This is a genomic window from Embleya sp. NPDC001921 (assembly GCF_053594475.1).
On record NZ_JBSFEO010000042.1, the window covers coordinates 1 to 109303 of the forward strand.

At 72.8% G+C, this 109303-nt stretch carries 85 protein-coding genes; 53 read left to right on the top strand and 32 right to left on the bottom strand.

The annotated features are described in order from the left end of the window. Positions 1–500: 500 nt before the first annotated feature. Complete coding sequence (locus ACWCPW_RS37615) at positions 501–980, top strand: MarR family winged helix-turn-helix transcriptional regulator (RefSeq protein ID WP_449766077.1); 480 nt, start codon at positions 501–503, stop codon at positions 978–980. A gap of 144 nt (positions 981–1124) precedes the next feature. Next, positions 1125–2108: an NAD-dependent epimerase/dehydratase family protein gene (locus ACWCPW_RS37620; protein WP_449766078.1), complete on the top strand. Its 984-nt coding sequence runs from the start codon at positions 1125–1127 to the stop codon at positions 2106–2108. A 39-nt stretch (positions 2109–2147) separates the two neighbouring features. Here the strand turns inward: ACWCPW_RS37620 and ACWCPW_RS37625 are convergent, their stop codons facing one another. After that, positions 2148–2714: a TetR family transcriptional regulator gene (locus tag ACWCPW_RS37625; RefSeq protein ID WP_449766079.1), complete on the bottom strand. Its 567-nt coding sequence runs from the start codon at positions 2712–2714 to the stop codon at positions 2148–2150. 51 nt (positions 2715–2765) lie between these two features. On the opposite strand from ACWCPW_RS37625, the gene ACWCPW_RS37630 reads away from it, so the two are divergent. Further along, a complete protein-coding gene (locus tag ACWCPW_RS37630) occupies positions 2766–3281 on the top strand; it encodes a GNAT family N-acetyltransferase (RefSeq protein ID WP_449766080.1) in 516 nt (171 codons plus the stop codon). Between the two features lie 39 nt (positions 3282–3320). Here the strand turns inward: ACWCPW_RS37630 and ACWCPW_RS37635 are convergent, their stop codons facing one another. The 3 genes from ACWCPW_RS37635 to ACWCPW_RS37645 form a co-directional block, all read right to left on the bottom strand. Beyond that, positions 3321–3749 (bottom strand): ATP-binding protein, encoded by a 429-nt coding sequence (locus ACWCPW_RS37635; protein ID WP_449766081.1) that lies wholly within the window; start codon positions 3747–3749, stop codon positions 3321–3323. A 317-nt stretch (positions 3750–4066) separates the two neighbouring features. Continuing rightward, entirely contained in the window at positions 4067–5131 is a 1065-nt protein-coding gene (locus ACWCPW_RS37640; RefSeq protein ID WP_449766082.1) for a zinc-binding dehydrogenase, read from the bottom strand. 44 nt (positions 5132–5175) lie between these two features. Continuing rightward, positions 5176–6345 (bottom strand): LLM class flavin-dependent oxidoreductase, encoded by a 1170-nt coding sequence (locus ACWCPW_RS37645; RefSeq protein WP_449766083.1) that lies wholly within the window; start codon positions 6343–6345, stop codon positions 5176–5178. 61 nt (positions 6346–6406) lie between these two features. On the opposite strand from ACWCPW_RS37645, the gene ACWCPW_RS37650 reads away from it, so the two are divergent. The 3 genes from ACWCPW_RS37650 (at position 6407) to ACWCPW_RS37660 (ending at position 8936) form a co-directional block, all read left to right on the top strand. After that, a complete protein-coding gene (locus ACWCPW_RS37650; RefSeq protein ID WP_449766084.1) occupies positions 6407–7282 on the top strand; it encodes a PaaX family transcriptional regulator in 876 nt (291 codons plus the stop codon). 206 nt (positions 7283–7488) lie between these two features. After that, the gene (locus tag ACWCPW_RS37655; RefSeq protein WP_395867061.1) at positions 7489–7875 is read left to right on the top strand and encodes an ArsR/SmtB family transcription factor; all 387 of its coding nucleotides are present in this window, start codon (positions 7489–7491) and stop codon (positions 7873–7875) included. Then, positions 7872–8936 (top strand): cation diffusion facilitator family transporter, encoded by a 1065-nt coding sequence (locus ACWCPW_RS37660; RefSeq protein ID WP_449766085.1) that lies wholly within the window; start codon positions 7872–7874, stop codon positions 8934–8936. The genes ACWCPW_RS37655 and ACWCPW_RS37660 overlap by 4 nt, the downstream gene beginning before the upstream one ends. Positions 8937–9060: 124 nt before the next feature. On the opposite strand, the gene ACWCPW_RS37665 is transcribed toward ACWCPW_RS37660, so the two are convergent. The 6 genes from ACWCPW_RS37665 to ACWCPW_RS37690 form a co-directional block, all read right to left on the bottom strand. Continuing rightward, the gene (locus tag ACWCPW_RS37665) at positions 9061–9795 is read right to left on the bottom strand and encodes a type 1 glutamine amidotransferase (RefSeq protein WP_449766155.1); all 735 of its coding nucleotides are present in this window, start codon (positions 9793–9795) and stop codon (positions 9061–9063) included. Continuing rightward, positions 9795–11084, bottom strand: a complete 1290-nt coding sequence (locus ACWCPW_RS37670; protein ID WP_406299826.1) for a MurT ligase domain-containing protein — start codon at positions 11082–11084, stop codon at positions 9795–9797. Before ACWCPW_RS37670 ends, ACWCPW_RS37665 begins: the two co-directional genes overlap by 1 nt. 232 nt (positions 11085–11316) lie before the next feature. Next, complete coding sequence (locus ACWCPW_RS37675; RefSeq protein WP_449766086.1) at positions 11317–11997, bottom strand: uracil-DNA glycosylase; 681 nt, start codon at positions 11995–11997, stop codon at positions 11317–11319. A 233-nt stretch (positions 11998–12230) separates the two neighbouring features. Further along, positions 12231–12572, bottom strand: a complete 342-nt coding sequence (locus ACWCPW_RS37680) for a hypothetical protein (RefSeq protein WP_449766087.1) — start codon at positions 12570–12572, stop codon at positions 12231–12233. A 408-nt stretch (positions 12573–12980) separates the two neighbouring features. Continuing rightward, positions 12981–14468: a phosphatase PAP2 family protein gene (locus ACWCPW_RS37685; RefSeq protein WP_449766088.1), complete on the bottom strand. Its 1488-nt coding sequence runs from the start codon at positions 14466–14468 to the stop codon at positions 12981–12983. A gap of 61 nt (positions 14469–14529) precedes the next feature. Beyond that, positions 14530–15549: an ADP-ribosylglycohydrolase family protein gene (locus ACWCPW_RS37690; protein WP_449766089.1), complete on the bottom strand. Its 1020-nt coding sequence runs from the start codon at positions 15547–15549 to the stop codon at positions 14530–14532. A 256-nt stretch (positions 15550–15805) separates the two neighbouring features. Between ACWCPW_RS37690 and ACWCPW_RS37695 the strand changes: the two genes are divergently transcribed. Both ACWCPW_RS37695 and ACWCPW_RS37700 read left to right on the top strand, forming a co-directional pair. Further along, the gene (locus tag ACWCPW_RS37695) at positions 15806–16201 is read left to right on the top strand and encodes a VOC family protein (RefSeq protein ID WP_449766090.1); all 396 of its coding nucleotides are present in this window, start codon (positions 15806–15808) and stop codon (positions 16199–16201) included. 166 nt (positions 16202–16367) lie between these two features. Beyond that, positions 16368–17582, top strand: coding sequence for an acyl-CoA dehydrogenase family protein (locus ACWCPW_RS37700; protein WP_449766091.1), 1215 nt, complete (start codon positions 16368–16370; stop codon positions 17580–17582). Between the two features lie 100 nt (positions 17583–17682). Here the strand turns inward: ACWCPW_RS37700 and ACWCPW_RS37705 are convergent, their stop codons facing one another. Together ACWCPW_RS37705 and ACWCPW_RS37710 are read right to left on the bottom strand one after the other, a co-directional pair. Then, a complete protein-coding gene (locus ACWCPW_RS37705) occupies positions 17683–17931 on the bottom strand; it encodes a hypothetical protein (protein WP_449766092.1) in 249 nt (82 codons plus the stop codon). Next, positions 17928–18254 (bottom strand): DUF6247 family protein, encoded by a 327-nt coding sequence (locus ACWCPW_RS37710; RefSeq protein ID WP_406299834.1) that lies wholly within the window; start codon positions 18252–18254, stop codon positions 17928–17930. The genes ACWCPW_RS37705 and ACWCPW_RS37710 overlap by 4 nt, the downstream gene beginning before the upstream one ends. 546 nt (positions 18255–18800) lie before the next feature. Here ACWCPW_RS37710 and ACWCPW_RS37715 point away from each other — a divergent pair. The 16 genes from ACWCPW_RS37715 to ACWCPW_RS37790 all read left to right on the top strand — a co-directional run bounded on the left by ACWCPW_RS37715 (position 18801) and on the right by ACWCPW_RS37790 (position 37297). Beyond that, the gene (locus tag ACWCPW_RS37715; RefSeq protein WP_020555717.1) at positions 18801–19022 is read left to right on the top strand and encodes a hypothetical protein; all 222 of its coding nucleotides are present in this window, start codon (positions 18801–18803) and stop codon (positions 19020–19022) included. 85 nt (positions 19023–19107) lie between these two features. Further along, positions 19108–20310, top strand: coding sequence for a cation:proton antiporter (locus ACWCPW_RS37720; protein WP_449766093.1), 1203 nt, complete (start codon positions 19108–19110; stop codon positions 20308–20310). A gap of 273 nt (positions 20311–20583) precedes the next feature. Then, positions 20584–21927: a salicylate synthase gene (locus ACWCPW_RS37725; protein ID WP_449766094.1), complete on the top strand. Its 1344-nt coding sequence runs from the start codon at positions 20584–20586 to the stop codon at positions 21925–21927. Beyond that, positions 21927–22973 carry a ketoacyl-ACP synthase III family protein gene (locus ACWCPW_RS37730; protein WP_449766095.1) on the top strand — a complete coding sequence of 349 codons (1047 nt, stop codon included), beginning with the start codon at positions 21927–21929 and terminating at the stop codon, positions 22971–22973. The genes ACWCPW_RS37725 and ACWCPW_RS37730 overlap by 1 nt, the downstream gene beginning before the upstream one ends. Before the next feature lie 3 nt (positions 22974–22976). Then, on the top strand, positions 22977–24644 hold the full coding sequence (locus ACWCPW_RS37735) for a (2,3-dihydroxybenzoyl)adenylate synthase (RefSeq protein WP_449766096.1): 1668 nt from the start codon (positions 22977–22979) through the stop codon (positions 24642–24644). Positions 24645–24693: 49 nt separating this feature from the next. Continuing rightward, the gene (locus tag ACWCPW_RS37740; RefSeq protein ID WP_449766156.1) at positions 24694–25038 is read left to right on the top strand and encodes a phosphopantetheine-binding protein; all 345 of its coding nucleotides are present in this window, start codon (positions 24694–24696) and stop codon (positions 25036–25038) included. Beyond that, positions 25035–26528 (top strand): amidohydrolase family protein, encoded by a 1494-nt coding sequence (locus ACWCPW_RS37745; protein ID WP_449766097.1) that lies wholly within the window; start codon positions 25035–25037, stop codon positions 26526–26528. The genes ACWCPW_RS37740 and ACWCPW_RS37745 overlap by 4 nt, the downstream gene beginning before the upstream one ends. Before the next feature lie 10 nt (positions 26529–26538). Next, positions 26539–27309 (top strand): 2,3-dihydro-2,3-dihydroxybenzoate dehydrogenase, encoded by a 771-nt coding sequence (locus tag ACWCPW_RS37750; RefSeq protein WP_449766098.1) that lies wholly within the window; start codon positions 26539–26541, stop codon positions 27307–27309. A gap of 47 nt (positions 27310–27356) precedes the next feature. Further along, a complete protein-coding gene (locus tag ACWCPW_RS37755; RefSeq protein WP_449766099.1) occupies positions 27357–28013 on the top strand; it encodes an isochorismatase family protein in 657 nt (218 codons plus the stop codon). Beyond that, positions 28010–29935: an anthranilate synthase family protein gene (locus ACWCPW_RS37760; RefSeq protein ID WP_449766100.1), complete on the top strand. Its 1926-nt coding sequence runs from the start codon at positions 28010–28012 to the stop codon at positions 29933–29935. The genes ACWCPW_RS37755 and ACWCPW_RS37760 overlap by 4 nt, the downstream gene beginning before the upstream one ends. After that, positions 29932–30324, top strand: a complete 393-nt coding sequence (locus ACWCPW_RS37765; protein WP_449766101.1) for a YdeI/OmpD-associated family protein — start codon at positions 29932–29934, stop codon at positions 30322–30324. Before ACWCPW_RS37760 ends, ACWCPW_RS37765 begins: the two co-directional genes overlap by 4 nt. 278 nt (positions 30325–30602) lie before the next feature. Then, entirely contained in the window at positions 30603–32192 is a 1590-nt protein-coding gene (locus ACWCPW_RS37770) for an aldehyde dehydrogenase family protein (protein WP_449766102.1), read from the top strand. Then, on the top strand, positions 32189–32695 hold the full coding sequence (locus ACWCPW_RS37775) for an SRPBCC family protein (RefSeq protein ID WP_449766103.1): 507 nt from the start codon (positions 32189–32191) through the stop codon (positions 32693–32695). Before ACWCPW_RS37770 ends, ACWCPW_RS37775 begins: the two co-directional genes overlap by 4 nt. Continuing rightward, on the top strand, positions 32682–33704 hold the full coding sequence (locus ACWCPW_RS37780) for a ketoacyl-ACP synthase III family protein (RefSeq protein ID WP_449766104.1): 1023 nt from the start codon (positions 32682–32684) through the stop codon (positions 33702–33704). The genes ACWCPW_RS37775 and ACWCPW_RS37780 overlap by 14 nt, the downstream gene beginning before the upstream one ends. 29 nt (positions 33705–33733) lie before the next feature. Further along, positions 33734–34822, top strand: coding sequence for a 3-deoxy-7-phosphoheptulonate synthase (locus ACWCPW_RS37785; RefSeq protein ID WP_449766105.1), 1089 nt, complete (start codon positions 33734–33736; stop codon positions 34820–34822). Between the two features lie 120 nt (positions 34823–34942). After that, entirely contained in the window at positions 34943–37297 is a 2355-nt protein-coding gene (locus ACWCPW_RS37790; protein WP_449766106.1) for an amino acid adenylation domain-containing protein, read from the top strand. A 65-nt stretch (positions 37298–37362) separates the two neighbouring features. On the opposite strand, the gene ACWCPW_RS37795 is transcribed toward ACWCPW_RS37790, so the two are convergent. Continuing rightward, positions 37363–37773: a VOC family protein gene (locus ACWCPW_RS37795; RefSeq protein ID WP_449766107.1), complete on the bottom strand. Its 411-nt coding sequence runs from the start codon at positions 37771–37773 to the stop codon at positions 37363–37365. 65 nt (positions 37774–37838) lie between these two features. Beyond that, the gene (locus ACWCPW_RS37800; protein WP_449766108.1) at positions 37839–38936 is read right to left on the bottom strand and encodes an NADPH:quinone reductase; all 1098 of its coding nucleotides are present in this window, start codon (positions 38934–38936) and stop codon (positions 37839–37841) included. A 190-nt stretch (positions 38937–39126) separates the two neighbouring features. Between ACWCPW_RS37800 and ACWCPW_RS37805 the strand changes: the two genes are divergently transcribed. The 6 genes from ACWCPW_RS37805 to ACWCPW_RS37830 all read left to right on the top strand — a co-directional run bounded on the left by ACWCPW_RS37805 (position 39127) and on the right by ACWCPW_RS37830 (position 46844). Beyond that, positions 39127–39705, top strand: a complete 579-nt coding sequence (locus tag ACWCPW_RS37805) for an SRPBCC family protein (RefSeq protein ID WP_449766109.1) — start codon at positions 39127–39129, stop codon at positions 39703–39705. A gap of 116 nt (positions 39706–39821) precedes the next feature. Continuing rightward, complete coding sequence (locus tag ACWCPW_RS37810) at positions 39822–41393, top strand: class I adenylate-forming enzyme family protein (protein WP_449766110.1); 1572 nt, start codon at positions 39822–39824, stop codon at positions 41391–41393. Then, positions 41393–42595: an FAD-dependent monooxygenase gene (locus ACWCPW_RS37815; RefSeq protein WP_449766111.1), complete on the top strand. Its 1203-nt coding sequence runs from the start codon at positions 41393–41395 to the stop codon at positions 42593–42595. The genes ACWCPW_RS37810 and ACWCPW_RS37815 overlap by 1 nt, the downstream gene beginning before the upstream one ends. Next, positions 42592–44589 (top strand): FAD/NAD(P)-binding protein, encoded by a 1998-nt coding sequence (locus ACWCPW_RS37820; RefSeq protein WP_449766112.1) that lies wholly within the window; start codon positions 42592–42594, stop codon positions 44587–44589. The genes ACWCPW_RS37815 and ACWCPW_RS37820 overlap by 4 nt, the downstream gene beginning before the upstream one ends. 89 nt (positions 44590–44678) lie before the next feature. Further along, on the top strand, positions 44679–46208 hold the full coding sequence (locus ACWCPW_RS37825; protein ID WP_449766157.1) for a lyase family protein: 1530 nt from the start codon (positions 44679–44681) through the stop codon (positions 46206–46208). A gap of 27 nt (positions 46209–46235) precedes the next feature. Then, positions 46236–46844, top strand: coding sequence for a CGNR zinc finger domain-containing protein (locus tag ACWCPW_RS37830; RefSeq protein WP_449766113.1), 609 nt, complete (start codon positions 46236–46238; stop codon positions 46842–46844). Positions 46845–46996: 152 nt separating this feature from the next. Here the strand turns inward: ACWCPW_RS37830 and ACWCPW_RS37835 are convergent, their stop codons facing one another. The 7 genes from ACWCPW_RS37835 to ACWCPW_RS37865 form a co-directional block, all read right to left on the bottom strand. Then, positions 46997–48142 (bottom strand): acyl-CoA dehydrogenase family protein, encoded by a 1146-nt coding sequence (locus ACWCPW_RS37835; RefSeq protein ID WP_449766114.1) that lies wholly within the window; start codon positions 48140–48142, stop codon positions 46997–46999. A 9-nt stretch (positions 48143–48151) separates the two neighbouring features. Then, positions 48152–49771, bottom strand: a complete 1620-nt coding sequence (locus ACWCPW_RS37840; protein WP_449766115.1) for an AMP-binding protein — start codon at positions 49769–49771, stop codon at positions 48152–48154. Beyond that, complete coding sequence (locus ACWCPW_RS37845) at positions 49771–50763, bottom strand: transketolase family protein (RefSeq protein WP_449766116.1); 993 nt, start codon at positions 50761–50763, stop codon at positions 49771–49773. The genes ACWCPW_RS37840 and ACWCPW_RS37845 overlap by 1 nt, the downstream gene beginning before the upstream one ends. Next, the gene (locus ACWCPW_RS37850; RefSeq protein WP_449766117.1) at positions 50760–51665 is read right to left on the bottom strand and encodes a transketolase; all 906 of its coding nucleotides are present in this window, start codon (positions 51663–51665) and stop codon (positions 50760–50762) included. The genes ACWCPW_RS37845 and ACWCPW_RS37850 overlap by 4 nt, the downstream gene beginning before the upstream one ends. Before the next feature lie 57 nt (positions 51666–51722). Further along, positions 51723–52748: an N-acetyl-gamma-glutamyl-phosphate reductase gene (gene argC, locus ACWCPW_RS37855; RefSeq protein WP_449766118.1), complete on the bottom strand. Its 1026-nt coding sequence runs from the start codon at positions 52746–52748 to the stop codon at positions 51723–51725. Continuing rightward, on the bottom strand, positions 52745–53614 hold the full coding sequence (locus tag ACWCPW_RS37860) for a RimK family alpha-L-glutamate ligase (RefSeq protein WP_449766119.1): 870 nt from the start codon (positions 53612–53614) through the stop codon (positions 52745–52747). Before ACWCPW_RS37860 ends, argC begins: the two co-directional genes overlap by 4 nt. 63 nt (positions 53615–53677) lie before the next feature. Beyond that, entirely contained in the window at positions 53678–53860 is a 183-nt protein-coding gene (locus ACWCPW_RS37865) for a lysine biosynthesis protein LysW (protein WP_449766120.1), read from the bottom strand. 316 nt (positions 53861–54176) lie between these two features. Between ACWCPW_RS37865 and ACWCPW_RS37870 the strand changes: the two genes are divergently transcribed. Beyond that, a complete protein-coding gene (locus tag ACWCPW_RS37870) occupies positions 54177–54929 on the top strand; it encodes an SDR family oxidoreductase (RefSeq protein WP_449766121.1) in 753 nt (250 codons plus the stop codon). A 101-nt stretch (positions 54930–55030) separates the two neighbouring features. Here ACWCPW_RS37870 and ACWCPW_RS37875 read toward each other — a convergent pair whose 3' ends face one another. After that, positions 55031–55972, bottom strand: a complete 942-nt coding sequence (locus ACWCPW_RS37875; protein ID WP_449766122.1) for a LysR substrate-binding domain-containing protein — start codon at positions 55970–55972, stop codon at positions 55031–55033. A gap of 534 nt (positions 55973–56506) precedes the next feature. Here ACWCPW_RS37875 and ACWCPW_RS37880 point away from each other — a divergent pair. The 8 genes from ACWCPW_RS37880 to ACWCPW_RS37915 are packed head-to-tail and all read left to right on the top strand — an operon-like array spanning position 56507 to position 64954. Continuing rightward, positions 56507–57400 (top strand): family 3 encapsulin nanocompartment shell protein, encoded by an 894-nt coding sequence (locus ACWCPW_RS37880; RefSeq protein WP_449766123.1) that lies wholly within the window; start codon positions 56507–56509, stop codon positions 57398–57400. 18 nt (positions 57401–57418) lie between these two features. Further along, complete coding sequence (locus tag ACWCPW_RS37885) at positions 57419–58414, top strand: sulfotransferase (RefSeq protein ID WP_449766124.1); 996 nt, start codon at positions 57419–57421, stop codon at positions 58412–58414. Positions 58415–58423: 9 nt separating this feature from the next. Continuing rightward, on the top strand, positions 58424–59194 hold the full coding sequence (locus ACWCPW_RS37890; protein ID WP_449766125.1) for an SDR family NAD(P)-dependent oxidoreductase: 771 nt from the start codon (positions 58424–58426) through the stop codon (positions 59192–59194). Continuing rightward, entirely contained in the window at positions 59194–60390 is a 1197-nt protein-coding gene (locus ACWCPW_RS37895) for an MFS transporter (RefSeq protein WP_449766126.1), read from the top strand. The genes ACWCPW_RS37890 and ACWCPW_RS37895 overlap by 1 nt, the downstream gene beginning before the upstream one ends. A gap of 58 nt (positions 60391–60448) precedes the next feature. Further along, positions 60449–62308 carry a M20/M25/M40 family metallo-hydrolase gene (locus ACWCPW_RS37900; RefSeq protein WP_449766127.1) on the top strand — a complete coding sequence of 620 codons (1860 nt, stop codon included), beginning with the start codon at positions 60449–60451 and terminating at the stop codon, positions 62306–62308. Then, positions 62305–62766, top strand: coding sequence for an adenylyl-sulfate kinase (locus tag ACWCPW_RS37905; RefSeq protein ID WP_449766128.1), 462 nt, complete (start codon positions 62305–62307; stop codon positions 62764–62766). The genes ACWCPW_RS37900 and ACWCPW_RS37905 overlap by 4 nt, the downstream gene beginning before the upstream one ends. Continuing rightward, positions 62763–63698 carry a sulfate adenylyltransferase subunit CysD gene (gene cysD, locus ACWCPW_RS37910; protein ID WP_449766129.1) on the top strand — a complete coding sequence of 312 codons (936 nt, stop codon included), beginning with the start codon at positions 62763–62765 and terminating at the stop codon, positions 63696–63698. Before ACWCPW_RS37905 ends, cysD begins: the two co-directional genes overlap by 4 nt. Further along, on the top strand, positions 63698–64954 hold the full coding sequence (locus ACWCPW_RS37915; RefSeq protein WP_449766130.1) for a sulfate adenylyltransferase subunit 1: 1257 nt from the start codon (positions 63698–63700) through the stop codon (positions 64952–64954). Before cysD ends, ACWCPW_RS37915 begins: the two co-directional genes overlap by 1 nt. Before the next feature lie 112 nt (positions 64955–65066). Here ACWCPW_RS37915 and ACWCPW_RS37920 read toward each other — a convergent pair whose 3' ends face one another. Further along, complete coding sequence (locus ACWCPW_RS37920) at positions 65067–66620, bottom strand: MFS transporter (protein ID WP_449766131.1); 1554 nt, start codon at positions 66618–66620, stop codon at positions 65067–65069. A 381-nt stretch (positions 66621–67001) separates the two neighbouring features. Between ACWCPW_RS37920 and ACWCPW_RS37925 the strand changes: the two genes are divergently transcribed. The 3 genes from ACWCPW_RS37925 to ACWCPW_RS37935 are packed head-to-tail and all read left to right on the top strand — an operon-like array spanning position 67002 to position 70807. After that, entirely contained in the window at positions 67002–67169 is a 168-nt protein-coding gene (locus tag ACWCPW_RS37925; RefSeq protein ID WP_449766132.1) for a hypothetical protein, read from the top strand. Positions 67170–67221: 52 nt separating this feature from the next. After that, on the top strand, positions 67222–69507 hold the full coding sequence (locus ACWCPW_RS37930) for a TOMM precursor leader peptide-binding protein (protein WP_449766133.1): 2286 nt from the start codon (positions 67222–67224) through the stop codon (positions 69505–69507). A 52-nt stretch (positions 69508–69559) separates the two neighbouring features. Further along, positions 69560–70807: a sensor histidine kinase gene (locus tag ACWCPW_RS37935; protein ID WP_449766134.1), complete on the top strand. Its 1248-nt coding sequence runs from the start codon at positions 69560–69562 to the stop codon at positions 70805–70807. Between the two features lie 25 nt (positions 70808–70832). Here the strand turns inward: ACWCPW_RS37935 and ACWCPW_RS37940 are convergent, their stop codons facing one another. Then, complete coding sequence (locus ACWCPW_RS37940) at positions 70833–71438, bottom strand: response regulator transcription factor (protein WP_449766135.1); 606 nt, start codon at positions 71436–71438, stop codon at positions 70833–70835. Between the two features lie 157 nt (positions 71439–71595). Continuing rightward, complete coding sequence (locus ACWCPW_RS37945; protein WP_449766136.1) at positions 71596–73041, bottom strand: acetyl-CoA acetyltransferase; 1446 nt, start codon at positions 73039–73041, stop codon at positions 71596–71598. Positions 73042–73317: 276 nt separating this feature from the next. Between ACWCPW_RS37945 and ACWCPW_RS37950 the strand changes: the two genes are divergently transcribed. After that, positions 73318–75732 (top strand): ATP-binding cassette domain-containing protein, encoded by a 2415-nt coding sequence (locus ACWCPW_RS37950; protein WP_449766137.1) that lies wholly within the window; start codon positions 73318–73320, stop codon positions 75730–75732. 136 nt (positions 75733–75868) lie between these two features. On the opposite strand, the gene ACWCPW_RS37955 is transcribed toward ACWCPW_RS37950, so the two are convergent. Further along, positions 75869–76309 carry a MarR family winged helix-turn-helix transcriptional regulator gene (locus tag ACWCPW_RS37955; protein ID WP_449766138.1) on the bottom strand — a complete coding sequence of 147 codons (441 nt, stop codon included), beginning with the start codon at positions 76307–76309 and terminating at the stop codon, positions 75869–75871. A gap of 50 nt (positions 76310–76359) precedes the next feature. Here ACWCPW_RS37955 and ACWCPW_RS37960 point away from each other — a divergent pair, with 50 nt between their 5' ends. The 5 genes from ACWCPW_RS37960 (at position 76360) to ACWCPW_RS37980 (ending at position 82596) form a co-directional block, all read left to right on the top strand. After that, positions 76360–77499, top strand: coding sequence for a substrate-binding domain-containing protein (locus ACWCPW_RS37960; RefSeq protein WP_449766139.1), 1140 nt, complete (start codon positions 76360–76362; stop codon positions 77497–77499). Positions 77500–77553: 54 nt separating this feature from the next. Then, a complete protein-coding gene (locus ACWCPW_RS37965; protein ID WP_449766140.1) occupies positions 77554–79008 on the top strand; it encodes an APC family permease in 1455 nt (484 codons plus the stop codon). After that, entirely contained in the window at positions 79005–80024 is a 1020-nt protein-coding gene (locus tag ACWCPW_RS37970; RefSeq protein ID WP_449766141.1) for an acetamidase/formamidase family protein, read from the top strand. Before ACWCPW_RS37965 ends, ACWCPW_RS37970 begins: the two co-directional genes overlap by 4 nt. Positions 80025–80475: 451 nt before the next feature. Further along, a complete protein-coding gene (locus ACWCPW_RS37975) occupies positions 80476–81510 on the top strand; it encodes an LLM class flavin-dependent oxidoreductase (protein ID WP_449766142.1) in 1035 nt (344 codons plus the stop codon). Positions 81511–81603: 93 nt separating this feature from the next. After that, positions 81604–82596: a hypothetical protein gene (locus ACWCPW_RS37980; protein ID WP_449766143.1), complete on the top strand. Its 993-nt coding sequence runs from the start codon at positions 81604–81606 to the stop codon at positions 82594–82596. 114 nt (positions 82597–82710) lie between these two features. Here ACWCPW_RS37980 and ACWCPW_RS37985 read toward each other — a convergent pair whose 3' ends face one another. Continuing rightward, positions 82711–84636: an outer membrane protein assembly factor BamB family protein gene (locus ACWCPW_RS37985; protein WP_449766144.1), complete on the bottom strand. Its 1926-nt coding sequence runs from the start codon at positions 84634–84636 to the stop codon at positions 82711–82713. After that, complete coding sequence (locus tag ACWCPW_RS37990; protein WP_449766145.1) at positions 84633–84947, bottom strand: hypothetical protein; 315 nt, start codon at positions 84945–84947, stop codon at positions 84633–84635. Before ACWCPW_RS37990 ends, ACWCPW_RS37985 begins: the two co-directional genes overlap by 4 nt. A 563-nt stretch (positions 84948–85510) precedes the next feature. Here ACWCPW_RS37990 and ACWCPW_RS37995 point away from each other — a divergent pair. Together ACWCPW_RS37995 and ACWCPW_RS38000 are read left to right on the top strand one after the other, a co-directional pair. Further along, positions 85511–86248, top strand: a complete 738-nt coding sequence (locus ACWCPW_RS37995) for a hypothetical protein (protein WP_449766146.1) — start codon at positions 85511–85513, stop codon at positions 86246–86248. A gap of 951 nt (positions 86249–87199) precedes the next feature. Beyond that, entirely contained in the window at positions 87200–89980 is a 2781-nt protein-coding gene (locus ACWCPW_RS38000) for an AAA family ATPase (protein ID WP_449766147.1), read from the top strand. 275 nt (positions 89981–90255) lie between these two features. Here the strand turns inward: ACWCPW_RS38000 and ACWCPW_RS38005 are convergent, their stop codons facing one another. The 4 genes from ACWCPW_RS38005 to ACWCPW_RS38020 form a co-directional block, all read right to left on the bottom strand. Then, the gene (locus ACWCPW_RS38005; protein ID WP_449766148.1) at positions 90256–91890 is read right to left on the bottom strand and encodes an ATP-binding protein; all 1635 of its coding nucleotides are present in this window, start codon (positions 91888–91890) and stop codon (positions 90256–90258) included. Then, on the bottom strand, positions 91887–92621 hold the full coding sequence (locus tag ACWCPW_RS38010; RefSeq protein WP_449766149.1) for a response regulator transcription factor: 735 nt from the start codon (positions 92619–92621) through the stop codon (positions 91887–91889). Before ACWCPW_RS38010 ends, ACWCPW_RS38005 begins: the two co-directional genes overlap by 4 nt. A 75-nt stretch (positions 92622–92696) precedes the next feature. Then, the gene (locus ACWCPW_RS38015) at positions 92697–93542 is read right to left on the bottom strand and encodes an ABC transporter permease (RefSeq protein ID WP_449766150.1); all 846 of its coding nucleotides are present in this window, start codon (positions 93540–93542) and stop codon (positions 92697–92699) included. Then, positions 93539–94456: an ABC transporter ATP-binding protein gene (locus ACWCPW_RS38020; RefSeq protein ID WP_449766151.1), complete on the bottom strand. Its 918-nt coding sequence runs from the start codon at positions 94454–94456 to the stop codon at positions 93539–93541. Before ACWCPW_RS38020 ends, ACWCPW_RS38015 begins: the two co-directional genes overlap by 4 nt. A 501-nt stretch (positions 94457–94957) precedes the next feature. Here ACWCPW_RS38020 and ACWCPW_RS38025 point away from each other — a divergent pair. From ACWCPW_RS38025 to ACWCPW_RS38035, 3 genes are all read left to right on the top strand, one after another. Beyond that, positions 94958–95773 carry a hypothetical protein gene (locus ACWCPW_RS38025; protein ID WP_449766152.1) on the top strand — a complete coding sequence of 272 codons (816 nt, stop codon included), beginning with the start codon at positions 94958–94960 and terminating at the stop codon, positions 95771–95773. 242 nt (positions 95774–96015) lie between these two features. Then, positions 96016–99312, top strand: a complete 3297-nt coding sequence (locus ACWCPW_RS38030; RefSeq protein ID WP_449766153.1) for a non-ribosomal peptide synthetase — start codon at positions 96016–96018, stop codon at positions 99310–99312. 270 nt (positions 99313–99582) lie between these two features. Then, positions 99583–109303 (top strand): type I polyketide synthase (locus ACWCPW_RS38035; protein WP_449766154.1); only part of this gene is annotated, 9721 nt, incomplete at its 3' end.

Below are 109303 nucleotides of genomic sequence, written 5' to 3' on the forward strand. Positions count from 1 at the left end.
CGGTGTCGGTCTCGTCGCACGCGCGGATGATGGGGTCCCAGTGGTCGCGGTTCCACAACGACGGCAGGCCGATCGCGTGCGGGCGCTCGGGGAAGCAACGCTGCGGGACACGACTCTGGCGCGTCGGCCTGGTTGTCTTCGCGACTCGGGTGGTCCGGCCTGGTTGTCTTCGCGACCCTGGCGGCCCCGCCCGGCCGTCCCCGCGACTCCCGCATCCCCCGGCCGTCCCCGCGACCCTGGCGGCCCCGCCCGGCCGTCCCCGCGACTCCCGTACGTCAGCCCCACCGTCCCCGCGACTCCCGCAGCCCCGCCCCACCGTCCCCGCGACTCCGACACGTCCGTCTCGCGTCTCGCCTCTCGCCTCTCGCGTCGCGCCCGCGCCCGCGCCGACCCGCTCCCGCCACGCCGACCACACGCCCGCGTCGTTCCCCGTCGTACCTGACGGGACAATGGGCGCACCCGGATCCACTCGGATCCCCGCTCCCCGGGACGTGACACGCGTGAGTTCGCCGGAATCCACCTCGGCGCCGATCGGCGACCTGTTCATGCGCGTGGCCAAGCGCATCCGGGTCCGCGCCGGCCGGGAACTCGCCCCGCTGGGCCTGACGCCGGCCCAGGCGCACGCGATGAAGGTGCTCGCGCATGCCGACGAGCCGCTGCGGATGGCGGACCTGGCCGCGCGGCTGGAGATCGTGCCGCGCTCGGCGACCACCGTCGTGGACGACTTGGCCGCGCGTGAACTGGTCCGCCGCAGCACCTCCGAGCTGGACCGGCGCGCGACGCTCGTGGAGCTGACCGAGCGGGGGCGGGCCGAGCTACGGCGGATCCGGGCGATTCGGCAGGGGGCCGGGGCGGCGGTGTTCGATCGCCTGGGGGAGGCGGACCGGGCCGAGTTGTTTCGGTTGTTGCGGTTGGTGGACCGGGAGTTGGTGGAGGGGGACGCCGCGGGGGAGCCGTGCTCGCGGCGAGGGGCCGGGTGAGCGGTGGGTGTCTTCGCCAAAAGGTGATTCCGCCAAAGGTGATTCCACCAAAGGTGATTCCACCAAGGGTGATTCCGCCGAGAGCGATTCCGCCGAGAGCGTGACGTGGTTGTGGGGGAGGGCGGGGGCGGGCAGGGTCGGGGCATGCGACTTTTGATTCTGGGTGGGACCGCGTTCGTGGGGCGGGCCGTCACCGACGCCGCGGTGAATCGGGGCTGGGATGTGACCGTGTTCAATCGCGGTCGGCAGGAACTTCCGGATGGTGTGCGCTCGTTGGTGGGGGATCGGACCGCCGAGGGCGGCTTGGCGGCGTTGGCCGGTGGTGAGTGGGACCTGGCGGTGGACACCTGGAGTGCCGCGCCGCGGGTGGTTCGCGACTCGGCCGACCTGTTGGCCGATCGTGTCGGGCGGTACGCGTACATCTCGAGTTGCTCGGTGTACGACCAGCCGACGCCGGCCGGGCAGGGGGAGGAGGCTCCCCTGGTCGAGGGGTCGCCCGACGACGGTGATGTGGCCTACCCGAACGCCAAGCGCGGGGCGGAGATCGCCGTCGAGCGCGCGTTCGGGGATCGGTACGTGCACGCGCGTGCCGGGTTGATCCTGGGGCCGCGGGAGAACATCGGTCGGCTGCCGTGGTGGCTCAACCGGATCACTCGGGGCGGCCCGGTTCCGGCGCCGGGACCGCGGGAGGCCGAGCTTCAGTTCATCGATGCCCGTGACCTGGCCGAATGGACCCTGGACGCGGCCGAGGCCGGTCGTAGTGGCGCCTACAACCTGATCAGCCCGACGGGCCACAGCACGATGGGCGAACTCCTCGAACTGTGCGTTCGGGTCACCGGTTCGGACGCGGAACTGCGCTGGATCGATCCCGACACGATTTTGAAGGCTGGTATCGAGCCGTGGCTCGAACTGCCGATCTGGGTTCCGGCCGGTGAGGACTACGACAGCATCCACCGGCGGGACGTGCGCAAGGCACTGGGCGCCGGGCTGCGTGTGCGGCCGGTGGAGGAGACCGTGGCGGACACCTGGACCTGGCTCCGCTCGGTGAACGGCATCGTGCCGCAACGCTCGGACCGACCGGTGGTGGGACTGCCGCCGGAGAAGGAGGCCACGATTCTGGCGGGCTGAGCCGGGCCCGGCCCGTCTTCACCGGAGCGCGCGTACCCGTCAGTGCGGGAGGGCGTGGTCCAGGAAGGACGTCCACGCGGCCTGGACTCGTTCGTGGTGTCGAGGGGTGTCCGCGGCGAGGTGATCGAGGAGGAGGCCGCGCAGGACGGCCAGGACCAGGGTCGATGGGACGGGGTGCTCGGCGAGGACGCGGTCGAGCGGGGCGAGCCAGTCGTCCAGGGACTTGCCGGCGAAGTCGGACCAGGGGCCGTCGGGGGCGTCGAAGGAGCGGACGTAGCCGTCGAAGAACAGCCGGAGGGCGCCGCGGCGTTCGGGGACGACGAGCCAGGTCCACAGCAGGTCGAGGGTTTCCCGGGCGGTGCCGGGGTGATCGTCGGCGCGTTCGACCAGGGCGAGTTGTTCGACGCGACCGACGGCGAGGATCTCGCGGATCAGGCCCTCCTTCGAGCCGAAGAGGTAGAGCAGGACGCGCGGGCTGGAGCCGATCGCCTGGGCCAGCGGGCGCAGCGAGAGTTCGGCCAGGCCGTGTTCGGCGACGTAGGCCACGCTCGCGGCGAGCAGGTCGGCGCGGCGGGCGGAGGTGGGGGGTTTCGCGTCTGCGGTCACCCGCCTATCCTCTACTGAAACGACTGTTTCAGTGAAGGGGGGTTCGGGACCATGACCTCGACACCCGACCCGGCGGCGGTGAGCATTCGTGACGCGACCCGGCCGGGTGATCTCGGGGCGATCGCCGCGTTGCACGGGGTGCTGTACAGCCGCGAGTACGGGATGGACACGACCATGGAGGCCGAAGTCGCGGCCGGGATGGCCCGACTCGTGCTGGCCCGGGCACGGGAGGGCGACGACGGGCCCGGGCGGATGTGGGTCGCGGAGGACGCGCGGCGGGTGCTGGGCGGGATCGGGTTGACCCGCGAGGAGGACGGGTGGACGCGGCTGCGCTGGGTGATCCTGGATCCGGTCGCGCGCGGACGCGGCGTGGGTGGCGCGTTGCTCGACACCGCGCTGGCCGAGGCCCGTCGGCGCGACGCGGTCGGGGTGTACCTGTGGACGATCGCGGGCCTGGGCGCGGCCAGGCACATGTACGACCGGGCCGGATTCACCCTGACGGAGGAGCATCCGGCCCGCGCCTGGGGGATCGACGCCGTCGAGCAGCGCTTCGAGGTGAAGTTGTGATCGGCGACGGCGGGCACGACCCGCACGTCCGCGAGCGGTTCAGCGCAGGGGCAGGGTCACCCACACGGTTTTGCCGCCGGTCGTGTCCGGCTGGATCCCCGCGTACCCGCCGGCCTCCGCGACCAGGGCCTTGACGATCAGCAGGCCGCGCCCGCTGTCGTCGTCGACCGTCTCCAACAGCGCCTTCGGGCAGAACGGATGCCGGTCGTGCACCCCCACCTGCACGCCACCCTCGGCGGTGCCGCGCACGGTGACGCCGATGGCGGGGGTCAGCACTCCCGCGTGCCGGACCGCGTTGGTCACCAGCTCGGATACGACCAGGCGCAGGGTGTCCACGAGGTCGCCGTGCGCGGGCATACCCCAACCGACGGCGATCGCGACCACCTTGCGGCGCGCCGCGGACACTTGCGCCTCGTGCGGCGGCAGATCGAACCGACACACCGGATCGGCATCGTTGAGCACGGTCATGCCGCGCCTCCCGAGCCGGTGGCGGTCACACGATGGACGGACACGGCACCGTGACGGTGCCCGGTGTGGCTCATGATGTCCCCGATGGCGGGTGTACGGATCTTCCGAGGGAATTCCCTCGGAGCGTACCGATTCCGACACCCGGCGCGTCCAGTTTGCGACACTTCCACACCCCGCTCGGCGGGGCGTTCGGGGGCGTACGCCGGCGAAACGCCCTGGCGGGCGCGCCGCCCGTGCACGACGCGCGCCAGGGTCGGCCGACCCGGGTCCACTCGTACGCGTGACATCCGCCGAGGCCCGGGCCCCGGCGTCCGGCGCTACGCCGTGGCGGGATGCACGCCCGAGCCCTCCAGGTGCGGTCGGACCAGGACCTTGACGTGCTCGTCCGGCCGACCCAGCGTGTCGATCGCGGCGGCCACCCCGGCGAAGCCGACCTGCCCGGTGACCAGCGACGCCGCGTCCACACTGCCCGCGGCGATCCGGGCCAGCGTGCGGGGGTACTCCTCGGGCGGATAGGTCAGGCACATCTTGACCGTGAGGTCCTTGTAGATGCCCACCACCGGCCGGAAGGTGTCCTCGGTCATGCACACCCCGATCAGCAGCACGGTCGCGCCGCGCGGCGCGGCGTAGGTGATCCGGTCGAACATGCCGGCCTTGCCCGAGCACTCGAAGACGGTCAGCGGTTGTCCGGGCTCGGCGACCTCGCGCCACGCGAGGAACGGGTCCCGCTCGGCCGGGTCGACCACGACGTGCGCGCCGAACGCGCGGGCGAGTTCGCGGCGGCGCGGCGAGGGCTCGGAGACCACCACCGGTGCCACGCCGCGCTCGACGAGGCCGGCGATCGCGCCCAGGCCGATCGGACCGGCGCCGATCACGATCGCCGCGCCGCCCCGCTCCGCGCCGGAGCGGGCCACGTTGCCGAAGCCGACCGCGAGCGGCTCGGTCAGCGCGGCGATCTGCGCCGGTACGTGCGAGGGCACCTTGACCAGGGCCGCGGCCTGCATGACCATGCGCTCGCCGAAGCCGCCGGGGAAGGTGTTGGAGTAGCCGATCGTGCGCAACACACCACCGCCGTCCAGCGCCCACGGCAGACCGACCACCACCTCGCCCTCCTCGAAGCCGGTCACGCCCGGGCCGGGTCGCACCACCCGTGCGGACAACTCGTGGCCCATCACCAGGTCGGCGTCGGGGTCGAAGACGAACGAGGGCGTGTCGGAATCGATCGAGGCCCGGAGGAACTCGGCGGTGTGCTTGTACGCGGACAGGTCCGAGCCGCAGATCCCGCAGGCCACCGTCTCCACGAGCACCTGCCCCTCGCCGGGTTCGGGGGCCGCGATGTCCTCGACCGTGAACGCGCCGCCGCGCAGTACCGCTGCTCGCATGATGGGTCATCTCCCTGGTGAGTCGACGAACGTGGACCGGGTGTTCAGGAGGCGGCGGGCGGCGTCATCGCGGCCACGACCGCCTGGCGCAGCGCGCCGATGAAGCGCTCGCTGTTCTCGTTCGCCCAGGCCATCGAGGCCTGCCGGGGCCGGTTGGCGCCGGTGAAGTGCGGCACGACGTACTCGGCGAACAACTCGTAGCTGCGCCGCTTGTCCGCGGGGCGGGCGATCGGCAGGTCGAGCAGGAGCAGCGTGCCGAAGCCGCCGGAGTGCTCGGCCATCGCGGTGACGCGTTCGATCGCCTGCGCGGGCGTGCCGATCATCGCGACGCCGAAGGTGGGGAAGCCCTCGCCGGTCCACCGCGCGACGGCCTGCCGGGCGGTCGCGCCCCAGGGCATGGTCATCCCGGACAGTCCCTGGATGTAGTCGACGAGGTGGTGCACGCCGTACTCGGCCTGCTCGCGCGCGGCCTCGGTGGTCTCCGCGAGGTGCATCGGCACCACCAGTCGCCAGCGCTCGCGGTCGGCGACATGGCCGTGCTCGGCGCAGGTCTTCGCGTACACGTCCCAGTTCGCGGCCAAAGCGGCGAGGCCCGACGGGTCGGCGGCGGCGAGCGAGAGTAGGCCCATGCCGTGGGTGCCGGCCTGTACCGACCCGGACGGCGAGACGGTGGAGGCGCACACGGTCTCGATGCCGTCGCGGGTGTACGGGGCCAGGTGCAGCCGGGCCTGGTCCAGGGTGAACCAGTCGGTCTTCATGGTCACCGTCTCGCCGCGCAGCAGCGGCACGATCGCGGCCAGCGCCTGGGCCATCATGCTTCGCTGGCGCATCGGGTCGATGCCCATCATGAAGGCGTCCGAGGCCAGTTGGCCCGGGCCGGAGCCGAACATCACCCGCCCGCGCGATTGCAGGTCCAACTGCACGATGCGGTCCGCCAGGACCAACGGGTGGTGGTACGGCAGCGAGTTGACGCCGGTGCCGAGCCGGATCCGGGTGGTGCGTTCGGCGGCGGCGGCGATGAACACCTCGGGCGAGGCGATCGTCTCGTACCCGGCCGAGTGGTGCTCGCCGATCCACGCCTCCTCGAAGCCGAGCGCGTCCAGGTGCTCGACCAGGTCGAGGTCCCGGCGCAGTTGCAGCGCGGGGTTGCCGTCGATGCCGTGGTAGGGGGCGATGAAGGCGCCGAAGCGGGTCGGGGGAGCGGCTGCGGACACGTGTGGAACCCTTCATAAGAACATAGGACACAAGAACATGCTTGAATGAGTTATGTCCTACATGGAGGATGACGAGGAAACAAGGGGCGCCGGCCGCACGGCGCCGCGCACCCGGCGCACCGCCGACGGCGGGCCCAGCGCGCGCACGTTGTTGTTGACCGTGCTGGGGGAGTACGTGCGCTGGCCCGGGCACGACGGCGTGTGGTCGCCGACGGCGGTGGCCGCGCTCGGCGCGCTCGGTGTGCCGGAGGCGGCGACCCGGCGGGCGATCACCCGGCTGACCCGGGAGGGCTGGCTCTCGGCCCGGGCGCAGGGGCGCTACACCCGGCTGACCCTCGCGCCGTCGTTGTACCGGCTGCTCACCGGGTGGACCGAGCGGCTGTCCCGGGCGACGCGGGAGACGCCCTGGTCGGGGCAGTGGCAGCAGTTGCTCCTGCGGCCTCCGGCGGCACTGCGCGAGGCGCGCGCGGTGGTCGAGGAGCAGCTCGCCTTCGAGGGCTTCGGCGATCTGGGCCGGGGGGTGTGGATCGCGGCGGACCCGGGCGGGGTGGACGCGCTGCGGGCGCTGATCGACGAACGCGGGCTGACCGGGCACGCGACCTGGATGACCTCGACGGTGTGCGACGCGGCGCGCGAACGGGCGCTGGTCGACCAGGCGTGGGACCTGGGCGCGGTACGGGCGGACCTGGAGGCGTTCGTGAACCGATTCACCGATGCGCGGGCGGGCACCGACGAGGAGGCGTTCGAGCTGCGCACCCGGCTGGTGCACGCGTGGCGGCTGACCTTCGAGCGCGACCCGCGGCTGCCCGCGGCGCTGCTCCCGGCGGACTGGCCGGGGCCGGCCGCGAGCGACCTGTTCGTGGCCACGTGGCGACGGATCCACGCGCCGGCGCAGCGGTGGTGGGCGCACCTGGACCGGGATCCGCGGCAGGGCTGACGTCGTCCCCGGCGGACCTCGTCCCGGCCGATGCCCCACCGGCCGGGACGAGGTCCGTTCTCGTTCTCGGGTCGCTCGGTGGCCCGGCGCGCTTGCGAAGGGATACCCCCACCCCCTACCGTCTTCTCATGCTCGTATGAAGAGCTGTTCAGACGTTACGATGTCCGAGTCGATGCGACGGCGGACGTGATGGTGGAGGTGACCCGGTGGCGCAGCCGGTGAACGCGGATCTGGTGGACTCGGTGCGGTCGCGGCTGCCCGACGGCCCCCATCTGGCCGAGACCGCGGACGTGTTCGCGCTGCTGGGCGATCCCGGCCGGCTGACCCTGCTGGTCGCGCTCCTGGAGGGCGAGCTGTGCGTGCGCGACCTGGCCGCCGCGTGCGGGCAGGGCGAGTCGGCGGTCTCGCACCAGCTTCGGCTGCTGCGCGCGCACCAAGTGGTGACGGTGCGCCGGGAGGGCCGATTGGCCTACTACCGGCTCGCGGACGCCCACGTGCGCCTGCTCCTGGACGTGGCGCTGGCGCACATCGGCCACGCCCCCGCCACCGATCACACCGGCTGCGCGAGCGAGATTCCCGGAGGGATTTCATGACCACCCGCGAGCACGACCACGCCCCGGGCGCGCCCGGATCCACGGCACCGGCCGGCGAGTCGCACGGTGCCCATGCCGCGCACGACGGCCACGGCCACGACGGCCACGACCACGGGGGATCCGGGCACGCGGGTCACTCGCACGGTGTGTCCCCGGACGCGGACCGGCGCTACCTGACCGCCGCGCTCGTACTGATCGGCGCGTTCATCGTGGTCGAGGTCACGGTCGGCATCCTGGCGAACTCGCTCGCGCTGATCACCGACGCCGGACACATGGTCACCGACGCGTTCGCGATCGGTCTCGCGCTGGTCGCCATGCGGCTCGCGGCCCGACCCGCGCGCGGGCGCTGGACGTACGGATTCAAGCGCGCCGAGATCCTGTCCGCGCAGGTCAACGGCATCACGTTCCTCGTGCTCGCGGTGTGGTTCACCTACGAGGCGGTTCGCCGGTTGATCTCGCCGCCCGAGGTCGAGGGCTCGCTGGTGATCGTCACCGCCGCGGTCGGCATCGTGATCAACGTGATCGCGGCGTGGCTGATCTCGCGGGCCAACCGCTCCAGCCTCAACGTCGAGGGTGCCTACCAGCACATCCTGAACGACCTGTGGGCGTTCATCGCGACGCTGATCTCCGGCATCGTGGTGCTGAGCACCGGCTTCGCCCGGGCCGACGCGATCGCGTCGCTGATCGTCGCGGCGTTGATGCTCAAGTCCGGTATCGCGCTGGTCCGCGAGTCGTGGCGGATCTTCCTGGAGGCGGCCCCCGCGGGCATCGAGCCGGACGCGGTCGGCAGCGACCTGGCCTCGGTCGAGGGCGTCACCGAGATCCACGACCTGCACATCTGGACCATCACGTCCGGCTTCCCGGCGCTGTCCGCACACGTCCTGGTCGAGCCCGGCGACGACTGCCACCGGGTGCGCGACCGGCTCCAGGAACGGCTGCGCGAGCGGTACGCGATCACCCACACCACGCTCCAGGTCGACCACGCCGACCCGGCGGTGCTGGCGATCGGCACGACGCGGGGGCACTGCGAGGACCCGCACGGGGCGGTGCACACGCCCTGACGGGCGGGGCGGACGGCCGAGGGGCCCGGGTACCGATCGGCGGTACCCGGGCCCCTCGGCCGTGTTCCCTCGTGCTCGGTCGGCCTCGCTCGGTTCGAGCGTGCTCGGTTCGAGGCGGCCTCGCTCAGTTCGAGGCGGCGGCCCGGACCGTGCGCAGGCGCTCGGAGCGCAACTGCTCGTGCCAGTGGTCGCCCAGCGGGGTCAGCGGCACGCCGGTGGCCCAGGTGAGCAGCAGGTCGGCGAGCGCCGGGTTGCGCGACATCACCGGCCCGTGCATGTACGTGCCGATCACCCGACCCGCGTAGGCGCCCTCGGTGCCGTCGCCGGTCCCGTTCCCGTTGCCGTGGGTGACCCTGGCCAGCGGCTTGGCGCCGGGGCCCACGTGGGTGACGCCCTGGTGGTTCTCGAAGCCGGAGAGCACCGGCAGGCCGAGCGCCGGGTCGACCTCGGCCAGCACCTCGCCGACACAGCGCTTGCCGGGCGCGCCCCGGCCGGAGCGCACGTCCAGCAGACCCAGGCCCGCCTCGGGCTGGTCCAGGTCGTCGATGAACTCGTTGCCGATGATCTGGTATCCGGCGCACACCGCGAGCAGCGCGGCGCCGGCGCCCACGGCGGTGGACAGACCCGGGTCGCGGCGCAGCCGTTCGGCGGCCAGGCGCTGCGGCCGGTCCTCGCCGCCGCCGATCAGGTAGATGTCACCGGAGGTGGGCACGGGCTGGTCGGAGCGCACGTCCACGCGCTCGACCTCGATGCCGCGCATCAGCGCGCGCCGCTCCACGATCAGCGCGTTGCCCTGGTCGCCATATGTGCTGAGCAGGTCCGGGTAGATCCAGACCAGGCGCAGCCTGCTCTCACCGATCATGCCTGTGCCGCTTCCTTGATCGTCTTGCGAAGCTGTTGGAACGCCGTGTAGTTGGCGATGACCTCGATCTGGCCGGGCGGCGAGGCCGCGACCGCCTGGGCGAGCGTCTCGAAGACCTGGAACTGCAGGCCCGCGACCTCCAGCCGGACGGCCAGGTCGAGCCGGCGCTGGCCGAGGACGAACAGCGGGCGGCCGGCGAGCTGGGTGAAGTCGACGTCCCAGATCCACGAGGTGTCCTTGCCGTCCGCGTCGAGCGCGTTGACGGACAGGATCACCGGGGTGGGCGGCGGGTCGATCAGCGAGAAGGTCTCGACCCAGCCGGCCGGGTTCTTCGCGAGCAGCAACCGCAGCTTGCGACCCAGGTAGTCGACCACGTCGTAGCGGCCGGCGACGGCGGTGACGTGCTTCATCCGCTCCAGGGCCGCGTCCACGGGCACCCCGAACAGCGACGCGACGGCCGCGGCGGTGACCGCGTTGGCCCGGTTGGCGCGACCGGGGAGCTGGAGGTGCAGCGGCCACACCTGTCCGTCCGGGTCGACCATGCGGTCCCCGGCGAGCGACCAGGTGGGCGAGGGACGGCGGAAGTCGCACTCCGAGCAGAACCAGTCGTCGCCCGGACGCTGCATCACGCCGCCGCACTGCGGGCAGGACCAGGAGTCCTCCTGCCAGGTCTGCCCGGCGGCGACCCACAACACGTCCTTGCTGGAGGAGGCGGCCCACACGATCAGCGGGTCGTCCGCGTTGGCGACCACGATCGCGTCGCGCCCGCGCAGGCCCTCGCGCCACTTCTCGGCGAGCATCCGGGTCTCGGCGGCGCGGTCGAGCTGGTCGCGGGAGAGGTTGAGCAGCGCGATGGCGACCGGGTCGGAGTCGCGGGCGACACCGGCGAGATACTTCTCGTCGACCTCGATCACGCCGTAGCGGGCCTCGTTGCCGGCACCCGCGAGCGCGGAGGTGATTCCGGCCGGCATGTTCGCGCCCAGCGCGTTGGACACCACGGGACCCGCCGCGCGCATCGCCTCGGCGACCAGGCGGGTGGTGGTGGTCTTGCCGTTGGTCCCGGAGATCAGCACCACCTGCAGGTCCACCGACAACTGCGCGAGCAGGTCCGGAGCGAGCCGCAGCGCGAGCTTGCCCCCGATGACCGAACCGCTGCCCTTGCCGGCGCGTCGCGAGATGGCCGCGGTCACCCGACTCGCGGTGATCGCCAATTTGGAACGCGGCGGCAACGCCTTGGGGGAGCGCTGCGGCGCACCCCCCTGGCCGGGAACGCTATTGCCTGACATCGAAGAAGGTTCCTCCAAGCGACGGCCCCGACCGGCGGTGGCCCATGACCGGTTGTACCGGCCGCCACCCTATAGGCGTGGACGCGCGCGGTGGTTGTCGTGGTTGCGCCCTGTCCGGGTCGCGAGGGTGCGTCCGCCCACACCGTCCGCTCGCGCGGGTCGGGGTTTCGCGGCGGATGGGCACGCGTGATCCGGGCGCGTGGCCCGGAGCGCGCGGGTTGGTGCTTTGGGGTTACGGAAGGCGCCAGTCGATCGGTTGTGCCCCCTGGGCCACCAGCAGGTCGTTGGTGCGGGAGAAGGGTCGGGAGCCGAAGAAGCCGCCGGCGGCGGACATCGGGGACGGGTGGGCCGACTCCACCACCGCCGCGCCGGGACCCAGCAGCGGCCGGGCGTTGCGGGCGTCGCGGCCCCACAGGATCGACACCAGCGGAGTGCCGCGCGCCGCGAGGGACTTGATGGCCTGCTCGGTGACCTCTTCCCAGCCCTTGCCGCGGTGGGCGGCGGGGCGACCGGGGGCGGTGGTCAGTGCGCGGTTGAGCAGCAGCACACCCTGGGAGGCCCACGGGGTCAGGTCGCCGTTGGTGGGCATCGGCAGGTCCAGGTCGCGGTTCAGCTCGGTGAAGATGTTGATCAGCGAACCCGGCAACGGCCGTACCTCCGGGGCGACCGCGAAGCTCAGTCCCACCGCGTGCCCGGGGTTGGGATAGGGGTCCTGACCCACGATCAGAACCCGCACATCCGCGAACGGCTGCGTGAACGCCCGCAACACGTTCGCGCCCGCGGGCACGTAACGCCGCCCCGCGGCGATCTCTCCTCGCAGGAAGTCGCCCATGGCGGCCACGCGGCCCGCCACCGGTTCCAGGGCCTTCGCCCATCCTGCCTCGACAATTTCGCCCAACGGCCGTGCCACCATGGGAGTTGAGCATAGGGCAAACGGGTGACACCCCCCGCCGTACGGACGCTGCGCGGGCACCCCTTGGCACGGGCCGGGTTCGTACCGCGCCACCGGCCCCGGATCCGCCCGGACGTTTTCGGGCCCGGGTGATCCGGTCGGGCGCCCGCGAGTTCGCCGGGCCGGGCGCGCCGAGGTGATCCGCCTCGGCGCGCCCGGCCCGACGGCCGCGGGCGACTCGACGCGGTCGCGAGCTACTCGATCAAGCCCGTCACGACGTCCCAGGCCTCCTCGGGGTCCGAACCGGCCAGGGACAGGGCCACCGCCGCCTCGCACGCGGCCAACGCGAAGACCGCGCCCACCCACGTGCGTTCCGCGGGGGTCAGGCGGCGCCACTCGATCGCGCCGCCGGCCCCGTCGACCAGATCCGAGGCCACCACGAGCCAGCCCCACTCGGCACTGCCCCGGCCGGCCGCGAGGGCGCGCAGTACGCCCGTGCCCAGCAGGACATCCCGCGCGCCGAGGCCGCGGCCCAGCAACGACGCCTCCCGGGCGGCGGTGGGTCGCAACCACACCCCACCGCGCGGAGCCACCATGGTCACCACCCCGGCGGCGACTCTCCCCGCCGCCAATATCGCCGCCATACGTCCGGCCGACCCGGATATCGCCCCCGAAACCGCCACCACTGCCCCTTATCGACAACAGCTCGCATCCCCCCGGCCCATCGACCGGCGGCCCACACCGTAGCGGTGCCCCGAATCACGGGCCTCGCACCCCCACCACGCACGCGACCCCCGTTCCGGTTTCCGTTCCGGGCGCCGGCCGACCTGCCGGGACAAGTCGACGGCGAGCCGGGCGAGTTCGGCCGCCGGGAAGCGGGCGGTGCGGGTGGGGCGGGCGGTGCGGGTGGGGCGTGCGGGTGGACCGGATGTGCGGCCGCCGGGTCGGGCGGTGCGGGTGGGGCGGGGTGCGCGGCGTGGTGGTGGCGTCGTGGGTGGGTCGGGTCAGTCGCGGACCGCGCCGTCCGGGCGGTAGACCATCAGGCGGCGGCCCTTGGCGATGCGCAGTTGCGAGGCACCGGGGCGGACCTCGCCGTCGACGGCGAGTTCGGCGCCCTCCTGGATCTCGGAGAGCCGGACCGTGCGGGCCGTGGACGCCTCGTACACGCGCGAGGTGCCCAGAGTGCCGGACAGCACGGCGGCCACCAGGCGGGTGCGGGCCAGCGGGCGGGAGGCGTCCACGATGCGCACGTCGAGCAGGCCGTCGGTGAGGTCGGGGCGGTAGGTGGGCGCGAAGCCCTCCGGGGCGTACTGGCCGTTGCCCAGGAACAGCAGCCACAACGAGCGCGGCCGACCGTTGACGCGCATCTTGACCGGACCCGCGTCCCGGAGCACCCGGACCAGACCCACCAGCATGGCCGGCCACTTGCCGATCTTGCCCTCCAACTCCTCGCGGAAGCGCACCAGATCGGGGTAGACGCCGAGCGAGAAGGTGTTCAGGAAGAGCTCGGGACCCAACTCCTCGCCGTCGTCGGAGAACGGGTGCGAGTGGTCGCGCTGCAACTCGGCGACGTCCACCAGCACCGCCTCGCCCGCCGAGAGCGCCAGCACGGTGTCTTCCAACCGGGTCAGGCCCAGGTCGCCGGCGAAGTGGTTGAGGGTGCCAGCGGGGAAGACCGCGAGCGGCATGCCCCGGTCGAGCGCGATCCGCGCCGCGCAGTTCACACTGCCGTCGCCGCCCGCGACGCCCAACACCCGCGCCTCCCGGGCCGCCTCGCACAGCAGCGCGACCAGGTCGCCGTTCTGGCCGCGCTCGACCACCTTGGCGCCGGGCAGGAGTTCGCGCAGGCGCTGGGCGGTGTCGCCCTCGGGGCCCGCCGAGCGGTTGACCACGACCACCAGGCCGTCGCCCTCGCCCAGCGCCGGCACCTTCCCGCGCGGCTGCGGCGCGGACGCGGCCTCCACCGGCCGGGTCGGCCACCAGCGCAGCGTCACCGCGGCCAGACCCGCGCCGAGCGCCGCGCCCGCGAGCACGTCACCCGGGTAGTGCACGCCCGTGTACACCCGGGAGAAGGCCACCGACCCGGCCAGCGCGCCGGCCGCCACGCCCAGCGGACGCGACTCCAACGCGACGCCGGTGGCGAAGGCCGCCGCGGACGCCGCGTGCCCCGAGGGGAACGAGGTCGTCCACGGCTGCCGGTGCAGCCGGCGGGCGAGCGGCACCGCGTCTATCACCGGCCGGGGCCGGCGTACCCAGCTCTTGAGGACCACGTTGGTCACGGTCGACGCCAGCGCCACCGAACCCAGCCCGCGCAATGCCGCCCGGCGCCCGCTGCGTCCACCGGAAAGCGCCATCCCCGCACCGGTCACCGCCCACAGGCGCGAATGGTTCGCCGCGCGCGACAAGGCGGGCAGCGCCTTGTTCGCCCACGGCACATGATGCGTTGCCACCCACGCGAAGGCCGCCCGGTCGGCGGCATGGATCTTTCCCATGGCGCCATCACTACCCGCAAGCCCTCCCGACCCGCAAGCGCTCCGCGTACCGCGACCCATGTCACATACGGAGGGCCTCGGACACCTCGGACAGTTCGGCCCGATACTCGATGCGGTCGAGCCACTCGGCGGGCCATCCGTCCAGGCCGTGCACGGCGCCGATCATCGCGCCCGCCAACGCGGCGATCGAGTCCGAGTCGCCGGAGGTGGCCGCGGCCCGGGCGAGCGCCGACCTCGGGTCGTCCGGGTACAGCGCGACACACAACACCGCCGTGGCCAACGACTCCTCCGCGATCCACCCGGCGCCGGTGACCTGGCACGGATCCGAACGTCGATCCCCCTCCAGCAGGGCCCGGTCCAATCGGGACAGCACGCCCAGGCACTCGTCCCAGCCGCGGGCGATGAAGCCCTCCGGGGTGTCCGCGAACGGGCCCCGCCACAGGTCCTCGCCGAGCCAGTCGGCCCGATAGACCTCGCGCTGCGCCTCGGCGTGCGCGCGCAGGTACGCGGGCAGGTCGCCGATCGACACACCGGTACGCGAGGCGTGCACGGCGGTCGCGGTCAGGTCCGAGGCGGCCAGCGCGGTGGGGTGGCCGTGGGTGACGGCCGCCTGGAGTTGCGCCGCGCCGCACCGGTCGGCCTCGCCGAGGGCGTCGACCAGGCCCAGCGGGGTGACCCGCATGTTCGCGCCGCAGCCCTTGGAGCCGCGTCGGGTCGCGTCGAGCCAGGTGCGGCCGGCGGCCAGCTCCGCGCACGCGGACATACACGTGTGCCCGGGCGCGCGGGTGTTGTCCGGGGAGTCCCACCAGGTCAGGAAGTGTTCGATCACCAGCGGCGCGAACCGCTCGGCGGTCAGCGCGCCGCCGTCCGCGCGCGCGTCGATCAGCGCGTGCGCCACCGCCAGGCCCATCTGGGTGTCGTCGGTGACCAGGGCCGGCGTGCCCTCCAGGTCCATCGGGCCGGGCAGTTCGTACCGCCGCACGATCTGCGCGTACGACAGGAACTCCGTCGGCGCGCCCAACGCGTCCCCGTACGCCAGGCCGAACATGCTCCCGCGCACGCGCTCCGCGTTTCCCACCATGCTCCCCACCATGTGGCACCACCCTTCGTCGACCTCCAGCCTGCCGGCCCGACGATCACCGCCCGGATCTTTTTCCGGGTCGGTTCGATCCGGCCGGCGCGGTGGTGTCGGGTGCGCCGGCGCCGGTGTTCGGGTGACGGGCCGACGTGGCGGGCCGAGGCGGTCCGCCGGGACGGTCGCCTCCAGGTGTTCCGCCGGGGTGACGTGCCCGCTCGGTGAGGGTTCGGAATCGGTGGCCCGGGGCGAAGCTGAGGGCATGGACGTACTCTCCGGCCGCATCCTGCTGCGCCCCACCGATCTCGAACGCTCGCTGGTCTTCTACCGCGACGTGCTCGGCCTCGCGATCGCCCGCGAGTTCGGGACCGGAATCCATCGCGGGACCGTGTTCTTCCTCGGCGGAGGCTTCCTGGAGGTCTCCGGCACCGCGTCCGCGGTCGGACCGGGGTCCGAGGATCTGCGACTGTGGCTCCAGGTACGGGATCTGGCCGCCACCCACAAGGAGCTCCTGGGCAAGGGCGCCGGCGTGCTGCGTGAGCCGCGCCGCGAGGCATGGGGGTTGGACGAGATGTGGATCGCCGATCCGGACGGTGTGCGGATCTGCGTGGTGCAGGTTCCGGACGAGCACCCGATGCGCTATCGACCCGGGATCTGACGGGTCGTCCGAAGCGATGGCGCCAGGCGTCGGAGATCGCCGCGCGAGGCGGTCACAAACCCCGATCGGCCGGTGTTCCCGGGCCTCTTGACGCTCTCGGGTGGCGACGACACACTCAAGCTACCAGCCGGTAACAATTTCGACGATGCCCGGGGGCCCGCCACCCATGACCGCCTTCAACCTCGCCCTGAACGAGGACCAGACCACCATCCGCGACTGGGTGCACACCTTCGCCGCCGACACCATGCGCCCGGCCGCCGCCGAGTGGGACGAGCGCGAGGAGACCCCCTGGCCGATCATCCAGGAAGCCGCCAAGGTCGGACTGTACTCCCTCGACTTCTTCACCACCCAGGCCTTCGACCCCACCGGGCTGAGCATGCCGCTGATCATGGAGGAACTCTTCTGGGGCGACGCCGGGTTGGGCCTGGCGCTGACCGGCACCGCGCTCGCCGCGGCCGGACTGGTGGCCAACGGCACCCAGGAGCAGATCATCACGTGGGCGCCGGAACTGTTCGGCACCGCGGACGACATCCGGGTCGCCGCGTTCTGCTCCTCCGAGCCCAACGCCGGCTCCGACGTCTCCTCGATGCGCACCCGCGCCACCCACGACGAGGCCACCGGCGACTGGATCCTCAACGGGGTCAAGACCTGGGCCACCAACGGCGGCATCGCGCATGTGCACGTCGTGGTCGCCACCACCGACCCCGCGCTGGGCTCGCGCGGTCAGGCGAGCTTCGTGATCCCGCCGAACACGCCGGGCCTGTCCCAGGGCCAGAAGTTCAAGAAGCACGGGATCCGCGCGTCGCACACCGCCGAGGTGGTGCTGGACAACGTCCGCGTCCCCGGCGACTGCCTGCTCGGCGGCAAGGAGAAGCTGGACGAGCGGATCGCGCGGGCCAGGGCCGGTACGTCCGGGCGCTCGAACGCGGCGATGGCCACCTTCGAGTCGTCCCGCCCGGCGGTGGCCGCCCAGGCGGTGGGCATCGCGCGCGCCGCCTACGAGGTGGCCCTGGAATACGCGCAGGTCCGCGAGCAGTTCGGCCGGCCGATCATCGACAACCAGGGCGTCGCGTTCACCATCGCCGACATGCGCACCCGGATCGACGCGGCCCGACTGCTCACCTGGCGGGCCTCGTGGATGGCGGCGACGAACCAGCCGTTCACCGCGGCCGAGGGCTCGATGTCCAAGCTGTACGCCGGTGAGACCGCCAAGTGGGTGACCTCCGCCGCGATGCAGATCCTCGGCGGCAACGGGTACACCCGCGAGTACCCGGTCGAGCGCATGCACCGGGACAGCGCGATCTACACGATCTTCGAGGGCACCAGCGAGATCCAGCGACTGGTCATCGCGCGGACGTTGGCGGACGTGCCGATTCGCTGACGCGGGGTCACCGGGCGCCGTGAGGCGTCGCGTCACTCGGCCCGCGGTGAGGGTCGGGTGTCGCGACGGTCGCCCGCGAATCGCCGGTTCGGCCGGTCCGTCAGCCGGTCCAGACCACGTTCATCACGGTGACCCGGACGCGGCTGTCCTCGATGACGAACGTGATGAAGCCGAAGGCGCCGAACGCGGCCTCGCGCATGGTCTTGAGGCCGCTGTGCATTCGGCTGCCGACCGCCCAGGGGGCGCGCTCCAGCGCACTTTCCAGGGCGTTGAGCGCGCCGATCGCGCCACTGGGCAGGGTTGCCTTCTGGCGCGCGGCGGGCGCGTCGTACACCACCAGGTAGCTCATGCGCGCCTGGTTTCGGCGGCGGGCACGGTTTCCAGCTCCTCGCCCGCGTGCAGTCGGGCGGACCGTTCGAGGACCCGTTCGTAGTCGCCGGTGCGCCGGAGGATGAGATGGCGCTGCCAACCGGCGAGGACATCGGCCAGGGCGGCGAGTTGTCCGGTGCCATGGGCGTGGTCGAGCGCGCCGGCGAACTCGCGCTCGAACTCGGCACGCGCGTCCTCGGGCAACTCGGCGCGGATCTCGGCGGGCGACGGCCAGCGGGCGCCGCCGACACGGATGACGAGATCGCCGGTGCGGGGTGCGGGAACGGGAAGCTGCTCGTCCATGTACTCAGCGTGCCGGCCCGGCCGGACCGCGCGGTAGTCGGCGTGTGCGCGTCGGGCCTACGCCCCGTGTCGTTCGGCGCGCGCCGCGCACGACCCCGGATGCGACGGCCCGACCGGGTCCGGCCCGGATCAGCGCATCGGTGCCGGTTGCGGTTCGGGTTCCGGCTCGTCCGGCGACGGTGGCCTGCCCGGGTCCGGCGGCAGCGGGTCGGGGCCGGGTTCCGGCAGCGGGTGTGGGCTGGGTGTCGGCGGAACCGGGGGCAACGGGTCCGGCCACGGATCGGTCACGGCAACCTCCTGGCGAGGTGGGGTCCGGACGAGTCCGGACACGTCGCGGCGGCGACGTCACTTCCCGAATACCCCGCCGGCGCCGGCCCATCGCCCGCAGGGGTCGTCCGGGCGGAGGCATGCGACGAAATCCGCCCACGACGCCCACGACAAACCGGATCGAACCCGGGTCGAAGCCGTATCGACACCCCAGGAAGAAGACCGACCATCCCCCGGTTGCACCTAATCTGAAGGCCCTCGTTCGAACAGGAGAACCTCATGGGCGGCCAGGTCCCGATCAGCGAAACCCCCCTCCCGGGCATCGGTACGCAGTACACCCTGTCCACCGTCGCGGGCCGGGCCATCTCCGTGGTCGCCGGCCGGGACGGCGTGCGTCGGATCGCCTTCTACAACGTCGACGACCCCGACGCGTGCGGCCCGGGCGTGCGGCTGACCCGCGCCGAGGCCGTCGCGCTCGCGGAACTGCTCGCCGAGGACTGACCCACCCGCCCGCGGACCCCCCTCAACCCGCGGTTCGAGCCGCAGACCGTCCTGCCCCTTCGAACACCGCGAGCACAGCCCACCCATGCACCCGGCAACACTGCTCATCGAACTCGGCGCCATCATCCTGGGCCTGTCCATCCTCGGCCGGGTCGCGACCCGGATGGGGATGTCGCCCATCCCCTTCTACCTGCTCGGCGGCCTCGCCTTCGGCCACGGCGGCGTGCTCGACCTCTCGCAGAGCGACGACTTCATCGAGATCGGCGCCGAGATCGGCGTCGTCCTGCTCCTGCTGCTGCTGGGCCTGGAATACACGGCCGGCGAACTGGTCACCAACCTGCGCGCCGCCGCGCCCGCCGGAGCGATCGACGCGCTGCTCAACGCGGTACCCGGCTTCGTGGCCGGCCTGCTGCTCGGCTGGGGGCCCACCGCCGCGCTCGCGCTGGCCGGCGTCACCTGGATCTCCTCGTCCGGGGTGATCGCGAAGGTACTCGGCGACCTGGGCCACCTGGGCAACCGGGAGACCCCGGTTGTGCTGTCCGTCCTGGTCATCGAGGACCTCGCGATGGCGCTCTACCTGCCCATCCTCACCGCGCTGCTGGCCGGCGTCGGACTGCTCGGCGGCTCGCTCACCGTGGCCATCGCGCTGGGCACGATCAGCATCGTGCTCTTCCTCGCGCTTCGGCACGGCGGCCGGATCTCCAAGGCGCTCTCCAGCGAGGAGCCGGAGTTCCTGCTGCTCGGCGTGCTCGGCCTGACCCTGTTGGTCGCCGGCATCGCGGACAAGCTGCAAGTGTCCGCCGCCGTCGGCGCCTTCCTGGTCGGCATCGCGATCTCCGGCGACGTCGCCGAACACGCGCAGACCCTGCTCGCGCCGCTGCGCGACCTGTTCGCGGCCGTCTTCTTCGTGTTCTTCGGCCTGTCCACCGACCCCGGCGCGCTGCCGGGCGTCCTGCTGCCCGCCGCCGCCCTGGCCCTGATCACCGCGCTGACCAAGATCGCCACCGGCTACTGGGCCGCCGCCCGGGCGGGCATCGCCAAACCCGGCCGATACCGGGCGGGCGGTGCGCTGGTCGCGCGCGGCGAGTTCTCCATCGTGATCGCCGGCCTGGCGGCCACCTCGGGCGTCGAGCCGCGGATGGGACCGTTCGCCGCCGCGTACGTCCTGATCCTGGTGGTCGCCGGCCCCTTCACGGCGCGCTACGCCGAGCCCGTGCTGCGCCGACTGTTCGGCCCCAAGGCGGTACCGGCCCCGATCGAGGAGGACGACGACCTGACGCCGCGGTAGCGGCGCGCGGTCGAGCGCCCGCCTCGTCCGGGCAGTGGTCGAACACCGCGAGTCGGCGTATCCCCAACGGGATGCGCCGACTTCGCGTTTCGAGAAGAACCCCTTATCACGGGCTTGTGGTTCCCACCCGGTTACCTCCGTATCGTCGTTGACGGTAACCGAAGGCATCGGTCCGACTCCGGCCCGCCGCGCCCCCGCCGCCGCCCCGCCCGCGGCCGTGCGCGTCGCGGTCGTCGACGCGCAGTCCCGACCGCAACGAGAGGACGCCCGCAGATGAGTCCCACCAGGTGGCTGCACTACTTCGAGACGCAGATCCCGCTCGCCGAGGAGCCGCTGCTCGTCGCGGCCCGACTGGCCGGCTCCGGCCTGCACGCGTCCTACGTGGTCTACGAGAACGGCGGCACGTGGTCGTACGCGGGCGGGGTACGGGCCGAACTCACGCTGGACCGGCACGGTGCCAGGCTGAGCCGCGAGCACGAGCCGGACACCGTGCTGCCCTGGGACGACCGGCCGCTGGACCTGGTGTCCCGACTCCTGGACACCGTGCCGGTGCCCGAGTGGCGCGCGTACGGCTGGGCGGCCTTCGAACTGTCCTACGCCAAGGACGGCGACCTCACGCACGTCGGCGACGAGCGGCTGCTGCACCTGGTGGTGCCGCGCGCCGAGGTCCGACTGGAGGAGGGGCACGCGCTGTTGCGCGCGGTCGACCAGCAGACACTGAGCGCCCTGATGACCACGATCGGCACACCGGTCGCGGGGTCCGCCGAGCCGGCCCGACCGCTGGACGTGCACGGCCGGGGCGAGTTCGAGTACCGCGAGGCGGTCAAGCTCGCGGTGGACGAGATCAACCACGGCGACCTGCACAAGGTGATCCTCTCCCGGGTGGTCGACGTGGACGAGGACATCGACCTGATCGCCACCTACGTGACCGGCCGGCGGAGCAACAACCCGGCCCGCTCGTTCCTGCTCGACCTCGGCGGCATCGAGGCGATCGGCTTCAGCCCGGAGATCGTGGTCAAGGTGTCCGCGGCGGGCACCGTGGTCAGCCAACCGCTGGCCGGTACCCGCGCGCTGACCCCCGACCTGCTCGTCAACGAGAGCCTGCGCGCGGACCTGCTGGCCTCCGCGAAGGAGGTCTACGAGCACGCGATCTCGGTCAAGACCGGGACCGACGAACTCGAGGACGTGTGTGTGGAGGGCAGCGTGTCGGTGCCCGAGTTCATGACCGTGCGCGAGCGCGGCAGCGTGCAGCACCTGGCGTCCCGGGTGTCCGGGCAACTGGCCCCGGGCGCCGGCATCTGGGACGCCTTCGCCGCCGTCTTCCCGGCGGTGACCGCGTCCGGCGTGCCCAAGGACGCCGCCTACACCTCGATCCGCCGCCACGAGCCCGGCGCGCGCGGTCTGTACAGCGGCGCGGTGCTCACGGTGGACCACACCGGCGAACTGGACGCGGCCCTGGTGCTGCGCAGCGCCTACCGCAAGGACGGGCACACCTGGCTGCGCGCGGGCGCCGGCATCGTCGGCCACTCGACGCCGGAACGGGAGTTCGAGGAGACCTGCGAGAAGTTGGAGAGCGTGGCGCGCTACCTGGTGCCCGCGCGGGAGGAGGACGCGTGATGAGGTTCCACGAGGACGTATTCGTCGCGGGCGTGGGCTCGTATCGACCCGACGCGGTGAGCACCGCGTTCGCGGTCGGCGCGTCCTGGTACGACCCGGCGGACCGCGAGGCGTCCGGCATGGAGTCGGTGATGGTCGCCGGGGACCTGCCCGGGCCGGACATGGCGGTGCGGGCGGCCGAGGTCGCGCTGCGCCGGTCGGGCCACGATCCGGACGACTTCGGCGCGCTGCTGCACACCGCCACCCACCACCAGGGCCCGGACGGCTGGTCGGCGCCGCACTACGTGCTGCGCAACACGCTGGACCGGCCGATCACCGCGGTCCAGGTGGGGCCGGGTTGTCTGGGTTCGCTGGCCGCGTTGGAGAGCGCCGCGTACCGGCTGCTCGGCAACCCGGACCACGACGCGGTGCTGCTGACCTGCGGAGACAACTTCGGTACCCCGATGGTGGATCGGTGGCGGGCGTCGAAGCTGTTCCTGCTCGCGGACGGCGGCGCGGCCGCGGTGGTGTCCCGGCGGGCCGGCTTCGCCCGAGTGCTGGCCTTCGGGGCGGTGTCGAATCCGTCGATGGAGGAACTGCACCGAGGCGGCGAGAAGCGCTTCCCGCCCGGCATCACCATCGGCCGCTCGCTCAACTTCGAGGAACGCAGCGCCTATTGGCGCGAGCAGTGGGCCAAGGGGGTGGCACCGCCGATGGGGCACTTCGGTGACGTGGTGGCCGACACGGTCGAGCGCACGCTGGCCGAGGCCGGCCTGGCGCTGGACAAGGTGGCCCGGATCTGCCACTCCGGCTACACCCGGGGCGCGTTGGAGAGCATCTACCTCGACCCGCTGGGCATCGACGACACGCGCGGCACCTGGGAGCTCACCCGCACGCTCGGGCACGCCGGTGCGGCGGACCCGTTCATCGGCCTCGAACACGTGTGGACCCGCGGCGAGGTGGTCCCCGGCGACCACGTGCTGCTGTTGTGCGCCGGGCCGGGCATGGAGACCGACTGCGCGGTGCTGGAGATCGTCGCCCCGTACGAGCCCGCGAAGGAGGGCTGACCGATGCCGGACGGATGTGTACCGTGGCCGGCGGAGGTCGCCGCCCGCTATCGGCGCGAAGGGCTGTGGCTCGGCGTCGACCTCGGCGGCCTGCCCCGGGCCTGGGCCCACGCGCACGGCGACCGCACCGCCCTGGTCGGCGGCGGACCCGGGCTCTCCTACCGCGACCTGGCCGACCGGATCGACCGGATGGCGGCCGGCTTCCACCGGCTGGGCCTGCGGCCCGGCGAGCGGGTCGTGCTCCAGTTGCCCAACGTCGCCGAATTCGTGATCGTCGCGTTCGCGCTGTTCCGGGTCGGCGTCAAGCCGGTGTTCTCGCTCGCGTCGCACCGGGCCAACGAGATCCGGCACCTGTGCGAGTCGTCCGGGGCGTCGGCGTACGTGGTGCCCGATCGTCACCGGGGCTTCGACCATGCCGGTCTCGCGCTCCGCATGCTCGACGAAATCCCGAGCCTGCGCGCGGTGTTCGTGCACGGCGACAAGCCGCCCGGAGCCGGTGCCTCGGTGTTCGAAGTGGCGAGCGTGGACGCGGATCCGCTCCCGCTGCCCGCGAACGACCCCGCGGACGTGGCATTCTTCCTGCTCTCCGGCGGAACCACCGCGCTGCCCAAGCTGATTCCGCGCACGCACGACGACTACGCCTACCAGATCCGGACGGCGGCCGAGGTGTGCGAGGTCGGCCCGGACGATGTGTACCTGGCCGCGCTGCCGGTGGAGTTCAACTTCACCTGGGGCTGCCCCGGTGTGCTCGGCACGCTCGCGGCCGGCGGCACGGTCGTGTTGGCCGAGGATCCCTCCGCCGACGATTGTTTCCGTGCGGTCGAGCGCGAGCGGGTCACCCTCACCTCGGTGGTGCCCACCGTGGCCCGGCTGTGGCTGGAGGCCCTGGAGTGGGGCGCGGCGGACCTGTCGAGCCTGCGGCTGATCCAGATCGGCGGCGCCAAGCTGCCGGTCGAACTGGCCGCCCGGATCGAACCGGGCTTCGGGTGCCGATTGCAGCAGGTGTTCGGGATGGCCGAGGGCCTGCTCGCGATGACCCGCGCCGACGACGCCGCCGAGGCGGTCCTGACCACGCAGGGCCGCCCGATCTCGCCGGCGGACGAGGTGCGCGTGGTGGACGAGCGGGACGCGGACGTTCCGCTCGGCACGGTCGGCGAACTGCTCACCCGCGGCCCGTACACGCTGCGCGGCTACTACCGCGCCGACGAGCACAACGGGCGCGCCTTCACCTCGGACGGCTTCTACCGCACCGGCGACCTGGCCCGACTGACCCCGGCCGGGCACCTGGTGATCGAGGGGCGGCTCAAGGACGTGGTGATCCGCGGCGGCGACAAGATCGCCGCCGGCGAGGTGGAGGGCCACCTGCTGAGCTGCGCCTCGGTCGACGCCGCCGCGGTGGTCCCGGTCGCGGACGAGTTCCTCGGCGAGCGCATCCACGCGTTCGTGATCTGTCGGGGCGAACCGCCGACCCTGGCCGACCTCAAGCGGGCCCTGCACGAGCGCGGGCTGGCCGAGTACAAGCTGCCCGACCGGATGGAACACGTCGACGCCTTCCCGCTGACCGCGCTCGGCAAGGTGGACAAGAAGGTCCTCACGGCCGCGGCGAACGACCCTGCACTGAGCCGGAAATGGGGACCGGCCGCAAGCGTCTCCGAACACCGGGAAGGGTGAACCGGACATGGACGGCACTACCGGCACCAGTACCACCGGCGCCAACGGTATGACCGGCACCGCAGGCACTAACGGCACTACGGGCACTACGGGCGCTACGGGCACCAGCGGTGCGACCGGGACCGCCGGCCCCGCTCCCGCCCCGCCGACCCCGGCCGATCTGCGCGCGAGCGTCTCGGCGATGATCGGCACCCCGCCCGGCGAGATCGCCGGGGATGCCAACCTCGTGCTGCTCGGCCTGGGTTCGCTGGAGATGATGCGCCTGGTCACCCGGTGGCGACGGCAGGGCCTGGCGGTCGAATTCCGCGACCTGGCCGCCGAACCGACCATCGATGCGTGGACCGAGCGGTTCGCCGAGGCCGGGGCGAAGCGGCAGCCGGGGGCGGAGCGATGAGCGCGCTGTTGATCCGCGGCGGCTGCGTGTATCCGGGAGACACCGGCGCGCGGGTGATCCCGGACGGTTCGGTCCTGGTCGAGGCCGGCCGGATCGCCGCGGTCGGGACCACCGCAGACGTGGAGGCCGGGTTGACACCGGCGCTGCGGGCGGACCTGCGCACGATCGACGCGCGCGGGAAGATGATCCTGCCCGGCTTCGTGAACGCGCACTGGCACGAGATGTTCGCGCTGCGGTTCCCGTTCAAGGGGGCCCTGCGGCCGCCCGCCGATCGGGACGACAAGCCCGCGTTCATGGCCCTGGGCGGCGACATCCGGCAGATCTCTACCGCCTTCGACGTCTTCCACGATCAGCTCGAACTGCTCACCCCGGACGAGGCGTCGGCCATCGCGCGCTACTCGATGTGGACCCAGTTGCGGTCGGGTACGACCACCCTCGGCGACGTCGGCTCGTTCAACCGGCCCCAGGCGCTGATCCGGGCCGCACGGGACCTGGGCATGCGCTGCGTGGTCAGCACGTGGGCGAGCGACGCGGTGTGCGCGGCGGGGGAGACACGGTTTCGTCGCACCCGGGACGCGGACGACGAACTGCGCCGGATCGAGGATGTGCTGCGCGAGGTCGCGGCCGATCCCGACGGGCTGGTCCGGGCCTGGCCGACCGCGGTCTACGGCACCAACATGAGCGACGAACTCGGCGCCGGGTTGGCCGAGTTGGTGGACCGCTACGACGTCCCGTTCGGCACGCACGTGGGTGCGCTGCGCAACGAGTCGGCGGTGATGCTGGCCTATCACGGCAACACCCCGGTCCGCCGGTTCGCCGAACTCGGGCTGCTGTCCGACCGGTTCATGGCGGTGCACTGCGCGTTCGCGGACGAGGACGAGAGCAAGCTGCTGATCGAGGCGAACGCGCACATCAGCCACTCGCCGGCGAAGTACGGTCCGGCGGGGGAGTCCGCGCTGACCGAGACCCGGGCGATGCCCCGGTTCCGGCGCGCGGGTCTGGACGTCTCGCTGTCCACGGACGGTGCCTCGCTGCCGATCGGCGGCATGGCCGAGGCCATGCGGGCCTGCTGGCAGATGTACAACGAGATGTACGCCGATCCCACCGAGGTGTTGCCCACCGACGCGCTGGCGATGGCCACCCGGCTGCCCGCCCGAGGTCTGGACTGGGCCGCGGAGATCGGCAGCATCGAGGCGGGCAAGCAGGCGGACCTGCAACTGATCCCGACCGACGACTGGCGCTACCTGCTCAACCCGCGCCCCCTGGAGGCCTTCCTCGCACTCGGCGGATCCACCGACGTGGACACCGTCGTGGTCGCGGGCCGGGTCCTGGTCGAGGGCGGCCGGGCCACCGGCGTCGACGAGGCCGACCTGGAGGCGCAGTACCTGGCGGCGCTCGGCTCGTTCTCGGTGCGCTGCCTGGGCATCGACCCGGACGTGGTGGCCGCGCTCACCGGAGGACCCCGGAAATCGCGACGACACGGGAAATGAGGTGTGCCCGATGCGGGACACGACGGCCCTGGTCACCGGGGCGGCAGGTGGCATCGGCGGCGCGGTGACGCGCGCGCTGGCCGCCGAGGGGATCGCGGTCGCGGCCCTCGACGCGAACGCCGAGGCGCTCGGCCCGCCGGTCAAGGAACTCGCCGAGGCCGGACACCGCGTGCGCGGATACACCGCCGACGTGCGATCGAGCGCGGACGTGGACGCGGTGGTGGCTCGAATCGAGGACGAACTGGGGCCGATCGGCTACCTGGTCAACGCGGCGGGAGTGCTGCGCACCGGTGCCGCGGTCGAACTGTCCGATCAGGACTGGGAGCAGACCTTCGCGGTCAACACGACCGGTGTCTTCCACGTGTGCCGCGCGGTGGCCCGCCGGATGATCCCGCGCGCGAGCGGCGCGATCGTCACGGTGGCCTCCAACGCGGCGGGCACCCCGCGCTGGGACATGGCGGCGTACGCGGCGTCCAAGGCGGCGGCGGCCGGCTTCACCAAGTCGCTCGGCCTGGAACTGGCCGGGCACGGCATCCGGTGCAACGTGGTGGCCCCGGGCTCCACCGACACTCCGATGCTCACCTCGTTGTGGGCGGACGGCGACGCGCGCGCGGCCTCCATCGAGGGCACCGCGGCCACCTTCCGGGTCGGCATTCCGCTCGGCCGACTGGCCAGACCGCAGGACGTCGCGGACGCCGTGCTGTTCCTGCTCTCCGACCGCGCCGCGCACATCACGCTCCACCAGCTCACGGTCGACGGCGGCGCGGCGCTGGGCAACTGAGCGCGCGCCCCGTCGAGCATCCCCCACCGCACGAGAACGGAGGCATCATGGCGATCCCGGCGATCGCGTCCTACCCCATGCCGACCGAGGACGAGCTGCCGCGCAACGTCGCCTCCTGGACGATCGATCCCGCGCGCGCGGTGTTGCTGATCCACGATCTGCAGCACTACTTCATGCGGCCCTTCGACGCGGACCGGGCGCCGATGGCCGACCTGATGGACAACGTCGCGGCATTGCGGGCCCGGTTCGCCGAATCCGGCGCGCCGGTCGCGTACACCGCGCAACCCGGCGGGATGAGCGACGAACAGCGCGGCCTGCTCAAGGACTTCTGGGGCCCGGGGATGACCGCCGAGCCCGGGCAACGGATGATCCCGGACCGGATCGCGCCGAACGCGGCGGACACCGTGTTCACCAAATGGCGGCCCAGCGCGTTCTTCCGCACCGGCCTGCTCGACCTGCTGCGCGCGCACGGCCGGGATCAACTGGTGATCTGCGGCGTCTACGCGCACGTGGGCATCCTGATGACCGCGCACGAGGCCTTCTCGCACGACATCGAGACCTTCGTGGTGGCCGACGCGGTGGCCGACTTCTCGCCGGAGTACCACCGGTTGGCGCTGGACTACCTGGCGTCCCGGTGCTCGGTGACGGTGTCCACCCGGGTCGCGTTGACGATGTCGACGACGTCGGGCGGAGCGAAGCGATGACCGGGCCGCCGCGCGGCCCGTCCGTCCTGGATCGGGTCCTGGCCCCGGACCCGCCGCCGTTCGCGCTGTTGCACCGGCCGGGCGCGGCCGGGCCCGAGCGGATCGACGTACTGCTCGGGCGGATCACCGAGCCGGGCCGGATCGCGGACATCCCGCTGCCGCCGGCCGGCGGCAGCGGGCGGCACGAGACGCTGGCCGTGCTGCCGTATCGGCAGATCGGGGAGCGGGGCTACGACTTTCCCGACGACGGCGCACCGCTGCTGGCGATGACCGTCCTGGACCAGGACGCGGTGCCCGTCGCAGAGATCCTGGATCGGCTGCCGGACGGGCCGATCGAGCTGGGCCGGGGCGGCTTCGACGCCGACGACGAGCAATACGCGGACACGGTGCGCACGGTGCTCGCGGAGGAGATCGGGCGCGGCACCGGCGCCAACTTCGTGATCAAGCGCTCGTTCCGGGCCGAGATCGGCAACTGGTCACCGCATACCGCGTTGGCCTTCTTCCGTCGGTTGCTGGGACGCGACCCGGGCTCGTACTGGACGTTCGTGATCCACACCTCGGGCCGTACGTTCGTCGGCGCCTCGCCGGAGCGGCACATCAGTCTGGACGCGGGCACGGTGGTGATGAATCCGATCAGTGGCACGTATCGCTATCCGGACGGCGGACCGGATCTGGGCGAGGTGCTGGACTTCCTCGCCGACGAGAAGGAGGCCGGCGAGCTGTACATGGTGCTCGACGAGGAACTCAAGATGATGGGCCGGGTGTGCGACCTCGGTGGTCGTGTGGTGGGACCGCGGTTGAAACGGATGGCGCGGCTGGCCCATACCGAATACCTGATCGAGGGCCGCAGTTCGCTGGACGTGCGGGACATGTTGCGCGAGACGATGTTCGCGCCGACGGTCACCGGCGGCCCGTTGGAGAGCGCGTGCCGGGTGATCGCGCGACACGAACCGGCCGGGCGCGGCTACTACGCGGGCGTGGTCGCGCTGATCGGGCGGGACGCGCACGGGGGTCGGGCGATGGACTCGGCGATCCTGATCCGTACGGCGGATGTCGATCCGGCGGGCCGGTTGCGGATCGCGGTCGGCGCGACGCTGGTGCGTGATTCGGATCCGGTCTCGGAGGCGGCGGAGACCCGGGCCAAGGCGGCCGGCCTGCTGGAGGCGTTGCGCGGCCCGGTGGGCGGCGCGGTCGGCCGGCCGGCTGGGACCGGCGCCGATCTGAGCGAACACCCTGACGTACGACGGGCGTTGGCGGCGCGGAACCTGCCGCTGGCGGGCTTCTGGTTCGCCGGGCCGGGGGAACGCACCCGGCCCGAGCCGAGGTTGGCGGGTCGTACCGTGCTGGTGATCGACGCCGAGGACACCTTCACCTCGATGGGGCGACACCTGCTGGCCGCGCAAGGGCTGGTGGTGACCGTGCGGCGGTTCGACGAGGACTATCGGCTGGACGAGTACGACCTGGTCATCGTGGGCCCGGGCCCCGGGGATCCGCGGGATCACGCGCATCCCAAGATCGCCCGGATCCGGGAGGTGACCCGCACGCTGCTGGCGGCGGACACGCCATTCCTGTCGGTGTGTCTGGCCCACCAGGTGCTGAGCACGATGCTCGGGCTGGACATCGTGCGCAATCCGCTGCCGAATCAGGGCACCCAACGGACCGTGGACTGCTTCGGGCGGGCCGAACGGGTCGGGTTCTACAACACGTTCGCGGCGTTGAGCCCGAGCGATTCGATCCGGTGCGCGGCGCGGGACGGCGCGGTCGAGGTGTTTCGCGACCCGGGCAGTGGCGAGGTGCATGGGCTGCGCGGGCCCGGGTTCGCCTCGGTGCAGTTCCATCCGGCTTCGGTGCTGACCGATCACGGGGCCGAGATTCTGGGTGAGTTGTTGGGTGATCTGGCGGAGGGAAAGGTGCGCACATGACCGGCAACGAGGGTGAGGAGACCCTGTACTTCGCCTCGGCCGAGGAATTCGACGCCTGGATGGAGGCGAACCACGCCGACTCGGACGGGGTGTGGGTGGCGTTGGCGAAGAAGGGCACGGAGACGCCGTCGGTGACCCGAGGACAGGCGTTGGACGTGGCGCTGTGTTACGGGTGGATCGACGGCAAGGCGTTCTCCGGCGGTACGCCGGAGGGGTGGTGGGCGCAGCGGTACACCCCGCGCCGGGCGCGGAGCGGGTGGTCGAGGATCAATTGCCTGCGGGCGGAGAAGTTGATCGAGCGCGGGCGGATGCGGTCTGCGGGGTTGGCGCGGATCGCGGTCGCGAAGGCGGAGGGGCGGTGGTGCGGTTCGGGGGCGGAGCCCCGGTAGGTGGGGTGGCCTCATGTGCCGGCCGGGCTGGTTGTGCTCAGGCGCCGCACGGGCTGGGTGGCCTCAAGCGCCGGCCGGGCTGGGTGTGCTCAGGCGCCGCACGGGCTGGGTGGCCTCAAGCGCCGGCCGGACTGAGTGGCCTCAAGCGCCGGCCGGGCTGCTTGGCTTGTTGGTTCGCGGGGTGAGAACGAAGTCTTATCGCGGGTGCGTTGTTCCGGGTGTGTTACCTGCGTAGCGTTTTTGCTGGTATCCACATCCTTCGCTCGAAAGGGAGAATCGTGACCATCAGGGTCTATCCCGCCTACATCGGCGGCCGGGACATGGGCGGCGAAGGCGGGGAGTATGTGCACACCGTCACCGCTCGCGCCGTTATCGAGGACACCTTTCCCAGTCTGCGGTTGAAGCGTGATCTCGACCTCGGCGAGGTCGATCGGGAGAGCGCGGGTGATCGGCTCGCGGGAGCGTGTGCGGTCGCCGACGAAGGCATGATCGCTGCGGCACTCGAGGCGGCCGCCGGTGCCGCGCCGGAGTGGGGGCGTACGCCGCTCGCCACCCGGATGGAGATCGGGCGGGCGATCGCGCGGCGGCTGGGCGAGCACCGGGAACCACTGGTGGAGATCCTGGTCGCCGAGGGGCAGCCCCGTTCGGGGGCCGAGGCGATGATCGACGGGATCCCGCTCACCGGGTGGAGCCCCGAGACGCTCGAATGGTGCGCCGAGCAGTTGGAGTTCCGTCGTCACGACGGCGAGCGCGAGATGATCCTGCGACGCGTGGCCGACGGTGTGGTGTGCGTCAACCCGCCGCAGAACGCGGCGACGGTGAACGCGTTGTCCGCGATCACCGCGCTGCTGGCGGGCAACACCGTCGTGGTCCGCGCACCGCGCGGCGTCGCGCTCAGTTGCATGTACGCCATGCGTGAGGTGGTGGCGCCGGTGCTGGAGGCGGTCGGAGCGCCCGCCGGCACGCTGAACGCCTACTGCGGCCCGCCGGCCGTCGACACCTGGCTGGCCAGCGAACACGTGAACGACATCGTCTACTACGGCGGCAGCAAGCAGGGCCTGGCCTTCGAGCGGGACTGCATCGCCGCGGGCAAGAAGCCGATCCTCGAACTCGCGGGCAACGACTGCTGCGTGGTGTGGTCCGACGCCGACCTGGACGCCGCGGTGGAGACCATGACCCAGTTCTTCCTGAACTCCGGTCAGATCTGCAACGTGCCCAACCAGGTGATCGCGCACCCCGCGATCGCGGACGAGTTGATCGCGCGACTGATCGTGGCGACCGGCAAGATCCACCCGGGCTATCCCGACGAGCCCGGCGTGGTGCTCACCCCCGTGCTCGGTGCCGACTGGTTCTTCGGTTGCCTGACCGAGGCCCTCATGGGCGGCGCGACCCTGGTGCACGGCGGCCGTCGCCTGGAGGTGGACGGCACTCCGTCGGACACCGGCTTCTTCATCGAACCGACGATCGTGCGGGTGGCCGGACTCGGCGACGCCCGCTCCTTGTCGGTGGTCCGGGACGAGACGTTCTTCCCGCTGCTGCCGATCATCGTGCCCGAGCCCGGCGACTCGGACGAGCGACTGTTCGAGGAGATCCTGGCATTCGTCAACAGCAACGCCTACGGCCTGCGGAACTCGTTCTGGTCGACCGGCCCGGAGCACATCGAGCGGTTCCTGTCCGGTGTCACCAACGGCGGCAACCTGAAGATCAACGACTCGCACGGCAACTTCCTCCCGTTCCTGCCCAACTCGGGCGGCACCGGCCTCACCGGCGGCGCCTTCGGCGAGGCCAGCCATCCCATGTTGCGCACCACGCATCTGCAGGGCGTCAGCATCGTTCGCCCGACGCCCCGACTCGGAGGAACCCGATGACTTCCCGCACCCTCAAGGCCGCACTGCCGTGCTCGGCGGCGACCGCGATCGAACGACTCCGCGACGACCGGGCCTTCCCGGACTGGGCCGCCGAGATCGTCTCGGTCCAGGACGCCGGCGACGACCTGCGGCACTGGACGCTCGCCTTCCGCGGCGGTACCGCCCGGTGGGCGCAGCGCACCCGGGACGCGAGTGGTGAGCGGCAGCCGTACCGGATCGAGTTCGAGCAGGTGGACGGCGACTTCCAACAGTTCGGCGGCGCGTGGACGTGCACCGACACCGAAGACGGCTGCGAGGCCGTGTTCGAGGTCGGCTACCGCACCAGCGTGCCGCACCTCGCGGGCGCGATCGACTCGGCCGTCGGCCGGGTCCTGGTCCGCGCCGCACACCACATCCTGATCGGCGTCGGTGGCACCGCGCGGATCACCTCCGGTGGGCACCACCTGCGCGACCTGCCGGTCGCCCTGATCCCGGAAGGGAGTCCGAGCCATGCGCTTCGATGACATCTGGATCACCGGCACCGGCGGCACCCTCGGTGAGCGGACCCCCGTTTCGGACGCCGTCGCGGCCGGCCACTACGAGGCCGAGGCCGCCGAGAGCACCGGCATGGTCAGCGTCGCCCAGGCCCGGCTCGCGCCGCCGGAGATGGCCGTGATCGCGGGGCGTCAGGCGATCAAGGACGCCCGGGAGTACGGCACCGTGGTCGATCCGGGCAGCCTGTACCTGCACAGCCACGGGCACTTCCAGGGCATCGACATGTGGCCCGCCGCGTGCTGGATCGCCAAGGAACTGCTGGGTCCGCGCGTCGACGGGATACCCACGACCGTCTCCGCGTGGTCCAACGGCTCGCTGGCCAGCATCGACATCGCGGCGGCGATGCTCGCGTCGCGCCCCGCGCTGCCGTCCGCGCTGATCACACTGGGGGACCGGTTCGCGCCGCCGACCGATCGCTGGCACACCTCCCCGGGCATCGTGTTCGGCGACGGCGCCGCGGCGGCCGTGCTCGCCCGAGGCGGCGGTCGGCTGCGGCTGGTCTCGCTCGTCTCGGAGACCGACACGGTCCTGGAGGGGCTCTCGCGCGGTGACGAGCCGTTTCGTACCGCGCCTTCCGGACACGGCGACATCCGGCACCGCACTCGGCAATTCCTGGCCCGGGGCGAGATTTCCATCCGGGACGTGCAGACGCGGTCGGCGGATCGCACCCGCAGCGTGGTGGCCCGTGCGCTGGCCGACGCGGAACTGGACCAGGACCGGATCGACTGGTTCGTCACCCCGTTCGTCGGCAGCACGCTTCACCGGGAGAGCTTCGTCCGGCCGCTCGGTATCACCCCGCGCCACGACCTGCACGAACTCGGGCTGACCATCGGCCATCTCGGCGCGGCCGACCAGATCTACGCGCTCGACCACCTGCTCAGGGAAGACCTGTTGGCACCCGGCGCACGGGTGCTCGTGATCGGAACCGGCATGGGCTTCACCTTCTCCGCCGCCGTGTTCGCGGCGGACCGGTCCTGACCCCACGATCGGAAGGAAGGAACTTTGCCATGAGCCTCAGCCGCAACCCCGACTCCCGCGTGACCGCGGTCGACAGACTCATGTCGCCGACCGCCCTGCGGAAGGAGATACCGATCCCGCCCGAGACCCGCAAGGCCGTGCTGGCGGCCCGCCGGGACGTCAAGCGCATCCTGAACGGCAAGGACGATCGCCTGGTCCTGGTCACCGGTCCGTGCTCGATCCACGACACCGAGGCCGCGCTGGTGTACGCCGAGCGCCTGGCGGAAGTGTCCCGGCGGGTGGCGGACCGACTGCTGATCGTCATGCGCGTGTACGTGGAGAAGCCGCGCACCCGGATGGGCTGGAAGGGACTGGTCAGCGATCCCGGCCTGGACGGGTCGTTCGACCTGAACACCGGGCTGCGGATGGCGCGCGGGCTGATGGCGCGGATCCTGGGGACCGGGCTGCCGATCGGCTGCGAGTTCCTCGACCCGATGATCGCCCGGTACTTCGCCGACGCGGTCTCGTGGGCCTCGATCGGTGCGCGCACCGTGCAGAGCCAGGTGCACCGCCAGCTCACCAGCGGGTTGGACATGCCGGTCGGGATCAAGAACACCACCGCCGGCGGCACGGGCGACGCGATCGACGCGATCGTCACCGCCTCGAACAGCCACGTGTTCCCGAGCATCACCGACGACGGGCAGGCGGCGGTGGTGACCACCAGCGGCAACCCCGACTGCCACGTGGTGCTGCGCGGCGGCACCGAAGGCCCCAACTACAGCGCGCCCGACGTGGCCGAGACGCTCGATCGGTTGCAGGCGGCGGGACTGCCCGGGCGGCTGGTCATCGACGCGAGTCACGGCAACAGCGGCAAGGACCACGAGGAGCAGAGCAACGTGGTCGAGGACGTCGCCGAACGCATCGCCGACGGTGAGTCCGGCGTCGCCGGGATGATGATCGAGAGCTTCCTGGCCTGCGGCCGACAGGACCTGATCCTGGGCCGGACCGACGGCCTCGCCTACGGCCAGAGCGTCACCGACGCGTGCGCGGGCTGGGAGCAGACCATGCAGATGATCGAACGCCTGGCGGAGGCGGTGACGGCCCGGCGCGCGGCGGATCCGTCGGTGATGGTGGCCTGAGCCCCCGGACCGGACCGACTTCCGGCTTTCCGACACCTTTGCACCCGGCGTCCCGGCATCCCACCATCCCGGCGGGCACCCCGACATCCCGACATCCGAGAATTCGAGAGGACGATTCCGGTGGCCACGACCACGAGTTCGGCACTTCCGCTCGCCCGGCACATCGACGGTGATCGCACCGGAGCGGTGCATCGGATCGCCATCGCCGCCCCCGACCGGGCGAAGTCGGATCCGGAGCGGTACGCGTCGGCGGCGCTCGCGGCGCTGATCCACCGATACACCGGCGAGACCGATCTGCTGATCGCTCGCCGGACCGGTCGGGGGCCGACCGAGACCATCGAGCCGCGGGTGTCCGGCGACGGGACGGCGGCGGAACTGCTCGCCGCCGTCGCCGCCGCGCCGCCCGCACAACCGGCGGCAGGTCGCCCCTGCCACGGCATGGTGGCCGACGCGGCCGCGCGGGACTTCGCCTCCCGCGCCGCGCTGACCCTGTCCGTCGACCGGGGCTCGTACGAACTGCTGCTCTCCCAGGACGAGTTCGACGAGGAGGCAGCAGCCCAGTACGGCCGGCATCTGGCCCGCGTGCTCTGCGCGCTGAGCACCGACGACGGCGTGCTCGTCCGTGACCTGCCACTGCTGGGCGAGGAGGAGCGACAGCGCATCCTGGTCGAGTGGAACCGGACCGAACAGGACGTACCCGAGCCGTTCTTCCACGAGATCGTCGCGGACTTCGCGCGCCGAACCCCCGAGGCGATCGCGATCGCGCTGCCCGACGCCGCGCTGACCTATCGGGAACTGGACGACCGGGCCAATCGACTCGCGCACCGCCTGGCCGCGACCGGTGTTCGCCGGCGGGACCGGGTGGGGGTCTGCTTCCCGCGCGGCGCGGAGAGTCTGATCGCGCAACTCGCGTGCTTCAAGCTCGCGGCGGCGGCGATCCTGCTCGACCCGGACTTTCCCGCCGATCGGGTGCGCTTCATGGTCGAGGACGCCTCGGCCGCCGCGGTCGTGACGCTGTCCGCGCACGAGGACAAGGTCTCCGGACACTGCCCGGTGCTCTCGCTCGACGTCGCCGACCCGCACGCCGACCCGCATGCCGAGCCGAGCACCGAGGTGAGCGCGCCGGTGGACGTCGACGACCTGATCCACATCTGCTACACCTCCGGCTCCACCGGCGCGCCGAAGGCGGTTCTGGTCCGGTTCGGGGCGGCGCGCAATCAGATCCACAGCATGTGCGAGATGACCGGGATGAACGCCGACACCCAGGGCACCTGGCTGGCCGCGCCCGGCTACGGCATGGTCGAGGTCGAGTGTTTCCCGGTGCTCGCGGCCGGCGGCACGGTGCACATTCCCGATGTATCGGTGGTGGCCTCCCCGCAGTTGCTCCAGGACTGGTACCTGGACAAGCGGATCACCACGACGCTGCTGATGAAGCCGATGGCCGAGCGGCTGTGGAGCCTGGACTGGCCCGCCGATACCCCGTTGGAGAACATCAGGGTCTGCGGTGAGCGGATCCAGTCCTGGCCGCCCGCCGGGCTGCCGTTCCGCCTGATCAACCTGTACGGCTCCGCCGAGGCGACCACCGTAGCCGGCTGCGATATCACCGCACTGGGCCGCGAGTTGGGGGCGGAGGGACGGGCCCGCCGGCTGCCGCCGATCGGCCGGCCGATCCCGAACGTCAAGATCTACGTGCTGGACGAGAACCTCGCCCCGGTGCCGCCGGGCGTGGTGGGCGAACTGTGCATCGCGGGCCACAGCCTGTCGGCCGGCTACCTGAACCGGCCCGAGGCGACCGCGCGGAAGTGGGTGCCCAACCCGATCGATCCGGACCGGAACCCGGTGCTCTACCGCACCGGCGACATGGCGCGGTACTGGCGGGACGGCGGCATCGAGATCATCGGCCGGGTGGACAACCAGCTCAAGGTGCAGGGCAACACCGTGCAACTCGGCGAGATCGAGGTGGTCGCCGCGCGGCAGCCGGGTGTCGCCCAGGTCGCGGTCCTGGCGCATCGGGACACGGACGGGGACGTGCGCCTGACCGCGTACATCGAGCCGAAGGGCGAACCGGCGCCGGCGGTGCGGGACATCCGTCGGGCGCTGCGGGAGAAGCTGCCCGCGTTCATGGTGCCGTCCGCGTATGTCGTGGGCGGCCTGCCGACATCGGTCAACGGCAAGATCGACCGCGCCGCGCTGCCCGAACCGCCGCGCTCGCGGCCGGACCTGGACAGCCCGTACCGGGAGCCGAGCACCGACACCGAGCACTCGCTCGTGCAGATGTGGACGAAGGTGCTCGAACTCGATGGGATCGGCGTACGGGACAACTTCTTCGAACTCGGCGGCGATTCGCTGCGCGGGGCTCGGCTGACCGAGCAGGTACGCGAACTGTTCGCCGTCGACGTCGAGTTGGGTGATCTGCTGCACGAGCCCACGATCGACCGGATGGCCGCGGTGATCGAGGCGGCCCGCGCGCGTTGACCCGTCGTGCGAGCGGCCGTCGTCCCCGGTGGTGCACGGGGACGACGAGCCGTGTCGCGCCGGTCTCAGGCCTTGCCGGTCTCGGCCAGGACGTCCAGGTAGTTCGGGTTGTGCATGACGCCGAGCACGTTCCCGAACGGGTCGATCACCGAGGCGCCGACGAATCCCTCGCCGAAGTCGCGCGCCGGCTCGTGCTCCTTCGCGCCCATGGCGAGCAACCGGTCCAGGGCGGCGGGCAGATCCTCGACATGCCAACTGACGACGGCACCGCCGGTCTCGGCCGTGCCGTGCGCGCCCAGGTCCGAGACGTAGCGGGCGTCCACCAGACCCAGTTCCTGTCGGAAGTCGCCGACCCGGAACTCGACATACCCGGGGCGTTCGAAGTAGGGCTCGATGCCCAGCAATTCGGTGTACCAGCGGCGGGCCGCAACCAAGTCGGCCGCCTGATACCTGACATGGGCCAAACCTCGCAACATCCGTGCTCCCTCGGTGTTCGGCGAAACCGGTCCGACACGGTGATAACGCCGCGGATCGTGCGGGGTCACTCCCGGGCGGGACCGGCGGGACCGATCGGCGGGCCGGGGGAACCGGCCGGGCCCGGGAAACCGGCCGGGGCGTGGGAACCGGCGGGACCGGGCGAATCGGGTCGGGGCGCGTCGTCGGTGCGCAGTACCACCCTTGTGCCGTGCAGCTCGTGCCGTTCCATTCGACGATGCACGTCGGCGGCGGCGGACAACGGCAGGATCTCCATCGCGCGCGGGCGCAGCCGGCCGGTGCCCAGCAGGCGGTTGATCGTGCCCGCGGCGGCGGCGAGTTCGTCGACGCCGGCGTACGAGATCACGAAACCGCGGATCGAGCCGTCCTTCATGTAGAGCTCGCTCGCGGGCAGCACCGGTGCGGCGCCCGGCCCCGCGCCCGCGAGCAGGACGATCCGGCCGCGTCGGGCGAGAAGGTGGACCGCCGCCGCCAGGTCGTTGCGGCCGGAGGTGTCCAGATACAGGTCCACGCCGTTGGGGGCGGCCTCGGCGAGGTGTCGGGTCAGCTCGGGGTCGCGGTAGTCGCAGACGGTCTCGGCGCCCAGTTCGCGGCAGTATCGGGCGTCCCGAGCCGAGGCGGTGGCCAGGATCCGGGCGCCCGCCTCGGCGGCCAGTGTGACCAGTGCGCTGCCGACGTTTCCGGCGGCGCCCGCGATCAGCACGGTGTCGCCGGGGCGCAGACCGCCGTGCGCGAACAGCGCCAGGTGGGCGGTGGCGGCGGGGTGCAGCACCGCCACCGCCGCGTACGGATCCACGCCCGGCGGGAGTCGGTAGAGCCGGTCGGCGGCGACCACCGCCCGTTCGGCCGCCGCGCCCTGCCGGCCGCCGTGGCCCAGGCTGTTGCTCCAGACCGGGTCGCCGACGGCGAAGCCGGGCGCACCCGGGCCGGCCCGGGCGACCCGGCCGACCAGATCGCGGCCGATCACGAACGGGAACGCCACGGGAGTGGCGAACCGCCCGGAGCGCACGAAGGTGTCGACCGGATTGACCGTGCCCGCCCATACGTCGACGAGCACGTCGCAGGGGCCGGGGGAGGGGTCGGGCAGCTCTCCGAAACGGATCTCCGACGGCGGGCCGAGCCGTTCGAGGTAGGCAGCGCGCATGTATCGGAGTCTGGCATCGGCGCGGTGAATCCCCCTGCGCGACCCGCCCGTTGGCGGACGCGCGTGGCTTCGCGATTCGAGAAGGACGTCTTATCGCCAGGGCGTGGTCGGCGCGCTGTTACCACCATAACGTGATGAGTGGTAGCAGTGCTCTCGTCCATACCAGCGACACCGAAAGGGGCACCGGGAGATGACCAACGCACCCAGCTTCGCGGCCTTCGAGGCCGGCGAGCCTGCGCCGCTGTTCCTGCTGTCCGCGCATACGCACATCGCGGCCGACCCGGCCGAGGTCTACGCGGTCGTCAGCGATCTGCCGCGCAGCGCGGAGTGGAGTCCCGAGTGTGTCGGCGGCACCTGGATCCACGGCGAACCGGGCACGGTGGGCGCGGTGTTTCGCGGCGAGAACCTGCGGGCCGAGGACGTGGTCGGCTGGGCCCCGGTGGTCCGGGGCACCTGGTTCACCGAATCCGAAGTGGTGACCGCCGAGCCCGGGCGCGGCTTCGGCTGGGCGATGCGGGACTCGGCCGGGGTCCGGCAGGACAGCGTGTGGGGCTACCACATCGAGCCAACCGCCGGCGGTTGTGTGCTGACCCACCGGTTCCGGATGGGCCGTGCCACCGAGGGGATCCGCGGCATCACCGCGGCGATGGACGAGCCGGAGAAGCGGCGCTTCCTGGCCGAGTGGGGCGCCAAACTCGCCGCGGATCTGCCGGTCACCCTCGAACGCGTCAAGCGGGTCGTCGAGCGCTCCGCCGCCCTCCGGCACTGAACCGCCGCCGGCGCCCGCCCTCCCCGACCCCCGGCCGACCGGGTCCACCGCCCGCCATCTCGCACCCCGCGCGGTCGTCGGCCCGTCCGAACCCCCCCTGACGAAGGTCTGACCTCATGCTTTTGCAACGCATCGGAAATCGTGGCATCCGACTGGGCACGCTGTTCGAACGCGCGGCGGCCCGACACCCGGCCAACGTCCTGATCCTCGACCACGACCTCGACATCGCCCCCGACCTGGGCCGGCGCGCGACCATCCCGGAGGTCGCCGACCTGATCGACGACTTCGCGGCCCGGCTGGCCGCGGCCGGGATCCGACCCGGCGACCGGGTCGTGGTGCACAAGTGCGACGGCTTCGACATCACCCTCCTGGCCTGCGCGATCGCCCGCATCGGCGGGGTGCCGGTGCTGCTGTCGCCGATGCTCGACGGCGCGACCGTCGCCGAGTTGGTACGGCGCACCGACCGGCCGTTCCTGGTCACCGACCGGGCCAAGCTCGACGGGCTGCCCCGCGCGGTCTTCGCGGAGACCGCGCGGGTGCTGCTGGCCACCGGCACACACCCGGACGCCACCGCCCTCGACGCGTTCGCCGGGGCGGCCCGGGTGCCCGCGGTGACCCGGCCCGCCGAGGAGCCGACGCTGATCACCCATACCTCGGGCACCACCGGAGTACCCAAGCTCGCCGTACACACCGGCCGCAGCCTCCAGGCCCGCTACCGGCCGCAGGCCGCGATCGTCGCGCCGATCCTGCGGCGCCGGGAGACCATCGCGCTGCACGTGTCGTTCGTGCACTCCCGGCTGATCACCGCGCTGGCCATCTCGCTGCTGCGCGGCTTCCCGATCGCCGTGCTGGCCGACTCCGATCCCCGACGCGCCGCCGATCTGTTCGCGCGGCTGCGGCCGGGGGTCCTGGAGGCGCACCCCAACACCTTCATGGAGTGGGAGGAGTTGGCCGACGACCCGCGCGAACCGCTGGCCGGAGTCAAGCTGTTCAGCTCCACCTTCGACGCGATCCACCCGCGCACCGTGCACCGACTGCTGGCCGCCACCCGGCGCCGCGCGCCGCTGTTCGGCCAGTTGTACGGCCAGAGCGAGGTCGGACCGGCCGTGGTGCGCGCCTTCACCCGGGGCCGGGCCCCGGACGCCGACGGTCGCTGCGTGGGTCGACCCTTCCCCGGGATGACCGCCGCCCGGGTGGTCGGTCGGGCCGGCCGTCCGCCGTCCGCCGAACACCCCGGCTTCATCGAGGTCAAGAGCGACGGACGAGTCCTCACCTATCTCGGCGAACAGGACCGCTACGACGCGCAGGTGTCCGCCGACGGCTGGTGGCGGATGGGCGACGTCGGATACCGCACCAGGTGGGGCTGCATTCACCTGCTGGATCGGGAGGTCGACCTGATCGAGGGCTTCGGTTCGACGCTGGCCGCCGAGGACGCGCTGTTCGACAAGCTGGACGAGCTCGCCGAGGTGGTCATCGTGCCCGGCGCCGACGGCACCGCCGTCCCGGTGGTGTGCACCAGGGACGACCGTCCCATCGACCGGGACGCCTGGCGCGCGGCCACCGCCGAACTGCCGGAGATGGCCGATCCGGTCCAGCGCCGGATCGAGGACCTACCGCAGACCGCGACCACCAAGATCAAACGCCTCGAGTTGGCGCGCCGGCTCCAGGACGAGGATCGGGGTGCGTGATGGCCGAGGTCATCGTCGCGGGCGGCGGGATCGGCGGGCTGGCCACCGCGCTCGCGGTGGCCGCCCGCGGACACCACGCGGTCGTGCTCGAACGCGCGGACGAGTTCGCCGAGATCGGCGCCGGCATCCAACTGGCCCCCAACGGACTGCACGCCCTGGACGTCCTGGGCGTGGGCGCGGCGGTGCGCGCGGCGGCGGTGCGGATGGCCGAACTGCGCTTCATGGACGGCGTCACCGGCGCGCACGTGGCGAGCCTGCCGCTGACCGAGCGGTACCGGCGCCGCTTCGCCGGACCCTACGTCGTCGTGCATCGCGCGGAACTGCACCGGGCGCTGCTCGACGCGTGCCTGGCCGCCGACGCCGTGTCGCTGTACGCCGGCGCGCGGGTCGTCGACTACGCCCGGGACGCCACGAGCGCGACGGCCCTGCTCGCGGACGGCACCGGGATCACCGGCGACGTACTGATCGGCGCGGACGGGATCCACTCCGCGATCAGGGCCCGGCTGGTCGGCGACGGCGAGCCGCGGATCTCCGGGATCAGCGTGTACCGGGCGGTGATCCCGATGGAGCGGGTGCCCGACGCGCTGCGCTTCGACCGGTCGGTGGTGTGGTGGGCCGGACCCGGCTGCCACTTCGTGCACTACCCGATCGCCGGCGGTCGTTTCCTCAACCTCGCGGCCAGCCGCGCGGACGGCGGCACCGAGGCGGTCGCCGGCGAGGGCGTGCACCGGGACCGGGTGCTGGGCGAACTCGCCACCCTGGGCGGCACCGCACAAAAACTGCTCGAACTCGGCGCGGACTGGAAGACCTGGATGCTGGTCGACCGCGACCCGGTGTCCCGGTGGACCGACGGCCGGGTCGCGCTGCTGGGCGACGCGGCCCACCCGATGCTGCACTACGCGGCGCAGGGCGCGTGTCAGGCCCTGGAGGACGCCGTCGTGCTCGGCGCGCGACTGGCCGGTGCGCGTGCCGAGGAACTGCCGCGGCGCCTGGTCGGGTACCGCGACGCGCGGCACGAGCGGACCACCCGGATCACGCTCGCCGCGCGGGACAGCATCCGCCTGTGGCATCCCGCGGGCGCCGCCGCCGAGACCCGGAACGCGCTGCTCGGCGCGATGTCGGCCGATCGACTGCACGACCACGTGGCCTGGATGCACGGCTTCCGGGTCGGCGGGCCGGGCGCCGAGGAGGCGGCGGCATGAGCGCCCCCGGCCCGATCCGGGTCTGCGTCGTGGGCGCGGGGCCGCGCGGGCTCTCCGTCCTGGAGCGCCTGTGCGCCAACGAACGCGCCGCGCCCACGCATCCGCGGGTCACGATCCACGTGGTCGACCCCGCCTCGCCGGGGGCCGGCGCGGTCTGGCGTTCGGAGCAGTCCCGGCACCTGCTGATGAACACCGTCGCGGCGCAGATCACCGTGTACACCGACGCGAGTTCGCGGATCGAGGGGCCGATCGTGCCCGGGCCGAGCCTGTACGCGTGGGCGCGGTCGGTGGCGACCGCGGGCGAAGCGGGCGACCACAGTGCGGAGATCCTCGCCGAGGCCCGCGCGCTGGGCCCCGACGACTACCCCACACGGGCGTTCTACGGCCGCTACCTGCACGACGCGTTCGAGCGGGTGGTGGCCCGCGCGCCGGCGCGTGTCGCGGTGCGGGTGCACCGCTCGCGCGCGGTGGCGCTGGCGGACACGCACGGCATACCCGGCGGCCCGCAAGGGGTGCGGCTGGCGGACGGCACCCGACTGCACGAGTTGGACGCGGTGGTGCTGGCCCTGGGCCACCTGCCGGCCCGGCTGTCCGCGCGCGAGGCGCGCACCGCGAGCCTGGCCCGGATCCACCACCTGACCTACATCACCCCGGCCAACCCGGCGGACCTGGACCTGGATCGGGTCCGGCCCGGCGAGAACGTGTTGTTGCGCGGCCTGGGGCTCAACTTCTTCGACCACATGGCCCTGTTCACCAGCGGCAGGGGAGGCCGCTTCGGCCGTGCCGAGGACGGGCGGACGGTGTATCACCCGTCGGGCAACGAGCCGGCGTTGTACGCGAGTTCCAGGCGCGGCGTGCCCTACCACGCGCGTGGCGAGAACCAGAAGGGCGCGCACGGGCGGCACGTTCCGCGGCTGCTGACGCCCGAGTACGTCGAGGGCCTGCGGCGGCGCGCCCGGGAGGGGCGGCCGGTCGACTTCACCGACGACCTGTGGCCGTTGATCGTCCGAGAGGTGGAAAGCGTTTACTACGCGGCGCTGTTGCGCCGGCGAGGCCGCCGGGAGGCCGAATGCGCGGCGTTCACCCGGGCGTACCTGGCGGCGCGTTCGGACGACGAGTGTGCCGACCTGGCCCTCGCGTACGGCATCGAGCGGGCCGCGCACTGGGACTGGTCGGCGATCTCCCGGCCCTACGGTGAGCGGGAGTTCGCGAGCCGGGCGGAGTTCAGCCGGTGGCTGGTGGAGTACCTGGAACGGGACGTCGCGGCGGCCCGCGAGGGGAACGTGGACGGCCCGCTCAAGGCCGCGCTGGACGTCCTGCGGGACCTGCGCAACGAGATCCGGCTCGCGGTGGATCACGGCGGCCTGACCGGCGACTCGCACCGGGACGACCTGGAGGGGTGGTACACGCCACTCAACGGCTTCCTGTCGATCGGCCCGCCGGCCGTGCGGATCGAGCAGATGATCGCGCTGATCGAGGCCGGCGTGCTGACCCTGACCGGGCCCGGCACCCGGATCTGCCTGGACGTGGCCGAACCGGCGTTCGTGGCCGCCTCCACCGTGGTGCCGGGCCCGCCGGTACGCGCCGCGGTGTTGATCGAGGCCCGGCTGCCCGAGCCGGACCTGCGCCGGACCGAGGACCCGCTGCTGCGCCACCTGCTGAACACCGACCAGGCCGCGCCGTACCGGATCCGCGGCGTCGGCGGCGAGGACTACGAGACCGGCGGGCTGGCGGTGACCGAGCGGCCGTACCGGCTGATCGACGGGCGGGACCGGCCGCATCCGCGCCGATTCGCCTACGGTGTGCCGACCGAATCGGTGCACTGGGTCACCGCTGCGGGGATCCGCCCCGGCGTGGACTCGGTCACGCTCGCCGACTCGGACGCGATCGCCCGCGCGGTCCTCGCGCTGCCCGCCGCCTCCCGAACGCCGGCGAACGTGCGTCCGGTGTTGTCGACCGACCCGGAAATCACCCCGAACGGAGTGATCGTGTGACCGCGATCCCGCACGCACGCGACCAACGGGCGGGCGATCGCCCGGACCTCGACCAACGGGCGGGCGATCGCCCGGACCTCGACCAACGGGTGGGCGATCGCCCGGGCATCGAGCAGGACGCGGGGCTGCTGTCCCCGGTCCGGGTCGGAACGCCGGTGGAGGCGGCCGTGTGCGATCGGGCCTGGCTCCAGGCCATGCTCGACGCGGAGGCCGCGCTCGCCCGGGCCCAGGCGCGGCTGGGCACCCTGCCGCGAGCCGCCGCCGAGACCATCACCGCGACGGCCCGGGCCGAGCGCTTCGATCTGCGCGAGGTGGCCCTGGCCGCCCGGGAGAGTGCCAATCCGGTGGTCGCGCTGGTCGCCGCGCTCACCCGGGCGGTGGCCGAACGGGACCCGGCGGCGGCCGAGTTCGTGCACCGCGGCTCGACCAGCCAGGACATCCTGGACACCGGCGCGATGTTGATCGCCGCGCGGGCCCTGGGCATCGTACGGGCCGACCTGACCCGGATCGCCGACGCGCTCGGGGCACTCGCCGAGCGGCACAGGGACACCGTGTTGGCCGGGCGCACCCTGACCCTGCACGCGGTGCCCACCACCTTCGGCCTCAAGGCGGCGGGTTGGCGACAGTCGGTTCTGGACGCCCGACGACGCATCGACGCGGTGCTCGCGGACGGCCTGCCGGTGTCGATCGGCGGCGCGGCCGGCACGCTGGCGGGCTATCTCGAATACGCGGGGCTCGCGTACGCGACCCTCGACGGCTCGGTCCTCGACGATTCGGTCCACGACGATTCGGTCCACGACGACTCCACCCTCGACGACTCGCTCCTCGACGACTCGGCCGAAGGGCTCGACCCGGGCGCCTACATCGAGGTGCTGGTCGACGCGTTCGCCGCCGAAACCGGCCTGGCCCGAACGCCGTTGCCGTGGCACGCGCTGCGCACCCCGATGGCCGACCTGGCCGCCGTGCTGGCGGGTACCACCGGCGTGCTGGGCAAGATCGCGGTGGATGTGCAGGTGTTGGCGCGGACCGAGGTGGGCGAGGTCGCCGAACCCGACGTGGCAGGCCGCGGCGGATCGTCGGCGATGCCGCACAAGCACAATCCGGTGTTGTCCACGCTGATTCGCAGCGCGGCGCTTCAGGTGCCGGCGATCGCGGCGGCGTTGTCCGGGTGTTCGGTCGCCGAGGACGAGCGCTCGGCGGGCGCGTGGCACGCCGAATGGCTGTTGCTGCGGGAAGGCCTGCGGCTGGCGGGTGGCGCCGCGCACACGGCCGTCGAGCTCGCCGAGGGCCTGGTCGTCCATCCCGAACGCATGCGCGCCAACCTGGAGTCGACCGGCGGCCACATGGTCACCGAGCGGCTCGCGGCGATCCTGACCCCCGCGCTCGGGCGGGACCGGGCCAAGGCGCTGACGGCCGCGGCGTCCGCGAGCGCGGTGCGGACCGGGCGGTCGTTGGCCGAAGTGCTGGCCGGCGAGCCGGAGGTCACGGCGCGGATCTCCGCCGAGCGCCTGGCGGAACTCCTGGACCCGGCGGGGTACACCGGGGGCGCGGGGGTGATGGTCGATCGTGCGCTCGGTTCGCCCGGCCGCGAGCACGGGCGAGCGGGGAACTACCAGTGAAATGGAGACACCGGTAGCATGGACGGCATGCAGTCGCAACGCGACATCCGACAGCCGGGAGACCGGGCCGTCGCACCGGGCGGACTCGCGCTGGTGCAGGCATTCGTGAACAGCGTCAACGTCGAGTTCGGTCCGGACGAGTTCGCCTCGGTCGAGGGCCTGAACCGCTGGCTGGCGCGCAACGGCTTCGCCGCACCGGCGACCGCGCCGGACGACCTCGACCTCGACCTCGCGCGCACGATCACGCTGCGCGAGGCGCTGCGGGGGCTCCTGCGCGAGAACAACGGCGCGCCGACCGACGAGCGGGCCCGGCGGGCCCTGGAACAGGTCGCGCGGGAATGCCCGCTGGTCGTCGGATTCGACGGCGGCGGGCCGGATCCGCTGCTCCGTCCGACGCGGACGGAATTGCCCGGCGTATGGGCCACGGTGCTGGCGGCCACCGTGGAGGCACGGCTCGACGGCACCTGGCCGCGGCTGAAGTCGTGCAGCGAACACCGCTGTGAATGGGCCTTCTACGATCGCTCGCGCAACCGGGGCAGCCGTTGGTGCTCGATGGCGGTATGCGGCACGCGGGCCAAGATGGCCACCTACCGGGGGACGCGGGCGGCCTCGAACGCCGGTTCGTCCGGGGAGTGAGCCCGGAGTGCGACCCCCGAAGGTGACCCGGCCGCGTGTTCGGCCTTCGAGGGCCGGGTCTCAGGCGTCCCCGTGTCTCGCGGCTGCGTCCCCCGGTTGTCGCCGGCCGTCGCCGGCCGTCGCCGGCCGTCGCATGGCGGCCTCTTGTCGCCTCACGGCGCGGCGGTGCGGCCCAGGAGTTTGCGGGCCACCACGAGTTTGGTGGCGGCGGCGGTGCCGTCGGCGAGTTGCAGGCCGATCACGTCGCGGAGCCTGCGGGCGATCGGGCCGTCCTCGGTCCAGCCGAGTTGGCCGAAGGTCAGCAGCGCCTGGTGCACGGCGTCCATCGCGGCCTTGGGGGCCCACCACTTGGCCATGTTCGCCGGGATCCGCGGATCCTCGCCGGCGTCCGCCAGCGCCAGCGCCTCGTAGGCGACCAGGCGCGCGGCACGCACCATCGTCGCGTGCTCGACCAGGGCGAAGGCCACCGACTGGAACCGGCCGATCGGCTGCCCGAACGCCTCGCGTCGCCCGGCGTGCCCGATCGCCTCGTCGAGTGCGGCCTGCCCGACCGCGATCGCCATCAGCGAGATCAGCGCCCGGGAGACGCCGAAGCCGCGCATCACCTCGACGAAGCCGCGGCCCGGTGTGCCGACCACGTCTCGCGCACCCACCGGCAACCGGTCCAGGAGCAGCCGACCGCGGCCACCGGCCCGGCAGCCCAGGTCGTCGAGCTGTTCGCGGGTCACGTGCGCTTCGTCGAGCCGCACGTAGAAGGCGGTGACGCCGTGCGCGCCCGCCCCGCCGGTGCGCGCGAAGACCAGCGCGTGGGTGGCGTACATCGCGGCCATGATCGAGGTCTTCTCGCCGGAGAGCACCCAGCCGTCGCCGGTGGCTTCCGCGCACATCCCGATGTTCGCCGCGTCGGTGCCGTGCGCGGGCTCGGTCAGGGCGAGGGCCACGATCGTGTCGCCGGCGGCGATCGGCGGCAACCACTCGGCGAGCTGCCCGGGCGTACCGTTCGCGGCCAGGACACCGCCCACCAGCGCCGCGTTGAGCACCGGGAAGCACACCGACAGGTCGGCCGCGGCCAGTTCGGCCAGTGCGATGCCCGCGCTCGTCGCGTCCAGCTCTCTTCCGCCGTACTCCCTCGGGATGCGCAGGCCGAACAGGCCCTCGGCGCCCATCTCGGCGAGCAGGCCGGGCCGATAGTCGCCCCGCGCGTCGCTCTGCCGGGCGTGCGGGGCGATCCGGGAGTCGGCGAACTTTCGCACATGCTCCGCGAGTTCGTTCTGTTCGGCGGTGAAGGTGAAATCCATGGCCCCTCCTCAGGCTTCCTGGAACCGGTCGCGCAGGGCGAACTTCCGCACCTTCCCGGACGGCGTCCGGGGCAGGGCGGTCACGATCTCCACCCGCTCGGGCCAGTAGCGCTTGGCCATGTCCAGGCCGGCGAGGTGGGTCTGCAGGTCGGCGAGCGTGGGCGCGGGCCCCGCCGGGACCACGACCGCGCACGCGCGCTCGCCCAGCCGGGCGTCCGGGTAGCCGACGATCGCCACGTCCTTGATCGCGTGATGGCGCAGCAGCGCGGCCTCCACCTCGACCACCGGGATGTTCTCCGCGCCGCGCATGATCAGGTCCTTGACCCGCCCGGTGATCCGGATGCCGCCGTGTCCGTCGGAACGGGCCAGGTCGCCGGTGTCGAACCAGCCGTCCTCGGTGACCGACGCCGCGTACACCTCGGGGCGGCGGAAGTAGCCCAGACACTGCGCGGCACCGCGTACCTGGAGCAGCCCGGACTCCCCGGCGGCCACGGGCCCGCCGTGGTCGCGGTCGACGACGCGCACCCGCATCCCCGGCACCGCCGTGCCGTCGCTCTCGGCGGCGCGCAGGGCGGGCTGCTCGGGACGGGTGATGGTGACACAGCCGTTCTCGGTCATGCCCCACAGCGCGTACAACCGGCAGCCCAGGATCTCGCGCGCGTCCTCGACCAGCATCGGCGCGATCGGCGCGCTGCCGGTGGCGAACGTGGTGAGCGCGGACAGGTCCCGGGGAGAGCCGCGCTGCGCGTCGATCAGGTCGGAGAGGAAGGTGGGCGCGCCCATGAAGAAGGTGACCCGCCGCTCCTCCAGCACGCGCAACATCAGCGCCGGATCCCACGCGTCCACCTGGACGGCGGTCGCTCCCAGCAGCAGGGGCATCACGAAGTTCCAGGTGTAGCCCGCCTGGTGGGAGGTCGGCGAGCCCATCGCGGTGACCTCGTCGGGGGAGAGCCCGAGCACGTCGGCCTGCGCCTTGTTCATCGCGTAGAGCGTGTTGTGACTGTGTACGACGCCCTTGGGCTCGCCGGTGGTGCCCGAGGTGAACATCACCTGTGCGGCGTCGTCGGGGCCCGCCTCCAGTTGGTCCAAGGCGGCCAGTTCGGCCGTCGTGGGCTCGCGCTCCACCAGTTCGCGGTCGAAGTCCAGGGCCCCGTCGGCGGTTTCGTCGCCGTCCCCGCCGAGCAGCACGCGCCGGCGCAGGGTGGGCACGTTCCGCGCCACCTCCGCGCTCATCCGGGCGTAGGAGAAGCCGCGGAACTCGGCCGCCGCGATGTAGAGCGGGCTCTCGGTCAGGCCGGTCATGAACTCCACCTCGCGCCGGCGCATGACCGGGACGACCGGGCCGGCCACCGCGCCCATCCGCGCGCAGGCCAGGCACAGTGCCACCAACTGCCACGAGTTGGGCAGGTGCAGGGTGACCACATCGCCCGGACACACGCCCAGACGGATCAGGTTGGCGGCGAACCGGTCGACCCGGTGCGAGAGTTCGGCGTAGGTGAGGGTCACGACGGTGTCGTCCTGATAGCAGACGAGGGCGTCCTTGTCGGGATGGCGGGCCACCGCGCGCCGCAGGTCGGCCAGGAGGGTCTCCTCGCGCCACCATCCGTTCGCTCGGTACGAGCCGGTCATCACAGGTCCTTTCGGGTCGGGTCGACGGCCGAGCGGGCGTACGCGGCGATGGCGCGGGCGGTGACGCCGCCGCGCTCGACCAGATAGCGCTGGCCGCCCGCGACCGACACGAACGCGTCCGGCATCGCCACCCGACGCACCCGCACCGGCACGAGTTCGGTCAGCGCCTCGGCGACGGCGGAGCCGAAGCCGGCGGTGCGCCAGTGCTCCTCGACCGTGATCACCGTGCCGCCGGGGCCGACCGCCGCGGCGAGGGCGGCGGTGTCCAGCGGTTTGACCGTGTGCACGTGCAGGACGCCGGCCGAGATGCCCTCGCCGGCCAACTCGTCGGCCGCGGCCAGGGCGGCGAGCACCGGGTACGGGCCGCACGCGGCGATGGTGATGTCGGTGCCCGGGCGCAGCCGCTGCGCCCGGCCCAGTTCCAGGGGCGGCCCGGCGGGCAGGTCGGGCGTGGCGTTGCGGCCCATCCGGAAGTAGACCGGTCCGGGTAGCGCGAGTGCCTGGCGAAAGAGTGTGTCGGTGCCGGCCGCGTCGGCGGGCACCACGACGGTCATGTTCGGCAGGGTGCGCATCACGGCCAGGTCCTCCAGACCGTGATGGGTGGGGCCCAGGTGGCCCGCCGACACGCCGGAGTGGGTCGCGGCGATGCGTACCGGCAGGTTGTTCAGGGCGATGTCGATCTTGACGGCCTCCAGCGCCCGGGACGCGGCGAACGCCGCCATCGTGTTCACCAACGGCATCCGGCCCTCGCGGGCCAGCCCCGCGGCGGCGCCCATCAGGGTGTGTTCGGCGATGCCCAGATTCAGGTAGCGGTCTCCTCCGGTGCCGAAGTCGACGCCGGTGAACAGACCGGTGTCGGTGTCCAGGCAGACCAGGCGCTCGTCGCCGGGCAGCAGTTCGGCCACGATGTCGCGGTAGACCTCACGCGAGGATCGGGGCTCGGCCGCCGCGGTCGGGTTCGGCGTCGGTTCGGCGGTGGTGGCGGTGCTCATCGGCTCTCCCCGGGGTTCTGCGCGCGCAACGCCGCGTGGGCGCGCCGCTGTTGCCGCTCGCCCAGCCGGGCGTAGTGGCTGCGGGTCCGGCCCTCGACGAACGGGATGCCCTTGCCCTTGACCGTGTGCGCGAGCACGAGGGTGGGTCGGTGCGGAACCGGCGGCGCGGTGAGCACGCGGGTGAGCGCGTCCATGTCGTGGCCGTCCACCTCGTGTACGTGCCAGCCGAACGCGCGCCAGCGGTCCGCCAGCGGTTCCAGACCGCCGACCGACTCGGTCCCGCCGGTGATCTGCAGGCCGTTGCGGTCGATGATCGCGGTCAGCCGGTCCAGGCCGTGGTTGCCCGCCACGGCGGCGGCCTCCCACACCGAGCCCTCCTCCAACTCGCCGTCGCCCATCACCACGAAGCAGCGGCGCCCGCCCCCGTCGAGCCGGTGCGCGAGCGCGAAGCCGACGCCCAGGGCCAGGCCGTGCCCCAGCGAACCCGACGGCATCTCCACGCCGGGGATCCCCGGATGCGGGTGGGCCATGAACGGGCTGCCGGGCCGCGCGTACTCGGCGAGCCGTTCCTCGGGGAAGAAGCCGGCCTCGCACAACGTCGCGTACAGGCCGATGCCGCCGTGGCCCTTGCTCAGCAGCAGGATGTCGCGGTCCGGCGCCTGCGGGAAACGGGGGTCGATCCGCAGCACCCGCAGGTACAACGTGGCGAGCACCTCGACCAGCGACATCGAGCCGCCCAGGTGGCCGCCCTCGGGGCCGGCGCACATGTCCACGATGTGTTCGCGGATCCGGCCGGTGGCCCCGGTCGGGTCGGCTTTCGGGCCCGGTTCGCCGGCCGGGTGCGGCCGATCGCGCCGGCCCGGCGGGACGGGACCGGGCAGGATCGTGGGACTGCTGCTCATCGCTGGCTCCTTTCGCCTGGGTCGGTGTGGCTGGTGCGCGATATCGCTGATTCCGGATCAGTTCGGGTGCAGCCCGGTGAACTCCAGACCCAGCCGCTCGGGCATGTCGAACCGGACGTTCAGGCACTGGACCGCGTTGCCCGCGCCGCCCTTGACCAGGTTGTCCAGGGCGGCGATCACGGTGAGATGGCTCGAACCGCGATCGAGCGCGAAACCGACGTCGCAGAAGTTCGAGCCGGCCAGGATCTTGGCCTCGGGAAAGCGGTGCATGCCGCGCCGGTGGGCGACCACGCGCACGAAGGGTTCGGCGGCGTAGCGGGAGCGGTAGGCGGCGCGGACCCGGCGCTCGTCCGCGCCCGGCACCAGGTGGGCCCGGCCCACGAGTTGCACGCCGCGAATCGCCTCGATCCCGGTCGCGGTCATCCGTACCGAGAGCCCGGCGGCCTGCGCGATCTCCGCTTCGTGCCGATGCCGGGTGGGAGCGAAGACCCGTAGTGCGCCGCTGCGTTCGGCGTGCAGGTTCTCCGGACCGGCCTTGGCGCCGGAGCCGCTGGAGCCGGTCCGGGCGTCGATGGTGACCTCGCCGCGGATCAGTCCGGCCTCGGCGAGCGGGACCAGCGAGAGGATCCCGGCGGTGGCCATGCAGCCCGGCACGCTGATCCGCCGCGCGGTGCGCAGTCGCCTGCGGTGGAACTCGGGCAGTCCCGGCACGAACGTCTCCAGCAGGTCCGGCGCCGTGTGCGAGACGCCGTAGTAGTCGGCGTACACGTCCTTGTCGTGCAGGCGGAAGTCCCCGGACAGATCGATCACGGTGTCCGCGAGCTCCAGGAACTCCGGCATCCGGCGCATCGTCTCGCGGTGCGGTGTGGCCAGGAACAAGGCGTCGTAGAAGTCCAGTTGCTCCTCGGAGCAGAAGTCGAGCTCGGTCCGCCCGCGCAGGTTGGGGTGCACGCCGTCGATCCGCCGGCCGCGCAGGGTGCGCGAGGTGGCGGCGGCGAGTTCGACCCCGGGGTGCACGGTGAGCAGCCGCAGCAGCTCGCCGCCGATGTAGCCGGCCGCCCCGACGACCCCGACCCGGATCACGCCCGCACCCCGGCGGCGAGCAGGTCCGCGATGGCGCCGGCCACGTCGATGTCGCGGCCGTGGGCGCCCTGTAGTCCGGTGAACTCCACCCGGTCGTTGACTTCGAGCACGGTGAGCCGTCCCTCCAGGTCCTCGATCAGATCGACACCGGCCAGTTCCGTGCCGACGGCGGCCGCGGCGGCGACCGCGAGTTCGGCGTGTTCGGCGCTCGGCGGCAGGGGTACGCTCACCGCGCCGCGCGCCACGTTGGTGCGCCACTCGGTGCTCCGGCGATACGTGCCGCCGAGCGCTCGGCCGGCCACGACCAGGACGCGGATGTCGCGATCGGCCTTGGCGACCTGCTCCTGCACGTAGACCACGTGCGACTGCGGGGAGGGGAGCGCGGCGATGTGCTCGAGTACGGCGCCGGCCATCGCCGGATCGGTGACCCGGGTGACCAGTCGGCCCCAGGAGCCGACGAGCGGTTTGAGCACGGCCGGATAGCCGATCTCCTCGAGCGCGGCCAGGGCCGCGTCGGGCGTGATCGCCAGCGCGGTCCTGGGTGTGGGCAGCCCGTTCCGGAGCAGGGCCGCCGAGGTGTGCCACTTGTCGCCGGCGACGTGGGTGGCGGCGGCGCTGTTGACCACCGTCACGCCCGCCGACTCGAGCGCGCTCGCCGCGTACAGGGCCCGGAAGTGCCCGACCTCGCGGTTGAGGACCAGCCGGGGACCGGTGTACGGCGTGCCGCTCGCGACGAACAGCGCGCGGGGATCCAGGTGTTCGAACGCGATCCCGCGTCGGTCGAGGGCGGTCATGATGCTCTTCTCCTCGAACCGCACCCGGGACGCGAGCACGGCGAGGCGCGGGGACGCGGGCGGCGCAGCCACCGCCGACCGGTCCGTCGCTGATCGGATCGAAGTCATCGACCGAATCCCCTCTCCCGATTCCCGCTATTCGCCCCAGTCCTCTTCGACCTCGGGCGCGAGTTCGACCTTCGGCGGCTTCACGGACGCGATCTCCAACTCGCTCCGACAGTCCACGCACTCGATGATCTCGCTCACCCTGGCGTCCTCGTCGAGCGTCACCGTCGTCGCGCATTCGGGACACTCGGGGGCCTGCACGGCCTGCTGCATGAGTTCAACCTCCGGCTGTGGTGATGATATCCGGGCGATCTCGACCCGTCGGCTGGTTGCCACTGAAAACCGTAACGCGATTTCCCCGATAATTGCCAATGAGGAAATCTGATCGGACCGAGAGCGAACCCTTATGGTCGGCCGGTCATAACCGGGAAGGATTTCCGCATAAGCAGCCCTGCTCGTCGACGCCGGTACAACCGGTCGTTTCACGATTAATATTTCCCGGATGGAATCGCCCTCGGGAAGATTCGTCGCCGCAAGAATGACATCGAAAGGCCCGATCATGAATGTTCGACCGCGAGATCGCGTCGCCATGGTCGTGGCGTCGAGTGCCGGTGTGGGCCTGGCCGCGGCCAAGGGCCTCGCCGTGCGGGGCGCGCACGTGTCGTTGTGCGACCGGGACCCGCGCCGGCTGGCCCGCGCGCATGTCGAGGTCAACGCGCTGGGGCCGGGCGACGTATTGAGCATGCCCGTGGACCCCTACGATCCGTGCGCGGTGGCCGAGTGGGTGCGCCGTACCGCCGACAACTTCGGCGGCCTGGACATCGTGGTGACCAACTCCGGCCCGATCACGCCCGGTCCGGTGGACGGCTTCCGGTTGGCCGACTATCGCGCGGCGATCGACGCCAACCTGCTGCCGCACGTGAGCGCGACGCTGGCCGCGCTGCCCATCGTCAAGCGCGGCGGCTGGGGTCGGCTGTTGTTGATCGCGCCGGCGAAGGCACGTCGCCCGCACGGGCGCGAGGGGTTGTCCGGCATCGCCCGGATGGGCCTGATCGGCTATCTGCGCGGGCTGGTGGACACCCTGGACGGCACCGGCGTGACGGCCAACGTGCTGGTTCCGGGAGCGGGTCCCGGTGCCGGGCCCCGGCTGTGGGGCGACCCCGGGGCGGGCGCCGAGATCGCTCGGGTGGCCGAGCGGATCCGCGGCGAAGGCGCCCGGGACGGCGCCGAGTTCGGGGCGCTGGCCGCGTATCTGGCGAGCGAGCGGGCCGCGCCCGTGACCGGTCTGGTCTTCGACACGCACGGCGGGGACGTCGGCGCGATGGCCGCCTGCCGCGGTTAGCGGTCGGTGGTTGGTGATTGGCGGTCGGCCGGCGGTCGGGGAACCCCGGCGGGCCGCGCCCGACCCGGGTTCCCGCGCCGGTCGCGGCGCGGGCCGGCCGGTTACCGGTGCGCGAGCACCCGGCGGGGCTCGCGGCGGTCCGCGCGGCCCGGGTCCGGGACGGGCGGGGCATCCACGAACGGATAGCCGAGCAGCGCCCGACGAAAGGCCTTCTCCGCGATGGCCGGCAGGTTCGAGGGGGCCAGACCGGAGGGATAGGCCATCGTCACCGGCAACGGTCCGGGCGGGGCGGGCAGTCCGGGGCGGACCGCCTTGGGCAGGTCCCACAACTCGTCCCCGTTGGCCACCAGGCACGCGACCCCGATGCCGGCCTTCGCCGCCGCGCGCAGCCCGACCAACTCGGGGCCCTCGTAGGAGATCCGCCACGGCAGGTCGCAGGCGTCCAGCGCGTCCACGATCCGGCCGCGCATCGTGCACGGCTCGGTGAACAGGGTCAGCGGCAGCGCGGCGTTCTCGCCGTGCGCGGGCTGGCCGAACCAGTCCATCCGCAGGTGGCCGAGTCCGCGACTGGTGGCGGCCGGTTCGTCCGAGCGGGTCTGCAGGAGCAGCGCCAGGTCGAGTTGGCCGGTGCCCACCTGGGTCTCCAACGCCTCGCTCAGGCCGGTGCGCACGCTCACCTGCGCCTGCGGCAGCCTGCGGGTGACCAGCCGAAGGAACTCCGGTAACGCCTCCGCGAGTTGATTGACGATCCCGATGGAGAGCCGTTCGTGTCCGGCGGCCGGCACGAATCGGTCCACCGCCTCGTCGTTGAGCGCGACGATCCGCCGGGCGTAGCCGAGGAGTTCCTCGCCCTGCGGGCTGAGCCGCAGGTTGCGCCCGGTCGAGGTGAAGATCGGACCCTTGATCAGGCCGTTGAGCTGTCGGATCTGCTGGCTGACGGCGGGCTGGGTGATGTGCAGAGCCTCAGCGGCCCGGCGGAAACCGCCGAGGTCGACCACGGTCAACAGGGCCCTCAGTCGATTGACTTGCAGGTCGTGATGCATTCTCCACTCACATCCATGAAGGGTCTTGCCACACACCTGACGCTCGGGTGGCGACGGGGCCGAGATGATGCTGTGCGGCAACAAGATCAATAAACCTGAGCAATTCCTCCGGGCCGGCTCCGACGCCCGGCGCCTTCGGCGTCGTATCGTCGGCCGAAACCAGCGTACGGGGCGCCGACCCGCCGTTCCACGGTACGGTTCACGACTTCGGCATGAGATTCTCACGGCCAATGCGAATATGAGATCCGGTGGCATGATCCGGCGCCGAGCGGGCAGACGGCGGGCGTCGTGCGCGACGCGCATACGGGCAAACGGGCATTCGGTGGCACGGGCGACGCCGAACCGGGTGTCTGCCGGCTCGGTGCCCACGACCATGATGTCGACGATTCCTCCGCCCGAATGTCCGGAGAAATCACGCGCACTTATCCGGGTCATAAAAACACGCGTTCGACGGCGGCCCCCGGCGGTGGAGATCACGCCTAACGTCGATTACTCGGGAAACCTTCCGAGTTCGGATCCAGCCGAGGAGTCGCCATGCAGGGAGCCGCCGCCGGGCCCGCCGTCGAGCAGGGAGTCCGGGTCACGCTCGCCGACCCCGGGCTGCGCACGCGCAGTCCCGGCGAGGAATTCGCCTGGGCGATGGGCGGCGTGCCCGCCGGCGAGGATCGGGTGGTCCCGTTCCGGGCCCATCTGCCCGCGGTCTTCCCGCTGTTCGCGACCCGGCCGCGCTACGCGGTGCGGCACCTGCTGAAGACCGCGTCGGTGCCCGACCGTCGGGTGCCGTACGTGCACGAGCCGCCCGCCGAGGCCTCGGCCCCGGCCGGCACCTCCTATCGCAGCACCCCCGAAGGCGCCTTCGTGCCCCGCCTGGAGCAGGCCGAACTCACCGATCTGACGGTGTCCGTGCCGCTCCCGCGCGGACTGCTCGACGAGCCCGCGCTGCTCGCGTCCTTCGTGGACTATCGCGTGCTGGTCCGGCTGTCCGTGGTGGAGAACGAGGCGCTGCTGCACGGCAGCGCGGACAAGGCGATCCCCGGCCTGCTCACCCTGCCCGAGAGCCGGCACGGCCGGCTCGGCGCGGACCTGGCCGAGGGCCTGACCACCGCCGCCGCCGAGGTCGAGGAGACCGGTGGCTCGTGCGACGGGATCGTCGTACATCCCTTCACCTACTGGGAGTTGGTCAAGACCGGCACGCTCGACCTGCTGGCCCGAGCGGGCGTCACCGTCTCCCGGACCCGGATGATCCCGCGCGACCGGGTGCTGCTCGGCGACTTCCGCGCCGCCGCGACCCTGCTCGTCCCGGACGTGGCCGCGCTCGCGCTGTGTCGCGGCGCCGGACCCGACGGCGCTGACGCGGTGCGGGCAACCACCCGCGTGGGACTGGCCGTTCACCTTCCGCAGCACTTCCTGCTGCTGACCCGCGACTGAGAAGGGAGGGCGCTCGCGATGGCCGACCGGTCCCCACGCGTGTTGTACATCACCGGCTGGATGCGCAGCGGCAGCACGCTCCTGGGCAACATCCTCAACGAACTGCCCGAAGTGCGGCACGTGGGCGAACTGCACTACCTGTGGCGCAACGGCGTCCTGGGCCGGGGCAGCAACTCGACCTGCGGCTGCGGCACGAGCCTGCGCGCGTGCCCGCTGTGGTCGGGGGTGCTGGAGGACACCGACGGCACCGGGCTGGAGGCGACCGCGCTGCGGACAGCCATGCGACAACACGCGCTGCTGCGCACCCGGCATGTCCGCGCCCGACTCGCCGAGGCCCGCGGACAGGTGTCCGCGGCCCCCGGAGTGGACGAACTCCTGGACCGCACCGCGCGGATCCATCACCGGCTCGTCGACGAAGGCGCGGGGAGGCTGATCGTGGACGGCTCGAAGTACCCGGCGGAGGCCGCCGCGCTGCTCGGCCGCCGCGACCTGGACGTGCGCATCCTGCACATCGTGCGCGACCCGCGGGCCACCGCGCTGTCCTACCGGCGGGCCAAGCAGTACATCGACCCGATGAGCCCGGCCCGCAGCAGCGGCTACTGGAACGCCTTCAACCTGGCGTCCGAACTCGTCGGCGCCACCGCCGTGGGCCGCTACCTGCGGGTGCGCCACGAGGACCTGTGCGCGCGGCCCGCGGACGTGCTCGCCGACGTGCTGCGCTTCGCCGGACTCGACGACGAGCCGCCGGTCGACGCGCACGGCCGGGTGCACCTGGGCGGCAACCACACCGTCACCGGCAACCCGGACCGGTTGCGTCAGGGCAGCACCGAGATCCGCCCCGACGAGCGCTGGCGGACCGAACTGGCCCCGCGCGACCTGGCCGGCGTCACCGCACTGACCGCGCCGCTGCTGCGCCGCTACGGCTATCCACTGCTGCCCGGGCACGGCGACCGGACGCATCCGACGAAGGCATGGACGGAGCCGACCCCGGCGACCGCCGCCGCGCGACGATAGGAGCCGACCGTGGATCTCGGACTCGACGGCCGCGCCGCGCTCGTCGCCGCGGCCGGCAGCGGTATCGGCCTCGCCGTCGCGCGTGCGCTGGCATCGGAGGGCGCGGACGTGTCGATCTGTGGACGCGACCCGGACAAACTGGCCCGCGCCCGGGAGGAGATCGACGCGTGCGGCAAGGGCCGAGTGCTGGCCACCCCGGTCGATCTGCGCGACGAGGAGGCCGCCGCGGGCTGGGTCCGGCGCACCGCCGAGGAGTTCGGTGCCCTGCACATCGTGGTGAGCAACTCCGGCGGCGTTCCGTTCGGCCCGGTGGAGAGCTTCACGGTCGCGCAGTACCGGGAGGCGGTCGACGCCAACCTGCTCCCGCACGTGTCGCTCGCGCTCGCCGCGGCGCCGTACCTGACCGCGGCGGGCTGGGGCCGGATCGTGATGATCACCTCGGAGTCGGTGCGCCAACCGCACCCCGCCAGCGGGCTCTCCTCGGTGGCCCGGCTCGGCGTACTCGGCTTCGCCAAGGGCCTGGTGCACACGTTCGGCGCGGCCGGGGTGACCGTGAACGTGCTGGCCCCCGGATTCCACCGGACACCGATTCTGGACGTGCAGTACGGCGCCCGGGTCGAGGAGCGGCTCGCCGAGGTGGCCCGGGACATCCCGCTGGGCCGGATCGGCCGGGCCGAGGATCTCGGCGCGCTGGTCTGCTTCCTGGCCGCCGAGCAGGCCGGGTACATGACCGGCGCGGTCGTGGTGGTGGACGGCGGCAACTCGCGGGGAATCGGCTGATGGCGGCGCCCGCGCACCGGCCCGGGGCGGATACCGCCGGCACCCGCGCTCGCCCGCCGCAGCCCTGGGCGCGCACCTTCGCCGGCGTCCTGGTCGTCCTGTTCACCACGTTCGTCGCGGTCGGCCTGGCGATCACGGTCATCCCCCGACTGGTCACCCGGGAACTGCACGGCTCGCCCTTCCAGGTCGGCGTCGCGTTCACGGTGTCCGGCGTGGTGGCCCTGCTGGTGCGGCCGTACGCCGGGCGGCTGGCCCAACAGCGCGGCTGCCGCCCGGTGATGATGCTCGGCGCCGCGCTGATCGTGCTGGTCGGCGGGCTGTACGCGCTGCCGCCGAGCCTGTTCGGGTTGTGGGCGGCGCGGTTCGTGCTCGGCGTGGGGGAGGCCCTGCTGTTCACCGCCGGATCGGTGTGGACGGTGGCTCTGACCCCGGTCGACCGGCGCGGCCAGGTGGTCGGGTTCTACGGACTGGCGATGTGGGCGGGCCTGGCGGTGGGGCCGGCGCTGGGCGAAGTGTTGTACCGGACCGGCTCGTACGGCGCGGTGTGGACGGCCGCCGCCGTGTTCCCCGCGATCGCCGTCGCGTTGCTGACCCGGCTGCCCGACAGTGCCCGCCAGGGCGTCGCGGTGTCCGGCCGGTTGTTGCCGCGCGCCGCGATCCTGCCCGGACTCTCGCTCGGCTTCGGCGCGTTCGGCTACGCGGCGGTGGCGGGCTTCGGGGCGCTGGCGCTGACGTCACGCGGGATCGGCAACGGTTCGCTGCTGATCAGCGTGTTCAGCGCGGCGTACGTGGGCGTGCGGGTGGTGGCCGGACGGGTGCCCGATCGAGTCGGCGCGCTGCCGGTGATCGTGGTGTCCGCGTGCGTCGAGTCGGTCGGCCTGGTGCTGATCGCGTTCGCCACGACCCTGTGGGTCGCGGCGGCCGGCGCGCTGATCGCCGGCGGCGGCTTCACCCTGCTGTATCCGGCGCTGGCGATGATCGCGATCGACACCCCGCCGGAATCCGAACGCGGCGCGGTACTGGGCGCCATCTCCTCGTTCTTCGACGTCGCGGTCGGTCTCGCCGGGCTGCTCGGCGGGCTGCTCGCCGAGGTCGGCTACACCGCGACCTTCCTGCTGGCCGCGGTCGCCGCGCTGGGCTCGCTGTACACCGGCACCGCCGCGGCCCGGCGCCGGGACCGGGCCCGGGCCTGCTGACCCGATCGATCTCCCGCGCGTGGCCCCACGCGCGCCGACCCACCGAAGGAGTCCTCGCATGTCCGCCGCACCGAGCGAGACCGCCCGCGCGCGCGACGCCGCCCTGTACGTGCTCAAGCTGGGCAGTGCGACGCTCGCGCACGAATCGCTCTTCGACGAGATCCTCGCGCTGCGCCGGCGCGGGGCCCGGCTGCTGGTGATCGCCGGCGGCGCGGCCGGCATCACCGAGCACTACGCCCGGATCGCACGCGAGGTGCGGATGTTGACCCTGCGCTCCGGCGACACCGTGCGCTACTGTCCGCCCGCCGAACTGCCGCACCTGCTGGCCGCCTACGAACAGCTCACGCTGCCGCGCGTGGACGACGCGCTGACCCGGCGCGGCCTGTCGGTGTTCGCCGCCCCGGCCCGCACCGCCGGCCTCGTGCGCGCCACCCCAGTCGGGCCCCTGCGGGTGGTCGAGGACGGCCGCACCCGGGTGGTCCGCGACCAGCGCGCGGGACGCGTGAGCGGGGTCGACGCGGCGCGCCTGAGGGACCTGTTGGCCACCTTCGACGTGGTGTGTTTGTCCCCGCCGGTCGCCGACGCCGACGGCGGCGTGGCGCTGAACGTGGACGCGGACGTGCTGGCCGCCGAGGCGGCCAAGGCCCTGGACGCCGACCACCTGCGCCTGGTCACCGGCACGGCCGGACTGCTGGCCGACCCCGAGGCGGACGGCGGCACGCTGCGCGACATGGCGCCCGGACAGGGACAGCGCTACGCCCGTGGCCGGATGCGGCACAAGGTCCGGGCCGCGGAGATCGCCCTGGGCGGCACCTGCGACGTGGCGATCACCGGCCCGCACACCCTCGACACCACCCGCGCGACCCGGTTCTGGCGTGCCCCCGCACCCAGCCCCGACCTCGAACTCCTGTCCCGGACAGTGGAGTTGTCGTCGGTATCGCACGACGAACGCGAACTCGCCGAGTATCTCGCCGACTGGTGCGCGGCCCATGAGCTCGATGCCCGAATCGACGCGGCCGGCAACCTGGTGGCCACCCGCGGCACCGGCCCGCGCCGGCTGCTGCTGCTCGGCCACCTGGACACCGTGCCGCACCGCTGGCCGGTCCGCTGGGACGGCGACGTGCTCACCGGACGCGGCTGCGTGGACGCGAAGGCGAGCCTGGTGACCTACCTGCGCACGCTGGCCGACCTGCAGGTGCCGGACGACGCGCAGGTACGCGTGATCGGCGCCGTACAGGAGGAGACCACCGGCGCCGGCGCCTTCCACATCCGCGATCACTACCCCGCCGACGCGGTCGTGATCGGCGAACCCAGCGGCGCGGGCGCGCTCACCATCGGCTACTACGGCCTGGTCAAGCTGCGGCTGACCATGTCCGAACACACCGAACACACCGCCGGAAAGGGCGTGCGCACGGCCGGTGATCGCATGGTCGAGGGGCTGCGGGCGGTCCGCGCCGAGGTGGAACGACTGAACCCGGACGCGCTCACCGCGGTGCTGGGCATCCGCGCGCTCAACCGCGGCGACGTACAGGTCGGCGAGGCGACGGTGGACGTGCGCGTGCCGCCGGGACTGGCCGTGGACGACCTGCTCGCGGCGCTGCGCGCACTGCCCCTGGCGCCGATCGCGCCGGCCGTGGTCCGGGCCACCCCAGGGGTGTCCACCGCGCGCTCCAGCCCGCTGGTGAAGGTCTTCCAACGCGCGTTCCGTGCCGCCGGGACCACACCGCGTTTCCTGCTCAAGAAGGGCAGCAGCGACATGAACACGCTTGCCACCACCTGGCACGACGTCCCCATGGTCGCCTACGGGCCGGGCGACTCCAAGCTGGACCACACCCCGCACGAGAGGCTGAGCGCGGCGGAGTTCCGCGCGGCCGGCACGATCCTGACCGCCGCGGTCCGCGGGTGGTGTGCCTCGTGACCGCGCCCGTGTACTGCACCTGCCGGCCCGGCGCGACCGTGTGGCTCACCGGCCCGCCCGGCGCGGACCGGGACCGGCTCGCCCGGGCCGCGGCCCGATCGTTGCGGCGCGCGCACCGCCGGGTGGAGATCCTCACCGGCGCCGCACTGCGCCGCGTCGTCGGCGCCGACCCGCCGTCCTCCCGCGCCGATCGCCGCGGGCACGTGCTGCGGATCGGCCGGGCCGCGCACGTACTGGCCCGCAACGGCGCCACCGTGCTGGTGACGGTGCCCGCCCCCGACGCGGCGACCCGGGCCCGGGTGAGGGCCTGGCACCGAGACAGCGGGACCCGCTACCTGGAGGTGTGCGTGGGCGCCGCCGCGGACTCGACCGGGCCGCCGACCGCGGCGGACCCGGCGCACGGATCCGAGGCCGCGACGGCGCTGCGCGCGCTGCTCATCGAGGAGGGATCGGCATGACCATCGCGACGGACCGCGCCGACGGCACCGACAACGGGTATCCGTTCGCACACCTGGACGCGATGGAGTCCGAGGCGGTGCACATCCTGCGCGAGGTGGCCGGGGAGTTCGAGCGGCCGGTGATCCTGTTCTCCGGCGGCAAGGACTCCATCGTGATGTTGCACCTCGCGCTCAAGGCCTTCGCGCCCGCGGTGCCCCCGTTCGCGCTGCTGCACGTGGACACCGGCCACAACTTCCCCGAGGTGCTGGACTACCGCGACCGCACCGCGGCCCGACACGGACTGCGCCTGCACGTGGTGTCCGTCCAGGAGTTCATCGACACCGGCGCGCTGCGCGAGCGGCCGGACGGCACCCGCAATCCGCTGCAGACCGTGCCGCTGCTCGACGCGATCGAACGGCACGGCTTCGACGCGGTGTTCGGAGGCGGCCGCCGGGACGAGGAGAAGGCCCGGGCCAAGGAGCGGGTGTTCTCGTTGCGCGACGAGTTCGGTGGCTGGGATCCGCGCCGGCAGCGACCGGAGTTGTGGCAGCTGTACAACGGGCGGCACGCGCCGGGCGAGCACGTGCGGGTCTTCCCGCTCTCCAACTGGACCGAGTTGGACATCTGGCAGTACATCGCCCGCGAGCGGATCGAACTCCCGGCCATCTACTACGCGCACGAGCGGGAGGTCTTCCACCGAGCCGGCATGTGGCTGACCCGGGGCGACTGGGGCGGCCCGGGCGAGGACGAGCCGACCGAGCGCCGGCGGGTGCGCTACCGCACGGTCGGCGACATGTCCTGTACCGGCGCGGTGGACTCCGACGCCGACACCGTCGAGAAGGTCATCGACGAGATCACCGCGTCCCGCCTGACCGAGCGAGGCGCCACCCGGGCCGACGACAGGATGTCCGAGGCCGCGATGGAGGACCGCAAGCGAGAGGGATACTTCTGATGATCGTCGACACACTGCGCTTCGCCACCGCCGGCTCCGTGGACGACGGCAAGTCCACCCTGGTGGGCCGACTCCTGCACGACTGCAAATCGATCCTGGCCGATCAACTGGAGGCGGTCGAGCGGGCCTCCTTCGACCGGGGGCAGCACACACCCGACCTGGCCCTGCTCACCGACGGCCTGCGGGCCGAGCGTGAGCAGGGCATCACGATAGACGTGGCCTACCGCTACTTCGCCACGCCCCGCCGCCGGTTCATCCTCGCCGACACCCCCGGGCACGTGCAGTACACCCGCAACATGGTCACCGGGGCGTCCACCGCCGAACTGGCCGTGGTGCTGATCGACGCGCGCAACGGCGTGGTCGAACAGACCAGGCGGCACGCCGCGGTGGCCGCGCTGCTGCGGATCCGGCACGTGGTGCTCGCGGTCAACAAGATGGACCTGGTGGACTGGTCGGAGCGCGTCTTCGCGGGCATCGCCGACGAGTTCACCGCCTACTGCGCAGCGCTCGGGGTGGCCGAGGTCACCGCGATCCCGGTCTCCGCGCTGACCGGGGACAACGTGGTGGAGCCGACCGGGACGATGCGCTGGTACACCGGGCCGACCCTGCTCGAACACCTGGAGACGGTGCCGGTCACCCGAGACCCCGACGGCGACCCGACGCGCTTCCCGGTGCAGTACGTGATCCGCCCGCAGACCGCCGAACTCCCGGACTACCGGGGCTACGCGGGCCAGATCGCGTCCGGCGTGCTGCGGGTGGGGGACCGGGTCAGCACGCTGCCGTCCGGAGGCACCAGCACCGTCGAGGGCATCGACGCCCTCGGCGAACCGGTGGACACCGCGTGGGCGCCGCAATCGGTGACCGTACGGCTGGCCGACGACCTGGACATCTCCCGCGGCGATCTGCTCGCCCCCGAGGACACCGCGCCCGACCCCACCCGGGACGTCCGCGGGACCGTCTGCCACCTGCACGACCGGCCGCTGGTGCCGGGGCAACGGGTGCTGCTGCGGCACACCACGAGGACGGTGCGGGCGATCGTCGCGGAGATCCCCTCGCGGCTGGACCTCGACGACCTCTCGCACCGGCCCGCCCCCGGCGAACTCGTCGCCAACGACATCGGCACGGTCGTGCTGCGCACCGCCGAGCCGATCGCCCTCGACCCGTACGCGCACTCCCGGCGCACGGGCTCGTTCCTGCTGATCGACCCGATCGACGGAACGACGCTGTCGGCGGGGATGGCCGAGACCCCGGTCTGACCCGAGACCCCGGCCCGACCGGGGAAGACACCCGTGCCCACGCTCGGCCGTCCTGGGACGGCGGTGCGTGGGCACGGGTGTCCCGCGACCGCGTCGACCCGGCGCCGAGTGGTCAGCGGGGCGCGCCGATCGCGCCGTTCCGGGACTCCCACTCGGCGGGCGCGTCCCCGGTGGGGCCGTCCGCCGGAGCCGCCTCGGCCTCCGCCTCGAGCGTCGGGTCGACCTCGGGACGCGCCGGCAGCGCGAACATCAACCCGAAGATCGCGAGCAGCACGATCGCGGCCCACAGCAGCGAGTTCTCGAAGGCGTTCACGAACGCCGGCCCCACCTTCTCGGGCGCGAGACCGTCGTCGATCAGCCGGAAGAAGACCACCGACGTCAGCCCCAGACCCAGCGCGTTGCCCATCTGCAGCGTCGTGTTGATCAGTCCGGACGCCGACCCGGCATGCTCGCGCGGAACATCGGAGAGCACCGCGTTGGTCAGCGGCGCCACGATCAGCCCCATGCCGACGCCGATCACCACGAGCGGCAGCGCCATCTGCCAGGCCGCGATCCCGGTGCCGTACCGGTCCGCCTCCCACAGGTGGATCAGCATGCCCGCGGCCATCACCAGCGCACCGGCCTGGAGCACCTTGCGCCCGAATCGCGGCACCAGCTTCTGCACCGAGACGCCCGCGGCGGCGGCGACCGCCACCGAGAACGGCAGGCTGGTCAGACCGGCGCGCATCACACTCCAACCCAGTCCGATCTGCATGTACAGCGTCCAGACCAGGAAGAACATGCCGCACACGACACCGAAGCCGAACTCCACCGCGATCCCGGCGCTGAAGCTCTTCACCCGGAACAGCGACAGCTCCACCAGCGGCGAACCGTCCCGACCGGTCTTGGCCCGCTCGTACAGTGCCAGCGCGGCGAACACGAGCACCGAGCCGGCCATGGAGAGGTAGCCCCACAGCGGCCAGCCCAACTCGCGGCCCTGGGTGAGCGGGTACAGCAACATCAGCAGGCCCAGCGTGACCAGGCCGACGCCGACCAGGTCCAGACGCAGGGCGCGGGCGGCCTTGGACTCGGTGATGTACTTGCGGCCCAGGATCAGCCCGGCGATGCCCACCGGCACATTGATCAGGAAGATGGTCCGCCATTCCAGGCCGAACACGTTCCACTCGGTGAGCAGCGCGCCCAGCAGCGGTCCGCAGACCCCGCCCATGCCGACGATGGCGCCGAACAGGCCGAAGACCTTGCCGCGTTCGTGCGCGGGGAAGGTGGCGTGCACGATCGACAGGACCTGCGGGACCATGATCGCGGCCCCGGCGCCCTGCAGGATCCTGGACGCGACCAGCATGTCCGCGTTCACCGCGCAGCCGCTGAGCGCGGAGGCGACGGTGAAGGTGGTGACGCCGATCAGGAAGATCCGCCGGCGCCCGTGGATGTCGCCGAGCCGGCCGCCGGTGATCAGGCCGGCCGCGAACGCGAGCACATAGCCCGCGGTGATCCATTGGATCTGGCTCGTGGAGGCGTCCAGGTCGCGCTGGATGGAGGGCAGCGCGACGTTGACGATCGTGACGTCGAGCAGATCCATGAACGCCGCGGTCATGACGATGGCCAGTGCGATCCAGCGCCGCGAATCCGGCGGGGCCGCTTCCGGGTGAGCGATGGGTGAAGTCATGCTTCCAGGCTAGAAATCGAAGGGGGTGGACAGGGGGTCGCGCGTTAAGGGCTTGCGTTCGTTTCGATCAGCACGGTTTATGGCCGAGCCGCGGGATTTCCGGTGAAAGCGCGACGACGGCAATCCGCCCGCCGCGAATCGAATACGTGTTCCATCGGTGGGGCCGCGTATTTGTGATATCCGTTGGGTACGTGAGGAGTTCACACCCGATCGGGAAAAACCCACGGCACGCCGCCGGCGTACTCACGGCGAGCGGAGGAAGACTCCCCCTCGTCATCGACTCGTTCATCGACCCGTCATCGACGAAGTGCCCGGTCCGGCCCACCGGCTTCGGACGCAACCGGCCCGGCACGCCGCCCGCGCACACCCCCGAGGAGCGCCATGAACGCCATCGCCCATCCGCCCGCCCGAGTCCACGCGTCCGCCGTCCCGGCGCTTTCCCCCGACGGTTGCGAGAAACTGGTCGTCGAGAATCTCACCGCGCCGCCGGCGGATCGAAACCGGCCGGCCACGTGTATCTGCTGGTCGGACGCGCAGCCCGACGACTGACCGGGAAATCCCGACCCGATCGGCGGACTTCGCCAAGGACCGAAGGGAAATCGTGAACGGCGCGCGACACAATGCCCCCGGTCTCGCCTTCAAACCCCATCTGAAGGTCGAAGTAGTGCCCGCCGAAGGCGTGTTCCTGGTGTCCGAGCACGAGGTGACCGCACTGCGCGGAACCGGCCTGGTCACCCTCGCACCGCTCCTGGACGGCACCCGCACCCTGGACGCGCTCATCGCGGAGACCGCACCGGCCCTGCCCGCCGCGCAGACCCGACACCTGGTCGGCGGCCTGCTCGACGCGGGCCTGCTCACCCACCGGCGACCGGCCGAGGACACCCCCGACGCCGACCGGGCCTACTGGGAACTCGCGGGCCTGGACGGTGATCTCGCGGCGGACCGGGTACGCACCGGCCCGGTCCGCGTGGTCGGCGTCGGCGCGACCGGCACCGCGACCGCGACCGCGCTGACCGAGGCCCTGGTCGCCGCCGGGCTGCACGTGCCCGACACCTCGGACCGGCCCCCGGCGCTGACCGTCGCCGGCTGCGACGACTACCTCGACCCCGCGCTGGCCGACCTGGACGCCGCGCACCGCGCCTGCGGGGTGCCCTGGCTCCTGGTCCGCTGTGGCGGCGAACAGCCCTGGATCGGACCGCTGTTCCGCCCCGGCGACGCGGACGCCCCGTGCTGGCACTGCCTGGCCGAACCGCGTCGCCGCAATCGCCCCGCGCACCGCTACCTCGAACAGGCGTTGGGCCGACCGGTCGGCCCACCCGCGTCCGCCCACCCGGCCGGCCGGCTGCTCGCGCTGCACCTGGCCGGCCTGGAAGCCGCCAAGTGGCTGGCCGGCCGGCCTCGACCCGGCCGGGACACGATCTGGACACTGGACACCCTCACCCTCACCGGCCGGCACCACCCGGTGCGCCGCCGTCCGCAATGCGCCGGCTGCGGCGACCCCGAACTCGTCGCCCGGCGGGTGCGGGCCCCGGTCCGCCCCGGCACCCGGATCAAGGCCGACACCGCGTACGGCGACCGGGCCTCGACCCCCGAGGAGATCCTCGACCGGCACGGCCACCTGGTGGATCCGCTCACCGGAGTCCTGGGCGAGATCACCCGGGACACCCGGGGCCCCGACTTCCTCAACTGCTTCCACGCCGGCCACAACCCGGCCGCCGCGCCCGCCGGCCGAACCGCGCCGCACGCGGGGCTGCGCACCCACAGCTCCGGCAAGGGCCCGACCGCGCGCGACGCCCGGGTCGGCGCGCTGTGCGAGGCCGTGGAACGGTTCAGCGGCGACCACCACGGCGACGAACCCGCCGTCCTGGCGGCCTACGCCGATCTCGGCGATTCCGCCGTACACCCCGACCTGGTCCAGCTCTTCCACCCCCGCCAGTTCGCGGACCGCGAGCGCTGGAACGCCGAACACGCCCCCGCCCACCACGTCTGCGCGCCGTTCGACGACCACGCGCCGGTGCACTGGACCCCGACCTGGTCGCTCACCGACGACCGCCCGCGGCTGCTGCCCACCTCGCTGCTCTACTACAACGCCCCGCGCGACCCGGGCGGGCGCCGCTGCGTCGCCGGCTCCAACGGCTGCGCCGCGGGCGGCTCGCTCGAGGACGCCATCCTCCAGGGCTTCCTGGAACTGGTCGAACGCGACGCCGTCGCGCTGTGGTGGTACAACCGCACCCGACAGCGCGGGGTCGACCTGGACACGTTCGAGGACCCCTGGATCGCCCGGGTGCGCGGCGGCCACGCCGAACTGCACCGGCAGGTGTGGGCCCTCGACCTCACCAGCGACCTGGGCGTGCCGGTGTTCGCCGCCCTGTCGCGGCGGGTGGACAAGGCGGCGGAGGACATCTCGCTCGGCTTCGGCGCGCACTTGGACCCGCGCACCGCGCTGCGCCGCGCGTTGGCCGAGGTCAACCAGATGTTGCCGCCCGTCGCCCGGGTCGCCGCGGACGGGTCCGGCTACGGGTGCGACGACCCCGTCGCGCTGCACTGGTGGCGCACCACGACCATCGCCGAACATCCCTACGTCACCCCCGATCCCGGCCTGCCCGCGAGTGCTCCGGGCGACTTCCCGTACCGGCGGCACCGGGATCTGCGCGAGGACGTGCGGACCATCGAGAACCTGGTCCGCGCGCACGATCTGGAACTGCTCGTGCTCGACCAGACCCGCCCCGACATCGAACTGCCCGTGGTGCGGGTGATCGTCCCGGGACTTCGCCCGATCTCGGCCCGGTTCGCCCCGGGGCGGCTGTACGACACGCCGGTGCGGCTGGGTCGGCTCACCGCCCCGACCCGGTACGCCGACCTCAACGCGATCCCCCTGTTCCTGTAGCCCGTCCCGCTCCTACGCTGCGTTGCACAGCGACCTCGAGCGAGGAGCCTTCATGCACGCAACGCCCGCGCGCGGACCCGAGATCGGCCCGGGACACAGACTCGCGCCGCACACCGAACTCGCTCCGCGCACGGCGGTGACGATCACCGCGATCGTGATCCTCGGCTTCTTCCTGGTCGCGCTCACCTACCTGTTCCGCGACGAACACGGCGCCGGTGCACTGGTGTTGTGCCTGGCACTGATGCTGATGCTGCTCGCGCTGCAACTGGGCCACTCGTTCCCGTCCCGGGTGCCGGTCCTGGCGGGCCGGCGCGAACGCACACTGGCCGTGCAGGCCCTGCTGACCTACCTGCCGTTCACCCTCTTCGGCGCGGCCTGGCTGGGCATGCCCGGATTCCTGGCCGCGTCGTGTCTGCTCGTGCTCAAGTCCGTCCTCGCGTGGGTGTGCTTCGGCGCCGTCGTGGTGTCCACCGGAGTGATCCAATACGCGGTCGGCTTCGGCGGCGCGGAACTGGCCTACAACGTCACGGCCACCGCGCTCACCGCCCTGGTCGTCTACGGGCTCAGTCGACTCGCCGAGCTGATGCGCGAAGTCCAGGAGGCCCGTGAGGAGTTGGCCCGCTTCGCGATCACCCGGGAGCGGCTGCGCTTCGCTCGCGACCTGCACGATCTGCTCGGCTCCAGCCTGTCCACCATCACGCTCAAGTGCGAACTCGCCTACCGTCTGGTGCGCCTGCACCCCGCACGGGCCGAGGCCGAGATCGTGGAGATCCTGCACACGTCCCGGCAGGCGCTGACCGACGTGCGCTCGGTCGCCAGCAGCTACCTGCACATGAGCCTGATTCGCGAGATCACCGCCGCCGAGTCGCTGCTGAGCGCGGTGGGCATCGACACCCGGGTGCGGGCCGCCGCGGACCTGCCCGGGGGCGGCGCGGACGCGGTGCTGGCCACCGTGCTGCGTGAGGGCATCACCAACGTGCTGCGGCACAGCAAGGCCCGGCACTGCGTGATCGAGACGGTCCTCGACCACGACCGGGTGCGGCTGACCCTGACCAACGACGGCATCGACGCGAGCGAGACGCCGCGGGCCGCCGCGGGCGCGACCGAAGGCGTGACCGAGGGCGGCAGCGGCCTGCGCAACATGGCCACCCGGGTGCTGGCCCTGGGCGGGACGCTGACCGCGGCCGCCCGCGAGGACGGCTGGTTCGTCCTGACCGCGGAACTGCCGGTCGACGCGCGGGCCGATCCCGATCGGAACGCGGGGTGGGACACCGCGGTCGGCGGCTCCCCGGGCCGGTGACGCCCGCACGGCTCGTCGACGCGCGTCACAACCAGCCGGAGTCGCGCGCGATCCGCACCGCGTCCATCCGATTGCGGGCGTTGAGCTTGGTCACCGTCGTGGTCAGGTAGTTGCGCACCGTCCCGGCGGAGAGGAACAGGCCGCGCGCGATCTCCGGCACGTCCACCCCCTCGGCGGCCAACCGCAGCACCTCGGTCTCCCGCGCGCTCAGCGGATTCTCCGCCGCCTGCAGGGTGGCCACCGCCAACTGCGGATCGATCACCTGCTCGCCGGCGGCCACCGCGCGGATGGCGGCGGCGAGTTGGTCCGGATCGGCGTCCTTGAGCAGGAACCCCGAGGCGTGCGCGGCCAGCGCCCGCCGCAGATTGCCCGGCCGGCCCAGGCTGGTCAGGATCACCGTGCGGCACTCGGGCAAGCGCTCGTGCAACAGCCGGGCCGCCCCGATGCCGTCCAGACCCGGCAGATCGATGTCCAACACCGCGACCTCCGGCCGCACCTCGAGCGCCACCGGCAGGATCAGGTCCCCGCAATCGACCTCGGCGACCACCTCGATGTCGGGCTCGAGTTCCAACAACGACACCAGCGCCCGACGCAGCATGAGCATGTCCTCGGCGAGAAGAACCCTGACCATCGTGTCCCCCCACGGCATCCCAACGGGATGGTCACTGTCATCGACCGTTCCTCGGGAACACCGGCGGCAGCGCCCCGCCCGCGACGCCGACGACCCCACGCCCTCTCACCTGCCCCGACGTGCTCCGATCACGCCGGTCCGGCCCCAGGGCGTGTCCTCAGATCGAGAACGTGTCCCCGCTCACCCGTACCGAGCGGCCGACCCACGGGTCGGCGCGCATCGAGGCCAGCACGTCGGCGTCCGTCGAGGAGGCCACCGACCGCACGCCGCCCGTGCCTTCGACCACCGCGATCGCCACCGCCGGCTCGCCCTGCTCGAACGCCACCGTGCAGCCCACCACGTCCGCCGGGCCCGCGTAGTCCGCGTCCACCGGCCGGGCCGGCAACTCGGCACTCACGTCCACCGCCCGGAACCCGCCGGCGGCGGGGCGGTCCGCCCACAGCGCGCCGGCCTGCTTGGTCACCATCCCCGACACGGCGGTCACCAGCCCGTCCCCGCCCGCGAGCACGTTCGCCGCGACCGCGACGGTGGCCTGGAGCACGTAGTTGTTCAGCGGCCCACCGGCGAAGGCCATCCCGCCCGTGCCGGTCAACGCCCGGCCGGCACGCTCGGTCAGCCCCAGCTCGCGCTGCTGGACGCGCACCGCCGCCGGGAAGCAGCTGTACAGGTCCACGTGGGTCGTGTCCCGCACCCCGGGCCCCAGCGCCGCGCCGACCGCCGCGAACCCGGGGGAGCGGTCCAGGTCCGGTCGGGCCACCAGCGGCACCATCGTGTTCGCCTCGGCCGCCATGGTCGGGAACACCCACCGCCCGCGCTCGATCCCGAACCGCCGCGCGGCTTCCGCCGAACACAGCAGCAACGCGGCGGCCTGGTCGACGTTCATCTGCGAGCAGTGCCACTTGGTGTACGGGTCGGCCAGCCACGCGTTGCGCCCCTCGGGGGACAACAACTCGTCTTCGCGCAGCGCGCGACCGCGCACCGAGTGCCCGCCGTCGGCCGCGACGGCCGAGAAGCCCTGCCACAGCGCGGCGATCTCGCGCGCGTTCTCCGCCGGCGACAAGCCGCGCGCCGCGCCGATCGCGGACTCCATCACCGCGTACTGCCGGGCCGGCACGGCCAGATGGCGATCGATCTCGACCCGGGCCAGGATGTCCGCGCCCGGCGCCCAGACCGTGTCGGGCACCCCGTCCGCGACCGGATCCACGAGCTCGACACCGGCGATCCTCGCCCGCAGCCTCCGGTGGGCCGCCTCGCCGCCCACCACCAGGACCACGTCCGCCCGCCCGGCCGCGATGTCGGCGCAGGCCCGGGTGATCAACGACTGCTGCAACACCCCGAGTTCGGCCAGCGTGCTGTGCGCGTCGACGATCTTGAACCGGTTCGCCAGCCACCGTCCCGGATCGCCGTGCCGCCATGTCCCGCGCGGAACCAGCACATGCCGCACGGCACGCAACAGGCCGCCCAGGCCGTCGGCGGCGTCCTCGACCGCCCGGGCCATCAACTCCAGCTCGCCGACCCCGGCGCCCGCCTCGGCCAGGCGCTGATCGGCCACCCCGGCGCCCACCAGCACCGGTGTCCGCGGATCGATTGTCTCCAGCGCCATCGACGCCCCCTCGCAACGCTGCTCCTCGGCACCGGACCACCCGGCGGGCCGACCGTAACGGCGGATCCCGACGATCACCAGGGCCGACGATCACCTTTGCCGCGGCTTCGCGGCCGGGCAGACCCGACCGAGCCTCGGTCGCCTCGGCCGGGCAGACCCGACCGAGCCTCGGTCGCCTCGGCCGAGCAGACCCGACCGAGGCGGCCGGCTCGGTTGCGGAGCGCCCGCCGGCGGGCATACGACAACCTTCGGCCCGGCACCCCGAGGAGCAGCGCGATGACCGAACACGACCCCTATGTGCGGGTACGCGGCGCGCGTGAGCACAACCTGCGGGACGTGGACGTGGACATCCCACGCGACACGTTCGTCGTGTTCACCGGGGTCTCCGGCTCCGGGAAGTCCTCGCTCGCGTTCGGCACGCTGTACGCCGAGGCGCAACGACGCTATTTCGAGTCGATCGCGCCGTACGCCCGGCGGCTGATCCAGCAGGTCGGCGCGCCGCACGTGGACGAGATCAGCGGGCTGCCACCGGCCATCGCGCTGCGCCAACAGCGCTCGGCGCCGACCTCGCGCTCGACGGTGGGCACACTGACCACGCTGTCCAACTCGCTGCGGATGTTGTTCTCCCGGGCCGGGGACTACCCGCCCGGCGCGCGGCGGGTGGACTCGGACGCGTTCTCGCCGAACACCGTCGCCGGCGCCTGTCCGAACTGCCACGGCCTGGGCCGGGTGCACGAGGTGAGCGAGGAGTCGCTGGTCCCGGACCCGGGCAGATCGATCCGGGACGGGGCGATCGCCGCGTGGCCGGGCGCCTGGTACGGGAAGAACCTGCGGGACATCCTGGCCACCCTCGGCTACGACGTGGACCGGCCGTGGCGCGAGCTGCCGAAGGTCGAGCGGGAGTGGATCCTGTTCACCGACGACCAGCCCGTGGTCACCGTGCGTCCGGTGCGCGACGCGAACCGGATCCAACGCGACTACCAGGGCACGTACAGCAGCGCGCGGCGGATCGTGCTGAAGACGTTCGCGACCTCCAAGAGCGCGACGCAGCGCAAGCGGGTCGAGCGTTTCCTGCGCAGTGGACCGTGCCCGGTGTGCCACGGCCGTCGGCTGCGACCGGAATCCCTGGCGGTGACCTTCGCGGGGTACGACATCGCCGCGCTGGTCGCGCTGCCGCTGGTCGAGGCGGCGAAGGTGCTGGCCGGCGCGCAGGCCGACGGCGAGCCGGCCGCGACGATCTGTACGGACCTGGTGGCGCGGATCGCGGTGCTGGTCGAACTGGGTCTGGGCTATCTGAGCATGGATCGGGAGACGCCGACGTTGTCCTCGGGCGAACTCCAGCGGTTGCGGCTGGCCACCCAGCTCCGGTCGGGCCTGTTCGGGGTGGTGTACGTGCTGGACGAGCCGTCCGCGGGATTGCACGCGGCGGATACCGAGGCGCTGCTCGTGGTGCTCGACCGGCTGCGCGCGGCGGGCAATTCGTTGTTCGTGGTGGAACACCGGATGACGGTGGCGCGTCGGGCGGGCTGGCTCGTGGACGTCGGGCCCGGCGCGGGCGAGGGCGGCGGCCGGATCCTGTACAGCGGCCCGCCGGCCGGGCTGCGCGAGGTGGCCGACTCGGCGACCCGCCGATTCCTGTTCCGGACCGAGCTGGCGGCGGTCCGGGAGCCGCGGTCGCCCACCGGGTGGGTGACGCTGACCGGGGTGAGCCTGCACAACCTGCGCGATGTGGACGTGCGCTTTCCGTTGGGCGTGTTCACCGTGGTCACCGGGGTGTCCGGCTCGGGCAAGTCCAGCCTGGTCGGCGGGGTGTTGGCGGAGGTGACGGCGGATCACCTGGGCACCCGGCCGGAGGAGGACGAGGGCCGGCGGCAGGAGTCGGGCGAGATTCGCGCGGTCGAGGGCCTGGACGTGGTCGATCGGCTGGTGCGGGTGGACCAGAAGCCGATCGGGCGCACACCGCGCTCGAATCTGGCCACCTACACCGGTTTGTTCGACACGGTGCGCAGGCTCTTCGCGGACACCGACGCGGCGCGCGAGCGCGGGTGGACCGCGAGTCGGTTCTCGTTCAATGTGGACGGCGGCCGATGCGAGACGTGTTCGGGCGAGGGCTTCGTCGCGGTCGAGCTGCTGTTCCTGCCGGGGACGTACGCGCCGTGTCCGACCTGCCGCGGCGCGCGCTACAACCCGCCGACGCTGGAGGTGACGTATCGGGGGCTGAGCGTCGCGGACGTGCTCGGGCTGACGGTGGACGCCGCCGCCGACTTCCTCGCCGAGGTGCCGGCCGCCGCGCGCAGTCTGACCACGCTGCGCGAGGTGGGCCTGGGCTATCTGCGCCTGGGGCAGCCCGCGACCGAGCTCTCCGGCGGCGAGGCGCAGCGGATCAAGCTGGCCAGTGAGCTGCAACGGGCCCGGCGCGGGCACACGCTGTATGTGCTGGACGAGCCGACGGCCGGGCTGCATCCGGCCGATGTCGAGCTGTTGATGCGGCAGTTGCACGGTCTGGTCGCGGCGGGCAACACGGTCGTGGTGGTCGAACACGACCCGGACGTGATCGCCGGCGCGGACTGGATGATCGACCTCGGTCCCGGCGGTGGCGCCGGCGGCGGCCGGATCGTGGCGAGCGGGGTGCCGGCGGATGTGGCGGCGAAGGGTGTGGGGGTGACCGCGCGGTTCCTGGCCGGGCACTGACGGGCGGGGCGGCGCCGGGCGGGTGGGGCGCGCCGGGCTCCGCCGGGTCGTCGCCGCGCGGGTCGTCGCCGCGCGGGTCGTCGCCGCGCTGATCGGCGTCGGGCGGATCGGCGTGGCGCGGGTCGGCCCGGGTGGTTCAGTCGGCGTCCGGACCGGCCAGGAACGCGAGGAGGGCGGCCGGATCGTCGCCCGCGCACGCCGCGCGCACGGCCGCCTCGTGTGCCTGGGCCAGCGCGTCCAGCCGGGCGAGGCGATGGCGCCCGCGCCGGGACAGGTGCGCGGCGATCCGGCGGCGGTCCACGCCGGACTGGCGTCGGTAGATCCAGCCGTCGTCCACCAGCGCGTCCACGATCCGGGTCAGGCTGGCGTGCGGGATCAGCAGGCTCTGCGCCAGGTCGCCCATCAGCCGGCCGTCGCCTTCGCCCAGGGCGCGCAGCACGAGCCACTGGTCGAGGGTGCAGTCCTCCTCGGCCAACACGAGGGTCAGGGTGCGGGTGAGGCGGCGCTGCGCGATGGTCAGCAGCTCGGCCAGGGGCGGTCGGGCGACGGCTCGTTCGGCGAGTTCGCCGGCGGACATGCGCATCACCCCTTCACCGGGCCGGTTCCAGGAGCATACTTACTCGCCTGATGAGCGTCGATACAGTCTTGATCGAGCCGCTCGACGCGCTGCATTCCGACCGGAATCCCCGAGTGCTTCGAGTGGGCCTGGTGGTGCCCCAGTCCGGGCCGCTCGGGATCATCGGGCCCTCGGCGGTGGACGCGGCGCTGCTCGCGGCGCACGAGATCAACACCGCGTGCGGGGTGCGCGACCGCCCGGTGGAACTGGTCCTGGTGGACGCCGGCGGGCCGCCCGAGAAGGTCGCGGCGCAGGTCGAACTGCTCGGCTCGGCGGGTGCGGTGGACGTACTGGTCGGCTTCCACACCAGCGACGTGCACCGCGCGATCGAGTCGGTGGTGAGCGGCCGGACCCCGTACGTCTTCACCCCGCCGCACGAGGGCGGCGGCCGGCTGCCCGGGGTGGTGTGCACGGGAGTCGACCCGATGCGCCAACTGCGCGAGTCGATCGGGTGGCTGACCGAGCACCATCGGCTGCGCCGGTGGGCGCTGATCGGCAACGACTACATCTGGCCGCAGGCCATCCACACGGCCGCCGCACGGTTGATCACGCACGCGCACAGCAGCGTGGTGTACGAGCGACGGGTGGGCTTCGGGGCGGTACGCGCGGGTCTGGACGAGTTGTTGGCCGGGCTGCGGGTCACCCGCGCCGACGCGCTGCTGCTCAGCCTGATCGGCCGCGACCTGGTCGACTTCAACCGGGCGCTGCGGCACGCCGGGCTGGATCGCATCCTGGTCCGGCTGTCCGGGGCGCTGGAGGAGAACGGGCTGTTGGCCTACGGCGGCGACGACACCGGCGCGATGTACGCGGTGATGCAGTCGTTCGCGTCGCAGACCGACGATCGCCGGCTGGGCCTGGCCGAGCGGCACCGATCCCTGTTCGGCGCACAGGCGCCGGTGTTGGACGCCTACGCCGAGGGCCTGTACGACGGGCTGCACCTGGTCGCGGCGTTGGCCGCGCGGGACGAACTGGCGCCGGACGGGTTGGCGGCGGCGGTGCGCCGGTTGTTCGACGCCGATCCGGCCGCCGCGGGTGGGGCGTGGGCGCGGTCGTCGTTGGGGCCGCCGCGCAGGCAGGTGTACCTGGCCCGGGCGGAAGGGCTGGATTTCGTTGTGCTGCCGCGACGAGAAAGTACTTCCATTTGGAAATAACTGGTTCTAGGGTCTCTCCGTGACCCCTCGGGGTCGTCCCGAGGAGAGACCACCATGAGCGAAGTCCCCACGCGCGGATCGACCAGGAGACCCGAGTCCCCCGGCAGACCCGACCCGACCGGAAGCCCCGCGTCGATCGAGAAGTACGGCTACAAGCAAGAGCTCCGCCGTTCCCTGAGCTTCCGCGACCTGCTCGTCTACGGCCTGGTCTTCATGGTCCCGATCGCGCCGTTCGGCATCTTCGGCGGCGTGTTCCAGGGCTCCGGCGGCATGGTCGCGCTCGCCTACGTCATCGGCATGGTCGCGATGATGTTCACCGCGCTGTCCTACGCGCAGATGTCCCAGGCCTTCCCGATGGCCGGATCGGTGTACTCCTACGCCGGCCGAGGCATCGCCGCCCCGGTGGGCTTCCTGGCCGGCTGGATGATCCTGCTCGACTACATTCTGGTGCCCGGCCTGCTCTACCTGATCGCCGCCGTCGCGATGAACTCGCTGGTCACCTCCATCCCGGTATGGATGTGGGTGGTCGGGTTCGTGCTGCTGAACACGGCGGTGAACTACCTCGGCGTCGAGATGACCGCCAAGGTCAACAAGATCATGCTGATCGGCGAGCTGATCATCCTGGTCCTGTTCATCGTGATCGGCGTGGTCGCGCTGATGGACGGCAAGGGCCGCGGCTTCGACTTCACCCCGATCTACAACAGCGACACCTTCTCCTGGAGCCTGGTCTTCGGCGCCGTCTCGATCGCGGCGCTGAGCTTCCTGGGCTTCGACGGCATCTCCATGTTGTCCGAGGAGAACAAGGACTCGGCCAAGGCCATCGGCCGGTCGATGGTCGCCGCGCTGCTGCTGGCCGGGACGCTGTTCATCGCGCAGACCTGGATCGCCTCGCTGCTGGTGCCCGACCCCGGGACGCTGATCGACAAGGGAGACCCGGACGGCACCGCGTTCTACGACGCGGCCCGGGTCGCGGCGGGCGGCTGGCTGGCCAAGCTCACCGCCGTGGCCACCGCGATCGCGTGGGGCTTCGCCAACTCGCTGGTCGCCCAGGCCGCGACCTCACGCCTGCTGTACGCGATGGCCCGGGACCGGCAACTGCCGTCCTTCCTGGCCAAGGTGCACCCCAAGCACCGGGTCCCGGTCAACGCCACGCTGCTCACCGCCGCGATCTCGCTCGCCCTGGGCCTGTACACCAGCACCCGCGACGACGGCATCACCACGCTGAGCAGCCTGGTCAACATCGGCGCGCTCACCACGTTCCTGGTGCTGCACGTGTCGGTGGTCGTGCACTATCTCGTCCGGCACAAGAGCCGGGACTACTGGCGGCACCTGATCGCGCCCTCACTGGGCTTCGCGATCCTGGCGTACGTCGTCTACAACGCCGACGGCGAGGCGAAGCGACTGGGCACGATCTGGTTCGCGATCGGTCTCGCCCTGCTGTCCGGTCTGGTCCTGGCGGGCCGCCGACCCAAGATCTCCGCCATCGACAAGGTCGAGGAACCCGTATGACCCTGCTCGAAGTCGTCTCCCTGAAGCCGACCTACCACCAGTACGCCTACACCTTCGGCGGGCGCCGCCCGCTGGTGACGGTCCGTCCCGGCACCATCGTGGAACTGTCCACCGAGGACTGCTTCGGCGGGAACGTCAAGGGCATCGACGACCTGCCCAGCGCGGTGTGCACCTTCCCCTATCTCAACCCGGTCACCGGACCGATCGCGGTCGAGGGCGCGGAACCCGGGGACACCCTCGCGGTGCACTTCGTGGACATCGCACCCGCGCGCGACTGGGGCATCTCCACCACATTCCCGCACTTCGGCGCGCTCACCGCCACGCCCACCACGGCGATGCTGCACGAGGCGCTGGAGGAACGGGTCTGGGTCTACGACCTGGACGCCGACGCGGGCATCTGCCGATTCCGGGCCCGGGAGAGCGACTTCGTCGTGGACCTCCCGCTGGATCCGATGCACGGCACGGTCGGCGTCGCGCCCGCCGCGGGCGAGACGCTGATGTCGATCACCCCGGGCGCGCACGGCGGCAACATGGACACCCCCGAGATGCGGGCCGGCACCACCGCGTACTTCGGGGTCAACGTCGCGGGCGGCATGCTCTCGATCGGTGACGGCCACGCCCGCCAGGGCGAGGGCGAACTGTGCGGGACGGCGGTCGAGGCCGCGATGCGCACGGTGATCGTGGTCGACCTGATCAAGGGCGGCGCGCCGGTGTCGCCGCGCCTGGAGAACGACGACCACCTGCTCACCACCGGGTCGGCCCGCCCGCTCGAGGACGCCTTCCGGATCAGCCAACGCGATCTCGTGGGCTGGACGGCGGAGCTGCTCGACCTGGAACTGCTGGACGCCTACCAGCTCGTCAGCCAGGCCGGCCTGGCCCCGGCCGCCAACGTGTGCGACACCAACTACACGATGGTCGGCAAGCTGCCCAAGGCCGTGCTCGGACGCCACCGGGCCTACGAGGGCCGGCACGACCACCTGCGGGCGGTGGCGGCGGCCTACCTGGCCGAACGCTGAGGCCGCGCGCGCGGCCGTGACGACTCCGGTACCGGAGGGGCCACCGGTGTCCGGTGCCCGGCGGGCGGACCATCCGCGGGCCGGGCGAGAGGGGGACATCCCCGGGAAGGACGCGTCCGCCGACGCGCATCCCGCAGGGGAGAACTCGGGGATGTCCCGGCGGGTGCTCGGGTGCTCGGGTGCTCGGGTGCTCGGGTGCTCGGTGCTCGGTGCTCGGTGCTCGGTGCTCGGTGCTCGGGTGCAAGCGGGCTCGCGGGCTCGCGTGTGGGTGCGCTCGCGTGATCGCGGCGGTACGACCCGAGTGCGATCGACTCGGTGCCACTCGCATCCGGCGCTGTTGCCCCGGGACGCCGCCCGGGTGCCGCCCGCGTCCGGCGCGGGTTGTGCCGGACGTCGCCCGGGTGACCCGGCGCGGCGGGAATTCCCGGCCCGTGTGCGTGTTGGGACTCGTGTGAACGTGTTGCCGCCGGGTGTCCGGTTCTCCGTGCTCGACAGGTCGCTCACCCTGGAAGGGGAGCACCCCGCGTCGGCGCTGCGCCACGCCGTGGCCTTCGCCCAAGAGGTGGAGCGGCTGGGGTACCACCGCTTCTGGGTCGCGGAGCACCACAGCGTGCCGGGTGTGGCCGGGTCGGCACCCACCGTGCTGGCCGCCGCGGTGGCCGCGGTCACCGAGCGGATCCGGGTCGGGACCGGCGGGGTGATGTTGCCCAACCACCAACCACTGGTGGTGGCCGAGCAGTTCGGCGTGCTGGAGTCGCTGTACCCGGGCCGGATCGACCTGGGCGTGGGCCGCTCGGTGGGCTTCACCGACGGGATCCGCGCAGCGCTGGGCCGGGGCAAGGACGCCGCGGAGGACTTCCCGGAGCGACTGGCCGAACTGCTCGGCTACTTCCTGGGCACCCAGGACGCGCACCCCGGGGTGCACGCGCGCCCCGCCGAGGGACTGAGGCCCGCCCCGTTCGTGCTGGCCACCGGGGCGGGCGCGGACCACGCGGCCGCCGCCGGGGTGCCGCTCGTGGTCGCCGCGGCGATCGGCGAGGAGCGCGTGCTCGCCGCGATCGAGCGCTACCGGGCCGCCTTCCGGCCGTCCGCGTGGTCGACCCGGCCCTACGTCGTGGTGGCCGGCACGATCGCGATCGCGGACACCGAGGAGGAGGCGTACGACCTGCTGCTGCCCGAGGCGTGGGCGGCCGCGTACTCGCGCACCAGGGGCACCTTCCCGCCGCTGCTCCCGGCCGAGCGCATCCGGGCGACGGCGATGACCCCGCGCGAGCGGGAACACCTGGACGCCGCGCTCCGGGACCAGATCCACGGCACCGCCGAGACCGTCGCCGGCGAGTTGGCCGGCCTGTTCGCCCGCACGGACGCGGACGAGTTCCTGGTCACCACCAGCTCGTACGACCGGGCCGGCCGGTTGCGGTCGGCCCGGCGACTGGCCGAACTGGCGGGCATCGCGCCGCGGATCGGCACGGCCGCCGCCGGCTGAGCCCGCCGCGCGGACCGACCCCCGCCGGCAGCCGGCGCGCGTTGCTAACGTGGTGCGGCCCGAGCCGGTCGTTCTGCGGGGAGGTTCCGACCGATGGCCCATGCCGGCCACCAAGCACACACGCTTCCACACCCATACCCACCCGGGCACACTCCCGCGCACGCGGCGACCGAGACACCCGCGCAGATCGAGCGGCGCTGGATCGCCAACGTCGCCTCCGTGGTCGTCCCGGGTGTCCTGGCGCACCGGATGTTGCGCCCGGCGCACCGGATCGGCAAGCCGGACGGGCTGATGGGCAACCTCAACCGGGTGCGCGCGTGGCTCGGCCTGATGATCGTGCTGGCCGTGTTCCTGCGCGGGCTGTACCAGGAGCGCACGCACTCCTCGGGCGCGGCCGCCGGCACCACCACCAAGGTGCAGGGGGCGCAGGTGGTCGCGGAACTGGCGTCCGCGATGGTCCGCCGGATGGTGCTGCTGCCGCTGTACGGCATCGTCGGCATCGTGCTGATCGGCTGCCTCCTGGTGCTCTGCGCCCGGCCGCACCTGCGCTCGCTGACCATGCGCCAACTGATCCACCCGGTCCGCACGGTCGGGTTGTTCCTGGTGGTTCCGGGGCTGGGCCTCGCGCTGGCCTGGGGATGCCGCAAGGCCGCGGGGCTGGGGGCGAACACCAATACACTGCGCACCGACGGCACGATGGCCCAACTGGTGTTGTCCTGGGTGTCCATGGTCGCCGGGATCTGGGTCTTCGGATTCGCCCTGGTGGCCATCTGGCAGGTGGCGCAGCACCTGTTCTCGGCGGCGGACGGCCACCCGATGTTGCCCGCGCTGATGGCGATGTGGCTGGCGTGGACGTTCACCCTGACCGACCTGCTGGTCAAGACCGACAACCCGCTGTTCGCGGGATCCGACATCGTGCCGGACAACCTCAAGGCCGTGGTCGGCGTGGGCGGTTCGGTGATCATCACCGCGTTGAGCGTCTGGGAGATCCGCCGCCTCGGCCGCTGGAACGGGATCACCTGGCGCAGCGGCCCGTGGGGATCGCGATCGCCGCAGACGCGCGGGACGGTCCAGGGAGTGGCCTGAGGTCGGGTCGGGGTCCCGTCGTCCGGGGGACCGGCCGGATCCGCCGAGGCCCCGAGCGCGGGCGCCCGATGGACGGGCATCCGGGCTCGGGGCCTCGGCGCGTTCTCGTGCAGGTCAGGACTTGGCGCGGGCGCCGGTGATCAGCCGGTAGCCGAAACCGGCGGTGCTCTCGTCGACCAGGAAGAGCCGGCCGTCGTGTTCGAACGGCTTGGGCATGGCCTCGGCGAGGGAGACGCCCAGCCGCAGCGGGTACTCGGCGAGCACCCGGATGTGGCCGTCCTGCGGGTCGAAACGGACCAGGCGCGGCGGCTTGCTGCCGCGCGCGTTGACCCACACCCGCAGGGCGCCGTCCGGGTCGACCGCGATCGGCGCGGCCTTGCTGTCCACGCTCACACCCACCACCTTGACGGCGGCCGGCAGCGCGGAGATCCAGCGCACCCGACCGGTCTGCCGGTCGACGGCCACGATCTGGTTCGCTCCGGGCTTGCTCGACGCGTGCACGGACCGGCCGTTGTTGCCGGGCACATAGATCGTGCGCGCGTCGGCGAGCACGCGTGGCGAGCTGTCGCGCTTGTCCTCGCGCGCGTCGCCGCGGGTGTCGTCGACCAGTGGGCCGCCCGCGTCGATCGTGTAGGCGGGCGCGCCGCGTTCGGTCAACACGGTCAGCCGGGGCGGCCCGCCCGGCGCGGTCGGCTCGTCGACGATCACGGGGGAGGTGGCGACCACCGGCGAGGTGCCCGCGCGCACCGTGCCGTCCTTGGGCAGCTTGTGCACCCAGGCCGGCTTGCCGGTGAGCGGATCGACCGCCCACACCGCGTCGGTGCTCCCGCACAGACCGTTGGCCACCAGCGCGGCCCCGCCGCGGAAGCCGGTGACCTGACAACCGGCCGCGAAGGTGCGGTCGGCGACCCACAACTGGGCGCCGTCCTTGATCCGGAACGCGGTGTCGCCGCTGACCGCCACGCCGCGCGAGACGGCCAGGCGTTCCAGGGCCGCGGGGCCCTTGGCGGTGCGCGGTTTGGCCCACACCTCGGTGCCCGAGGTGATGTCGATGCCCGCGATCCGGTCGCAGGCGGTGCCGACTCCGTAGACGACGACGGCGATCGGCCCGTCGGTCTCGGCGCCGGCCGCGCACATCGCGGCGCCGTTCGGGAGCGGCTTCTCCCAGACGGTGGCCCCGCTGTCCACGCGGTACGCGACCACGCGGGTGCGTTCGGAACGCACCACGGTGTCGCCCTGGAACCAGGTGCCCTCCAGCGTGCGTACGTCCGAGCCCGCGGTCGACACCGGCTTGGGGCCGTCCCGACCCTCCTTCAACGCCCAGGCGACCGCGATGTGTTCGCCGGTGTTGGCGTACTCGTCGCCGTGCAGCACGGCCTGCCGGACCGCGCCGACGCCGGCGAGGGCGAACACCAACAGGGCCAGGATCGCGGTGCGCAGCAGGACCGGCCGATCGCGCGCGGGCCGGATCCGGTCCGGGGCGAGCGGCGGGCCGAAGACGAAGTGGTGGTCCGAGGGCGCGGGTTGCAGCGGCATCGGCGCGGGGGCCGGCGGGTGGTCCGGGCCGGGTCCGGCCGGGCCGACATATCCGGGGGCGTGCGGGTAGGGCTGGGGATGCGGGTCGTGCAGGGGCAGGTTGGGGTTGGCCACGAAGCCGCCGGCCGAGGCGTTCGGGAACGGCGCGGGGCGGGACTGCGGTGGGGCCGCCGGGCGCGCGTGCGACGGGGGCTGCGCCTGGGCCGGGATGTGCGGCTGCGGCGACGATTGCGGCTGCGGCTGCGGCTGCGCGGGGCCGGGGCCGGGGCCGGACGGCTGCGGTCGGGCCGGTGACGAGGACGCGGGCGGTGCGAAGGGCGGCGGCACCCGGTCCGACGGCGACGGCGGCGCGAACGGCGGTGGTGCCTGGGTCCGGCCCGGTGGCGCGAACGGCGGCGGCACGGACTGCCGGGCGTGCGAGCGTCGTTGCTCGTCCCACGGATTGTGTGCGTCGTCCGGGTTGTCCGGACCGTTCGGGCCGGGCGGGTGCTGCGGGGTGCTCACGCGGCGCCTCCCGACGTGCCGGGGGTCAGCGGGGCGCCGAGGCCGACGTCGCGCGGGCCCGGCAGGTCCTTGAAGTCGCTCCGGTCCACGTGGCCCACCGACTGGCCCACGTTGTGCAGCCACAACACCAGGAACGTGATCGCGGCGGCCGACGCCGCGACGATCAGCACGCTCACCACGATGACCAGACCCTTGCGCGGCGCGGCCGGCCCGCGGGCCGGCCGAGGCTCCGCCGGCGCGCCCCACGGTTGCGGTTCCGGCCCCGGGCCGGCGCCCCGCGCCGACCCCTGCGGTGGCAATGAGTGCGTCATGACGATCGCGCCCCCCGTGTTCCTGTCCCGAATTCACCCCGTACCGCGACCATCGCCCGGCACCCCCGACGCAAACGCCGCGTCGATCACCGTACCGACCCCGCCCCCCTGCCGCCGACAATCGCCCCCTCCCCGCCCCCGACACACCACGAAATCCCGCGCCCCGGGCCCGGACCGCACGACCCCGAAGCGCCGCGCGTCCGGGTCGAGCGACCTCGGGGCGCCCGGTTCTCGCAGGCCGGCTCGTCGGCCGGACCGGGGGGACTCCGGGGTGCCCGGGTCCCGGATGGGTGGACCACCTGGTGGGAGCGTCATGGTGGTGGGGCAGGATGTCGGGGCGTCGATCGGCGTCGTGGTTCGAAACGGGGAAGTGGATCGTGTCGTTTCAGCAGCCGGCGGGAGGCGAGCAGCCGCCGCCCGGTGGTGGGCCCTACGGGCCGCCGCCCGGATCGTACGGGGCACAGCCCCAGGGCCGGCCGTACGGTGGGCCCTATGGCCCGCCGCCCGGGGCGCTGCAGCCGGGTGCCCACCCCTATGGCGCTCCGCCGCCTCCGGGGCAGCCGATGTACGGACCGCCCGGATACGGCGTTCCGCAGCCGCCGGGGCGCCGGGGCCCGAAGGTCGGGGTGATCGTCGCGGCCGTGGTGGGCGTGGTGGCGGTGGGGACCGTCGCCGTGCTCGGTGCCACCGGGGCGTTCTCCTCCGACGACAAGGACCCGGTGGCGAAGCCGACGTCGTCGGTCTCGGCGAGCGATCGGCCGACCACGTCGCCCACGTCGCGGGTGCCGGGGCCGCCGGAGTTGCCGACCCGGCCGCCGGCCACGTCCTCCACGTCGTCCACGACCAAGCGCACCGTGGACACCCCGGCCCGGGCGGGTGGCCTGGACCGGATGGGCGACGACGCGTATCCGCTCCAGACCTCGATCCGGCGGCAGGCGGTGCCCGGTTCCAAGGTCGCCGCCTACGGTGCCGCCGGGGACACCACGCCGACCGCGCTGGTGATGGTGATGGCCAACCCGTCGCCGTTCGCGTCGCCGACGACGGTGATGGATCAGCTCATCGAGGGGATGCAGGAAGGGGCCCAGGAGAAGTCCTCGGACCTCGGCGGTGTCCGCGAGATGGACCCCGGCAGCATGGGCGGTGTGCTGCGCTGCACCGAGATCCGATCGGGAGGCAAGGCGCTGCCCACGTGCGTGTGGGTCGACCAGGACACCGTGGGCGTCGTCTACGGGATCGGCGAGAAATCGTTGGACAGCGCCGCGGCACTGGCCCTGCGGTTGCGTCCCGACCTGGAGAAGTGACCAACGGGTAATTCGTCCGTCGTATCACGGGCCGGCTCGACTCCGAGCCGGCCCGTTTTCGCGCCCGCACCGCACCATCCACCTGGATCACACGGATTATGCGGGCGCAAGCACTACGCCCGTGCTGGTGTGCAATTGCACGGGTTGGCGCCCGAGTGCGTATGTCGTGGGCTGCTGTCCGCGATATCCGCCCGGTGATTCCCGCCGCGAATTGTCGATACCGCACCGGCTGCCGTCGATCGGTCGGCCCGGCGTGTCGGCGAGCGCCGATCGGTCGAATGTCGGGTGATTCGCCACACTTCCTCGGGGTGGATATCCGTACGGATTTCCTATCGCCGTCCGGACGGCTCGCTGCGGTACTCGTCAAGCGGAATTCCGCTGCGCGGAATATCCGGTCGGTTGGCGGATCGGCCGCCGGTGGTGGTGCGCGTTCGGTCGTCGGCGCGGTCTCGGAAACGGTCCTGGCCTGCCGCTGACCAGCGCGATGGCATCGGGTTCGGCGCTGCGCAGGCGCCCGTTCGGGCCGGCGGGTCGTCGGGCGCGGCGCGCCGGCCGGGTGGATGCCCTCGGTGCCGCGTCCGAATAAGGCCGGGGATTGGCCGTAAATCGATGCAAGCCAACCCTGCGGTGGCCGGAATATCCGTGCACAGGATCGGTTTCCATGGCGAGTCCGGCGGGTTAACCGTTTGCTACGAACGCGCTCAGGAATACTCGTGGGATCGATCGGATCCCTGCAAAAGCGGGTCTTTCGGTCATCGAACGCAGATGGCCTTCTTTGGCCATGGATCACCTGTAATCACCTCAATTTCGGGCAGCCCTCCGGTTCCCGCGTGCGGGCGCGTAGAATGAATCCTCACGAACTACTCGGTTCAAGCGACGGCGCGGCACGGGGATGTTTCGCGCGTCCGGAAGTGCGACGAGATTGGTTCTCAGGGGGTCACAGTGAAATTGGTGGAACGAGAAAAGGATTTCTCCCGGCTCAATAACTTAATGATCGGATGCCGTCAGGGGAAAGGAGGCGTTGCAGTAGTCACCGGACCACCCGGTATCGGCAAAACGGCCTTACTCTCGCAATTCACCGGTCGGGTGACGGGATCGGACGTACTGCTCCTGGTGGCCACCGGGTCACCGGTGGAGGCGGACCTTCCCTTCGGACTGCTCAGTCAGCTCTTCCACAGCGCCAAGGTCCCGGACACGATCGGCGAGCAGGTGCCCCGGTTGATCGAGGAGGCGACGGCTGCCGGGCCGGAGACGCCGATCAGCCTCGGTCACCCCGCCTACGAACTCTTCGAGTTGTTCCTGCGGCTGGCCGAGCTGCAGCCGCTCGTGGTCATGGTCGACGACTTCCAGCACGCCGACCTCGCCTCCCGCAAGCTGCTGTTCTACCTGGCGAATCGGCTCCGGGTGGCCCGGATCCTGATGATCTGCAGCGACCTGAACCTGGGCAAGCGGCTCGACCCCACCTCGTGGGCGGGATTCGTCGACCGCCCCTTCGGCCACCACGTCCGGCTGCGGGCGCTGTCCCCGGTGGGCGTCGCCAACATCCTGGAGCAGCGGCTGGGCGCGGTCGGCGCACAGGGCCTGGGCGTGCGCTGCCACGCGCTCAGCGGCGGCAATCCGCGTCTGGTGCACGCGCTGGTCGACGACCTGCCCGCGACCCTCCCCGGGGCCGTCCGCCAGGCGGACGGCGTGGTGATGGGCGAATCGTTCCGCGAGGCGGTGCTGGCCTGTCTGCACCACGGCGCGCCGCTGGACGGCGAGGTGGCCCGCGCGATCGCGGTGCTGGGATCGCCGGCCGCTCCCGCGCTGGTGGGCGAACTGATCCAGATCGGCTCCGAGGACGCCGCGGGCGCGATGAAGACGCTGCGCGGCGCGGGGCTGCTGGACGGCGAACGGTTCCGGCATCCGGCGATCGAGGCGATCGTGCTGGCCGACCACGACTTCACCCACCGGGCGGACCTGTCCGGGCAGGCCGCGAACCTGCTGCACGAGACCGGGGCCTCGGCACGCCGGATCGCCGAACGGCTGATCGCGGCCGAACCGATCGGGCAGGGCTGGGCGGTGGCCGCGCTGCGCGAGGCGGCCGAACAGGCGGCCCTGGGCGACGAGATCGACTTCGCCATCGAATGCCTCAACCACGCCCGCCGATGCAGCGTCGACGAGGGCATCCGCGCGACGGTCACCGCGGAGCTGGCGCAGATGGAGTGGCGGGTGGACCCGTCGGCCGCGGCCCGCCATCTGACCGCGCTCACCCAGGCGTTGCGGGACGGGCACCTGGGGCGGCGGGACGGACTCGCGCTGGCCAGGCACCTGTTGTGGCACGGCCGCTCGGAGGAGGCCGCCGAGGTGATCGGCCTGATGTTCGAGCTGTTCCGGGCCACCGACGAGGCCGACCGGCACGCCGCCGCCGGCTATCACGTCGCCCACCAGTCGCTGTTCGTGCTCCATCCGCCCGCGGTGGTCTACACCGCGGACGCCGGTCTGGGACCGCCGTTGGATCCCGGCCACCCCACCGTGATGAACCCGCAGGTGCAGGCGGTCGAAGTGTTCTCCGCGGTGCTCACCGGGCGCTCGGACGAGAGCACCGTGTACGCCGCCGAGCAGGTGCTGCAGAACTGTCATCTCGGCGATCGCACCGAGGACGCGATGGCCTCCGCGCTGCTCGCGCTGCTGTACTCGGACGAGTTGCCCAAGGCGCGGGTGTGGACCGACCGGCTGATCGAGCAGGCCGACCGGCGCACGGCACCCAACCGGCAGGCGCTGCTGCGGGCGATCAAGGCGAGCGTGGACTTTCGGCTCGGCGACCTGGGGGCCAGCGCCGACACCGCGCTGACCGCGCTGGCCTGCCTGTCCCCGCAGAGCTGGGGGATCGGCATCGGCGGACCGCTGGCCTGGCTGGTCCTGGCCGAGACGATGCGCGGCGACCTGGACACGGCCGCCCGCTACCTGGCCCATCCGATCCCGGAGGCGATGTACGAGACCAGAGCCGGGCTGCACTACCTGCACGCCAGAGGCCGACATCACCTGGCCGGCGACCGGCCCTCGGCGGCGCTGCGCGATTTCACCGCGTGCGGCGAACTGATGCGGAGCTGGCAGATGGACCTGCCGGCGCTGGTGCCCTGGCGCAGCGAGGCGGCGCTGGCCCACCTGCGGTTGGGACGGCGCCGCCGAGCCCGGGAGCTGGCCGAGGAACAAGTCGCGCTGACCGACACCCGGGGCGGCCGTACGCACGGCATCTCGCTGCGGGTGCTGGCGGCCACGCTGTCGCCGGCGGAGCGCCCGAAGGTGTTGACCCGGGCGGGCGATCTGCTCCTGGAATCCGGTGACCAGCTCGAACTGGCGTACTGCCTGGCCGATCTGGGTGACGCCCACCAGGCGCTGGGCGATCCCACCCGGGCCCGGATGGCCCGGCGCCAGGCGACCGGTCTGGCGATGATCTGCGGCGCGGAGCCACTGCTGCGGAGCGCGGGCGGGAGTGACCCGATCCGGCCGCCGGCCTTGTCCGGGCCGGTCCGTACCTTCGCCGAGCCGGCGGACACCGGGTCGTTGAGCACCGCCGAGTGCCGGGTGGGCCGGCTGGCGGTACGCGGCTACACCAATCGGCAGATCGCCGACGAACTGCACATCACCACCGGCACCGTCGAGCAGCACCTGACCCGGATCTACCGCAAGCTCAACGTCAAGGGCCGGTCCTTCCTGCCGGTGGCCCTGGAGACCTGCCGAGCCGGCTAGGGCCTGTCTTCCATCCCCCGTCGGGCTCCACGACGCCCGGCACCGCATCCGCCCTGCGGGCTCCCTCGCTGCGCTCGCCGCCCCGGAGAAACGCCCGAATAGAACCACTATGCGGGCGCTTCTCCGGCACGCCGATGCACGGCATCCGCCCTTCGGGCTCCTCGCTTCGCTCACGCCGCGGAGCCCGACGGGGGATGGAAGACACGCCCTGGTGTCCTGGGCCGTGCCGGGTCGCGGGCCGGGCGACCCGGCACGGAGCGGGCGGGGCGAGCGGGTCAGGTCGCCGGGTCGCCGGTGTGTGCGGGCAGGACCAGGCGGAAGGTGGCTCCGGTGCCGGGCACGGTGTGCAGTTCCAGGCGTCCGCCGTGGGCCTGGGTCAGCGACTGGGCGATGGCCAGGCCCAGACCCGCGCCCGCGCCGGTGCTGCGGCTGCGCGAGCCGTCCACGCGGTAGAAGCGCTCGAACACCCGGTGCGCCTGCTCGTCGGTCAACCCCGGTCCGGTGTCCGCCACTTCGATCAGCACCCCGTCCGCGATCGCGCCCACCCCGATCCGCACCGGGCTGCCCGCCGGGGTGTGGGTGACGGCGTTGCCGATCAGATTGGTGACCACCTGGCGCAGTCGGCGCTCGTCGCCCATCGTCGGTGCCGGGCTCACCGGGCCGCCGTCCGGGCCGGTCAGCCTGACCGCGCGGGAGGGGTCCAGGGCGCGCAGGTCGTGCAGCGCGTCGGCGGCCAGCGAGCGCAGGTCCATCGGCTCCGGACGCAACTGCAACGCGCCGGGATCGGCGGCGGCGCGCTCGTCGAGCCGGGCGAGCAGCAGCAGGTCCTCGACCAACCGGCCCAGCCGGGTCGACTCGCGCTCGATCCGGTCCATCGTGCGGTCCACGTCCGTGCGTTCGGGCAGCGCGCCCATGCGATACAGCTCGGTCAGACCCTTGATCCCGGTCAGCGGGGTGCGCAGCTCGTGACTGGCGTCGGCGACGAACCGGCGCAGTCGGGCCTCCGAGGCGGCGCGCGCGGCCACCGCGGTCTCGATCTGGGCGAGCATGCCGTTGAGCGCCGTGCTGAGCCGGCCGATCTCGGTGTTCGGCGCGGCGGTGTCCGGAACCCGGCGGGCCAGATCGCCGCCGGCGATGGCCGCCGAGGTCTCCTCGATCCGGCGCAGCGGGCGCAGTCCGGCCTTGACCGCGAAGAAGCCGAGCACGGTGAGCAGGGCCAGCGTGGCCGCGGTGATCACCAGGCAGACCAGGCGGACCCGGTCCACGGTGGCCTCGACCTCGTCGAGCGACGCGGCCACCAGCACCCCGGAGCCGGGCGGGCCGGTGGTGCGCGGCAGGACCAGCACCCGCCACGTGGTGTCGCCGCGGCCCGCCAGGTCGAACGGGCGCCCGGCCCGGCGCGTGACGGCCGCGGTGTCCAGGGTGGGCGGCTCGGGGTCCGGGTTCTCGCGGTGGGCGCCGGCCCGACCGGTCTGCTCGACGCGGCCGTCCGGTGCGAGGTAGGCCACGTACAGGTCGCCGACCAGGTCCAGCGGCAGGGCCTGGGGCTGGTCGGGGGACTGGCGGAAGGTGATCAGGAACTGCGGGGTGACCCCGGCCATCAGGCGGCCGGTGGTGCGCAGTTGGCTGTCCACCCGGTCCACCAGCGGCGCGCGCAGCGAGGCGAGCACCACCGCGTTGCTGATCAGCAAGCCGATCGCGAGCAGGCACACGGTCAGCAGCAACACCCGGGCGCGCAACGATCGGCGGCCCAGGATCCGCCGGCCGCGCCGGAGCAGCCCGCCCGCCCGGCGCGCCGGCCCGGCCCGGCCCGGCCCGGTCGGCCCGTCGCCGGGGCCGGCCCCGTCCTCGGCGGGTCGCGCGGCGCTCGACCCGGCCCCGGCCGCGGCGCCCGCGTCGGTGACGGTCACGCGCGCGGCCTGCGCAGCACGTACCCGATCCCGCGCACTGTGTGGATCAGCTTCGGTTCGACGTGGTCCACCTTGCGGCGCAGGTAGCTGATGTACGACTCGACGATGCCCGCGTCCCCGCCGAAGTCGTAGCGCCACACGTCGTTGAGGATGCGGGACTTCTCCAGCGCCTGGTCGACGTGTTCCAACAGGTAGCGCAGCAGCTTGAACTCGGTCGGGGACAGATCGATGGCCTGCCCGGCGCGGGTGACCAGGCGCGCGTTCACGTCGACCTCCAGGTCGGCGACGATCAGCGTGCCCTCGCCGGCGGCCGTCTCGCCCCGCGCCCGGCGCAGCACGGCCCGGATCCGGGCGATCAGCTCGTCGAGTTGGAACGGCTTGGTGACGTAGTCGTCGCCGCCCAGGGAGAGTCCGTTGATCTTGTCCTCGGAGCCGTCCCGCGCGGTGAGGAAGAGCACCGGGACGGTGCCGCCGAACTCCTCGCGCAGTCGCCGAAGCACCTCGAAGCCGTCCATGTCCGGCAACATCACGTCCAGGACGACCAGATCCGGGCGATCGCGCCCGGCCATCGCGAGCGCCTCGTCGCCGGTGGCCGCGGAGGCGACCGCGAAACCGGAGAAGCGCAGGCTCGCGGACAGCAGTTCGCGCACCGTGGGTTCGTCCTCCACCACCAGGAGCAGTTCCGGCCCGGGCCGAGCCCGGCCGGGCCCGCCGTGGATCCCGCCTGTCATGCCCAGCCCCCATCGTTCCCGTGCGTGTTCGAGCCAAGTCCCGCCGATCCGGGTGCCCGCGCCATCGGTCGCGCGCTACACGTCGCGGGTGCGGAAGACCGCGAAGGCGATCGCGAGGATCAGCGCGACCCACGCGCAGAGCATCCCGTACCCGGCCCACGGACCGAACATGTCCGGATCCCGGTGCACGGCCATGATCTGACTGCCCGCGTTGGTGGGCCACCACTTCTGCACGTTGGTCTCCCACGACGTGGGCAGCGCGGTGACGAGGGTGGGCACCAGCAGGGTGACCGAGACCAGTACGGCCAGCGCGCCGGCGGTGGCCCGCAGCAGGGTGCCCAGTGCGACGCCGAGCAGGCCGATCGCGGCGAGGTAGAGCCCGCAGCCGAACACCGCGCGCAGCACGCCCGGATCGCCCAGGCTCACGTACGGCGCGTCGCGCGCGTCGAGCACCGGTTGGCCGACGAAGAACGCGGCGAACCCGACGATCTGGCCGACCGCCAGCGCCACCGCGGCGAACACCGCGGCCTTGGCGCCCAGCAGCCAGGACCGGCGCGGCACCGAGACCATGCTGGTCATGATCATCTTGGTGGCGTACTCGGAGGTGACCACGAGCACGCCCAGCACGCCCACCGCCAACTGGGCGATGATGTAGCTCTTGATGCTGGTCGCCGTCGGGTCGAAGTCGAGCCGGTCGGCCGCGCTCGAATCCTCGTACTGCGCCGCCCCGGCGGCGGTGAACAGCAGTCCCAGCCCCACCCCGAGCGCGATCGTCGCCAACAGCGTGTACGCGGTCGAGCGCAACGAGCAGATCTTCGACCACTCGGAGAACAACACGTCGGTCACCCGGTAGGCGCGCGCCTTTCCGGCCGGCGACTCGGTCGACTCGCTCCGCTCGCGGGTCTCGGTCACGGTGGTCATCGAACCGCTCCTTCGGTCACGTTGTACTCGACGCTGTCCCGGGTCAACTCCATGAACGCCTCCTCCAGCGAGGTGCGCTGCGGCGTGAGTTCGGCCAACGGAACCCCGTCGGCGGCGGCGTGGCGACCGATCTCCAGGCTGTCCATCCCGGACACCACCAGCGCACCCGTCTCGTCCAGCCGCACCGTCGCGCCGTTCGCGGTCAACACCCGGCCGAACGCGTCCGCGAACGGGGTGCGCACCAGCACGGAATGGGTGGAACTGCGCTCGATGAACTCCTCCAGGCCGGTGTCGGCGACCAGTCGACCACGCCCGATCACGATCAAGTGGTCTGCGGTGAGCGCCATTTCGCTCATCAGGTGACTGGACACCAGCACCGTGCGGCCCTCGTCGGCGAGCCGCTTCATCAGTTGCCGGATCCACCGGATGCCCTCCGGGTCCAGCCCGTTCACCGGCTCGTCGAACATCAGGATGTCGGGATCCCCCAGCAGCGCGGCGGCGATACCCAGACGCTGACTCATCCCGAGCGAGAACTGCCCGACCCGCTTGCCCGCCACCTCCTCCAGTCCGACCCGCTCCAGCACCTCGCCCGCTCGCCGCGCCGGCAGGCCGTTGCTGCGCGCCAGGCAGACAAGGTGGCTGCGCGCGGTACGGCTGGGATGCGCCGCCTTGGCGTCCAGCAGCGCCCCCACCGCGCGCATGGGTTGCGGCAGATCCACATACTTGCGACCGTTGACCGTGGCCGCTCCCGCGGTCGGGGTGTCCAACCCCAGGATCATCCGCATCGTCGTGGTCTTGCCCGCGCCGTTGGGCCCGAGGAACCCGGTCACCCGACCCGGCCGGACGGTGAAACTCAGGTCGTCGACGGCGACCTTGTCGTCGTAGCGCTTGGTCAGTTGCTTGACCTCGATCATCCGGCGGCCTCCGCGATCCGATGGTGCACCGTGCTGTGGTGCGACCCGTGTGCGCTCATGCCGGTACCGTGCCGGCGCCGAGTGGCCTGTCGCTGAGAGGTTCCTGAGCGTTCGCTGAATCCGACAGCCGGGCGCGCACGGCCTCGGCCGCGCGCCGGGCGCGCCGGACACGACGCTCAGGAAACTCTCAGGAATCTCTCGGGAAGCTGCCGGCAAACCCGCGTTCGGGCCGGTCGAGGGCGTCCGCGGGCGAACACGGCGACGGCCACGCACCGTGTTCGATCCACTATCACGAGTTCTCATTTCGATGCAATGGTCAACGTCACGACCCCGATCGACCGCGTAGGGGTTGTTCGGGGTACCCCCATGCTCACTCCGGGTGCCCGTCGAACTTCTATGGGTGGTGTCCGTGGAAACCCCTGCATAGCGTCGACCACAGAGGCAGCGACTGGAAAAGCGCGGCCGGCCGAACCGGCCGGCTCATCCGACTGGGGGATCGCAATGGCGGACCGGGGCTCGTGGAAACTGCTCAACGACCGAGGCGGCGAAGGGGTCATCCTGGCCGCCGACTTCCCGGCCACCGGCCGGCCCGAGGCAGGCTTCGCCGAGTTCGCGCCGCGGATCGCGCCGGGCCTGCAACTGTGGGAGACGGTACCCACCGGCGCCGGCGCGCCCGGCGCGGGTTCGGGCGCCGACCAGGTGGCCCGCTGGGTCGACGGCCTGCCCGGCGGCGACATCCCGGTGGTCGGGGTGTTCGGCTACTGCGCCGGCTCCGTGTACGCGGCGGCACTGGCCGAACACGTCACCAAGCGCCAGGAGACCGCGCCCGCGGTGGTGCTCTTCGACCCCGAGGCGGTCTCCGAACTCACCCTGTACTGGCAGTTCCACAAGGTCGTCGGCAACCTCTCCGTGGTGCTCTCGGCGACCGAGGTCGGCGACGCCCAGGAGGCCGGCAAGAAGGCCCGCGAGGAGAACCCGGAACTGGTGGCCTTCGGAGCCGCGTTGGACCGGATCTTCCAGGACGTGGGCCGCACCGCCTTCGCCCGGGCCGGCCTGGACGCCGAGCGCTCCGCCGAACTGGGCGGCACCTTCACCGCGTTCGTCTCCTATCTGACCGCGGCCACCGAGATCGACTACGCCGCGGGCTGGGCCGCCGCGACCGCGATCACCTCGCGCACCGAGACGAACGGCCTGAACCTGGCCCGCAGCAACGGCCGCGAGGACCTGATCGGTCGGGAGATCACCTTCGACATCGACCACGCCGACCTGCTGCGCGACGAGGACGTGGCGCGCACGGTGCTGGGACTGCTCGGCTGAGCCGAGCGCCGGGGCGGACCTCGCCCCGAGGCGGCGGGCCGACCAGGACCCGCCGCAGGGCGGCGCCCGCGAGCCGGGCGCGGCGCACGGACCGGGTCCACAGCGGGGGGACCGGGTCGGGAACCGGCCGGGTCCACAACGGGGATCGGGTCGGGAACGGGCCGGGAATCGGCCGACACGAGAACCGGCCGAGCCGAGCACCGGCGGCGGCGACGCACCAGTGCAATGAGGGGACGTCAGACATGCGTGGGCACTCCGGCGCGCACGACGCGCACACCGCGACTCCGGTCGCGGCAGCCGACAAGGACACCGACCCGGCCGCCGCCGACCCGGCCGCCGACACCGGGCGGATCGACGCGCCCGGCAGTGCCGCGGAGCGGGCCGGGTCCGATCGCCGGAGCGCGGCGGTGCGCAAGGAGGAGGCGCTCTGGCTGCTGGAGAAGATGGTCCCCGGCACGCCGGTGAACAACCTCTCCATCTCGCTGCGGAGCACCGGCGAACTCGACCCGGAGACGCTCGGCTCGGCGCTGACCGTACTGCTGCGCCGGTACGAGGTGCTGCGCACCGTCTTCCACGCCGACGACGCGACGCTGACCAAGGAGGTGCGGCCGGCCGCCGCGACCACCGCCCGGATCGACCGGGTCCAGGTCGCGGCCGGTGAACTGGACGCCGCGCTGGCCGAGTTCGCCGGCACCCCGTTCGCACTCACGGGCGAGTCGCTGGTCCGTGCGGTGGTGTTCACCGACGGCGAGCAGGACGTGCTCTGCCTGACCGCACACCACCTGGTCTTCGACACCACCTCGGCGATGATCGTGCTCGAGGAACTGGTCGCTGTACACGACGCGTTGGTGGAGACCGGCCGCCCGCCCGAGGAGCTGCGCACCGTCGTGCCCGCGCTCACCGAGGCGCCGCCCGCACCGGCCGGTCCGGCGTACTGGCGCGAACACCTCGCCGGCTTCCGCCCGGCCGGCCTCGAACTGGCTTGCCAGACCCCGGAACCGGCCACCACCACGCTCACCGGCGACCAGCTCGTGGTGGACCTGTCGGACGAGGCGACCGCCGTGGTGCGCCGACTCCAGCGCGAACTCAAGGCCCCCGAGGCGGTGGTGCTCCTCGCCGCCTACTACGCGCTGCTGGAGGCGCACGGCGCCGGCCCGGACCTGACCGTCGGCGCACCGGTCAACCTGCGCGGTCCGCGCGATCAGCGCGCCGTCGGCTACCACATCAACGTGCTGCCGCTGCGCGTGCGGGTGGATCCGACGGAAGGATTCCGCGCACTGGTCCGGCGCACCCGGGACGTGTTCTTCGCCGGCTTCATGCACACCGGCGTGCCGGTGGACACGATGCTCGAGGACGTCGAGCGGGACGGCTCCGGCTGGCGCAACTCGCTGTTCCGGCACGTGTTCAACTACGTGCCCGGAATGGGCCTGCCCGACCTGGAGATCGGCGGCCGCAAGGCCTCGGTGGCCGTGGTCGAGAACGGCGCCAGCAAGTTCGACCTGGAGTTCTTACTGATGTCCGCGCCGGAGGGCATCCGGCTGCGCGCCGTGCACTACACCGAGGTCCTGGATCGGGCCCAGGTGCGCGCCCTGGCCCGCCGCTACGAGGCGCTGCTGCTGGCCCTGGGCGCCGACCCGGACGCCTCGGACCGGCCGCTGCGCGAGATCCCGATCGGGTATGCCGAGGAGCGCGCGCTGCTCGCCGCCGCCAACGACACCGGCGCCGAGGACGCCGCCGGGGTCCCGGCCGCGGTCGCCGCCCGGGTCGCGGCCGATCCGACGGCGCCGGCCATCGAGGACGGGACCCGGCGGATCGGCTACGGCGAACTGTGGGCGGGCGCGCGGTCCGTGCGCGACCTGCTGCGCGGCGCCGGTGTGGCGTCGGGCGACGTGGTCGCGCTGGCCGCGCCGCGCGGTCCCGAACTGGCCGCCGCCGTGTTCGGCGTCTGGCTGGCCGGGGCCGCCTACCTCCCGCTCGACCCGGACCACCCCGAACATCGCATCGCGTACCAGCTCACCGACTCCCGGGCGCGGGCGGTGCTGGTCGCCGACGGCGTCGCGCTGCCGGAGATCGCCGACCTGACCGTGCTCGCGCTGCCCGCGCTCGACCCCGGAACGGCCGCCGGCCCGGCGCCCGGCCTCGACCCGGAACTCGACCCGGACCTGGATTTGGACGTCGACGTCGACCCGGAGTCGTGCGCCTACCTCATCTACACCTCCGGTTCCACCGGCCGACCCAAGGGCACCCTGCTCAGCCACCGCAACCTGGCCAACCTGGTCGCGCACTTCGCCGCCGAACAGCACGCGGGCCCCACCGACGTGACGTTGTGGATGACCACGTTCACGTTCGACATCTCCGCGCTGGAACTGTTCGTGCCGCTGGCCACGGGCGGTCGACTCGTGGTCGCCCCGGACCCGGCCCGCACCGACGGCGCCGCGCTGCGCGAGGTGCTCAGAACGCACCGGGTCGGCATCGTGCAGGCCACCCCGACCACCTGGCGACTGGTGCTGGCCGAGGCCGGACCGGTGCTGGCCGGCCTGCGGGTGTTGTGCGGCGGCGAACCGCTGCCCGCCGACCTGGCCCGGGAACTGCTGGCCACCGGCTGCGAGCTGTGGAACGTGTACGGCCCCACCGAGACCACCATCTGGTCCACCTCCGGCCGGATCGGCGCCGACGACACCGACGGCGGGCCGGTGTCGGTGGGCAGGCCGATCCGCAACACCCGGGTCTTCGTCGCCACCCCCGACGGTCGGGAACTGCCGGTCGGCGTGCGCGGCGAGCTGTGCATCGCGGGCGAGGGGGTGGCCATCGGCTACCACGAGCGCCCGGAACTGGACGCCGACCGCTTCCGTCGGCACCCGGAGCACGGCCGCCACTACCGCACCGGCGACCAGGCCCGGTGGCGTGCCGACGGCACCCTGGAGGTACAGGGCCGGCTGGACCGGCAGGTCAAGCTGCGCGGCAACCGGATCGAACTCGGCGAGGTGGAAGCGGTGTTGCGCGCCCACCCCGAGGTCAAGGGCGCCGCCGTGGTGGTCCTCGGCGGCCCCGGCCCGGACGCCACGCTGGCCGCGTTCGTCGAGGCCGCGCCCAGCACCGACCCCTCCGACGGGCTGTGGGAGCACGCCCGCGGCGAGCTGCCCGCCTCGGCCGTTCCGCAGGAGTTCTTCGTGGTGGAGAGCTTCCCGACCACCCTGAACGACAAGATCGACTACCCGGCGCTGGTCCGGCTCGCCGCCGAACACCGCGCCGCCCGCGTCGAAGGCGCCGGCGGCACGGAGCCGGACGACGAGGCGACCTCCGCCCTGGTCGCGCTGTGGCGCGAACTCCTGAACCGACCCGATGTCGACGCCGACACCAACTTCTTCTCGCACGGCGGGCATTCGCTGCTCGGCGCGCAACTGGTCCAGCGGGCCGAGGCGATCACGTCCGGCTCGCTCAAACTCGCCGACCTCTTCGACCACCCGACCCCGACCCGACTCGCCGCGTACATGCGCGCGAGCGAAGCGCAAGGGGTGTCGCAGGCGCGGGAGGAGTAGCCGGCCGCTCCGGCGGGCGGCGGGTGGCGGACCGCGACGGGTCGCACCACGGCATGCGGTCGGCTCGTTCGCACCGCCGACCGCCGACCGCCGACCGCCGACCGCCGACCGCCGACCGCCGACCGCCGACGACCGATACCCGCCGCCCAGCGGCCGGCATCCGCCGCCCGTCCTTGTTCGCACTCGCCGTTCGGTGAGCGGCCGAGTCCCGCCCCGACACTCCGCTCGACCGTTCGATCCATCCGTTTTCGGTACGGGGGTACCAGCACCATGGCCAGGAAGTCCGCGTCCGTGCAGCCGGCAGACGACTCCATCGCGGTGATCGGCATCTCCTGCCGGCTGCCGAAGGCGCCGGACCCGGCCGCCTTCCGGGCGCTGCTGCGCGCCGGCGGCCACGGCATCACCGAACCCCCCGCCGACCGCTGGGACGCGGACGCGTACTACGACCCCGACCCGAGCGTCCCCGGCCGGATGAACACCCGGTGGGGCGGCTTCATCGACGACGTCGACCGGTTCGACCCGGCGTTCTTCGGGATCAGCCCGCGCGAGGCCCGGTCGATGGACCCGCAGCAGCGACTGGCCCTGGAACTGGGCTGGGAGGCGTTCGAGAACGCCGGCATCGTGCCCGCGAGTCTGGCCGACAGCGCGACCGGGGTCTGGATCGGCGCCAACTACGACGACTACGCGCGACTGGTGCACCAGGCCGGCCCCGAGGCGGTCCACCGGCACACCGTCACCGGCCTGCAGCGCGGCGTGCTCGCCAACCGCCTCTCGTACCTGCTGCACCTGCGCGGACCCAGCATGTCCGTGGACGCGGCCCAGTCGTCCGCACTGGTCGCCGTGCACCTGGCCTGTGAGAGCCTGCGCCGGGGCGAGACCACCCTCGCCGTGGCCGGCGGCGTGAACCTGAACCTGATCCCGGACAGCACCCTGGGCGCCGCCAAGTTCGGCGGCCTGTCGCCCGACGGTCGTTGCCACACCTTCGACGCCCGGGCCAACGGCTACGTGCGCGGCGAGGGCGGCGCGCTGATCGTGCTCAAGCCGCTGGACCTCGCCCGCCGCGACGGCGACCACATCCACTGCGTGATCCGCGGCGGCGCGGTCAACAACGACGGCGGCGGCGCCGGGCTCACCGCCCCCAACCCGCTCGCCCAACAGGACGTGCTGCGCGCCGCCTACCGCGCGGCCGGCGTCGACCCCGCCGACGTCCAGTACGTCGAACTGCACGGCACCGGCACCAGGGTCGGCGACCCGATCGAGGCCGCCGCGCTGGGCGCGGTGATCGGCGCGGCCCGCGCCGACCGCTCCCGCGGCCCCCTGCTGGTCGGGTCCGCCAAGACCAACGTCGGCCACCTCGAGGGCGCCGCGGGCATCGTCGGCCTGCTCAAGACCGTGCTGTGCCTGGAGCACCGCGAACTGGTGCCCAGCCTCAACTACGAAGTTCCCAACCCCGACATCGACTTCGCCGGACTCAACCTCCGGGTCAGCCAAGACACCGGCACCTGGACCGCACCCGACGGCGAACTGCTCGCCGGGGTCTCCTCGTTCGGCATGGGCGGGACCAACTGCCACCTCGTGCTGTCCTCCGCGCCGGACGCGCCGACCGAGGCCGCGAGGGTTCACGCGGGGGACGACGACGCCTCGACCCCGCTGCCGTGGGTGGTGTCCGGTCGTACCGAGCACGCCTTGGTCGAACAGGCCGCACGGCTGCGCGACTTCGTGACCGAGCGGCCCGAGTTCACGGTGGCCGAGGTGGGTCGCGCGCTGACCGGGACCCGATCCGCCTTCGAGCAGCGCGCCGTGCTGCTCGGCGCCGGACGCGCCGAACTGCTCGCCGCGCTCACCTCGCTCGCCGCGGCCGACGACCTGCCCGACCCCGGTGTGGTGCGCGGGGTCGGCGGCACCGAACGCCCGGTCGCGCTGGTGTTCCCCGGTCAGGGCTCGCAGTGGGTCGGGATGGCGGCCGAACTTCTCGACGCTTCTCCGGTGTTCGCGGCGCGGATCGCGGAGTGCGAGGCGGCGTTGGCGGAGTTCGTCGACTGGTCGCTGGTCGGGGTGTTGCGGGGTGGTGCGGGTGCGCCGTCGTTGGACCGGGTGGATGTGGTCCAGCCGGTGTTGTTCGCGGTGATGGTGTCGTTGGCGCGGGTGTGGCGTTCGTTCGGGGTGGTGCCGGCGGCGGTGGTGGGTCATTCGCAGGGTGAGATCGCGGCGGCGTGTGTCGCGGGCGGGCTCACCTTGTCGGACGCGGCGCGCGTGGTGGCCTTGCGCAGTCGGGCGATCGGGCGGTCGCTGGCCGGGCGCGGCGGCATGGTGTCCGTACCGCTGGCGGTCGCCGACGTCGAGGAACGCCTTTCCGCGTGGACCGGCCGGATCGGCGTCGCGACGGTCAACGGGCCCGCGTCGACGGTGGTTTCCGGTGACCCGAACGCGCTGGAGGAACTGATCGGCGCGCTGGCCGCGGACGGCGTCGAGGGTCGGCGGATCCCGGTGGACTACGCGTCGCACTCGGCGCACGTCGAGGACCTGCGGGAGGAGCTCCTGGAGATCCTGGGGCCGATCGTGCCGCGTTCGTCGGTGGTTCCGTTCTACTCGGCGGTGACCGGTGAGCGTCTGGACACGGCCGGGTTGGACGCCGGCTACTGGTTCCGCAATCTGCGTGAGCCGGTGCGGTTCGACCTGGCGACGCGGGCGCTGCTGGCGGACGGGATCGGCGCGTTCGTCGAGGCGACCCCGCACCCGGTGCTCACGGTCGGGATGCGTGGCACCATCGACGAGCGCGGCGCCGACGCGATCACCCTCGGCACGCTGCGCCGCGACGACGGCGGCGCCGACCGCCTGCTGCGCTCGCTGAGCGAGGCGTACGTCCAGGGCGTCGCCGTCGACCTCTCGGTCGCCTTCGCGCACACCGACACGCGCCGGGTCCCGCTGCCCACCTACGCGTTCCAGCGCGAGCGCCACTGGCTGGACGTACCGACCGGGCAACGCCCGGCACCGCCGGTCGCCGCGCCCGTCGCGGCGGCGATCGACGCGGACGGCGACGTGCGGCGCGAGGCCGAGTCGAACCCGCTCGTACGGCGCCTGGCCGGGCTCGGCGAGGCGGAGCAGACCAGGACGCTGACCGACCTGGTCCTCGGCCACATCGCCGTCGTGCTCGGACACGGTTCCGCCGGAACGGTGGACGCGACGCTGTCGTTCAAGGACCTCGGCTTCGACTCGGTGAGCCTGGTCGAACTGCGCGACCGCCTCACCGCCGCCACCGGGCTCGACCTCCCGCCCACGCTGCTGTTCAACCACCCGACCGGAGCGGCCACCGGACAACACCTGCGCGCCCTCCTGCTCGACACCGACCCCGGCGCCGACGAACCCCGTCCCGACGCGGGCCTCGACGCGGCCGCCGGTGCGCGGCGCGACGCGGACGACCCCATCGTGATCGTCGGGATGAGCTGCCGACTGCCGGGCGGCGTGCGCTCGCCCGCCGACCTGTGGCGACTGGTCGCGGACGGCACCGACGCCGTCTCGGTGTTCCCGACCAACCGGGGCTGGGACCTGGACAACCTCTACGACCAGGACCCGGAACGGTCCGGCACCAGCTACACCCGGTACGGCGGATTCCTCTACGACGCCCCCGAGTTCGACGCGGCCTTCTTCGGCATCTCGCCGCGCGAGGCGCAGGCCATGGACCCGCAGCAGCGGTTGCTCCTGGAGACCTCCTGGGAATCGCTGGAACACGCCGGGATCGACCCCGACTCGCTGCGCGGCAGCCGCACCGGTGTCTTCGTCGGCGCGATGGCCCAGGACTACGGCGCCCGCCTGCACGAGGCCGCCGCCGGCCACGAGGGCTATCTGCTCACCGGCAGCACGGTCAGCGTCGCGTCCGGCCGGGTGGCCTACACGCTCGGTCTGGAAGGCCCCGCGATCACCGTGGACACCGCGTGCTCGTCCTCGCTGGTCGCGCTGCACTGGGCGGCCCAGGCACTGCGGCGCGGCGAATGCGGCCTGGCCCTGGCCGGCGGCGTGGCGGTGATGTCCTCACCCGGCATGTTCGTCGAGTTCAGCCGCCAGCGCGGACTTTCCGCGGACGGCCGGTGCAAGGCGTTCGCGGCGGCCGCGGACGGCACCGGCTGGGCCGAGGGCGCCGGCATCCTGGTCCTGGAACGGCGCTCGGACGCGCTGCGCAACGGCCACCGGATCCTGGCCGTGCTGCGCGGCTCGGCGATCAACCAGGACGGTGCCAGCAACGGCCTGACCGCGCCGAACGGCCTCGCCCAGGAACGGGTCATCCGCGCGGCGCTGGCCGACGCGGGCCTGTCCGCGGCGGACGTGGACGCGGTGGAGGCGCACGGCACCGGGACCGCGCTGGGCGACCCGATCGAGGCGCACGCGCTGCTGGCCACGTACGGACGCGAGCACGCGGTTGAACAGCCGTTGTGGCTGGGGTCGTTGAAGTCGAACATCGGCCACACCCAGGCCGCCGCCGGGGTCGCGGGCGTGATCAAGATGGTGGAGGCGCTGCGCCGCGCCGAACTGCCCCGCACGCTGCACGTCGACGCGCCCTCCCCGCACGTGGACTGGACCGCGGGCGCGGTGTCGTTGCTGACCGAGCAGCGGACCTGGCCCGAGACCGGCGCGCCGCGCCGGGCCGCGGTCTCCTCGTTCGGGATCAGCGGCACCAACGCGCACGTGGTCCTGGAACAGGCCTTCCCGGCCCCGAACCAGGTCCCGAGCCCGAGCCCGAACCAGGCCCCGAACTCGACCCCGAACCAGGTCCCGAGCCCGAGCCCGCGTCAGGCACCGGCGGACCCGTCGGCGCCGCGACCGGCGCCGACCCCGGTCCCGTGGGTGCTCTCCGCCCGCTCCGCCGCCGCGCTGCCCGCGCAGGCCGAACGGCTGCGCGCGTACGCGGCGGCCGATCCGCAGGCGACGCCCGCGTCGATCGGGCGGGCGCTGGTGGACACGCGTGCCGCGATGGAGCACCGCGCGGTGCTGGTCGGCACGGACCGGGACACGCTGCTCGACGGGCTCGCGTCCCTGGCGGCGGGCCGGGGGGTTCGGGCCGAGGCCGCGGTGAGCGGGCGTGCGGTGGCCCTGGTCTTTCCCGGCCAGGGCTCGCAATGGCTGGGCATGGCACGTGAGTTGCTCGACGCGTCGCCGGTGTTCGCCGCACGGATCGCGGAGTGCGAGGCGGCGTTGGCGGAATTCGTCGACTGGTCGCTGACCGAGGTGCTGCGCGCCGAGGATCCGGAGGCCGGCGGGCTGGACCGGGTGGATGTGGTTCAGCCGGTGTTGTTCGCGGTCATGGTGTCGTTGGCCGAGCTGTGGCGCTCGTTCGGCGTGGTGCCCTCGGCCGTGGTGGGTCATTCGCAGGGCGAGATCGCGGCGGCGTGCGTGTCGGGCGGCCTGTCGCTGTCGGACGCGGCCCGGGTGGTCGCGCTGCGCAGTCGGGCGATCGCGGTGTCGCTGGCCGGCCGGGGCGGCATGGTGTCCGTACCCCTGCCGGTCGCGGACGTCGAGGCGCGGTTGCCGCGCTGGTCCGGCCGAGTGAGCGTGGCGACGGTGAACGGCCCCGCGTCGACGGTGGTCTCCGGTGAGCCGGACGCGCTGGACGAGCTGCTGGCCGGATACGAGGCGGAGGACGTACGGGCCCGGCGGATCCCGGTGGACTACGCGTCGCACTCCGCGCAGGTGGAGGACCTGCGGGACGAACTCCTGGAGATCCTGGGTCCGATCGTGCCGCGTTCGTCGGTGATCCCGTTCTACTCGGCGGTGACCGGAGAACGTCTGGACACGGCCGGGTTGCACGCCGGCTACTGGTTCCGCAATCTGCGTGAGCCGGTGCGGTTCGACCTGGCCACGCGGGCGCTGCTGGCGGATGGGATCGGCGCGTTCATCGAGGCGAGCCCGCACCCGGTACTGACGGTGGGCGTGCAGGGCACACTGGACGCGGTCGACGCGAGCGCGGTGACCGTGGGCACCCTGCGCCGCGACCACGGCGGCCCGGCGCGCTTCCTCGAGTCGCTGGGCGAGGCGTACGTCCAGGGCGTCGAGGTGGACTGGTCGCCCGCGTTCACCGGCCCCGACGACGCCGTCGACGCACCGCCGGTCGACCTGCCGACCTACGCCTTCCAGCGTGAGCACTACTGGCTGGACGCCCCGGTGGCCGGGTCGGACCGGGAGCAGGATCCGGAGGAGGCCGCGTTCTGGGCGGCCGTGGACGACGAGGACCCGACGGCGCTGCCCGAGATGCCGGCGGCGGACGCCGACGACCGGCGCTCGCTGGACGCGGCACTGCCGATCCTGTCCTCGTGGCGCCGGCAGCGTCGGGAGAGGTCCACCATCGACGGGTGGCGCTACCGGATCGGCTGGCAGCCGATCCCCGAGTCGGCGGCGCCCACCGCGACCGGCACCTGGTTGCTGATCACGTCGGCGGGCGCGACCGCCGACGAGGACACGATCGCCGTCGCGATCGAGGCGGAACTCACCGCACGCGGCGCCACCGTGCGCACGGTGCCGGTCGCCACCGGCGCCCCGGACCGCGCGAAGCTCGCCGCCGCACTGCGCGCCGCGCGTGACGAGGCCCCCCACGTCGAGGGCGTGCTCTGCCTGACCGCCCTGACCGCCCAGACCGCCCTGACCGCCCAGACCACCCTGACCGCCCAGACCACCCTGACCGACGCGGCAGGCGAGTCGGGGCTGTCGACGCGGACTTCGGCCGTGCTGACACTGGTCCAGGCGCTCGCGGACGCGGACGTACCGGCCAGGCTGTGGACGCTCACCCGAGGCGCGGTCGCGGTCCGCGGCGGCCACGACACCGACGCCGCGCCGACGCCCGGATCGGCGGCGGTATGGGGCCTGGGCCGGGTCGCGGCGCTCGAACACCCGCAGCGCTGGGGCGGCTTGATCGACCTGCCCGAAACCCCCGACGAGCGGACCTGTCGGAGCCTCGTGGCGGTCCTCGCGGCCTCGGACGAGGACCAGGTGGCGCTGCGACCGTCCGGTGTGTACGGCCGACGCCTGACCCGCGCCCCGCGCACCGCCGGCCCGACCGCCGAGTGGCGCACCCGGGGCACCGCGTTGGTGACCGGCGGGACCGGCGCGCTCGGCGCACACCTCGCCCGCTGGCTGGTGGCGCGCGGCGCGGAGCACCTGGTGCTGACCGGCAGGCGAGGCCCGGACACGCCGGGCGCCGCCGCCCTGGTCGCCGAACTGACCGCGCTGGGCGCGCGGGTGACCGTCGCCGCGTGCGACACCGCCGACCGGGCCGCGCTGGCCGAACTGGTCGAGCGGGTACGCACCGAGCACGGCCCGATCCGCACCGTCGTCCACGCCGCGGGCGTCATGCGGTCCACGCCGCTCCTGGACGCCGACCCGGCCGAGACCGAGGCCGTACTGGCCGGAAAGGCACGCGGCGCCGAGCACCTGGACGCGCTCTTCGCCGACAGCCCCGGCGACGACCTGGACGCCTTCGTGCTGATCTCCTCCAACGCGGGCGTCTGGGGCGGCGGCGGGCAGGGCGCCTACGCCGCCGCGAACGCCGAGCTGGACGCGATCGCCGAGCGCCGCCGGGCCCGAGGGCTGACCGCCACGTCGGTGGCGTGGGGCGCGTGGGCCGGCGCCGGGATGTCCGCCGGAGACACCGGCGAGCGATTCGAACGCCTCGGCGTCACCGCGATGGCCCCCGAGGCCGCGCTGACCGTGCTCGGTCAGGCCCTCGCGGACGACGAGACCTTCCTCGCGGTCGCCGATGTGCAGTGGGCCCGGTTCGCCACCACCTTCACCGTGACCAGGCCCAGCCCGCTGATCGGTGACCTGCCCGAGGTCCGGCGGGCCCTGGCCGGTACGGCCGACGGCCACAGCGCCGAATCCTCGACCACCGCGCTGCCGGCCGGCCTGGCCGGATTGCCCGCGAGCGAACGGCTGCACGCACTGCGCGAACTCGTCCGCGGCGCGGCCGCCGGAGTCCTGGGCCACGCGTCGGTCGACGCCATCGAGGCGCACCGCACCTTCAAGGAACTCGGTTTCGACTCGCTCACCGCGGTCGACATCCGCAACCGCCTCAACGCGAGCACCGGCCTGCGTCTGGCGGGCAGCCTGGTCTTCGACTACCCGACCCCGGACGGCCTGGCCCGCCACCTGCTCGACGAACTCTTCGGCGCCGCGCCGGATTCCGGGCCGGGCGACACGGCCGGCCCGAGCGCACCCGCGGTGCGGGTCGATCCGGACGAGCCGATCGCGATCGTCGGGATGAGCTGCCGCTACCCGGGCGGGGTGACCTCGCCCGAGGAGCTGTGGCAGTTGGTCGTGGAAGGCCGCGAGGGCATCACCGGCTTCCCGGTCGACCGCGGGTGGGACCTGGACGCGCTGTACCACCCCGACCCGGCGCACGTCGGCACCAGCTACACACGGCAGGGCGGATTCCTGCACACCGCAGGCGAGTTCGACGCGTCCTTCTTCGGCATCTCGCCGCGTGAGGCGCTCGCGATGGACCCGCAGCAGCGGTTGCTCTTGGAGGCCTCGTGGGAGGCGTTCGAGCACGCCGGGATCGACCCGGCCTCGTTGGCGGGCACCCACACCGGTGTCTTCGTCGGTTCCAACGGCCAGGACTACGGCCCGCACCTGCACGAGGCACCCGAGGGTCTGGAGGGCTACTTCCTGACCGGCAACGCGGCCGCGGTGATCTCCGGGCGAGTCGCCTACGCACTGGGCCTGGAGGGTCCCGCCGTCACGGTGGACACCGCGTGCTCGTCGTCGCTGGTCGCGCTGCACCTGGCCGGCCAGGCGCTGCGGCGCGGCGAGTGCACGCTGGCACTGGCGGGCGGCGTGACGGTGATGGCGAAGCCCGGCGTGTTCCTGGAGTTCAGCCGGCAGCGCGGCCTCTCCCCGGACGGCCGCTGCCGTTCGTTCGCGGCCTCGGCGGACGGCACCGGCTGGGCGGAGGGCGTCGGCCTGCTCGCCCTGGAACGGCTGTCGGACGCGCGCCGCAACGGACACCGCGTGCTCGCGGTGATCCGCGGTACGGCGATCAATCAGGACGGTGCGAGCAATGGTTTGACGGCGCCGAATGGTCCGTCGCAGCAGCGGGTGATTCGGGCGGCGTTGGTGGATGCGGGGTTGTCGGCCGCGGAGGTGGATGCGGTCGAGGCGCATGGTACGGGGACGCGGTTGGGTGATCCGATCGAGGCGCAGGCGTTGTTGGCGACGTATGGGCGAGAGCGTGCGGGTGGGCGGCCGCTGTGGTTGGGGTCGTTGAAGTCGAACATCGGTCATGCGCAGGCGGCTGCGGGTGTGGGCGGTGTGATCAAGATGGTCGAGGCGATGCGTCACGGTGTGTTGCCTCGGACGCTGCACGTGGACGAGCCCTCGCCACAGGTGGATTGGGCGTCGGGTGCGGTGTCGTTGTTGACGGAGTCGGTGGCGTGGCCGGAGACGGGTGCGCCGCGCCGGGCCGGGATCTCCGCCTTCGGGGTCAGCGGCACCAACGCACACGTGATCCTGGAGCGGCCGGAAGCCGAGGAGAGCCCGACCGCCACCGCCGGTGAGCCGGAGGCCGAGACGGATGCGGCGCCGGCGGCGCTGCCGACCCCGATTCCGCTGTCCGCGCGCGGCGGCGCGGCGCTGCGCGAACAGGCGGCTCGGTTGCGGGCGTTCGTCGCGACGGCGACGGACACCCCGCTGGTCGACCTGGGCTACTCGCTGGCCACCGGGCGCGCCGCGCTCGACGACCGGGCCGTGTTGTTCGTGGACGACCACGCCGAACTGCTCGCGGCGCTGGACGCGTTGGTCGAGGACCGCGAAGGGCCGCGACTGGTGCGCGGTACGGCGAGCGCCGAGCCGGGCCGGTTGGTGTTCGTGTTCGCGGGTCAGGGTGGTCAGCGGGTGGGGATGGGTCGTGGGTTGTACGCGGTGTTTCCGGTGTTCGCGGCGGCGTTCGACGAGGTGTGCGATCGGCTCGAAGCGGAGCTGGGCGAGGGTGCGTTGCGCGGGGTGATCTCGG

Bases quoted from the DNA above. Each gene is read 5' to 3' on its own strand.
- ACWCPW_RS37620 (WP_449766078.1), top strand. From the start codon at position 1,125: ATGCGACTTTTGATTCTGGGTGGGACCGCGTTCGTGGGGCGGGCCGTC.
- ACWCPW_RS37630 (WP_449766080.1), top strand. From the start codon at position 2,766: ATGACCTCGACACCCGACCCGGCGGCGGTGAGCATTCGTGACGCGACC.
- ACWCPW_RS37635 (WP_449766081.1), bottom strand. From the start codon at position 3,749: ATGACCGTGCTCAACGATGCCGATCCGGTGTGTCGGTTCGATCTGCCG.
- ACWCPW_RS37640 (WP_449766082.1), bottom strand. From the start codon at position 5,131: ATGCGAGCAGCGGTACTGCGCGGCGGCGCGTTCACGGTCGAGGACATC.
- ACWCPW_RS37650 (WP_449766084.1), top strand. From the start codon at position 6,407: ATGGAGGATGACGAGGAAACAAGGGGCGCCGGCCGCACGGCGCCGCGC.
- ACWCPW_RS37660 (WP_449766085.1), top strand. From the start codon at position 7,872: ATGACCACCCGCGAGCACGACCACGCCCCGGGCGCGCCCGGATCCACG.
- ACWCPW_RS37670 (WP_406299826.1), bottom strand. From the start codon at position 11,084: ATGTCAGGCAATAGCGTTCCCGGCCAGGGGGGTGCGCCGCAGCGCTCC.
- ACWCPW_RS37675 (WP_449766086.1), bottom strand. From the start codon at position 11,997: ATGGTGGCACGGCCGTTGGGCGAAATTGTCGAGGCAGGATGGGCGAAG.
- ACWCPW_RS37680 (WP_449766087.1), bottom strand. From the start codon at position 12,572: ATGGTGGCTCCGCGCGGTGGGGTGTGGTTGCGACCCACCGCCGCCCGG.
- ACWCPW_RS37685 (WP_449766088.1), bottom strand. From the start codon at position 14,468: ATGGGAAAGATCCATGCCGCCGACCGGGCGGCCTTCGCGTGGGTGGCA.
- ACWCPW_RS37690 (WP_449766089.1), bottom strand. From the start codon at position 15,549: ATGGTGGGAAACGCGGAGCGCGTGCGCGGGAGCATGTTCGGCCTGGCG.
- ACWCPW_RS37695 (WP_449766090.1), top strand. From the start codon at position 15,806: ATGGACGTACTCTCCGGCCGCATCCTGCTGCGCCCCACCGATCTCGAA.
- ACWCPW_RS37700 (WP_449766091.1), top strand. From the start codon at position 16,368: ATGACCGCCTTCAACCTCGCCCTGAACGAGGACCAGACCACCATCCGC.
- ACWCPW_RS37705 (WP_449766092.1), bottom strand. From the start codon at position 17,931: ATGAGCTACCTGGTGGTGTACGACGCGCCCGCCGCGCGCCAGAAGGCA.
- ACWCPW_RS37710 (WP_406299834.1), bottom strand. From the start codon at position 18,254: ATGGACGAGCAGCTTCCCGTTCCCGCACCCCGCACCGGCGATCTCGTC.
- ACWCPW_RS37715 (WP_020555717.1), top strand. From the start codon at position 18,801: ATGGGCGGCCAGGTCCCGATCAGCGAAACCCCCCTCCCGGGCATCGGT.
- ACWCPW_RS37720 (WP_449766093.1), top strand. From the start codon at position 19,108: ATGCACCCGGCAACACTGCTCATCGAACTCGGCGCCATCATCCTGGGC.
- ACWCPW_RS37725 (WP_449766094.1), top strand. From the start codon at position 20,584: ATGAGTCCCACCAGGTGGCTGCACTACTTCGAGACGCAGATCCCGCTC.
- ACWCPW_RS37730 (WP_449766095.1), top strand. From the start codon at position 21,927: ATGAGGTTCCACGAGGACGTATTCGTCGCGGGCGTGGGCTCGTATCGA.
- ACWCPW_RS37735 (WP_449766096.1), top strand. From the start codon at position 22,977: ATGCCGGACGGATGTGTACCGTGGCCGGCGGAGGTCGCCGCCCGCTAT.
- ACWCPW_RS37740 (WP_449766156.1), top strand. From the start codon at position 24,694: ATGACCGGCACCGCAGGCACTAACGGCACTACGGGCACTACGGGCGCT.
- ACWCPW_RS37745 (WP_449766097.1), top strand. From the start codon at position 25,035: ATGAGCGCGCTGTTGATCCGCGGCGGCTGCGTGTATCCGGGAGACACC.
- ACWCPW_RS37750 (WP_449766098.1), top strand. From the start codon at position 26,539: ATGCGGGACACGACGGCCCTGGTCACCGGGGCGGCAGGTGGCATCGGC.
- ACWCPW_RS37755 (WP_449766099.1), top strand. From the start codon at position 27,357: ATGGCGATCCCGGCGATCGCGTCCTACCCCATGCCGACCGAGGACGAG.
- ACWCPW_RS37760 (WP_449766100.1), top strand. From the start codon at position 28,010: ATGACCGGGCCGCCGCGCGGCCCGTCCGTCCTGGATCGGGTCCTGGCC.
- ACWCPW_RS37765 (WP_449766101.1), top strand. From the start codon at position 29,932: ATGACCGGCAACGAGGGTGAGGAGACCCTGTACTTCGCCTCGGCCGAG.
- ACWCPW_RS37775 (WP_449766103.1), top strand. From the start codon at position 32,189: ATGACTTCCCGCACCCTCAAGGCCGCACTGCCGTGCTCGGCGGCGACC.
- ACWCPW_RS37780 (WP_449766104.1), top strand. From the start codon at position 32,682: ATGCGCTTCGATGACATCTGGATCACCGGCACCGGCGGCACCCTCGGT.
- ACWCPW_RS37785 (WP_449766105.1), top strand. From the start codon at position 33,734: ATGAGCCTCAGCCGCAACCCCGACTCCCGCGTGACCGCGGTCGACAGA.
- ACWCPW_RS37795 (WP_449766107.1), bottom strand. From the start codon at position 37,773: ATGTTGCGAGGTTTGGCCCATGTCAGGTATCAGGCGGCCGACTTGGTT.
- ACWCPW_RS37800 (WP_449766108.1), bottom strand. From the start codon at position 38,936: ATGCGCGCTGCCTACCTCGAACGGCTCGGCCCGCCGTCGGAGATCCGT.
- ACWCPW_RS37805 (WP_449766109.1), top strand. From the start codon at position 39,127: ATGACCAACGCACCCAGCTTCGCGGCCTTCGAGGCCGGCGAGCCTGCG.
- ACWCPW_RS37810 (WP_449766110.1), top strand. From the start codon at position 39,822: ATGCTTTTGCAACGCATCGGAAATCGTGGCATCCGACTGGGCACGCTG.
- ACWCPW_RS37815 (WP_449766111.1), top strand. From the start codon at position 41,393: ATGGCCGAGGTCATCGTCGCGGGCGGCGGGATCGGCGGGCTGGCCACC.
- ACWCPW_RS37820 (WP_449766112.1), top strand. From the start codon at position 42,592: ATGAGCGCCCCCGGCCCGATCCGGGTCTGCGTCGTGGGCGCGGGGCCG.
- ACWCPW_RS37830 (WP_449766113.1), top strand. From the start codon at position 46,236: ATGCAGTCGCAACGCGACATCCGACAGCCGGGAGACCGGGCCGTCGCA.
- ACWCPW_RS37835 (WP_449766114.1), bottom strand. From the start codon at position 48,142: ATGGATTTCACCTTCACCGCCGAACAGAACGAACTCGCGGAGCATGTG.
- ACWCPW_RS37840 (WP_449766115.1), bottom strand. From the start codon at position 49,771: ATGACCGGCTCGTACCGAGCGAACGGATGGTGGCGCGAGGAGACCCTC.
- ACWCPW_RS37845 (WP_449766116.1), bottom strand. From the start codon at position 50,763: ATGAGCACCGCCACCACCGCCGAACCGACGCCGAACCCGACCGCGGCG.
- ACWCPW_RS37850 (WP_449766117.1), bottom strand. From the start codon at position 51,665: ATGAGCAGCAGTCCCACGATCCTGCCCGGTCCCGTCCCGCCGGGCCGG.
- ACWCPW_RS37865 (WP_449766120.1), bottom strand. From the start codon at position 53,860: ATGCAGCAGGCCGTGCAGGCCCCCGAGTGTCCCGAATGCGCGACGACG.
- ACWCPW_RS37870 (WP_449766121.1), top strand. From the start codon at position 54,177: ATGGTCGTGGCGTCGAGTGCCGGTGTGGGCCTGGCCGCGGCCAAGGGC.
- ACWCPW_RS37875 (WP_449766122.1), bottom strand. From the start codon at position 55,972: ATGCATCACGACCTGCAAGTCAATCGACTGAGGGCCCTGTTGACCGTG.
- ACWCPW_RS37880 (WP_449766123.1), top strand. From the start codon at position 56,507: ATGCAGGGAGCCGCCGCCGGGCCCGCCGTCGAGCAGGGAGTCCGGGTC.
- ACWCPW_RS37885 (WP_449766124.1), top strand. From the start codon at position 57,419: ATGGCCGACCGGTCCCCACGCGTGTTGTACATCACCGGCTGGATGCGC.
- ACWCPW_RS37895 (WP_449766126.1), top strand. From the start codon at position 59,194: ATGGCGGCGCCCGCGCACCGGCCCGGGGCGGATACCGCCGGCACCCGC.
- ACWCPW_RS37900 (WP_449766127.1), top strand. From the start codon at position 60,449: ATGTCCGCCGCACCGAGCGAGACCGCCCGCGCGCGCGACGCCGCCCTG.
- cysD (WP_449766129.1), top strand. From the start codon at position 62,763: ATGACCATCGCGACGGACCGCGCCGACGGCACCGACAACGGGTATCCG.
- ACWCPW_RS37915 (WP_449766130.1), top strand. From the start codon at position 63,698: ATGATCGTCGACACACTGCGCTTCGCCACCGCCGGCTCCGTGGACGAC.
- ACWCPW_RS37920 (WP_449766131.1), bottom strand. From the start codon at position 66,620: ATGACTTCACCCATCGCTCACCCGGAAGCGGCCCCGCCGGATTCGCGG.
- ACWCPW_RS37925 (WP_449766132.1), top strand. From the start codon at position 67,002: ATGAACGCCATCGCCCATCCGCCCGCCCGAGTCCACGCGTCCGCCGTC.
- ACWCPW_RS37935 (WP_449766134.1), top strand. From the start codon at position 69,560: ATGCACGCAACGCCCGCGCGCGGACCCGAGATCGGCCCGGGACACAGA.
- ACWCPW_RS37940 (WP_449766135.1), bottom strand. From the start codon at position 71,438: ATGGTCAGGGTTCTTCTCGCCGAGGACATGCTCATGCTGCGTCGGGCG.
- ACWCPW_RS37945 (WP_449766136.1), bottom strand. From the start codon at position 73,041: ATGGCGCTGGAGACAATCGATCCGCGGACACCGGTGCTGGTGGGCGCC.
- ACWCPW_RS37950 (WP_449766137.1), top strand. From the start codon at position 73,318: ATGACCGAACACGACCCCTATGTGCGGGTACGCGGCGCGCGTGAGCAC.
- ACWCPW_RS37955 (WP_449766138.1), bottom strand. From the start codon at position 76,309: ATGTCCGCCGGCGAACTCGCCGAACGAGCCGTCGCCCGACCGCCCCTG.
- ACWCPW_RS37960 (WP_449766139.1), top strand. From the start codon at position 76,360: ATGAGCGTCGATACAGTCTTGATCGAGCCGCTCGACGCGCTGCATTCC.
- ACWCPW_RS37965 (WP_449766140.1), top strand. From the start codon at position 77,554: ATGAGCGAAGTCCCCACGCGCGGATCGACCAGGAGACCCGAGTCCCCC.
- ACWCPW_RS37970 (WP_449766141.1), top strand. From the start codon at position 79,005: ATGACCCTGCTCGAAGTCGTCTCCCTGAAGCCGACCTACCACCAGTAC.
- ACWCPW_RS37980 (WP_449766143.1), top strand. From the start codon at position 81,604: ATGGCCCATGCCGGCCACCAAGCACACACGCTTCCACACCCATACCCA.
- ACWCPW_RS37990 (WP_449766145.1), bottom strand. From the start codon at position 84,947: ATGACGCACTCATTGCCACCGCAGGGGTCGGCGCGGGGCGCCGGCCCG.
- ACWCPW_RS37995 (WP_449766146.1), top strand. From the start codon at position 85,511: ATGTACGGACCGCCCGGATACGGCGTTCCGCAGCCGCCGGGGCGCCGG.
- ACWCPW_RS38010 (WP_449766149.1), bottom strand. From the start codon at position 92,621: ATGACAGGCGGGATCCACGGCGGGCCCGGCCGGGCTCGGCCCGGGCCG.
- ACWCPW_RS38015 (WP_449766150.1), bottom strand. From the start codon at position 93,542: ATGACCACCGTGACCGAGACCCGCGAGCGGAGCGAGTCGACCGAGTCG.
- ACWCPW_RS38020 (WP_449766151.1), bottom strand. From the start codon at position 94,456: ATGATCGAGGTCAAGCAACTGACCAAGCGCTACGACGACAAGGTCGCC.
- ACWCPW_RS38025 (WP_449766152.1), top strand. From the start codon at position 94,958: ATGGCGGACCGGGGCTCGTGGAAACTGCTCAACGACCGAGGCGGCGAA.
- ACWCPW_RS38030 (WP_449766153.1), top strand. From the start codon at position 96,016: ATGCGTGGGCACTCCGGCGCGCACGACGCGCACACCGCGACTCCGGTC.